This window comes from Providencia sp. PROV150 (assembly GCF_028481025.1).
Taxonomy (GTDB): domain Bacteria; phylum Pseudomonadota; class Gammaproteobacteria; order Enterobacterales; family Enterobacteriaceae; genus Providencia; species Providencia hangzhouensis.
On the sequence record NZ_JAMPPJ010000029.1, the window covers coordinates 1 to 114,592 of the forward strand.

Consider the following 114,592-nt stretch of genomic DNA (forward strand, 5'->3'; position numbering starts at 1 on the left):
TGGCCGCTAGTCAGCGGCCATTTGGTTTATTCAGTCATCAAACTACTAATAGCAGAAAATAAGTACTGACCAATTTCTGCAGTCATCCATGTCCCTTGAGAAATTTTGGGATCTTCACGATAAATAGCCCGAATTCTCTCTTGTAGCTCAGGATCTCCCCCCGTAAACTGGTTGAACATCGTTAACCATGTTTGTGCTAATTGTTGTACTTCAGGTGAATCTGGGGATTTTTGGGCTTTTAATGCATTATATAAACCCGCAATTAACTCAGGCCACACCTGCCCTGAAGCAAAATAATGTTGCTGAACAAAAGCAAATTGCTCCGCGGTTAAATGGGGTTTAAACAGTGATAATTGGTATTCACTAAAACCCTCTGCAACAAATTGGATCATTGCGACAGAAATGCCTGATGAATAAGCTAACGTGTTATCCGATAAATGAATTTGATTCAGTCGTGCAAAGAAATCAGGGTTTCCTCCGGTATCTCTTTCTAACGCTGTCATCCATTCATGTGCAATTTGTTGCACCTCTGTAGATTGAGGTGTTGCACCTTGTTCCATCAGCTTGCTTACCGTTGCTACGCGCTGTTGCCACTCTTGGTTTTTCAGCGTATGCGCCGTATATAATGGCAATTGTTCCAATTCTTGAGGGGTAAAATATTTATCAAACATCGACATCATCTCCAATACAGAAAACCAATCAGCCTGAGTTAAAGTATTCCCCGTTTGCATTTGCCTGTGTAATTGCTCTAATCGATTACGTAATGTCGCCATTTGCTCCATTTGTTCCGTTAATAGTGCAATTCGCTCTTGCAGCAAACTCGTCATATCTCCACTCTGGCCATCCAGTAATTCACCGATGTTTTTCAGTTTGACTCCAACTTGCCGTAACAATTGAATTTGCGTTAAACGCTCTATGCATTGCATGTTGTAAAGCCGATAACCTGCATCGGTTCTTGCAGTTGGTACCAATAAGCCAATTTCTTCATAATGATGAAGCGTACGGATGGTTAATCCTGTTTTTTCCGCGATCTCACCAACTTGAAATAGCATATGTTCCTCCTGTAATTGCGACTAAGGTTAGTGCCTCACGTTACGTGAGAGTCAATCACCACTTTGCACTTTTTATTAAAATTCCATCTTATCCATTATATCAGCAGACAATTTCCCTCTCGTCAGGAGATGGCTTTATAGAATAGCAATAAAAAAGCCCCAGTAGATTGAATACTGAGGCTTATATAGATAACGTTAAATTATTACTTAATTAATGCATGCATTTCTTGTACAGAGATTACCGTATCGGTTGGGTCTGCACTGAGCGACATCGTAGTGGCAAACCCACCATTCAACGTCGTGTCATAGTGGACTTTATAACGCAATGCACTGCGACGAATTAATTTTGAGTCTTCAATGGCTTGACGCCCTGCGGTGGTATTCACAATGTAATCATATTCACCATTCTTAATTCTATCTTGAATGTGTGGACGACCTTCATGAACTTTATTGACGAGGCGTGGGTTAATACCAGCCTCTCCTAACACAATCGCAGTGCCGTGAGTAGCATCCAGCTCAAAGCCGTGTTTTAACAGCTTAGCAGCTAAATCAACCACGCGAGTTTTATCTCCCTCACGAACAGATAACAGTGCACGGCCTGATTTTTTCATCGTCGAGCTACTGCCTAACATCGCTTTAGCAAAGGCTTCAGCAAATGTCCGGCCGACGCCCATTACTTCGCCTGTTGAACGCATTTCAGGCCCAAGAATTGGGTCAACACCAGGGAATTTATTGAATGGCAATACCACCTCTTTCACAGAGTAATATGGTGGAATAACCTCTTCCGTCACCCCTTGCTGTACCAAGGTTTGCCCTACCATCACACGCGCTGCAACTTTAGCTAATGGCACACCCGTTGCTTTAGAGACAAAAGGCACAGTCCTTGCCGCACGTGGATTGACTTCAATTAAGTAAACTTCATTATTTTTGACTGCAAACTGCACGTTCATCAAGCCACGCACACGTAACTCAAAGGCAAGGTTACGAACTTGTTCACGCATTACATCTTGGATTTCTTGGCTAAGCGTATAAGCAGGTAGAGAACATGCGGAATCACCAGAGTGCACACCTGCTTGCTCAATGTGTTCCATGATACCGCCGATCAGTACCATCTCACCGTCACAAATCGCATCTACGTCAACTTCAACCGCATCGTCTAGGAAACGGTCAAGTAGCACTGGTGCATCGTTAGAGACACTTACCGCGGTTTGGAAATAGCGACGTAAATCGATTTCATCATATACAATTTCCATTGCTCGGCCACCTAGTACATAGGATGGACGAACAACCAGCGGGTAGCCAATAACAGCTGCTTTTTCAACGGCTTGCTCAATCGCTGTGACAGTTGCGTTCTGTGGTTGCTTCAAGTTCAAGCGATTAACGGCCTGCTGGAAACGTTCACGATCTTCTGCGCGGTCGATGGCATCTGGGCTCGTACCAATAACAGGAACACCGGCAGCTTCCAACGCTCTCGCTAATTTCAATGGTGTTTGACCACCATATTGCACAATCACGCCTTTTGGCTGCTCGATACGTACAATTTCAAGTACGTCTTCAAGGGTGACAGGTTCGAAATAGAGACGATCTGACGTGTCATAGTCAGTTGAAACGGTTTCAGGATTACAGTTGACCATAATGGTTTCATAGCCGTCTTCGCGTAACGCTAAAGATGCATGCACGCAGCAATAGTCAAATTCAATCCCTTGCCCAATCCGGTTTGGCCCACCGCCTAATACCATCACCTTCGGTTTAGCATTATTTGGGTTTGACTCGCACTCATCTTCATAAGTGGAATACATATAAGCCGTATCTGTTGCAAATTCTGCCGCACAGGTATCAACACGTTTATATACAGGATGTAAATCATAGCCTTGACGTAATTTACGCAGTTCTGCTTCAGAAACCCCGACTAGACTAGCTAAACGGGCATCTGCAAAACCTTTTCGTTTGAGTACACGTAAGAAGTCTTTGGTCAGGCCATTGATACCTAATTCAGCCACTTCTTCTTCTAAACGTACCAGTTCTTCGATTTGCACTAAGAACCAGCGGTCAATATTGGTTAAATTGAAAACACCATCAACAGAAAGCCCCGCACGGAATGCATCCGCAATAAACCAAATACGCTCTCCACCAGCATCTTTTAATTCACGACGGATACGAGTCAGAGCTTCAGGGTCCTCTTGGGCTACTTTCGGGTCAAAGCCTGTTGCGCCCACTTCTAACCCACGTAACGCTTTTTGCATTGATTCTTGGAATGTGCGACCGATAGCCATCACTTCGCCAACCGATTTCATTTGCGTTGTGAGTCGGTCATTCGTGCCCGCAAATTTTTCAAAGTTAAAGCGCGGAATTTTTGTCACAACGTAGTCAATGGAAGGTTCAAATGATGCAGGGGTACGGCCACCAGTGATATCATTCATTAACTCATCAAGGGTATAGCCCACGGCTAATTTTGCCGCAATCTTTGCAATTGGGAAGCCTGTTGCTTTAGAGGCAAGCGCTGATGAACGCGAAACCCGCGGGTTCATTTCAATAACAATTAAGCGCCCATCTTTAGGGTTTACCGCAAATTGAACGTTAGAGCCACCTGTTTCAACGCCGATTTCACGCAATACTGCCATCGATGCGTCACGCATGATTTGGTATTCTTTATCAGTCAGTGTTTGAGCTGGTGCTACGGTGATAGAGTCACCTGTATGGATCCCCATGGCATCGAAGTTTTCAATGGAACAAACGATAATACAGTTGTCTTTTTTATCGCGGACAACTTCCATTTCGTATTCTTTCCAACCAATCAGCGATTCATCTATCAATAATTCGTTAGTCGGGGATAAATCTAAACCGCGAGTACAAATTTCTTCAAACTCTTCGCGATTATAGGCGATACCGCCACCGGTACCTCCCATCGTAAATGATGGGCGAATAATACAGGGAAAGCCTACCGCATCGGCAACAGCAAATGCTTCTTCCATATTATGTGCGATACCTGAGCGTGCAGTGCCCAAGCCGATTTTTTTCATTGCTTTATCAAAGCGTTGGCGATCTTCTGCTTTATCTATTGCATCAGCAGTCGCCCCAATCATGGTGACACCGAACTCGGCTAAAACGCCTTTACGCTCTAATTCAAGCGCACAGTTCAATGCGGTTTGGCCCCCCATGGTCGGTAATACTGCATCTGGGCGCTCTTTTTCAATAATTTTACGCACAACTTCCCAGTGAATCGGCTCGATGTAAGTTGCATCCGCCATTTCTGGGTCTGTCATAATAGTCGCTGGGTTCGAGTTAACTAAGATTACGCGGTAACCTTCTTCACGCAGTGCTTTACACGCTTGGGCACCTGAATAGTCAAATTCACATGCTTGGCCAATTACAATTGGGCCGGCACCTAAAATCAGAATGCTTTTTATATCAGTACGTTTTGCCATTTTTTTGCTCCCGATTATTGTGCGTTTTGACGAGGTGTGTTTTGACGGTATTCATTAATTAATTCAATGAAATGGTCGAACAAATTTGCCGCATCATGTGGCCCTGAGCTTGCTTCTGGATGGCCTTGAAAACTAAATGCTGGTTTATCCGTACGGTGAATACCTTGCAATGTTCCATCAAACAGTGACTTGTGAGTCACGCGCAGTGTGTCGGGAAGTGTCGATTCATCAACCGCAAAACCATGGTTTTGCGCCGTGATCATCACCACATCTTTGTCTAAATCTTTAACCGGATGGTTAGCGCCATGATGGCCAAACTTCATTTTCATGGTATTAGCACCGCTGGCCAAAGCGAGTAATTGGTGCCCTAAACAAATACCAAATACTGGGATTTCTGTGGTTAAGAATGTTTCAATTGCCTTGATTGCATAATCACAAGGAGCCGGGTCACCAGGGCCATTCGATAAGAAAATACCATCGGGGTTCATCGCCAATACGGTTTCTGCTGGTGTAGTTGCTGGCACCACCGTTAAACGGCAACCACGGTCAACTAACATACGTAAGATATTACGCTTTGCACCGAAGTCATAAGCAACAACATGTAGAGGGAGTTCTTCCGCAGTTTTCGCGCCTTGCTGGCCATTTTCCAGCGTCCATGAACCTTGGGACCAGTTATAAATCTCTTTAGTGCAGACTTCTTTTGCCAAGTCCAACCCATTCAAACCTGAAAAACTACGCGCTTTTTCCAATGCGAGTGCAACATCAGGGTTATCACCCGCAATGATACAACCGTTTTGAGCGCCTTTTTCTCTCAGTAAACGTGTTAATTTACGTGTATCGATATCCGCAATCGCCACGACATTATGGCGTTTTAGATATTCGGATAACCCTTCTTGCCCGCGGAAGTTACTGTAAACCAATGGTAAGTCACGAATGATTAAGCCTTGTGCATGAACATTTGGGGATTCTTCGTCATCAGCATTAGTGCCGACATTACCAATATGGGGATAAGTGAGAGTAACAATTTGGCGGGAATAGGAAGGGTCTGTAATTATTTCTTGATATCCGGTCATCGACGTGTTGAAAACGACTTCTCCAACTGCAGCGCCTTCTGCACCGATAGCACGCCCGTGGAATTGGGTTCCGTCTTCCAGAACCAATATAGCTGACTTAATCAAAACACCCTCCGGAGAATAATAAATCACGTTTTTTGCATATTAATTCAGATTTTACGATCTAAATCAATGCCAAAATGAGTTTTTAAGCAAATTTTTGGCAAATTGCGCGCATTCTAATGATGAGATAGGGTCTTGTCTAGAAAAAAATGCATTTTTTTCACTTTTATCTTACTTTTTTACTTAACTACCTCACTTTTAGTTGGATGAGTAGTATAAATAGCAGTAAATATGAATAAGTAAACGGTTGCAAAGCAAGATAACTAGTTTATTGATAATAACCCAGCTAAAAGAAGGAAGAAAGGATAATTAACGAGCAAAATTGAAGATAAAAACCATGAAAACACCAATTAATATCGATTTGAATAAAAATAATTCAAATCGATATTATAATAATAAATATAGATTACAAGGCCATAATTTAAAAGACAAAATAAAAAATAAAAAACTACAAATCATCCAAACTAAGCACATCTTTCATATCATATAACCCATTATTTTTAGCACAAACCCACCCTGAAGCTTTTATTGCGCCATTTGCAAAGGTCATACGGCTAGAGGCTTTATGGCTAATTTCAACTCGCTCCCCAATATCTGCAAACATTGCGGTATGTTCACCCACAATATCCCCAGCACGGATAGTTGCAAAGCCAATAGTTCCAGGTTCTCGTTCCCCGGTGTAACCTTCACGGGTATATACCGCACACTCTTTTAAGTCTTTCCCAAGTGCACTAGCAATAGACTCTCCCATAGCCAAAGCCGTACCTGATGGCGCATCCACTTTATGGCGGTGATGTGCTTCAACAATTTCAATATCAGTGTAATTTCCCATCACTTTTGCTGCTTTTTCCAGTAATTTCAGCACCACATTGACACCAACACTGAAATTTGCCGCAAAGACAATAGGAATAGATTTCGCAGCTTCGGCAATAGCTTGCTTACCTTGCTCATCAAACCCTGTCGTTCCAATTACCATGGCTTTTTGGTTTGCTTTACAAAATGCAAGATAGTGTAAAGTCCCTTCTGGGCGCGTGAAATCAATGACAACATCAAAATCATTAACAACCTGATTAAGTGAATCAACAATGGCAATACCTAGCTTACCGATACCTGCGAGCTCCCCTGCATCAGTCCCGATAAGTGATGAGCCCTCGCGCTCAATCGCGGCACCTAATTGAATTCCATCTTGTTGTTGCGCGGCTTGAATTAGCTGGCGCCCCATACGCCCACCGGCACCAACTATTGCGACTCGTACCATTGAATTTGCCATGGCTTATCCTTTTTTAATTAATGCAAATCGATAAATTTGAACTGTTGTTTAGGATAAAAAAACTATTTTTACCCATAGTTTAGAAATGATTGTGATACAGATTAACTATCCTGACCATATTCCGCTAGCAAAAATGTATCGTTATTAACAAAAGCGTAGAGAGAGAAAGGATTATCAGTAAAAGTTTTAATTCAGAGGATATTCGAAAGGAACTATTTGAATGGAAAGGTTAAAACAGCCGCGAGATCGGGATCATAAAGCGGCTGTTCCTGTAATTGAAATCAAATGATTAATTAATCTCTTTAACCTCAACTCTTAATTCTTTAGGAACCTCAAAGACGATATTTTCTTCACGCCCTTGCAATTCAACAACAGAATCAGCCCCTAATTCTTTAAGTCTATCAATAACTTGCCTAACTAGAATATCAGGAGCAGATGCCCCAGCAGTTAAGCCAATAATATTTTTATCCGCTAACCATTCCGTTTTAATATCTTCTGCACCATCAATTAAATAGGCTGGTTTTTGCATACGCGAAGCTAACTCTGCAAGACGATTTGAGTTTGATGAGTTTTTAGAACCGACGACTAAAACAACATCAGCGCGTTCTGCAAGCTCTCTCGCTGCTTCTTGGCGGTTAGTCGTTGCATAACAAATATCGTCTTTACGAGGCCCAACGATACTTGGAAAGCGAGATGTCAGCGCATCAATGACATCAGAAGTATCATCAACAGAAAGCGTTGTTTGTGTCATGAAAGAGAGATTATTTTCATCTTTCACTTTCAGTTTCCAAACATCTTCTGGGCTTTCAACAAGATACATCCCACCTTCAGGGTTGCTATATTGCCCCATCGTACCTTCGACCTCTGGATGCCCAGCGTGGCCAATTAAAATAGCCTCTTTGCCTTTACGGCTAGCGCGTGCAACTTCCATATGAACTTTCGTAACCAAAGGACAAGTCGCATCAAATAACATGGTGAGATCGCGAGAGCGAGCTTCTTGACGAATAGCTTGGGAAACGCCATGCGCAGAAAAAATCAAAATAGACCCATCTGGTACTTCTGAGATTTCCTCAATAAAGATAGCACCACGTTGACGTAAATCATCAACAACATAACGGTTATGAACCACTTCGTGACGAACGTAAATCGGAGCACCATATATTTCTAACGCCCTTTCTACGATGCTAATTGCGCGGTCTACGCCTGCACAAAACCCACGAGGGTTAGCCATTAATATTTGCATTGTGATTCTCCAATTGCGGGTCTACTTCAAGCACTTCGATATCAAAACTAATCTGCTGCTCTGCGAGAGGGTGATTAAAATCAATAGTAATCGACTCACCTTCAATTGATTTTACTACACCTGGCATTTCACTGCCATTCATCGCCGTAAATAGCATTATCGTACCAATTTCAGGAATGCCTGTTTCTATAAAATCACGCAATGAAAAATATTGAACTAAGTCAGGGTTATGTTTCCCAAAAACAGTATCTCCGGGCAGCGAAAAACTTTTCTTTTCACCTTCATTAAGGCCAATCAATTGGGCTTCAAGTTCTGGCGATAAGGAGTCATTCCCTAAAACAAATAACGCAGGCTTTCCTTGTGCGTGCGAGGAGTCAGCTGTAGAGCCATCTTCCAATTTCAATGTGAAATGCAGTAAAACAGAGCTCTGTGCCTGTATTTGAGTAGACATAAACCAAACCTATTTATCATAAAATTCAGCCCAGAAAATCTGGGCTGTGAGTTATTACATTCTAACCTAGTACGCTGCCATCTTATTTGGCTTTTTCTTGCTTTGATTTATCAGGTAAAAAACCTTCAAAAATGACAAGTGCCGCACCAATACATATCGCCATATCCGCTAGGTTAAATGTCGGCCAATGCCAATTACCAACGTAAAAATCAAGGTAATCGATAACGAAGCCATGGACTAAACGGTCGCTTAAATTACCGATAGCACCGCCAATAATCAATGCATAAGCAATATTTGATAGGCGTTTTTGTGCACTTTGGCGATACATCATAACCATCAAGATTACAGATATCCCAATTGCAATACCCGCAAAGAACCAACGTTGCCAACCACCTTCATCAGCCAAGAAACTGAATGCCGCTCCGAAATTTTGTGCGTACATTATGTTGAAAAATGGCATTATCGGGTGTGGCTCGTACAGATTTAGATCACTAAGCACTAATTGCTTAATGCCTAAATCCGCAACGATGATCACAATGGTCAACCATAACCAACGCAAACCGGTAGAACAAACTGGCGTCTTCATTAAGCAAACTTACGCGTTTCACCGTTACCGGCTACGTTAGTGACACAGCGACCACAAATTTCTGGTTGCTCGCTCGAAGAACCGATATCACTTGCATAATGCCAGCAACGAGGGCATTTTTCACCCGCCGCTTTACTGAAAGCAATTTTTAGGCCTTTCAATTCGCTTTCTTGCGCATCTGCTGGAGCCGTTGCAATATCAGCGACATGGGCTTGTGATGTCAGTAAAACAAAGCGTAATTCATCACCAAGGCTTTGTAGTTTTTCAGCCAGAGCTTTATCGGCATACAAAGTCACAGCGGCTTCTAATGAGCCCCCGATAAGCTTATCAGTACGCGCTTGTTCTAACACCTTATTCACTTCACCACGAACCGCTAACAACTCAGCCCAGAAGCTGTTGTTCATTTCATTTGATTCATCTAAACCAAATAAGCCGTCATACCACTCTTCGGTAAGAACAAATTGAGCGCGTTTTCCTGGTAACTCATTCCAAATTTCATCAGAAGTAAACGACAGAACCGGAGCCATCCAACGCACTAATGCTTCAACAATGTGGAATAACGCAGTTTGGCAGCTACGGCGCGCTAAGCTATCACTTTTCGCGGTGTATTGACGGTCTTTGATGATATCCAGATAAAATGACCCCATTTCAATGGAGCAGAAATGCATTAATCTTTGGATAACAGATAAGAAATCGTACTCATCATAAGCTTTGGCTATCTCTTGCTGAGCTTCTAAAGCACGGCTCACCGCCCAGCGGTCTAAAACCACCATATCTTCTGGTTTCACCATGTCGGTTTCAGGATTAAAACCATTTAAGTTAGCCAGTAAGAAACGTGCAGTATTACGAATACGGCGGTATGAGTCAGCCGCGCGTTTTAAAATTTCATCTGAAACCGCGATTTCGCCAGTGTAATCCGTTGATGCAACCCATAAACGTAAGATATCTGCACCCAGTTTATTCATGACATCTTGAGGGCTCACTGTGTTGCCTAAAGATTTAGACATTTTGCGGCCTTGGCCATCAACAGTGAAGCCATGTGTCAATACTTGGCGATAAGGTGCTTTACCTTTCATTGCGGTTGATAACATCAATGATGACATAAACCAGCCGCGGTGTTGATCTGACCCTTCAAGGTACATATCCGCTGAATTACCATGGAATTCAGGACGTGCGTCCACAACCGCAAAGTGCGTTGAACCTGAGTCAAACCATACGTCTAAGGTATCAGGTACTTTACGATATGTTTCGGCTTCATCACCCAACAGCTCTGCTGGGTCAAGATCCCACCATGCTTGGATGCCATCCACTTCAACACGCTTAGCCACTTCTTCCATTAATTCTAATGTACGAGGGTGTAACTCTTCAGTGTCTTTATGAACAAACAACGACATTGGGGTACCCCAAGTACGTTGACGAGAAATACACCAGTCTGGGCGGTTTTCAACCATTGATTCAATACGTGCGCGCCCCCAACCCGGGATCCATTGAACAATATCAATTTCTTTCAGCGATTGTTCACGTAAACCGTTTTTATCCATACCGATAAACCACTGTGGCGTAGCACGGAAGATAACTGGAGTCTTATGGCGCCAGCAGCATGGATAGCTGTGTTGAATCGCTTGTTTGTATAGTAATGCGCCTTTTTCGTTCAATAATTCAACGATAAGGTCATTAGCTTTAAAAATAAACACACCATCTAATGTTGGGTAAGTATTTGGTAAGAAGCAACCATCTGGCCCTACAGGGTTCGCTGTTTCTAAGCCATATTTCTGACCAACCACATAGTCTTCAGGACCGTGGCCTGGTGCAGTATGAACAGCACCAGTACCCGCATCTAATGTCACATGGTCACCCAAAATTGCAGGCACATCAAAGCCCATAAATGGATGATTGAAACGTAAAAGTTCAAGTGCAGAACCCTCACACTCCCCTAGAACTGCCCACGCTTCAACCCCTATCGTTTTCATTACCTCTTCGACAAGGTCAGCAGCTAAAATGAGTAACTCACCATTTGCTTCGATTAAATCATATTTAAACTCAGGGTTTAAAGAAATCGCGCGGTTAGCTGGCAAAGTCCAAGGCGTTGTTGTCCAGATGACTAACGAAGGTGTTTTTTCGCTAACAATGCCAAATTTTTCGCACACAGCTTTGCCATCTACGGCTGGGAAGCGAACATAGATAGATGGCGAGGTTTTATCATAATATTCAACTTCAGCTTCCGCTAATGAAGAACCGCAAGCAGTACACCAGTGAACAGGTTTTGCCCCCTTCACTAAATGGCCATTTGCAATGGTTTTAGCCAATGCTCGGATAATATGAGCTTCGGTTTTAAAATCCATTGTTAGATAAGGTTTATCCCACTCACCTAAAACACCAAGACGCATGAAATCAGCTTTTTGCCCTTCAATTTGCTCTTTAGCGTATTGACGGCATTGTGCACGAAATTCAGCAGCGGAAACTTTTTCCCCTGGCTTACCGACGATTTGTTCAACTTTATGTTCAATCGGTAATCCATGGCAGTCCCAACCTGGGATGTATGGAGAATCATAACCCGCCAACCCTTTGGACTTAATAATAATATCTTTGAGAATTTTGTTAACTGAGTGACCAATATGAATACTGCCGTTAGCATACGGAGGACCATCGTGCAGAATAAAGGTTTTCTTGCCCGATTTTGCTTTACGGATTGCCTGATACAAACCTTCTTTGTACCAGCGCTCTAACATCTGTGGTTCGCGTTTAGCGAGATCGCCACGCATTGGGAACCCTGTTTCCGGTAGATTCAGGGTATTTTTATAGTCACTCATCGATTCTCAGTTCCAATTTTCCGCTAAATTATCTGATTCCTATTGCAGTAAGATACTCTCTCGCTGCAATTACATCATTAGCAATTTGCTCCTTAAGCGCTTCCAACGAAGCAAACCGCTGCTCATCACGTAATTTCTTACGTAACACTACATCGATATGACGCCCATATAAATCCATATTTGCATCAATCAGATGAACTTCTAACTGTGTTCCTTTTCCAGATACAGTCGGACGTGTGCCAATATTTGCCACACCCGGTAAAGGCTTATCACCTAAACCGTAAACTTCTACAGCATATACACCAGTTACTGGTGTGACTAAACGTTTTAACGGTAGGTTTGCCGTTGGAAAACCTATTGTTCTACCAAGTTGGTTACCATGAACCACTCGCCCGCTAATACGATAAGAGTGCCCTAATAGGCTTTCTGCTAATTCAAGATTATTTTCTTGAATGGCTTTTCGTATCGCTGTACTGCTGATACGGAGCCCTGAATCACAAAAGCTTTCTGTATCTGCAACTTCAAAACCAAATTCACTACCCGCTTGTTGTAAAAAAGCAAAGTCCCCCATGCGATTTTTCCCAAAGCGGAAATCATCACCTATAGCGAGGTACTTTACACCAAGCTTACTGACAAGTAAGTCAGAAACAAACTCAGCAGGTGTTAATGACGCAAAGTGCTGGTTAAATTCAACACATAAGAGGTAATCAATACCACTATCTGCAAGGTATTTAACTTTGTCTCGCAAACGCGTCAAACGCGCTGGCGCTTTGTCACCAATAAAAAATTCAAGGGGCTGTGGCTCAAATATCATCACGACAGTTGGCAACCCTAACTGCGCACCCTTAAGTTTCAAATTTTGAAGTAAAACCTGATGCCCACGATGAACACCATCAAAATTACCGATAGTCAGCACGCAACCATGGTGGCACGCCCGGATATTCTGTATACCGCGAATTAGCTCCATAACAGGCTCAATACCGAGGAAATTGCAGGATTATACCTTGTACGACGCATAAGGTTAACCTTAGTTCGCAAAAGGTTTCATTAAACCCTATTTTTTTGATCTCTACACGATTTTTTCCGCACTATTTTTATGCAATTAGTGGGTTATTACGCTCCCAAGCAGAGCTATTGGATTCGAATATCAAAAACTTTGGGGTAACCAATGGATTATCAATACAACAAATTTGTTCCAAGGTCTCTAAAAATATTATATTTTTATGTTTTACACTTCAATGGTTATAACCAAACGATTAAAAAGAACAAAAAACAACCACAACATGTTTAATTTTCATACTACCCACTGATTGACAGACTAAAAAATATTTTTACCCTTAGTTCTTTTTAAATTTCTGCCATCAATTATGCATTTTTTCACGCTAAGATCTGTATTCTTCTTATATTTGCTGATAGAATCTTGCACCATTCACAACGCATGAGCATCGAAGTACACGATGTTTATTTGCACAAATCCATTGACAAATGAAGGGCGAAAGGGCATATTCCTCGACCTTTGAATTGTCCTCAATAGAATACATTTGGGAGTTGGACCTTGGCTAATATCAAATCAGCTAAGAAACGTGCCGTTCAGTCAGAGAAACGTCGCCAGCATAACGCTAGCCGTCGCTCTATGGTACGTACTTTTATCAAGAAAGTTTACCTTGCTATCGCTGCAGGCGATAAAGAAGCTGCTCAGAAAGCATTCAATGACATGCAACCTATTGTTGATCGCCATGCTACTAAAGGCCTGATCCACAAAAATAAAGCAGCACGTCATAAAGCTAACTTAGTTGCTCAAATCAAAGCAATGTAATTTTGCTTCTTGATTAGCTTAAAAAAACCGGCTTATGCCGGTTTTTTATTTGTTACTATTTTTTATCTAAGCTATCAAGCGGAACTGAAAATAAATCTGAGAAATCTTTATTACACACTCGCTGCACGGCTGGGTGCTGGATCATTCTTTCTGCAAAAATAACGTAGTACTCTTCTTTTACGCTCTCTAAACGGCCTAACTCTACAATATCTTCGCCACCTAAAAGGTCAGGTGTATACTGCGATGGAGCAACAAAAATCGCGTTATAATGCATGCCAAATGCTTTCATAAGCGCTGCGTCATCAAACTCACCTAACACTTCTACTTGCAGGTTTTTATTTCGTATCCAAGCTAAGATATGCCTACCTAACAAATATCGCCGCCCTGGAATCAATAAGCGACGTTCCTCTAAACATTCAGGAAATGGCTTTTTAGGGATCGGCTGACGACAAAAGAAACTCATATTGCACTCGCCCAACTTCACCGAGAACAAGCCTTCTTGTTGTGATGAGTCCACAGGGCAGTCAGACAAAATCATATCTAATTTATGTTGGCTAAGCTGTTCTAATAGTAATTCATGCGTTGATTCAAAACAACGTAAATGAATTTGTTCATGCTCAACAACCGTAGTCTCTAATATTTTACTAACTAGCTGTTTTGAGAGCGTGTCTGCGACCCCAACATCAAACAATAAATTAGATTCACGGCTGTAATTGACGATATCTAGCATTTCTTGGCTAAGCATGAACATTTTATCTGCATAGCGAAAAATTAATTGCCCAAGCTCAGATGGCACCAAACCTCGCCCCTGCCTTTTGAATAACTTTCCACCTAATCGCTCTTCCAATGCTTTTATTTGCCCTGTAATTGTCTGAGGAGTCAGGTAAAGCGCTTCTGCTGCTCCGACGACAGAGCCTTCTTTACATACATGCCAGAAGTAGTAAAGATGGTTAAAATTAAGATGTGAAACCCGCATATCGATTCCTTCGGTACCGTCACTAGCTATGTAACCGCTATTGACCATACACATTTACCCGCAGCTCATACTTTTCAGAGCCTTTAAAATGAATACCGTAGTGTATTAAAAAACACACTACGGTATATCATAGATTATTAGTTCGGAAATTCTTACTAATAATTTGCAAAATTACACAATAAACTTGTACTAGGTTAGTTCTTTTTGTTTCGGTAACACTACTCTTAACATAAAGTAACCTAAAAATGCAGCTAACGTAGAACCAATCAAGATTCCTAGACGTGAATAGGTACTATACACCTCATCCAACCCATCAAATGCGAGGCCGGTTATAAAAATAGACATAGTAAAACCGATCCCACACAGTACAGAAACGGCAAAAACTTGTTTTAAGTTAATCGACTCTGGCAATTTTGCAAACCCAAGTTTTACCGAAATCCAACTAAACAGAAAAATCCCAATTGGCTTACCCAAAATTAGCCCCGCAGCGACTCCTAATGGCAGTGGGCTCAACAAACCTTCAAAAGTCACACCTTGAAGTTGCACACCCGAATTAGCAAACGCAAAAATAGGTAGAATTAAGTAAACAACCCATGGATGTAAAACGTGTTCCAATTCTTCTGAAGGTTTGGTCTGGTTAGTACCATGTAAAGGGATCAAGAAGCCAACAATGACCCCTGCTAATGTGGCATGCACTCCAGATTTCAAAATACACACCCATAATATTAACCCAATAACTAAGTAAGCCGCTGTATTCTCTACTCTACGCCAATTCATCATACAGAGAATGGCAATGCACAGTGCTGACAACCCCAATGCAACCAAGGAAACAGAACTTGTATAGAAAAAGGCAATAATCACGATAACACCAAGGTCATCAATAATAGCTAATGCTAATAAGAACACCTTAAGTTCTGTTGGTACTCGCTTACCTAATAAGGCCATCACACCTAGCGCGAAAGCAATGTCTGTAGCGGCAGGTATTGCCCAACCTTGCTGGGTAACTGCATCTCCACCATTAAATAATAAGTAAATTAATGCTGGGGCAATCATCCCTCCTAAAGCTGCGATTGCTGGAAATATCGCTTTATCACGTCCTGCAAGGGATCCTTCTAATAATTCGCGCTTTACTTCAAGGCCGACCACCAAAAAGAAAATCGCCATTAGGAAGTCATTAATCCATAATATCAGCGGCTTATCTAAACCAAACTCTGATATTTTAATGGATACAGGAATATCTAAAAATTGCTGATAAGCCCCTTGTAATGGTGAGTTAGCCATTATTAAAGCGACTATGGCAGCAATAATCAGAAGTAAGCCCCCTGCTGCTTCTAACCTTAAAAATTTACGAATAATTGCTGTCATATAGTTAACCCCAATGTTTTTTTGAATGTTAATACTATGCTAATTATTAATTCGTAAAAAATCGTTTATTTATCGCTTAACACTCGGAATTACCGACTTATTTGGGTTAGAGATCACGGCAAATGAGAAAAAAACGTTAATTTTACTATAGACAACTTTTATAAAAACAAATAATAAATTTTGTGATAAACAGACTTTATAAATTCAACTTTTCTAGTACATCAAAATTTATCCCTTTTATTTGCACAAGAAAAACTTGCCTGTTTCTTTCTTCGATACCTTTTGTAAAAACGATAAATATGGAAGACTATTTACAAAATATTTGCCAAACGTTTCGCAAAACAATGTGTTTAGATTGCTAATAAAATACTAATGATTACAATTTAACGATGACAACTTACGTATTACTTTCTGTGCTGTTTGCAGCTTTTTGCCATGCAAGCTGGAACGCTATAGTTAAATTTGGTAATGACCGTTTTTTCGGCCTAGTCATGATTTCTGTTTTTTCTGGCGCCTTAGCGATACCAGCAATACTTTGGTTAGGCCTACCATCACCAGAAGCTATCCATTGGTTAGCGTTATCGGTACTGTTTCATATTGGCTATACCTATTTTTTAAGTCAGGCTTATACACATGGCGATTTAAGCCAAATTTACCCAATATCACGTGGTTCTGCGCCATTAATGACAGCAGTACTAGGTGCTTTGCTATTTAACGAGCTCATTCCTCTAATGGGTCTTATTGGTGTTTTGTGCATTATTAGTGGCGTAGTGCTCATTGCTTTTGCGGGTAAAAAATTCACATTGAATATTAAGGGAAAAGCACTAGTTTTTGCCTTATCAACCGCCTTCTTTACGGCTTGCTATACCCTATCCGATGGCTATGGTGCCAGAGCAAGTGAAGACCCTGTCGTGTACACACTTTGGTTGTTTCTTTTAAATGGGATTGTGTTAGCTGTACCTGGCCTTATCAAATATCGTGGTGCCTTACTTGTTGGAATTCAACAATACTGGCGTTCAGGGTTGCTAGGTGGGTTAATGCAACTCATTAGCTATGGCATTGCCATATGGGCGATGAGCCAAGCACCGATTGTCATGGTCGCCGCAGTTAGAGAAACTAGCGTACTATTTGCCATGTTTTTATCCATTGCTTTTCTTAAAGAAAAATTCAACGTCATGCGAGTCATTGCCTGTGTTGTTATTGTTTTTGGTGTTTTATTAGCAAAATTAAGTCATTAATAAAATTGTTATTATTTGAATGTTTGGTTATCAAGCAACTAATTTAGCTTTATTCAAAATCGTATTATTGCTTTTTATTTACCCATAATTGTTATATTTTCTCACCAGATATGAGGCCAAAATGTCGCTTTTAAAATCTTTACTGGCTATTTCCATTATTAGTGCTTCTTTTCCTAGTTTTTCAGCTATCCCCGCGGACACCATAATCGTAGATGGAACCATCTTAACAATGGATGCTAAAAAACAGGTTATTGACCATGGCACGGTTGTCATCAAAGGCAATAAAATTATTGCGGTTGGTGGCCCTGAACTTGCTCAAAATTATCAAGCACCTAATGTCCTGAATGTTAATGGCGATATTGTCATGCCAGGGCTAATTAACACTCACACACATGCATCTATGACCGTGTTTCGTTCCTTAGCCGATGATGTGCCAGACCGTTTACACCGTTATATTTTCCCATTAGAAAATAAAATGGTTTCCCGTGAAATGGTACGAGTTGGGGCCAACCTTGCGAATATTGAAATGATTAAAGGTGGCGTCACAACTTACGTTGATATGTATTACTTTGAAGATGAAGTGGCTAAAACCGTTGATAAAATTGGACTAAGAGCGGTTCTTGGGGAATCAGTGATTCAATTTCCCGTCGCTGATGCAAAAAATGCAGATGAAGGTATCGATTATGCAGTCAACTTTATCAATCAATACAAAGATCACCCACGTATCACCCCTGCTTTTGCGCCTCATGCGCCTTATACCAATACAACAGAGCATTTACAGAAAATAGCAAAATTATCTCAAGAACTTAATGTTCCAGTAATGATCCATCTGGCGGAAACTGACCGTGAACAAGAAGAAATAGCCAAACGTACAGGAGGGAAAAGCCCTGTACAATATATGGCTGACATTGGCGCACTGAATAATAAAGTTATTGCAGCGCACGCCATTATGGTTGATGAAAAGGATATGGATCTACTCAAGCAGTATGATGTCGGCGTTGCGCATAATATCAGTGCGAATACTAAGTCTGCTAAAGGTGTTGCCCCTGTGACAACCATGCTGGAAAAGGGGATCCGCGTTGGTTTGGGAACGGATGGACCAATGTCGAGTAATACGCTAACGACGTTAAATGAGCTAAATTTAGTCGGTAAAATTCACAAACTAGCCAATAAAGATAGAGCAGCGATGCCACCAATCACTGTTGTTGAGATGGCGACCATGGGCTCTGCGCGGGTATTACATATGGAAGACAAACTCGGCTCTCTCGAAGCAGGGAAATTAGCTGATATCATTGTTATTGATACCAAATCACCAAATATGGTTCCTATGTATAGCCCCTATGCCGCATTAGTCTATGGCGCAAATGGAGCCAATGTTCGCCATACTATTGTTGATGGCAAGGTATTGATGCAAGACCGTAAAATACTGACTGCTGATGAAAATACAATTATCAAAGAAGCTCAAGATTTTGCCAGTAAAGTCCGCGAAACTGTGGTTGCTAGTGGTGAAGTCGTAAAATAAGATAAAAAAATGGCTGACTTGGCAATATGCTCAGTCAGCCATTCTAGCTTTTCCAATTATTAACTAATTATTTATTAGTTAAATCATCAAAGAATTTCTTAACGCCATCTAAAAAGCTTTTAGAGCGCGGGCTGTTCTTCTCACCGCTCTTTCCACCTAATGATTCACCAAACTCTTTGAGCAACTCTTTTTGTTTCTCATTGAGTTTAACGGGGGTTTCAACAACAATGTGGCACATTAAATCACCTTGCAGACCACCACGTACCGATTTCACACCTTTTCCTTTCATACGGAAAATTTTACCGGTTTGGGTTTCTGCTGGGATTTTCAGTTTTACACGGCCATCAAGGGTTGGTACTTCAATTTCGCCACCCAGTGCTGCATCAGCAAAGTTAATTGGAACCTCACAGTGCAGGTTATTACCATCACGCTCAAAAATATTATGAGGCAACACATGAACCTGAACGAATAAATCTCCTGCTGGTGCCCCGTTTTCTCCGGCCTCACCTTCTCCTGACAAGCGAACACGGTCACCTGTATCTACACCTGCTGGAATTTTAACTGACAGTGTTTTATATCTTTCAACACGGCCATGGCCATGACATTTGTTGCATGGATCTTTGATAACTTTACCGCGACCATGACACGTTGGACAAGGCTGTTGTACAGAGAAAAAGCCTTGGCGCATATGGACTTGGCCCATACCGTGACAGGTTGAGCACGTATCCGCACTAGTTCCTGGTTTCGCACCATTACCATGACAAACGTCACAGGTTTCCAAGGTTGGAATACGGATTTCTTTGGTCACTCCACGGACAGCCTCTTCGAGAGTCAGTTCCATGTTGTACTGTAGGTCAGAACCACGGCTTGGGCGCTGCTGTCTGCGGCCGCCTCCAAAAATATCACCGAAGACGTCACCAAAGATATCACTAAAGTCCGCACCACCGAAGCCACCGCCTCCGCCCATTCCACCTTGCTCAAACGCAGCATGACCATACTGGTCATAAGCCGCACGTTTTTGCTCGTCAGAAAGAACTTCGTAAGCTTCTTTGATCTCTTTAAATTTATCTTCTGAACCTTTATCACCCTGATTACGGTCAGGGTGATGCTTCATCGCTAAGCGCTTATAAGCACGCTTAATATCTTTATCCGATGCATTTCTTTCGAGGCCTAATACCTCATAAAAATCTCTTTTTGCCATTTAATTTTACCCTTAACATGCGGAACGGGCGTAGAGTTGCCTCGACGCCCGTATCCGGTATCAGTAACCATTAACTATCATTGCTATAGTTACTGCGCCCGCTAAGGGCATTATTTTTTGTCTTTGTCGTTAACTTCTTCGAATTCAGCATCAACAACATCATCATCTTTTTTCGCTTCTGCGCCAGCGCCAGCTGCACCGCCCGCTTGAGCTTGTTGCTGTGCGATTTCCAGAAGTTTTGCAGATGCCGTGACTAAAGCTTGGATTTTCGCTTCAATATCCGCTTTGTCTTCACCTTTTGCTGCTGCTTCTAATTCAGAAGTTGCTTTTTCGATATTCGCTTTATCTTCAGCTGGTAATTTATCACCGGCTTCTTCGATTTGTTTACGAGTACCGTGAACTAATTGGTCAGCTTGGTTACGAACCTGAACTAGCTCTTCAAATTTACGGTCAGCTTCAGCGTTTGCTTCTGCATCACGTACCATTTTTTCGATTTCCTCATCATTCAGACCTGAAGAAGCCTTAATGGTGATGTTTTGCTCACGTCCACTATTTTTATCTTTAGCAGAAACATGCAAGATACCATCCGCATCGATATCAAAAGTCACTTCGATTTGTGGCATACCACGTGGTGCAGGTTGAATACCATCTAAGTTAAACTGCCCCAGTGATTTGTTGTCACTTGCGCGTTTACGCTCACCTTGCAGAACATGGATAGTTACCGCTGCTTGGTTATCTTCAGCTGTTGAGAACACTTGGCTATGTTTAGTTGGGATAGTGGTATTCTTCGCAATTAACGAAGTCATCACGCCACCCATGGTTTCGATACCTAAAGACAGAGGAGTTACGTCAAGTAACAGAACGTCTTTAACATCACCCGCTAAAACACCACCTTGAACTGCCGCACCCATTGCAACCGCTTCATCTGGGTTAACGTCTTTACGTGGTTCTTTACCAAAGAAATCAGCAACAACTTTTTGAACCATTGGCATACGTGTTTGACCACCAACTAAGATAACATCGTTGATTTCGCTCACGCTTAAGCCTGCGTCTTGCAGAGCAACTTTAACTGGCTCCATAGAACGCTTAACTAAATCTTCTACCAGTGACTCTAATTTCGCACGAGTCACTTTGATATTCATGTGTTTAGGACCTGTTGCATCTGCTGTAATATACGGCAGGTTAACATCTGTTTGTTGTGCAGAAGACAGCTCAATTTTCGCTTTTTCTGCAGCTTCTTTCAGACGTTGCATTGCTAACGGGTCGTTACGCAGGTCAACACCTTGTTCTTTCTTAAATTCTTCAACTAAGTAGTTGATTAAACGTGTATCAAAGTCTTCACCACCTAAGTGTGTGTCACCATTGGTAGCCAGAACTTCATACGTTTTTTCGCCATCAACTTCATCGATTTCGATGATTGATAAGTCGAATGTACCACCACCTAAGTCATAAACCGCGATAGTACGGTTACCAACTTCTCTGTCTAAGCCGTATGCTAATGCAGCTGCTGTTGGTTCGTTAATGATACGTTTTACTTCTAAACCAGCAATACGGCCAGCATCTTTAGTCGCTTGACGCTGAGCATCGTTAAAGTAAGCTGGTACAGTAATAACTGCTTCTGTTACTGGCTCACCTAAATAGTCTTCTGCTGTTTTCTTCATTTTTTTCAGAACTTCAGCTGAAACTTGTGGTGGAGCCATTTTTTGGCCTTTCACATCTAACCAAGCATCGCCGTTATCAGCCGCAATGATTTTATATGGCATGATAGAAACGTCGCGCTGAACTTCTTCGTCTTGGAAACGACGACCAATCAAACGTTTAATTGCAAATAAAGTATTTTCTGGGTTAGTCACTGCCTGACGTTTCGCTGGCTGACCAACTAAAATTTCACCATCTTGAGTGTACGCAATGATGGAAGGAGTAGTTCTATCACCTTCGCTGTTCTCCAGAACACGAGCTGTAGTACCATCCATAATTGCAACGCATGAGTTAGTTGTACCCAAGTCGATACCAATAATTTTACCCATCTAAAACGCCTCCAAAGGAATTCTTTTCACTATGATTTCGATATCAATCTATATGAGGCTCAATATTTCATTTTCAAGGGAGTTTTCACTCTGAGCCTAAATTATTTTTCAATACGCAATAATTTGGATTGATATCAGTTGATGCTTTTAAGATGGGGTCACAAATTCATTCATCAAGGGGGAGAATCAAAAAAATTTGCATTTATTGCAAAAAAACCTGTCTTGTGATCATGGTTTAAACAATTAAAACTGCGTATGATGCGCCGCCGCTGTCACTTTGGCAAAACCTTTTTGTTTTTATCTATTTGAATTTTTTATATTTTACCAGAGGTTATATGCAGTCTAGCTCTCTTGCAAATCCAGGCCCACTTGGTTTACTAGGCTTTGGTATGACAACCATCCTGCTGAATATTCATAATGCAGGTTTTTTCCCTCTTTCATCCGTTATTTTAAGTATGGGCATTTTTTATGGTGGTATTGCTCAATTTATTGCAGGTCTGATTGAATACAAAAAAGGCAATACATTCGGTGCAACTGCATTTACCTCTTACGGTATGTTTTGGATTGCATTAGTGGGGTTATTATTTTTGCCTTCAATGGGATTAGCCGAAGCAACTTCACCTGAGTTTTTAGGTGTTTTCCTCGCTATTTGGGGAATTTTTACCTTTTTCATGTTTTTAGGAACCTTCAAAGCTAATTTTGTTTTGCAATTTGTCTTTGGTAGCTTAACTGTATTATTCGCTTTATTAGCGATTGGCAATATTACGGGAAATGCAGCATTACTAAAATTTGCTGGTTTTGAAGGAATTATCTGTGGCGCTAGCGCATTTTATTTAGCGGTCGCAGAAATATTAAATGAGCAATATGGCAAAACGGTATTACCGATTGGCCAACGTGGTTAAATTTAACTAACGTATGTGATTTTATGCATTAAATATTATTAATCAGGTGAGCTAAGCCTCACCTGATTACATCGCAAACTATTCAGGACGAATTGCGGATTTAGGCCTAAATGCCTTCACAACCGTAGGGTCTGTTTCTACATATGGGCCGTCAAGCAATTGAATACAATAAGGAACACTGGCAAAAATACCAGAAACTACCACATTCCCTTCTTTGTCTTTTAAACCTTCCAGAGTTTCCGCGATCGCTTTAGGCTGCCCAGGTAAATTTAAAATCAAAGCCTGGTTGCGTATTACCCCTACTTGGCGTGACAGTATCGCAGTAGGGACGAACTTTAGGCTAATTTGGCGCATTTGTTCGCCAAAACCTGGCATTTCACGGTCTGCAATCGCAAGGGTTGCATCAGGCGTGACATCACGGCGAGCAGGTCCTGTGCCGCCTGTGGTTAGGACTAAATGGCAAGCAAACTCATCCACCAGCTCACATAATGTTTGCTCTATCATGATTTGCTCATCAGGGATCAGGCGAGTTTCGATACGAAAAGGGGTTGTCAACGTTTTCGCTAACCACTCTTCTAATGCGGGAATGCCTTTGTCTTCATAAATACCACTCGAAGCACGATCAGAAACGGAAACCAGACCTATGCGCAATTCATCCATACAAACCTCAAAGAAATTATTCAATCAAAAACTGTTCACTTAATAATAAACAGGGGCAATATCATACCATGATGAACGATTGCATAAAGCGCCCTTGATTTTATATCTTGAAATTGAGAACTAACTCAATGAAAAATAGGCATAAAAAAACCCAACCAACAGGCTGGGTTTTAAGGAAAAATGAAATAAATTACAGTAAGTCTGCAATCATTTTTTCTAGTTTTTCTTGGTCTACTGCAAACTTACGGATACCGTCAGACAGTTTATCAACCGCCATTGGGTCTTGGTTGTGCTGCCAATAGAACTCTGCTTCAGTCAACTTAGCGCCTGGCTCTTTAGTTTTACCTGTATCAGTCAGTTTACGTACTAATTCACCTTGTGATTCAGACAGCTCTTTTAATAAGCCTGGAGAGATAGTTAAACGGTCACAACCTGCTAGTTCAATGATTTCACCCACGTTACGGAAGCTTGCGCCCATAACCACAGTTTTATAACCGTGAGCTTTGTAGTAGTTGTAGATTTCAGTAACAGAAACCACACCTGGGTCTTCATGTGGTGCGAATTCTTTCTTATCTGTATTCGCTTTGTACCAGTCAAGAATACGGCCCACAAATGGAGAAATCAGGTATACGCCCGCTTCCGCACAAGCACGCGCTTGAGCAAAAGAGAATAATAAAGTCAGGTTACAGTTAATGCCTTCTTTTTCCAGTTTCTCTGCAGCACGGATACCCTGCCAAGTTGAAGCCAGTTTAATCAGAATACGGTCATTGCTGATGCCTGCATCGTTATACATTTTGATTAAGTGACGCGCTTTAGCAATACAAGCTTCTTCATCATAAGACAGGCGCGCATCAACTTCAGTAGAAATACGACCTGGAACTAATTTCAGAATTTCCAGACCGATATTAACAGCCAGCTTGTCACAAGCATCAACAATTTGTTGCTCGCGATTATTGCTTTGCTTACGAGCCCATTCTACCGCTTCATCAATTAATTTACGGTACTCAGGAATTTGTGCAGCATTTAAGATCAGCGAGGGATTTGTGGTCGCGTCTTGTGGTTTGTAAAGCTTCATCGCTTCGATGTCGCCAGTATCAGCAACAACAGTTGTCAGACTACGTAATGAGGTTAGTTTATCGGTCATTTCTTTAATCTCGTTGTTATACCCGTCATATTCCAAGTTGTAGCGGTGGTTAGCTACCTACAATTCTTGCGACTCTTGTGGTGTAGGCTAACAAACTGCAACTTGAATTACTTTGCGTATTATAAAGGAATTGTGGCTATCGCCGCACCGTCTACAGATAATATCATGCATCCATATTGCTGCAAGCAAGTAAATCTAGTCAAAAGCAACTATTTGATTGGCAATCGATTTCGCTAGCCAATTAGAAACTGAATCCTTTTAGCTAGTTATATTGTGCTATCATTGTAATTAAAGAATAATATTGGTTTGGCTTATCGTATCAATTAGCCAATTAGGAAGAATTTTTGCTAAAGTAAGCAGTATCATTCTTTATAAAGGGTCAAGTCATGCTTATTACAATTTCACCTGCAAAAACATTAGACTACGAAAGCCCACTTGCGACACAGCAGTTTACTCAGCCTGAATTACTTACTGAGTCACAAAAATTAATTAATGTCTGTCGTAAATTAACCCCTGCAGATATTGCCAGTTTAATGAAAATTAGTGACAAGCTTGCGGGGCTCAATGCTGCCCGTTTTGCAGAATGGCATGCGGACTTTACCCCAGAAAATGCACGCCAAGCGATCCTTGCCTTCAAAGGGGATGTGTATACTGGTATGCAAGCAGAAACCTTTTCTCAAGACGATTTTGCGTTTGCTCAATCTCATTTACGCATATTATCAGGTCTTTACGGTATCTTAAGACCGCTAGATTTAATGCAACCTTACCGCTTAGAAATGGGAATTCGATTAAAAAACACCCGTGGAAAAGATTTATATGAGTTTTGGGGAGACATCATCACCAAGCAATTAAATCACGCATTAGCGGAGCAAAAAGATCAAATATTAGTCAACCTTGCCTCAGATGAATATTTTAAATCGGTGAATACAAAGAAATTGGACGGGCAAATTATCAAGCCTATTTTCCTTGATGAAAAAAATGGTAAATATAAAGTTATCAGTTTTTATGCAAAAAAAGCGCGGGGTTTAATGAGCCGCTTTATCATCCAAAATAAATTAACGAAAACAGACCAACTGGCTGATTTTAATTTAGAAGGCTATCAATTTGATGAAAGCCAATCTAAAGGTAACGAGCTGGTATTTACCCGCTCAGAGCAAGCCTAATATACAAAACGTGGGGATTGGTACGCAGCCGATACCCACGAATGCCAAAATACTTCACTCTTTTTTCGGGCTCTATCACAATTTACTCATAAACCTTCTAGTCAAGAACAAATTAGCATTGATTCCTCAGCCTACTTTTTAGCTTTATGACAGTATAAATTGAGTTTTACCCACTATTTTGGAGGTGAAGTATGCCTTATGTTGCATCATCAAAGCGCTATACTGAAATGGAATATCGTTTATGTGGCCGTAGCGGATTACGCTTACCACTGATTTCATTAGGGTTATGGCACAACTTTGGCGATAACAAACCCTTTGATAATTGCCAAGCCATGCTTCGCCATGCTTTTGACCTTGGGATCACCCATTTTGATCTTGCTAATAATTATGGGCCACCACCAGGCTCTGCCGAAAGTACATTTGGCAAAATTATGCAGCGGGATTTTCTGCCTTATCGCGATGAAATGGTTATTTCATCAAAAGCGGGTTTCACTATGTGGGATGGCCCTTATGGCGACTGGGGAAGTAAAAAATACTTAGTTGCAAGCCTAAACCAAAGTTTAAAGCGAATGGGATTAGATTATGTAGATATATTTTATCATCATCGACCTGATCCCAATACTCCATTAGAAGAAACCATGGGAGCGCTGGATCTCATAGTTCGCCAAGGAAAAGCCCTGTATGTGGGGATTTCTAATTACCCAACCAATTTAGCCAAAGAAGCCATTAATATTCTCAATGAATTAGGAACCCCTTGCCTGATTCACCAACCTAGATATTCCATGCTAGAACGTACTCCCGAAGAAGATTTACTCGATTTACTGGAAGAAGAAGGCGTTGGCTCTATCGCATACTCTCCATTGGCTGGTGGGATATTAACCGATCGCTACCTTAATGGCATCCCTGCTGATTCACGTGCTGCAGGTAATCCTTCTTTGCCCCCAGAAAGACTCACGTCAAACATTTTATCAAAGGTTAAACAACTGAATGAACTGGCAACAAAAAGAGGACAAAAGCTAAACCAAATGGCATTAGCATGGTTACTGAGACACGACAGGATCACTTCCGTTCTCATTGGCGCAAGCCGTATCAGCCAAATTGATGATGCAATGGGGATACTAAAAAATCGTAATTTTACGCAAAAAGAGCTCAAAGCCATCGAATTAATATTAGAAGGCGAATAAAACACACAAGTTGCAGGATATCCTGCAACTTAATAAATTTTATCTCAATTAACGATATTCCCCATTTGCTTTAAACTGCACCACAGAATAAGGCTGAGTACGGCCATCTGGCTGCTCCATCCCTAGGCTACCAATTGGCATACCCGGAACAGAAATCCCTACCACATCCGCTGGTAAGGCATCAATCGCATCAAGACTGCTGACAGGAACATGGCCAACAATCACTTTACCTTTGTATTTAGCGATATGGCAGCTGCGTAAGTTATAAGGCACATTCAGCTCATCATTCAGTTTGTTCAACTCATCATAACTGATTTCATTGACCACAACGTCATACCCTGCTTTTTTAACTCCTTCTCCCCATAATTGGCAGCAACCACAGTTTGCATCTTTATACAATTGCACGCTCTGGTTTTGAGAAAATGCAGAAAATGACAGTAAAAACATTCCACCTAAAATTATCTTCTTCATTGCTATTTACCTTATCAATAATAATGACTAGTACTTAAAAAGTGTCTATTTTTTATGGCGTAACTGACAGATTAATTTATAAGCCGCAGGAATGATAAATAGGGATAATAACGGTGCAGTTATCATTCCACCAATCATCGGTGCAGCAATACGGCTCATCACTTCTGAACCGACTCCTGTTCCAAGTAATATTGGCAATAAACCGGCTAAAATTACGGCAACCGTCATGGCTTTAGGGCGAACACGTAAAACTGCGCCTTCATATAATGCACGGTCTAAATCTTGGTTTGATAGCTTGCTTATTCCTTGCTGTTTTTCTTTATCTTCGATTGCATGGCGTAAATAAATCAACATAACTACGCCAAATTCAGCCGCGACACCTGCCAATGCAATAAATCCAGTTCCTGTTGCAACTGATAAATTAAAGTTCATCCAATAAAGGAACCAAATCGCGCCCACTAAAGCAAAAGGTAAACTTAATAAAATCAGTAAAGCTTCACTAAATCGTCTAAAGGCTAAATAAAGCAGTACAAAAATAATCATGATGGTCGCGGGAACCATTAACATTAATTTTTGGTTAGCCCTTTCGAGTAATTCAAATTGCCCCGTAAAGGAATAGCTAAGACCCGGCCTCATTTGAATATTATCTTTTATTGCTGTATCAATATCTTTAATAACAGAAACCATATCACGATCACGTGCATCAATATAAATCCAACTAGTCGGTCTGGCGTTCTCTGTTTTCAACATGGGAGCGCCCATATTCACGGAGACATCTGCAACATCACTAAGTACTATTTGCTGTTTGTTTGGCGTTAAAATTGGTAATAACTTCATCGCAGATACACTATTTCGGTAATCTTGAGGATATCTTATGCTAATTGGGTAACGCTCAATCCCTTCAACTGTTTCCCCAATCATTTCCCCACCAGTGGCCATTGAAATATACACTTGTACGTCGCTGACACTCATACCAAAACGAGCCGCTTTTTCTCTATCAATTTTGACATCAATATAGCGTCCGCCTACCAACCTCTCAGCCAAAACTGAAACCACCCCCGGTACCGATTTTGTGACTTTTTCAATTTCTTGGGCTAATGCATCGATTTCTTCAAGATCCCTGCCTGATACTTTAATACCTATAGGGCTTTTGACTCCCGTAGATAACATATCAATACGGTTACGAATAGGTGGAACCCATAAGTTTGCAACCCCAGGTAAACGTACAGTTTCATCGAGCTCATCAATAATTTTTTCGAGTGTCATTCCTTCTCGCCACTGTGCTTGCGGCTTCAAACGTATCGTTGTTTCAATCATTTCCATCGGGGCTGAATCCGTTGCTGTTTCAGCTTTACCAACTTTTCCAAATACCGTATCCACCTCTGGAATAGTTTTGATTAACTTATCCGTATTTTGTAGTAAAAATGCCGCTTGTGCAGGCGAAACACCCGGTAATGTTGAAGGCATATAAAGTAAGTCACCTTCATTAATTGCAGGAAGAAATTCACCACCTAAATGTTTTAATGGCCATATCACCGTAAATAAAGATAAGAAACCAATTAATAAGGTGGTTTTCGGCCACGCTAATACCTTAATTAAAATAGGGCTATAGAGTGAGATCAACCAACGATTCAGTGGGTTTTTATTTTCATTTGGAATATTACCGCGGATCCAATATCCCATTAGAATTGGAATAACAATCAGCGCTAAAGCCGCAGCACCCGCCATGGCATAGGTTTTTGTGAATGCAAGTGGACCAAATAAACGGCCTTCTTGCCCTTCCAACGTAAAGATAGGAATAAAAGACAATGTGATAATTAATAAACTGATAAATAATGCAGGCCCAACTTCAACAGCGGAATCCGTAATAACTTTCCAACGCTGGGCATTATCAATGACTTTATCTTCATTTTCATGTTGCCATTTTTCTAATTTTTTATGTGCATTTTCGATCATAACAATGGCGGCATCCACCATGGCTCCGATCGCAATTGCAATGCCCCCTAACGACATAATATTTGCATTTATTCCTTGGTAGCGCATGACGATAAAGGCAATAAATAATCCAAGGGGCAAAGAAATAATTGCCACGAGAGCAGAACGGAAATGCCATAAAAAAACGGCACACACTAATGCGACAACAATAAATTCTTCTAGTAACTTATAACTTAAATTATCAATCGCGTTATCAATAAGAATGCTTCTATCATAAGTCGTGATAATTTCGATGCCTTCCGGCAAGCTAGCACTTAAATCTTCAAGTTTCTGTTTTACATCCTGAATCACATTACGTGCATTTTCACCAGAGCGAAGCAGAATAATTCCCCCAACGACCTCACCTTCTCCATTTAGCTCAGCAACCCCACGACGCATTTCGGGGCCTTCCTGTATTCGAGCAACATCTTGTAGGTAAATAGGTACACCATTTTCTGGCGTTTTTAGGTAGATTTTATTGAAGTCATCAATAGATTGAAGATAACCACTTGCTCTAACCATATATTCAGCTTCAGCAATTTCAATCGATGAACCACCGGCTTCTTGGTTAGCCATTTCAACGGCCTGTTTTATTTCAGGTAATGTCACTGAAAATTGGCTGAGCTTGAGTGGGTCAACTAAGATTTGGTAAGATTTAACCACACCGCCAACGGTTGCCACTTCTGAAACATTAGGCAAAGCCTTCAATTCATATTTCAAAAACCAATCTTGTAATGAACGTAGTTCTGCTAGATTATGTTTTCCAGTTTTATCCACTAAAGCATATTCAAAAATCCAACCAACACCTGTCGCATCAGGGCCAATGGAGGCTACTGCACCTTTGGGTAATTGGTTTTGGACTTGATTTAAATATTCTAAAACTCGTGAACGAGCCCAGTATAAATCTGTATTATCTTCAAAAATAACATAAACATATGAGTCACCAAATGCAGAAAACCCCCGCACCGTTTTTGCTCCCGGCACAGATAGCATCGTCGTCGTTATCGGGTAGGTAACTTGGTTTTCGACCAGTTGCGGCGCTTGCCCTGGATAAGTGGTTTTGATGATCACTTGTACATCAGATAAGTCAGGTAATGCATCAACTGGTGTACTGCGAATGCTCCAAATACCCGCAATGACTAAAAACACGACTCCCATTAACACTAGAAATCGGTTAGCAACCGAGCGTCTTATAATCCATTCCAACATACTCTACTCCTGAGATTTATGTGATGAATGATTAGATGACGCTGATACTTCAGGAAGCGCTTCCATCTTGGCTAATGCACCAGCAATATTCGCTTCAGAATCAATCAGGAAAATACCCTGAGTCACTATATGCTCACCCACTTGTAAGCCTTCAGATATTGCTGTCATTTGTTGAGATTCACTCAGCACTCGTACTCTTTTGGGAATAAATTCACCATTCTCACCAACAGCAATAACATGCTGTTCTTTCCCAGAGTCCACAATGGCTTGTGAAGGGATCAATAAACTTTCATTACCTTCTGCAACTAAATTTAAATATGCTGTCATACCTGGTTTTAATAAATGGTTAGGATCAGCAATTTCTGTACGAATATTAATTGTACGACTTGCTTGATCTGCACTGGGTAATATCAACCAGTTTTTTACAGTAAATAACTGCGAAGGATAGGCAGGAATAGAAACTGTAAATTGTGTTTGTTGATTAAGTAATTCAGCAACTGACTGAGGAACAGATGCATTAATCCATAATGGATCTGTTCCTTGTATTTGTGCGATAACGACTTCTTTGGATACATTCATCCCTAAACGTAGATTAAGTGCAGTAATTACCCCAGAAATAGGAGCTTGAATAGTAAAACGTGTTTGCACTTTTCCTGTTTTAATAAACTGAGAAAGCGCGCCTTCTGGCATGCCATTTAAACGTAAACGCTCAATGACACTATTAAGATCTTGTTGGCTCGCATTCATTTGCTTAAGCGCAAGATATTCACTTTGTGCTTCAACCCATGCAGGGATCGTTAGCTCAGCAATAGGAACGCCTTTTTGGATCCTCTCACCTACTGTGAATGGATAAACTTTTTCAACAAAACCATTTTCGCGTGCTTGTACAATAGCAAATTGATGGTCATTAAACGCAATTTCGGCTGGAAATGTTAAGTCATAGTTTAATTTCCCCCACTTCACATCCACCGTTTTAAGCCCTAAATTTTGTGTCTGTGTTGGGTTAATTGTTACCCCTTTGCTATTCGCTGAAGCCAAGTTTTCATCCGCATATTTAGGAACAAGATCCATGTCCATAAAAGGGGATTTCCCTGGTTGATCAAACTTGGTATTGGGATACATGGGATCATACCAATACAATACGGTGCGTTCTTGTTTTTCAACTGATTGGCTATTATTTTCTATAACGAAAAAATAACGGTAAAATAAAATTGAAATAACGCTCGATAAAATAATTACCAATAGCAATTTGGTCAGTTTAACTAATGACATAACATCTCTCTACCTATTTAGTTTATTTTTTCGACGGATTTCAACATTGAAAGATTACCTTGTTGTACAAATGAAAATTTCAATTCATCATTTTCTTGTAAACCGTTGATCATATTTTCATCTTCATATGTAAAACGCATCGTCATTGGTGGCCAACCAATGCTTTCTATTTCTTTATGATTTATCGTTAATTTTTTATTATCTTTGTCAATCGAGATTAGCTTTCCTTCAGTGTTAATTGTTGGTTCCGCCGCTTTTTCTGGATAAATAGAGTGATTATGTTCAGCTGCATTTGCATAGCTGGTTGCTGTTAATATCGCCATTGAAATTACAAAAAATACCGTATTTAGTTTTTTCATTTTTACCCTCATGATTTGATTAATCCGCCACCTAATGCAGAGAATAAATTTATTTCATTCTTCTGCTGTTCTATTTTCAACATCAATAAGTTTTGCTGTTCTGTAAATAAGCTACGCTGCGCTTCGAGAACATCGAGATAACTTAAACCACCATATCGATAACTTGCTTGTTTCTGTGTTAAGACGTTTTGCAGCGTGTTGACATATTGCTCTTGGGAGATAAGTTGTTTTTCTAAACTCAATTTTATCACTAAGGCATCTTTCACTTCTCGAAACGCTACTTGAATACTTTTTTCGTAATTAGCAATCGCTTTATTTTTTCTAATATTTGCCAACTCTAAATTTCGGCTATTTGTCCCCCCAGTAAAAATAGGTAGCGTAATTTTAGGAATAAAATTCCAAATACCATTTGAAGAGTCAAATAACCCCGTTAAAGAATCATTACTATTTGCAATTCCCGTATTAAAGGAAATAGAAGGAAAGAAAGCTGCTCTCACTACACCTATGTTGGCATTCTCAGAAATAATGTTTTGCTCCGCAGCCATAATATCCGGGCGCTTTAGCAATATTTCAGAAGGAATATCTGGAGGTGTCGTAATTAAAGGATAGTTTGGCTCGTAGCGTCCTAGATCTAAGTTTATTTTTGTTGCATAGTCATTTGTCAAAAAATTCAGTAAATTTTCATTTTTTGCAATTTCACTTTCAATTTTTTCGATATTAATAGAAATAGACTGTACTTGCCCTTTAGCTTGTTCTAGGTCTGATAGTGCGGCTTTTCCTGCCGCCACTTTTTGCATTACAATCGATTGACTATTGAGATAACTTTGTTTCGTCTCTTGTGCAATTAATAATAGCTTTTGGTTATACACCACATCTAAGTACGCTTCTGCTACCGTTTTAATCGTGATGATTTGTGTCGCACGGCTCATCTCTTGAGAAGCAATAAACTTTGCTTTGTCTGCATCAGATAAATTTTTGATACGCCCAAAAAAATCCAGCTCATAGCTGATATCAATGCCTACGCTGTATTTCTTATTAAAGGATGACCCGCTCTCTAACGACTGACTATAATCACCACTCATCGATGAATTAACTTGAGGATATTTTTCTGCCCCCGCTAGCCCAAAACGTACACGAGCTTCCTCTACATCTAACGCAGCAAGGTATAAATCGCTGTTTTTCTCTAGTGCAATTTCTATCACGTTTTTCATTTGAGGGTCTTGAATAAATTGTTCCCAACTAGGGATCAATAATTCAGTTTGAGCCTGCTTTGCTGCATCAGAAACATGACTATTGAATTGATGAGGTAAATTAAGGTTAGGGCGTTGATATTCAGGAGCGAGCGAAACACAGCCCGTCAAAGTTAAGGCATAAGCTATTATTAATATTTTTGGGGAATACATGGTATAGCCATGCCTCTAGTAATTAAAATTGGAGCTATAGTAAAAAAGACCTCCTGTTAGATTGATGACATGAAAATGACAAATTTGTCATTTTACATTTCGTTGCTGTAGTGCTTAGAATGGCTGCATTATTTACCCAGCTGATAGGTCTGAGATGAAATTACTTATTGTTGAAGATGAACATAAAACGAGAGAATACTTGTCTAAAGGCTTAAGTGAGTCCGGGTTTATTGTTGATGCAATCGAAAATGGTATTACAGGCCTGCATATGGCCACAACTGAAGACTATGATTTAATTATTCTTGATGTGATGTTACCTGATATTAACGGCTGGGAAATTGCAAAGAGCTTACGCAATTCAGGAAAAAATACACCAATACTGATGCTCACTGCATTAGGTAATGTTGAACATCGAGTCAAAGGGCTAGAGTTAGGTGCTGATGATTATCTCGTTAAACCATTTGATTTTTCGGAGTTACTCGCTCGAGTAAGAACTTTATTACGCAGAGGCAACAGCAGCATCCAAAAAACACAGTTTACCATTGCTAACTTGCATGTTGACCTGATTAAGCGACGCGTTACCCGTGAAAATGATAAAATTATACTCACCAGTAAAGAGTTTTCTTTATTGGAATTTTTTATTCTTCACCAAGGTGAAGTACTTTCTCGTTCTCTTATCGCTTCAAAAGTGTGGGATATGAATTTTGATAGTGATACCAATGTGATTGATGTAGCAGTGAAAAGATTAAGAGCTAAGATAGATCAAGGCTATGAGCCTAAATTGATCCATACCATCAGGGGAATGGGCTATTTACTTGAGATCCCTGAAAATGATTAAATTTTTTCGATCTCCTGTCTCAATTTCAATTCGTCTTATTGTTTTGATCAGTATTACTCTCTCCCTCGCCTTGTTACTATTTAGCTCGATCATGATCAATTCGGTTATGTTGCATTTTAAACAGCAAGATGAATACACACTTAACCAGTTGAACCTAACGATCCGTAGCTTGTTAAATAACAATACAGACTCACAAAGTGAACAATATGCACGTATTAAAACCATTATTAATGAGCACCAAGACATTACTATTTATCTCATTGATAAAAAAGGAAATGAATTAATATCTCCCAATGCAACAGATAAGCTCATTACGTACTTAAAAAATTATGATCCTCATAAAAATAACCAAGAAGAGCTTAAAAATTATCGCCTATCTGAAATTATTATTCAGGTAGATTCCCCTTCAGAGTCTAAACAATATCGGTTGGTTACTGCATTATCATTAAATTTTCATCATGATTATCTGAGTTCATTAATAAATAATTTAATTGTCAGCGCTATTATATTGTGCTTATTTACTATTCTTGTCGTTTATTTCCTTGTAATTAAAGGATTAAAACCCCTTAAAGATGTGAGCGATGAAATCAAAAATGTCACTTCCGAAAACTTAAGTGTGCGTTTAGACCCTGATTCTGTACCTAATGAATTAAAACAATTAACAAAATCATTTAATCAGATGTTAGTCAAAATTGAAGATGTTTTCGTAAGACAAACGAATTTCTCAGCAGATATAGCTCATGAAATGCGTACACCTATCACTAATTTAATGACTGAAACCCAAATATCTTTGAGTAAAAATCGCAGTAAAGAAGAACTCGTTGAAGTGTTATATTCTAATTTAGAAGAATATAACCGTCTATCACGAATGATCTCTGATATGCTTTTTCTTGCTCAAGCAGATGATAATAGGCTTATCCCTGAGAAAAAAGTTATTAATATTAAAACTGAAATAGAGCTCATATTTGATTATTTTGAATATCTCGCGGAAGAGAATGAAATAAAGCTTAAGCTAATTGGTGATACAGACCCTATTATGGCCGATAAAGATATGTTAAGAAGAGCAATTACTAACTTAATATCAAATGCTATCCGCTATACCCCAAAGGGGGATTCTGTCAGTATTAATATTTCGAATGTAAAAAATGGTATTGAATTAATTATCAGCAATCCCGGCATAAAAATACCAGAAGAACATTTAGCAAAACTCTTTGACAGATTTTATCGAGTAGATAAATCAAGACAAAGAAAAAATGAAGGGAGCGGAATTGGGTTGGCTATCGTCAAATCAATCATATTAGCGCATAAGGGAAGAATCACTGTAACATCAGATGATTTTTCAACACGTTTTACTGTATTTTTACCTAAGGAACCAAATTAAATATCTACCATAAATGGCAATTTTGTCATCTTGTTGTCAGTATTCAGACAGAAATAAAGCCTTATTATAGTTACAAGATAAATTATCTAACTTAATAAGGATTTGTTATGAAAAAAATTATTTTTGCTTTAACACTTGTGACTGTAACAACACATGTAGCAAACGCTCAAACAGAAAAAGAAATACATTATAATGCAGCGAATGCATTAAATTTCACTGAGAACAATACATCGTATTCTAATCAAAAATCGATTAATGACCACTTGAGTAAGGCGGGTACTTCAGTCAACGATAATATCAACTCAACCCAATCATTTCTTCAATTAGATAGACATACTCAAGCTGCTACCGCATTGAATTTTACTCAAAATAGTACCTCCCCAGTAATGCAGAATATGATCAGTAGCCACCAAAGCCAATCACCTAACTATAAAAAATCGATGGTAAAAGTTGCAAAACCATTTTCCGATATGAATGAAAATGAAAAAGCCGTCACCATGTTAAACTTTCATAAAAATAGTTCATCTGCTTCTATACAAAGTAAAATAATAGGATATTCAAAAAATAATTAATTAGAACTTTAAAACCATATTATTAAATAAATATTAATATGGTTTTAAATTAAAAAAATAAAATTTAGTTATAGACACAACAAATAGATTTTTGTTTGACCAATTTCATTTTTTATTACTAAATTGATTGAATATTTATTGAACATCAAGAAAAATAAGTTATTATTTCTAGGCAGTTCATTTCAATACTAACTTTAAAAGGTGATTATATGTTTAAAAAATCAATCATATTTGCATTTTTATTATTTCCAACTCTCTCTTTCGCTACTCCTATTCTTCCTTTCCCACCAGAGCCACCTATCCTAGATATAGACGTAAACGTAGCCTATAACGGGGATGATGATGATGTTTGGTTTAACGTAAAAGGAGATGATGATGATGTTTGGCTGAACATCAAATAAAATTCAGAAGACATCAAACAAAGCTTAAGGTAATTCCCTTCATAATATATAGCCTTATATCCTTTTAATATACTACATTAGGAAACATAGGCCTATATGCTGTTAAAATCAATGGTAAAGTGGAATTGTATTTTAATATATTCCACTTTACTATCCTACCCCATAAAACCCTAATCTTATGATAATTAATTTTAAAACAAAACATTACCTGGCAAATTATTAATTAATTATCTCAAATGATTCATTATTAATAAATCATTTAAAATACGCACAAAAAAAATAAATAATGTTATTTTATATTAACAGTGGACTAAATTTAATTTCACTCTTAGATGAAAATATTAATTACTTATTCAAAATCATGAATTACAATTTCCTTGCAGTTCACTTCAATTTAAACTTTTAATCGAGGATTTTATATGTATAAAGCATCTATTGTCATAGTATCTTTATTATTCCCAATTCTAGCATCTGCAACTTCTTTCCAAGAAAAACATTCTGACAATACTTCGACTTATTCTACTATTTATGAACAAAACCATGGAGGAAATGGAGGGAATGGCGGTCACGGTGGTAATGGAGGAAATGGTGGTAATGGAGGGAATGGCGGCCATGGTGGTAACGGCGGTAATGGCGGCAACGGTAGATAATATATCTCGTCACTAAATATTTCCCTCCTCACTCGATGAGGGGGGAACGGAGGAATTTACCATGTATAAAAATTACATTTCACTTGGCGTCTTATTAATTAGTTCTATTTCATTTTCAGCATACTCTCACTCCTTATTTAATACTCCATCTAACTGTTTATTAAAAAATGAACTCAATATTAATGAAATTAATAATAAAGTATGTTCGATACTCCATGGACAATATTACTATTCTAAAATTTTTAGCTTTGTAAGTTATGGACAAAACGGAAATTCGGGTCACGCTGGAAATGATAGTCAAGGTGGCCATGGTGGTAACGGTGGTCATGGTGGACACGGTGGTGATGGCCAAAATGGAGGGAATGGCGGAACAGGATCAAATAACGGTAATGGTAGCAATGGTGGAAACGCAGAAAAAGGCAGTAATGGCAATGGAGGAAATGGCGGTAATGGCAGTGTAACTGGAGGTGATGGCGGAAATGGCGGTGATGGAGATGGTGGTGGTAGTGGTGGGAACGGCGGGAATGGAACTGTAAATGGCAATGGGGGAAATGGGGGACATGGTGGAACTAATGGTGGTAACGGAGGTAATGGGGGCAACGGCTCTGGTAGTGGTAATGGTGGCAATGGGGGCAATGGTAGCCAAGGAGGAAAAGGAGGACGCGGTGGACCTGATGGCGGTAGAGATGGGCACGATGGTATTAGCATTAGCTCAATGTGACAAATAAATCCGTTAGAAGTGAATAAGTGATGTGGCAATATGAAACCATATAATTATCTTTATAAAAGATGGTATTACCAATAAAAACGGAAGCTTTCGCTTCCGTTTTTCGTACACTTGCAATTTTTATTGCTTAGGTGCTAATTTCATTAAAAATGCGCGTAATTGTGCAAAGTCAGATGGTAAAAAGTGTGAGAGGAGTGGTAGTTCCGCACGCTCTGCTAACTCTTTCGGTAAAGGTATTGCCTTATTAAGAATTTCTTCAACACTTTCTTTAAACTTAGCTGGGTGTGCCGTGCCTAAAAACAGCCCGTATTCACCTTCTTGCAACTGGTCACGAAGCACACGATAAGCAACCGCAGCATGTGGCTCAGATAAATACCCTTTTTTATCTAATTCACGTACTGTCTCTTTAGTCACGTCGTCACTCACCGCTCCATGGCCTAATTCATCAAGGGACCAACCTTTACGGCGGAATAACTCTTCAATACGAGGCCAGTTGTTTGGCTGGCTAACATCCATGGCGTTCGATAATGTTGCCACAGTTTGCTTTGGTTTCCATTGTCCATCAACAAGGTAACGCGGCACAGTGTCATTTACGTTAGTTGCTGCAATAAAGCGTTTAACCGGTAGGCCCATTGATTTAGCTAATAAACCTGCCGTAAGGTCACCAAAATTACCACTCGGAACCGAGATCACTAATTGATCACGTTTTTCTGCTGGGATCTGCGCGACGGCTTCGAAGTAATAACAAATTTGAGCTAACAAACGACTGATATTGATCGAGTTCGCCGAGTTTAAATACAACGCCTTTTTCAGCTCTTCATCATCAAATGATTGTTTTACTAATGCCTGGCATGCATCGAAGTCATCTTTAATCGCAACCGTATGAATATTTTCACCCAGCGTGCAGAAGAGTTTCTCTTGCAGCGGGCTAATTTTTCCTTCTGGATAGAGAATAACAACTTGCACGTTCTTAAGACGATAGAATGCGTGTGCAACCGCGGCTCCTGTATCCCCAGAAGTAGCAGTCAAAATGGTCACCGGCTGCTCACCAGCTACTTGGCCCAATGCCTGAGCCATAAATCTGCCACCGAAGTCTTTAAATGCGAGTGTTGGCCCATGATATAACTCCAACGTTGCTACATCATCTTCAACCTTAGAAACTGGCGCAGGAAAAGCAAACGCGGTTTTAACACGTGCAGCTAATTCTTCTTGTGGAATTTCATCACCAATAAAGGCACTTAAAATTCGGCTGCTACGTGTGACGAAATCTAATTTTAATAATTCGTCGATTTCAGCCGCTGTAAACTCAGGTAAGTCTTGAGGAAAAAATAAACCTTGTTGCTTACCTAACCCCTGCTTAACCGCTTGTGCAAAACTTACTTGTTCATTGTTATCTTTTAAATTATACAGTTTCATTATTTACCCTATTGTCCTTGCCCCGGCCAGATCCAAACGGCAGATATGCACAAAGCCTTCATCATTCTGAATATAATGTTGTTGCAAGTAGCTCGCCATTTTTTCAGCGATATGTTTCTCATCGCAAATAGCAAACAATGTTGGCCCTGAGCCAGAGATACCACAAGCCAATGCACCGATTTCTTTTGCATTTTGACGTGCTGCCGCAAAACCGGGTAATAATTGTGTACGATAAGGTTCTGCGACAACATCTTGGATCATCGTTGCGGCAAGTAACGGCTGGTTTGTATGGCATGCATGAATAAACCCTGATAAGTATCGGCCATGGTTTACTATATCGTGGCGTGGATAGCTATCAGGCAGGATCGCACGCGCTTCTGCTGTCGATACCTTAATTCCAGGGTAAGCCATAACCCAATACCAATTTTCAAATGCAGGTACAGGCTGAGAAATAATGCCATTTTGTTCGATAATCAGCTGCAAACCACCTAAAAAACACGGTGCGACGTTATCATAGTGCACACTTCCTGAAATACGCCCTTCGAGCTCCCCCATCATGCCAAGCAGTTGAGTATCATCGAATGGTTTCTCTGCAAATTCGTTAAGCGCCATCAGTGCAGCGACAACAGAACAGGCGCTAGAACCGAGCCCTGAACCAATTGGCATATTTTTTTCAAGCGTCATCGCGACATTTAATGGCCTACCAAGGCGCTCACAAAACAACTGCCAGCACTGGTAAACAATATTGTGTTCATTTTTTTTCGGCAGCTTAGCAACGAATTTTCCTTGATTCGTCAGGGAAAAAGTATCCGCAGCTTCAATTGTTACACAATCACCTAATAGTGAACCGTCAGCAGGCGAAACAGCTGCCCCAAGGACATCAAACCCGACGCTCACATTACCAATTGAAGCCGGTGCATAAACTTTAATCACTTATTAAACTCCCAATTTCCATGAAAGGGTACGCAGCATATCCGCAAATACACCAGCAGCAGTAACATCATTACCTGCGCCATAACCTCTTAATACTAAAGGAATTGGTTGGTAATAGCGTGTATAGAAAGCCAGTGCATTTTCACCATTTTTAACCTTGAAGAGTGGGTCATTGCCATCAACAGCGACGATTTTCACTTGGCAGCGCCCTTCTTCAATCAGCCCAACATAGCGTAACACTTTTTCTTCCGCTTCTGCGGCTTTTATACGCTGTGCAAATTGCTCGTCCAGTTGTGGCAAACGTGCCATAAACTCAGAAACAGGGCCACTGCTATCAAAGTCCGAAGGTAAAACAGGTTCAATTTCAATATCTTGCAATTCTAAATGATAACCCGCTTCACGCGCTAAAATTAATAATTTACGCGCAACATCCATACCTGATAAATCATCACGAGGATCTGGTTCTGTGAAACCTTTTTCTTTCGCAAGTGTTGTGGCTTCTGATAAAGACATACCTTCGTCTAATTTACCAAAAATGAATGATAAAGAGCCTGATAAAATTCCGCTAAAGTGAACCAGTTCATCCCCTGCATTCAGTAAGTTTTGTAGGTTTTCAATAACTGGCAACCCTGCACCTACGTTAGTGTCATAGAGGAATTTACGTTTTGAGGTTTCACTTGCCGCACGTAATTGATGGTAGTAATCCATCGATAATGTATTGGCTTTTTTATTCGGTGTAACCACATTAAAGCCGTCTTTCAAGAAATTGACATACTGCTCTGCGATTTCCTGATTTGATGTGCAATCAATAATGACAGGGTTCAAGAAATGGTATTCACGTTCTAAGCGAATTAAACGGCTTAAACTAAATGGCTCTTTCGCTTCCGCCAGCTCCGCTTTCCAGTTATCTAAATCAATCCCTTGCATATCCGTTAACATTGCGCGTGAATTTGCAATACCGCATACACGCAGATCAATATGCTTTTGTTTTAACCATTGTTGCTGGCGGTGAATTTGTTCAATTAATGCATTACCAACACCACCCACACCGATGATAAAGGCTTCGATAACTTGCTCTGCATTAAATAGCATTTGGTGACATAAGCGTACCGCTGTTGTGGCAGACTCATTGGCAATAACGGCAGAAATAGAACGTTCAGAAGACCCCTGTGCGATAGCGACAATGTTGATGTTACCGCGAGTCAAAGCCGAGAAGAAACGCGCCGAAATGCCCTTCAAAGTGCGCATTCCATCCCCCACAACTGAAATAATCGCTAACTGCTCCATCACATCCAGTGGATCAAGTACGCCATCTTTCAGCTCTAAGTAAAATTCTTCTTCCAGTGCAGCGCGAGCTCTCACTAACTCATTTTGCGGAACACAAAAACTAATACTGTATTCCGATGAAGACTGTGTGATCAGAACGACAGAGATCCCTTTGCGAGACATGACGGAGAAAATGCGAGCAGCCATCCCCACCATCCCCTTCATTCCGGGGCCGGATACGTTGATCATCGCCATGTTATTCAGGTTGGTGATCCCTTTCACTGGCGTGCTCTCATCGGTTTGCCCATCACCAATTAAAGTACCTGGAGCGCTTAAATTAGTGGTGTTTTTTATCAGGCAAGGGATTTGGAATTGAGCAATTGGGGCGATGGTACGAGGGTGAAGGACTTTGGCTCCGAAGTAGGATAACTCCATGGCCTCTTGGTATGACATACCTTTTAACAAACGCGCATCAGGCACCAAACGCGGGTCACAAGTATAGACCCCATCAACATCAGTCCAAATTTCACAACAATCAGCACGTAAGCAGGCCGCTAAAACCGCAGCAGAATAATCAGACCCATTACGGCCTAATACTACTAATTCACCTTTTTCATTACCCGCTGTGAAACCTGCCATTAAAACAAAATGATCTTTCGGTATATTTAAATCGGCAATACGTTTAGTTGACTCATTTATATCAACCGTAGATTCAAGATAATGACCTTTCGCGAGTAAGCTCTCAACTGGGTTAATAACCGTCACATTATGGCCGCGTGCTTTTAGCACTGATTCCATAATGGCGATAGAGAGCTTTTCACCACGGCAGATAATTGATGCGTTAATGCTGTCCGGACATTGCCCGAGAAGAGTAATACCATGCAGTACTTGTTTGATTTGTGCGAATTCTTGTTCTGTCAGTTTTTTTAACCGATCATATTCAAAACCAGGTTGTTTTTCTTTTAATCCTTTTAAAAGGTTAGCAAAAATCATTTCAGCATCATTAACATGCGTGATGACATCTTGTCCTGCAACCGTTTTTTCAATCATAGCAACCAGATGGTTTGTGATTTTTGCTGGTGCAGATAGCACCAAAGCCACTTGTCCATCTGCTAGTTTACTTTCAGCGATGTCAGCAACATTCAGTACTCGTTCGTCATTTGCAACCGAAGTACCGCCAAATTTAAGCACACGCATGGTATTTCTCTCCTGAATTAACACCAAAAAAAAGCCCGCATCGGTTAAGTATGCGGGCTTTTTCATTTTTATTTTTTGGATGCGTCAGCCCGCCCCGTTTCCTGTGGTTACGGTGGTGGTGGTAATAATAATAGTCAGGCTGATATTACGCATAGATTCTGTCTGTCTCTTAGATTCTTTAAGTTTCTCTCTATACGGTTAAAGCAATTGGTATATTTTGTCAAATTTATTTGCAAAACATCCCTTTTATCTCCCTTTTTTTATTCGATAAATTATCTGCCAGCACGAAAAACTCATTCACAAAAAGACACTCATTACATCAAATGCAGTGTTAAAAACCAAGATAACAAAGATTTAAAGATTAATAATTTTTTACTCAATGAAAAACCAAAATGACTATTAAATAGGCAATAGAGATAGCCTTCAGTAATTTCCTGTGAAGAGAATCAAGATGAGAAGATGAGCAACAACGACCAGCTTAATTGATGCATTTAGCAGCTATATTTCTTATCATTTACCCCCATGCTCATCAATACATGAGCGCCAATAGCAACAGATTACACAGGTACGTATTGATACTTAGCCTCATGATTTTTTCATTCGTTTAAATTACAAACAAATGTTATGGAGTTGTTAAAAATTAGTCACATCAAAACAAAATAAGCATTTTTCCTAATTAAATGAAACAAAAAATTACAGACTAAATATTTACATCCCGTTATCTCTAACAAGATAAATTTTTCACCTTTTTTTGTAGCAAAATAACATTTCAAAATTGGAGGTAAGTCACAAATTAAACATTATTTATGATGGTATATTTAACCCATTGAAGACTATATTCATTAATACCCAGCCGAAGCCCCCTTGGGTATCAACTATTCCCCTTTTTTAGACGCTATCTGATTCCTAAACACTGCATTAATTTATATAATTATCTACCTAACAATTTTTGTTAACGTGCTACAATTGATTTTGATATGTATCAACAAAAGTTAGTTTTTTAGGTGGTAAATGCAGTATTAGCTGTTATATTGCTGTTAACAGTACAATATTGGGAAAGTGCTTATATTTTGGCTTGTTGTTAAAGTCTTTTGCCCAAGATGGCAACATAATGGCACTATTGAATTTCAAAACAAATTTATACTCATAAACGTGTTTTTCCAGAGAAAAATATCAATAACCACCTAACTGGAAACGGCTTGTGAGTTCAGTATTTTTATTTTAATACTTTAGGTAGCAACTATGCAGACCCCACACATTTTGATTGTTGAAGATGAAATTGTCACACGCAATACGCTTAAAAGCATATTTGAAGCGGAAGGCTATGTGGTTCATGAGGCAACTGATGGCGAAGAGATGAATAATGTTCTCTCTGAGCATGACATCAATTTAGTCATCATGGATATTAATTTACCAGGTAAAAACGGTTTACTACTTGCTCGCGAACTTCGTGAACAAGAAAGCATTGCGTTAATGTTCTTAACAGGACGTGATAACGAAGTCGATAAAATCCTTGGCCTTGAAATTGGTGCTGATGACTATATCACTAAACCATTTAACCCACGTGAACTGACTATTCGTGCGCGCAACCTACTGTCTCGTACTATGAATTTAGCGGGTGGTACGGAAGAACGTCGTTTAGTGGAAAGCTATAAGTTTAATGGTTGGGAATTAGACATCAACAGCCGTTCATTAGTCAGCCCTGCTGGTGAACACTACAAATTACCACGTAGTGAATTCCGTGCGATGCTACATTTCTGTGAAAACCCAGGAAAAATTCAGACTCGCGCAGACCTGCTGAAGAAAATGACAGGCCGTGAATTGAAACCACATGATAGAACTGTTGACGTAACGATCCGTCGTATTCGTAAACATTTTGAATCAACACCTGATACGCCAGAAATCATTGCAACCATCCACGGTGAAGGCTATCGCTTTTGCGGTGATTTAGACGAATAATCAATTTTGAATTGATATTCAAAAAACCGGCTATTTAGCCGGTTTTTTATCATCTTAATTAATCACCAAGGCATAATCGGTACTGCACTTAACGCATTTTTTGGTGAGCCGTCGATCATCTTATCTGAATAAGTCAAATAAATTAATGCATTACGTTTTGGATCGTAAAAGCGTACAACCTGTAATTTTTTGAAGACTAAAGACGTTCGTTTTTGAAAGACAACTTGCCCTTTCGTCGGTTTGCGTTTGACACGGTCATTTAGCTCAATTGGCCCAACTTGCTGACATGAAATGGCGGCATCAGAGGTGTCTTCTGCTAAACCTAAACCCCCTTTGATCCCCCCTGTTTTTGAACGACTTAAATAACAAGTCACATTGTCAACATCAGGGTCATCAAATGCTTCAACAACAATTTTATGATCAGGGCCGAAAATTTTAAAAACAGTATCGACTGAACCGATTTCTTCAGCAAATGTGATGCTCGGCAACGCTGATAATAATGCTGCAAGTACGATATTTTTTAATCTGGAACGACGCATACTGAATTTCCTATTCAACTAAAAATCGATAAAACCTCGTAGTGGCACAAGATTTATTATTCACTTTCTTAACTAATTATCAAATACAACTCATTTACTATAAACGAAAAAGATAACTTGATATAGAATAGCAATTCATTGATAGATTATATCTGTTCTATAAGTCGCATTGGCTGGGGATATACATGGATCAAACTAATATTATTCGCGACTTGCTTCGCTGGATAGATGACAATCTGGATAAACCACTCTCGCTAGATAATGTTGCCGCAAAAGCGGGCTACTCTAAGTGGCATTTACAAAGAATGTTCAAAGAGGTGACAGACCAAGCGATTGGGGCTTATATTCGAGCTAGAAGGCTTTCTCGTGCAGCGGTTGCATTGCGGCTAACAAGCCGACCAATTCTTGATATTGCTCTGCAGTATCGATTTGATTCGCAACAAACTTTTACTCGAGCCTTTAAAAAGCAATTTAACCTAACTCCAGCGTTTTATCGTCGGAGTGAAGAATGGTGCGCTGCAGGTATTTGCCCACCGATTATTTTAGATAATCACACCAATATTGAACATGAATTCCTACAAATGCCAGCACAAGAGCTGGTTGGCTTGGAACAAAGTTGCTCTTATGCACTAGAAGAGTGGTCGACCGCTTGTTCCCAAATGCGCCAAACATTTTGGCACTACTATTTGGATAATACGACGACTATTGCGTCTGAAGTTTTTGGCTTGCACCATGCCATTCATAATCCAGAAAAAGAAGATGAACAAACGGTATTCTATACCACTGCGGTAAAACCTGAGGATGCGAGTTTTAACACTGACCAGTACACGAGTTTAACGTTACCAAGTGGCCATTATGTTAAATTTTCGTTCAATGGGACGCCAACTCGAGATGCATTACAAGAGTTTTTGTACCAAATTTATGGCGTATATTTGCCTAAGCTGAATTTAACGCGTCGACCAGGTTATGATATCGAACATTATCGATTAAAAAACATCGATTTACGTCATATCACCCCAGAAAATGATGACCCCAAGACACACATCGATACCTTTGATTATTATGTACCAATCAAAACAGGTTCGACCATAACCCCTTAAAGCAGAGGAGTTTCAGTTTGTTGAAACTCCTTTTCTAAATAGTTAACCTTGTTGCTCATCGAGAGCTGGCTGCGATAAGTGTGTAACCTCACCGGCTGTTTCAACTATCCAACCATTCGCAAGCCATGGGCTATTTTGGTAATCAACACGAGATAACGAACAGTTACGTAAACGTAGACGGCGTTCTGAATAGGCAGGAACCCCCATAATACGGCTAATTAACGTACTTAGCGCAATACCATGGCTAACAATCAGTGGGCGGCTACCTTCAGGCAAATCTAAACAGCTATTTAGTGCTGCAAACATACGTGTATAGAGCTCCTCCATTGATTCACCCTCTGGAATTCGTCCTCCACGAGTCCCATCAATTAAGCTTTTGCGCCACTGTTCTTCCTCTGGCGTTAACGACTCTATTGCTCTTTGTTCAAGAACGCCCATATTTAGTTCACGTAGACGCGGTTCTGTGGTAATTTCACACTCGCATACACTTGCAATTATTTGTGCAGTTTCCAGTGTGCGTCCCATATCACTAGTGATAATATGGGTGATACCTTCTGACTTTATCCTCTCAGCCACCTGCCTTGCTTGCAGTCGTCCAGTGGCGGTCAGAGGGCTATTGGATTGTCCCTGGATGCGACGAGCTAAATTCCATTCAGTTTCGCCATGGCGAACAAGATAAACCTGTAACATAGATGTGTTCCGTTATTACTTTTCGAAGTATGTGTTCAAAGGAAAATAATTAATGTACCAAGTTATAGCTGCAACGACTAATCCTGCCAAAATTAAAGCGATTCATCTTGCTTTCGATGCTGTTTTTGGGGCTGGCAGTTATCAAATTGAAGATATTAATGTCGATAGCAGTGTTCCACAGCAACCTATCGGTAATAATGAAACCCGTACTGGGGCTAGACAGCGCGTTATGGCCTCTAGGCAAGTTCGCCCCGAAGCGGATTTTTGGGTTGGTATTGAAGCAGGTATCGAAGACGATATGACATTTGCTTGGATAGTGATTGAGCATAAGCAAATACGCGGCGAATCTCGCTCTGCCAGTATTATGATCCCAGAAAAAATTCTGGCGGGTATTCGTGAAGGCCGCGAACTCGGTGATGAAATGGCCTTTTTAACAGGCATCGATAATATCAAACAACAAGGTGGTGCCATTGGTTTTTTCACTGATGGGGTATTAACTCGCACTAGTGTTTACCAACAAGCCTTGATATTGGCTTTAGTTCCCATTAAGCATGAAATTTATAAAGAGCTAAACCAAGTAGAAGATTAATTATACTTAAAATAATTAAAATTGCATGTGCGATTAAATACCACTCTTTTCACACTAAAGTATGGGAAACCATACTTTTTTTATGCCTATTTATCTAAAATATAAATACCCTTTATATTCTAAATAGCTCGGATTGTGGGAAAAAAGCGGCAAGAGAGCAGCAGCATACACAAGTATGTGACTAGGGCAAATGAGAGAAGCCAACACCCCTACAATTGAAATACAATAAATACCAATACGCTAAATAGTTTGGGTTGTGGCTAGGCGGCAAGTGAGGTTATCCCGATGAGCATACACAAGTATGCGATTCGGGTAACCGAATGCAGCCAACAACGCCACAGCGCAAAATATGACGCATATTTATATGCTAAATAGTTCGGATTGTAGGTAGGCGGCAAGCGAATAAGACCCTAGGAGCATACACAAGTATGTGACTAGGGCAAATGAGTGAAGCCAACACCCCTACAATTTGAAATATGACGCATATTTTAGAGAAGTTGCTGCTCTAACCACTCCTTCACAGAAATAGGAGCTGACTTTAAGCTATTCGAACCCCGAGTAATAGTTGCTATTCCCACTCCTAGCTCATTTTTCAGCTCTCTTTGGCTCATTTCACCGCGCATCAGCTCTTGCACAATTTTAACGCGAGTCGCTAACGCTGTACGCTCATCTGGCGTGAGTAATAACTGAAGAACTGGCAGATGAATATCTTGTTCAAATGCCAATTGTAATAAATTCACAAAGCGCAGCCAGTCAGCGTTCTCATCGGCAGTCAGCGCCGGGTCATGTTGTTGATTTGCTGTCATCGTTTATCCACCCATACTATTTAACTAGTACAAATAATAACACACTCTTATTAGAAATCATCAACCAAACGCTTTTCAAGCTTCAACAATACAAAAAATAACCAAATTTCATTTAGTTACTGCGTTAATACGCTAAATAGTTTGAGTTGTGACTAGGCGACCAGCGAGGATAGCTCGGGGAGCATACACCTGTATGCAACTAAAGCTAACATACGAAGCCCCTATAAATCGAAATATAAAAATATGAATACTCAAAATAGTTCGGATTGTAGGTAGGCGGCAAGTGATGCTAAGCCCTAGGAGCATACACAAGTATGTGACTAGGGTTAGCAAACGTAGCCAACACCCCTACAATTCGAAATATGAAGAGTATTTTTAGTATTTCATATTCCATTCATTCGAAAGCAACACCTTACTATTCTTCTGCCCCATAAAATGTCGATAAAATAAATCATACGATAGAACATTTTTCACATAACCGCGGGTTTCTGAGAACGGGATGCTTTCAACAAATGCGACTGCATCAATACGCCCACCACTGTTACCTAACCAACGAGTCACACGGGATGGGCCTGCATTATAAGCCGCACTGGCTAAAATACGGTTATTACCAAATTGCTGATAAACATCTTCCAGATACGCCGTCCCTAGTTCAATATTGGTCGTAGGATTGGTCAACTGGCTCGCATTCACATAATTAATACCTTGCTTTTGTGCGGTATGTTTTGCTGTCGCTGGCATCAACTGCATCAAACCTGTCGCACCAACGGGCGAGCGAGCTTGTGGGTTCCATGCACTTTCTTGGCGAGCAATGGCCATTGCATAGCTTTTTTGAATATCTTTCGACTTGGTATATAAATTGAATTCTTTATCCCATGCTAATGGGAAACGTTCTTCTAGGTGATCCCAAAGTTTAGCTGTGATAGTCGCTTGAACACTGAGGTCAGCCCATTTATTATCAAACGCATAACGAGCCAATTGCTCTTGCTGGTTTGCTGGCAGCGATGCCACTAAACTCACCCATTCAGAACGAGCGAGGTTGTCTAGTTCCCAATACATTAACTCTCTAACCCGCTGAACTTCTGGGAGTTTATTAATGCTTGAGTCTGGCTTAACGGCCGATTTAACATATACAGGGTAATCAATTTCTAAGACTTGTGCTGCGACCATTGGGTAGAAGCCACGCTTTTCCGTTAATTGGCGAAGTAATGCCTCTCCTTCCGCTTTTTTTCCTGCTTCAATTAGCGTGATAGCCTGCCAATATTGCCACTCTTCTTTATTTTTAACTTCCGCTGGCAAGCGTTTTAACCATGACGCGACACCGGTTTTATCACCAGCTCCCAACGCTAAACGAACACGACGCTCTTTCAATGACGATGAATTGCTTTCTTGAATGGTCTCATCACGCCATTGGGCCTGTTCAGGGGTCACATCACCCATATATTGCCAAGCAATACTGTCTTTAAGTAACTGCTTTTCTGCCATATTCATTTTTTGTGCAGAACTTATGCTATTAAGTACTGTACGAGCCGCATCAGGAGATTGACGCGCATAACGGCTAAAGGCCGCGATGGTGGCTTGGCGAGTAAAATCCGTTGGCGTCATCGTTTTAGCGAATGTCACGACTGAAGCAGGGTCATTTTGTAATTTCACTAGCGCATCACCAATCGTTTTATAACTGGTTGGTAAGCGTTTTGCTAAATAACTAGCAATCGATGTATTGCCCTCTTTTATGGCTAAATTAATACGTTCAAGGGTCATCTCAGGGGTTAAATAACCCGCTTTTTCCCATTCGTTAAATAATTTATCACAAGCACTCGGCATTGAACGGCCATTTAACCAAGCTTTTTCTGCCCCTTGCCAAGCAACTTGTTTATTTCCCACAGCCCAATTAGCAAAATAAAAATTACATTGGGCTTCGGCAGGTTTTGGCGCCTCAGGGCTAAATTCAAGCAACGATTTCCACTCTTGGCGGCGAGCTAGTTCGTTGACAAAGCGTGTTTTGAGATTTTTAGCGACAGGCAAGGTTGGGTAGGTATTAATAAACTCCTGAACTTGGCGCGGCGAGATGATATCTAAGTCTTGAGTTAACTCACGATAAGCGAGATAAGGGTAAAGTGGATAATCATGCAAGGTCGGCAGCAAGCGCTCGACTTCATCCATTTTATTGGCATCCCATGCAACCTTAATTGCCTGATAACGCTCCCGTTGTGCCTGTAAGGAATCCGCCCATACTGCGCTGGAAACCAGCAACATTGTCACAGGTACTGCCGCTAACCAACCTTTCATATTCACTCGCTCCATCGCTAAACTAAAGTCAAAATACAGGAAAGACCTTAACCTATATATACCCCAAATAATTCGAGTTGCAGGCAAGCGACAAGCGAAGATAGACAGGGAGCATAGATAAACTATGCGACTCGGCTAGCTGAGCGTAGTCACTTATACCTCAACGAAAAGCGCTGCGACTTGAAGGATTATGGGTATATTAAACATATATCAATAATGTTAATGCTACCGAAAGTTTTTATTTAGTAACAGCAGAGAGTTCTTGAATTTTTCGACTTTACAGTCTTTTACGTACCATTCAGTCCATGAATGACTTAAAACCTTCCCTCCGCGGAAACAAAGGTTTAATGGCGGGGCGTTTTTCCAAAGAAGCTTGCCAAAGTTCATACTGGGCTTGCATCTCAACCCACATTTCAGCACTGGTTCCGAGTGCCATTTCTAATCGTATCGCCATATCTGCCGAAATACCGCTATTACCGTTGAGAATACGCGAGAGAGTTGTACGTGTTACCTCCAATGCTTTTGCAGCTTCAGTGACTGAAATACCCTCTAAATATTCACGTAAAACGATACCCGGATGTACTGGATTATGCATTTTGCTCATTATGTTCACCTTACTTAATGATAATCTTGATAATCAACGAGAATGGCATCTTCACCCTCAAATTTAAATGTGAGTCGCCAGTTTCCATTCACTGATATTGCCCAATGATGCTGCAAATCTCCCCGTTTTAATTGATGGAGATTCCAACTTGGTGCAGACATATCTTGTGGTTTTTTAGCAACATTGAGCGCAGTCAGTTGTACCCGTAACTTTGTTATGTGCTTCGATTGAATACCAGACGTAATGCCCATTTTAAAAAAGTGTTCAATTCCTTTATGTTTAAAACTTTTTATCATGGCCAACTCCTTGTATAGCATATAGACACACTATACACCCACAAATTGATAATAGAAAGTCATCAAGCTTGTATCACTGAGAGGGATGGATGATCTTCTGATGTTCAGGTATAGTTCTAGAAAATTATATAGCTGTTTATTAAATGCTTTTCAGCCTAAGCTTGTTAAAGCAAAAATAGACTAAAAAACTAAAATTCCCTTTACAAATCAAAAGGTAAATAAATTGGCTCAATACGTCTACAGTATGTATCGGGTTGGAAAAATTGTTCCACCGAAACGTCATATTTTAAAAAATATCTCTCTGAGCTTCTTTCCGGGGGCTAAGATCGGTGTTTTAGGTCTTAACGGTGCCGGTAAATCAACGTTACTGCGTATTATGGCGGGTATTGATACCGATATCGAAGGTGAAGCACGTCCACAACCGGGTCTGAAAATCGGCTATCTTCCGCAAGAACCGAAGCTAAACCTTGAGCACACCGTACGCGAAGCTGTTGAAGAAGCGGTTAGCGAAGTGAAAAATGCATTAACACGCTTAGACGAAGTTTATGCAGCTTACGCGGAAGAAGGGGCAGATTTCGATAAACTCGCGAAAGAGCAAGGCGAGTTAGAAGCCATTATTTCCGCACAAGATGGTCATAATTTAGACAACCAATTAGAGCGAGCGGCGGATGCACTGCGCCTGCCAGCTTGGGATGCTAAAATTGAAAACCTTTCTGGGGGTGAACGTCGTCGTGTCGCCATTTGCCGCTTACTACTCGAAAAACCCGATATGTTGCTGCTCGATGAGCCAACCAACCACTTGGATGCCGAGTCTGTTGCCTGGTTAGAGCGTTTCTTACACGACTACGAAGGTACTGTTGTGGCTATCACGCATGACCGTTACTTCTTAGATAACGTCGCGGGTTGGATCCTTGAACTTGACCGTGGTGAAGGTATTCCTTGGGAAGGTAACTACTCTTCTTGGCTTGAGCAAAAAGATGAACGTTTGGCGCAAGAAGCCTCCACAGAAGCCGCTCGTCGTAAATCTATCGAGAAAGAGCTTGAGTGGATCCGCCAAAATCCAAAAGGCCGTCAGGCTAAAGGTAAGGCGCGTTTGGCTCGCTTTGAAGAGCTCAATAGCGTTGAATATCAAAAACGTAATGAAACCAGCGAGCTATTTATTCCACCTGGGCCGCGTTTAGGGGATAAAGTTATCGAGGTTGAAAACCTAAGTAAATCTTATGGTGATCGCGTTCTGATTGATAACCTGAATTTCTCAATCCCGAAAGGGGCAATTGTGGGAATTATCGGCCCTAACGGTGCAGGTAAATCAACGCTGTTCCGTATGATTTCAGGCCAAGAGCAACCGGACTCCGGCTCAATCACGTTAGGTGATACCGTGAAAATTGCCTCTGTTGACCAGTTCCGAGATGCGATGGACGACAGCAAAACTGTCTGGGAAGAAATTTCTAACGGCCAAGACATCATGCGTATTGGTAACTTTGAAATTCCAAGCCGCGCTTATGTGGGTCGCTTTAACTTTAAAGGCGTTGACCAAGGTAAACGTGTGGGTGAGTTATCTGGTGGTGAACGTGGCCGTTTACACTTAGCCAAACTACTGCAAGTGGGCGGTAACGTCCTGTTACTCGATGAACCAACCAACGACCTCGACGTTGAAACTTTACGTGCGCTGGAAAACGCCCTGTTAGAGTTCCCAGGCTGTGCCATGGTTATTTCCCATGACCGTTGGTTCCTTGACCGTATTGCAACCCATATTATTGATTACCAAGACGAAGGTAATATTACGTTCTTCGAAGGTAACTTCTCTGAATATGAAGATTACAAAAAACGGACGTTAGGCGCGGAAGCGTTGCAGCCACATCGGATGAAGTATAAGCGTATGACCAAATAAATATTCTTCATTCTTCGGATTGCAGGGGTGTTGGCTTCATTTACTAACCCTAGTCACATACTGGTGTATGCTCCTAGGGCTTAGTTTCATTCGCCGCCTACCTGCAATTCGAATTATTTTGAATATTATTATTTGTAGCTTGATCTCAGATCTTATAAGAAATCGTTCTGACTTGCAGAGCAATATCATAGAAACAGCGGCATCATTAGATGCCGTTTTTTATTGTGAGGCTTTATAAGTCATCCAACATCAGTAACTGCTGAACAAGGGTGACACACTCTAAGAAGCGTGCGTCATAATCAGAGGATTCTACACGCACAAATTCAATATTGTTTTTCTTGAGCATTTCAATGAGCAAACCTTGGAAAGCTTTCCGGTCTTTATCACTCCCCAAGCTTCTCAAACCATCAGCGACCCAAGGGGTGTTATTCTCTAAAACTATGACTAAATCGAATCGGTATTCGTCTATCAATGCCTGAACAAATGGGTGTTCTTTACCTTCATAGCGCAAACAAAAGGCTTGAGTCGTGACAAAGTCGGTATCAATAAATGCGACTTTATTAGCATATTTCACTGCAAAATCAATATATTGAGCGTGTCCCAAGGCGATTTTGTCGTAGTCAGAATATTGCAATGCCATCTCATCACCACCTAAGTGGCTAAACACATAGTCACGGCCATATTCCCATGCACTGGATGTATTGAAAATATTCGCTAACTTATTGACTAATGTGGATTTACCACTTGACTCGCCCCCAAGAATAGCGACTTTACGCACAAAAAAGGGTTTCACTTCAGTTGGAATATATTCCCAATAACGAAATGGCGCTTGGCGAATTTGGTTACCACTGATATTCATAAACGTGCGCTCAGGGTCAATCAAGATGGTTTCGATACCTAAGTATTTTTTATACCGCGGCACGTCATTCACTTCCCCTGAATAGATAAAACTTGGATTAATATTATGCTTTTTCAAAAAGCCTTTCATTCCATCACTCCACACTTCCCAACCGTGTGGATATGGCTCTATGCCATTTTCATCAAATGAGTGAATATGAATATTCTTTTGATATTTAAAAGTTTGTAATAACCAGCGTAAACGGTCGCTTACTGTGGGTTGTTGAGACATAGAACTGTTAACAAACAAGTCTTTATCACGGGGTTCATCATGGCAGAGAATGACGTGGAGCTCATCGACTTGGCTACATGCCCGTTGAATCAAATAAATATGCCCAGTATGTAATGGATAAAATTTGCCAAACACCACGCCAATCGTTTTTTGCTGAATAGGGTACTCAAGGCCTAGAAAACGATGCAATGCCGCGATTTTTTGTGCGCTGGGGCTTTTAATTTTGTCGTTAATCAACTGGCTGAGATAGCCTTTGGTCATATCTGTCGCATCCGCAACTTGCTGGAGCGTGTAACCCGCTCGTTTGATTGCGTTTTTAAGATAGTCAAATTCAGCCATGTATTTTCCTTTTACCCTAGATTAAAAGCTTATAGTTCATCCAAAATACTTAATGCGTCCGCTAACTTTTTCACGCCATACACTTTCATATCTGGCGGTGATTTCTTTGGCATATTCGCATGGGGCACAATAGCACGCTTAAAACCATGTTTTGCTGCTTCAGAGATACGTTCCTGACCACTTGGAACTGGGCGAATTTCCCCTGCAAGCCCCACTTCACCAAAGACCACCAGATCTCTAGGTAATGGGCGGTCGCGAAAACTCGAAACCAAAGAAAGTAACAGTGCTAAATCCGCACTGGTTTCAGTCACTTTTACCCCACCCACGACGTTGACAAAAACGTCTTGGTCTGACATTTGCAAGCCACCATGACGGTGTAATACTGCCAATAAAATGGCCAAACGGTTTTGTTCAAGCCCGACCGCAACACGCCGTGGGTTAGACATCATCGAATGGTCTACTAGCGCTTGGATCTCCACCAGCAGCGGTCTTGTCCCTTCCCATACTACCATCACGGAGCTACCCGAGGTAATTTCATCACCACGACTTAGAAAAATTGCAGAAGGATTACTGACTTCTTTAAGCCCTTGTTCTGTCATGGCAAACACGCCTAACTCATTGACTGCCCCAAAGCGGTTTTTATGGCTACGTAAGGTACGAAAGCGATTATCCGCATCACCATCTAGCATGATAGAACAGTCAATGCAGTGTTCGAGGACTTTAGGTCCAGCTAATGAGCCATCTTTAGTGACGTGACCAACCATAATAATGGCAACGCCACGGGTTTTCGCAAAACGGGTAAGATAAGCCGCGGTTTCCCTGACTTGTGCCACGCTGCCCGGAGAGGATTGAATATCTGCCATATGCATCACTTGGATGGAGTCAATCACCATCAGTTTGGGCTGTTCTTGCTCCGCTGTTAAACAAATTTGCTCAATACTGGTTTCTGACAGCATATTGAGTGAGTCAGTCGGTAGCCCTAAACGGTGCGCTCGCATCGCAACTTGTTGAAGTGACTCTTCCCCTGTCACATATAAGGTTTTCATTTCACGGGACAACAAACACATGGTTTGCAGCAATAAGGTACTCTTACCCGCTCCCGGGTTACCTCCAATTAGGATAGCACTGCCCGGTACGACTCCCCCGCCAAGTACGCGGTCAAACTCTTTAAACCCTGTAGTAAAACGGGGGAGTTCCTCAAGGCTAATTTCAGACAGTTTCTGAACTTTACTTACCCCAGCCGCATTCCCTGCATACCCCGTTAAGCGGTCATTACGCGATGAAGAGCTTGCAGAGGCCAGACGCACTTCTGTAATAGTATTCCATGCATGACAAGCACTACACTGCCCTTGCCAACGCGGATAATCCGCCCCGCAATCATTACAGACAAACGCCCTTTTAACCCCTTTTGCCACAGCAAACTCCTCTTAAAATTATTCTGTATTACAACCGACGAACCACAGCACTCAAAATGATCTTAAAATTTTGAATACTAATTTGGCTTAATATTCAAAATGGATGGTGTTGTAGCAAGGCGGCAAGTAAAGCTAAGCCCTAGGAGCATACACCAGTATGTGACTAGGGTTAGCGAGCGCGGCCAACACAGCTACAGCGCAATCCATGACGAATATTAGCGTTCTTCGTGTTTGAGGCCCCCACTCAACACACACATCACCCCCATCAGATCTGCATGACGAATCGCAACCTTCGCCCTTGCATACACCTTTGGTTTCGCATGATACGCAATACCCAGCCCTGCTTTACGGATCATTTTCAGGTCATTTGCCCCGTCACCGATGGCAACAGTTTGCTCAATGGGAATTTCCAGTTTTTCCGCCAGTTTGATCAAGGTTTGCGCTTTATATTTAGCATCTACAATTGGGCCTTTGACTTTGCCTGTTAACTTACCGTTTTTCACTTCTAGCTGGTTAGCAACTGCAGCCACCAATTTTAGCCGTTGACGTAAATTATCCGCAAAGAAAGTAAAACCGCCGGAGGCTATCGCAATGTGCCAATTCATCGCTTGTAACTTACGCACAAGGTTCGTTAAGCCCGGCATTAAAGGCAATGTTTCCATCACCTGGTCAAGAATAGCGACGTCGGCACCTTCAAGTAAGCTAACGCGTGCTCGTAAACTTTCCGTAAAATCGAGTTCCCCTAGCATGGCTCGCTCGGTCACTTCAGCAACCTGCTCTCCAACCCCTGCTAAGCGAGCAATTTCATCGATACATTCAATTTGAATCGCTGTCGAGTCCATATCCATCAGTAATAGGCCCGGTGAACGCAAACGTGGAATTTGCCCTAATGGCACGACATCTAATAAACATTCGTCAGCGAGTTTTTTAATTCGAGGTGTAATACTCCCAGCGATTCTGACCACTTGGTAGTCATCAATACGCCACGAAGAGACAATTACGATAGCGATCCCTAATCGCTGTTGGAAATTACTGATACGCGCTTTATCTAAGCCGCGGCCATATAATAACCACCCACTGTCCCCAGCACGATAATCCAATGGCATCACTTCTTCACCACTTAATGACAATGGCAACCCTGGCCATTTTTGGATTTCGTCGGGTAGATAACAATAGGTCAAGCTCGTTGACATGAAAATTAGCTCCTGTAATCGATATACTCGTCATACTTCAAGTTGTCTGGTTGTTGACTACGCTCAGCTAGCCGAATCACATACTTATGTATGCTCATCGGACTATCTTCGTTTGTCGCCTACATACAACTCGAATTATTTAGAGTGTAACTTTTTTATAATGATAAGTTGCGAGCAGCCGAACGAAGCCACTATACTAAATTTTAAGGCTTTGTGACCTTATGTATTTACTGTTAAAACTGAAGATAACCCCATATTCGCTAAAGTATAACGGCATCTTTATACTCAAAATAAGTCGAGAGCACCAATAAAGCAATGAAACTTACCTTTAGGCTCCACAAAACAGTCATTATCGTTATCTGCGTTGCGTTGGTAACTTTACTTATGCATGGTATTTCTTATTTAGGAAATAGCCAAAACCAAGGCAGAATTGAGCAATTTAAACAATTGACTTATGTTCTTGCTGAGCAAGTTGCTTTCAGCTTATCTGATTATATTGTTCCCGGCAGTAAAGATTTTAATTTAGAGCGAATTAATGCCAATTTAAATAACGTGGTGAAAGATAGGTATATTTTAGATGCCAGTATCTATACTGCCAGTGGCACACTGGTCACTCAAGTCGGTGAGCCGACAACGGTGAAAGAACGGCTGGCCATCGATGACAACTCCTCACTACAAAACTTTCAATACCAGCTTGTCGTTCCCATCCAAGGCACAAAAGAGCCGAAAGGCTATTTGCGTTTAACCATTGATACGGAGCTCCTTGCCGCTGAAATTCAACAAGCGGATAACAGCACCAATGTATTACGAATTTTTATTCTACTTGCCTTATGTATTGGCTTCGTTTTAGCAAATACATTACTGCGTTTAAAGAAAAAGAAAGGCCACAAGCAAGCCCCTCCGCTCGTCGTTAATACAGAGGAAAATCAAGATGATAATGGAGATGACGACAGTAATGAAGATGGCAAGCAAGAGAGCAAAGGAACGCCAGCCGCTAAGCCAGCGCGTTTAAAACGAAAAAAAGAACCTCGTCCTTATCGCCCTAAGCGACCGACCCCAAAAAACAGACCAAATTCACCTGATAAATAGCCCTAAAAAGGGCTATTGAGTTGAATTTAAATAGACGTTGTATCGAATACGATTGGCGCAATAAACTCGACCCGGCCATCGACTAGCAATGTCTCTGGCGGGGTAGGAAAAGGCGCAGCACGTGAAATTGTCGCCAACGCTTCTTTATCCAATATTTTCGTACCGGATGAATTCAATAAGCTGGCGGCAATCACTTCACCCCGACTATCCAAAACCACTTTTATATGAGAGACCCCAGTTGAGCGGTAACGCAACGCTGCACGTGGATAGCGTTTGGTCTTGGCTATCCGCTGATGAACCTCACTTTGCCAGCCTTGGTGCCCACTCACTGCCGCAGACGCATTACTGGAGAAATTCGCACTGCTACTGGATTCACTCCCTGATGCAGGAGCGGAAGTCACCATCGATTCCTGCGTAGTTACAGGGGCTTCGTCGATGACTTTTTTCTCTTGTGGAATTTTCTTTTTCGGTGGTCGTTTTTTCTCACTGACTTTCGTCAATGTGCCATTATCTACAATCGCAGTTTCAGGTAATTTATCCACCTTTTCAATGACTTCAGGTAATGATTCCTCACGTGTCGTCATTTGTTGTTTAGGGGCATGATTGATTTCAGGCTCAGCCTGCTGTTCAAGCTGATAAACACCCAGCTGCAACGAGATTGCTGGTGGTAATACCCCGGTCTTAGGAATTGAAGAGGTAAACCATCCAATAAAAATGATTGCCAGTGTTCCATGGAAAAGACAACTTAAAACCAAACCGCCTAGTGGACGGAAAATCGGGCGCTCTAACTGACCCGTCATACTGCTCATATTCTGCCTCACGACTTTATTTTTTGCAGATTATAGGCATAATACAAACAAAAATGATATTCATTATTATTAGTAAAAACACAATTATTAAAATAAATTATTGATTTAAATAATAAAGTAATCTGAGCAGATTATTAATCAGCACAACTGTGCTCTTTTATGACATTAACACCAGTAAAATGACTATTGATAAATCTCTTGCCCGTAAAATTAGCGGTGCGTATCAGTCAACATATAGCCAACTTGTGCGCTTTTTCCGCAGTCGGCTAGATAACAGCAACGATGCTGATGATTTATCACAGGATGTGTTTACACTATGGCTAAACCGTAAAGAACAAACGCCTGTAAAAGAGAGCCGCGCTTATCTGTTTAAAATTGCGAATCATGTTTTGATTGACCATTGGCGACGTAACCAACGCCAAACTAAATCAGAGACATCCATTGATGACATTACTCATGAGCCACATTTTGAACAGAGCCAAGCTGATCCCAGTGAAATCTTGGAACATCAGCAACGGATCCAACGGCTGAGCGAAGCACTTGAAACGTTACCCCCCCGTCGACGAGAAGCATTTTTGCTGTATCGTTTTGATGGCTTATCTCAAAGCGAGATTGCTGAGCGAATGGAAATTTCAATCAGTATGGTGGAAAAACATATTGCAGCAGCACTTGTTCACTGTAAAAAACACCTTGATAATCAGGGCAATAATTCGTAATGACACACGACTCTTTGCAAACATCAGATGATGAAAGCCGCATTGATGAAGAAGCCGCGCTGTGGTTTACCCGCATGCATAGCCAACGCATTAGTGCTCTTGAAACTGAGCAATTCAAACAATGGGTTGCAGCATCACCTGAACATGCAAAAGCGTATGATGCCATTGCTGAGCTATGGCGCGATTTTGATGATATGCCGCGCCCTGCTAGCACAATACTTCCGAAGGAAAAACGCCCTTTTTTTCGCTTATGGCGCCCTTTGGGCAACACTTTAGCGGCATTTTTTATTGCAGCTATTTTGTTTTTGCCTTACAGCCACTTGCCTGCGATGTTACTCAATAATATGACCTTAGTAGCAACGGATACGCCTAAAGAAGTCACATTACCCGATGGTTCTCAGCTGTTTCTTAACCGCAATACCCGTATTCATGTCGCCTATGAAACTCCAGTGCGTAATCTGTACCTAGAACAGGGAAATGTTTACTTTAAAGTCAAATCCAACCCTTATCGGCCTTTTATTGTTCAAGCTGATAACCGGCGTATTCAAGTGGTAGGAACCGAATTTGAAGTTAACAAAGTGGCTCAGCAAGTTGCTGTGAATGTCAGCCAAGGCATTGTCAGCTTTGAAGATGCCGCAAGCAAACAACCCGTTTTCCTACTTGCTGGTGACAGTGCAGTCAGTCAATCGCCGAACAGCCCAATCGCTCGCCAACACATCAACCCGCTAGATGTGGCTCGTTGGCGTTTTGGTGAATTTGTTTTTGTTGATAAACCACTTTCAGAAGTCCTCGACGAACTTAAAAACTATTCATCGATAAATATTGAGCTTTCTCCCGCTCAATTAGCGAAGAGTAAAATCTCAGGTCGCATCAATACCCATCAGCCAGAACAGTTTTTTCAAGCCCTTCCTTCATTACTTCCGGTACAAGTCGTCTATCGAGATAAAAATAACGTATTGATTATTCAAAATAAAAAAAATAAATAAAAAATATTTTCATTTGCAGGTGAGGATAATTCTCATTTCACCCTCTTCTTAACTAGTCATCATTTTGCTGACCTATTTTCGCACGCTTTTTGTGCAGCTTAAGAATAAGGGATAACCATGTCTATTCAGTTTACTCAAAGCCGATTAAGGCCGCTCGCCCTTGCTATTGCAGTGAGTAGCGCCATTGTTTGTCAAACTGCCTTCGCGCAAGAAATGAATTTTTCATTACCAGAACAATCACTGGCTGCCTCAGTGGCTGAAATTAGCCGCCAAGGTCAAATTCAATTGATTTATGATAAAGGTCAGTTAAATGGCTTACGCGCACCTGCCTTGTCTGGTAACTACTCCGCACAAACCGCATTACAAAAAATACTCATCGGTAGCGGCTTAGAGTTAGTCAATGAAAATGGTGTTTTCGTTATTCGTCAGCAAAATTTAAGCCAAGGCACATTGGTATTACCGGAAACTCAAGTCTCTGGCGTTGTTCAGAATCACCCCGCAACAGATGTTATGTCAGCACCGCAATATGTGACGTCTGAAGAGATTAGCCAGAAAAATACCGGTGATGGCAATATCACCGATTTAATGAAAACTAACCCTGCTGTCCAATTTGCTAACAATGACAGTAACTCGATGAACCAAGGGGAAATTAAGCCTTCCCGCATCTCAATCCACGGCTCAAGCAGCTATCAAAATGCTTATCGCCTTGATGGTGTTAGTTTTAATAATGATTTTGACCCCGCAGACAGTGGTCTCGGTGAAACAGCGACCCGTCTGAGCAGTAGCGACCAAGGGATCTACATCGATAGCCGTCTGATCGACAGCATGACAGTGTATGACAATAACATTCCTGTCGAATTTGGTGGGTTTACAGGGGGAACCGTTGAAGTCAATAGCCGTCGCTGGCAAGGGGAAAATAGCGCCCATGCCTATTACCGCTTAACTCGCTCCGGTTGGAACAACTTGTTCCATGACTCCACACAAGGTATTGATACCACAAAAAATGATACCGCCAACCCTGCTCGCTTTCAAAACCGCTACGATAAAAATGACTTTGGTGGCTGGTTTGAATTAGGGGTGAGTGAAAATTCAGGGCTCGTATTCTCGGCCTCACGTCGTAGCTCGACTATCCCGATGACAGTGACGGGTGGCGAAGCATTTGTACTGGAAAACAACCAAATCGAACCTATTTTTTCTGATTCAGGTAAAAAAAATCAGCGCCGTACCTCAGATAATTACTTTTTAAAATATTCACTGGATTTATCGGATAAAAGTTCATTAGATTTATCTGCTAACTACGCCTCTTACGATAGCCGCTTATTTTCTTCGTCCGTCAGCAACTCGGGTTATGATTCAACCCATGATGGATTAGGTTTTACCGCTGTATTTAAACATCAGCTGGATTTAGGCCAATTTGAAATCACTGCTAATACTCAAGACTTAAAAGATAACCGTAGCAACGACCAAAAATACTCACTAACCGTTAGAGCGATTGAGTTTGATGAGGATTGGAATTACCTCGGCATGACAGAACGTAATAGTGGTGGCCTTGGTGATTTAGAATCGAAACAGAAAAGTCATGGTCTAAAAACAGTGATGAGATTTAATTCTCTCGAAGATAGCTTAGGGATAACTCATCAACCAACGTTAGGGGCCGAAATAAACTATACCAAAGGGACGTATGTCCGTGATCATGATTATCTCCGCTACACCTATTCAGGTAATCTAATCAAAGATGATTATAATGGTAGTCTGACAAATATTAACCGATTTAAAAAAGGGTCATATTCCGCAGACTACACTAACTATGCAATTTTCTTGGATGATAACATCCAGTATGGCAATTTAACGCTACGACCAGGTATTCGTCTTGATCGTGATGATTTTGTAAACCGCACTAATATCGCACCACGTTTATCCGGTAACTATGATGTATTCGGTAATGGTAAAACGCAAATTATAGCAGGTGCGAACCGCTACTATGGCCGCTCCATGCTGACTTATGCACTGTACGGTGCGCAAAATGGCGGAATGCAAAATTGTAATGGTAGTGAATGGGATCCTTGCTCCCTAATATTAGAGAATAACAATTGGGATAATCAAAAAGATTACGAAGGGATCGATTCACTAAAAACGCCATATAATGATGAGCTTACTGTTGCTCTGCAACAAGAAATCCTTTCAACCACATGGCGTCTACAATACGTACACCGTGAAGGTTACGATGAAGTTCGAACTCGTACCAAATATGATACTCGTGATGCCGATAAACGCAGTATTCGTATGTATGACAATGGCGGCCGTAGCTCACACGACACCGTAACCCTATCCGTTAATAACAGCCAACCTTGGGAGTGGGCAGAAGCTTCCCATGTAATGACAGCATCACTCACATGGCAGCAAAGTGAAAGTAATACGCCAAAAGATTCTGGCTATAACTCATTCGATCCAGCCAATAAAGTTAACCTCAACAAAGTTTGGTATGACGGCAAAATTATTGACGCATCAAAGTTGCCTTCAACTAGCTTTAACTCCCCGTTCAAATTTAACTTAGAACTGACCAGTGTTTGGGACGATTATGATCTAACTTGGTATAACCGCCTGCAATGGTGGGGAGCCCGAGACCAAGCGGTTCGCTACGACAATGCCTACGCAGTCGACCCTGAGTATGGACAAGTTCGTAAGTACACCAAGCAACATTTCTCCAGTAAATATACGTGGGATACCCGTCTTGGCTGGAAGCCTGAATTTGCTCACGGTTTTGGCTTCTCCGTCGAAGTGAACAATATTCTTAACAATAAAAATGTTGCTGACCGCTTCGTATTTGAAGATCGCGTATTGAAATCTTACGATCCGGGCCGTCAGTTCTGGTTACAAGTCAATTACGACCTGTAATTCCCAGCAATGTGAGCAATAAAACTCGTTAAACAATTAAAACAACAAATGAACAAAACGTCATGAAGACACTGAAACAATTTTTCTATTTAGTAAAACCTTTTTGGGGGCAGCGTGCTGCCCTTTTGTGCTGGATACTGCTGTTTGCCTCACTGGGGCTCACACTGTCATCTGTGTGGTTCAACGTCAAAATGAACATGTGGAATGGGGATTTTTATAACGCCCTACAAAAACTCGACGGCCAAGCGCTGTATGGCTTATTGCAATACTTTGTGATTTTAGTCAGCGGGCTAATTTTTGTCGTTGTTATGGGTAATTACCTAAAACAAATGCTGATTATCCGCTGGCGCAAAGGCATGACGGAGCAAGTACTTAGCCGTTGGTTATCCCCAAATAGCAAACATTACCTATTAAGGCTGACATCACAAGAGCCAGATAACCCAGACCAACGTATTGCCGAAGATATTCGTTTACTGATTGAATCGACATTAAATTTAGTGGTGACATTCCTCCACTCAATGTTAACTCTGATTTCATTTGCGACCATCCTTTGGACACTTTCCGGTAGCCTGTCGTTTAACTTTGCCGATAGCGACTGGACCATTCCTGGGTATATGTTCTGGGCTTGTATTATTTATACCCTCATTGGTATTGCACTTACCCAATGGATTGGTTTCCCACTTCGCCGTTTGCATATGGATAAACAACGCCGCGAAGCGGATTACCGTAGCTCATTAATTAATTGCCGCCAACACGGTGATGCCATCGCAGGGCAGCGTGGTGAAACTCAAGATAGAAAAGAACTGATGGGGCGCTTTGGTGAAATTATTAGCAACTGGAACCGCTTGATCCGTTGTGAGCGGAACCTCTCTTTCTACACAGTGGGTTACCAACAAGTTACCGCCTTAGCGCCTGTATTACTCGCATTACCTAAATTCCTTGCGGGTGAAATCATGTTGGGTGGCTTAATGCAATTGCGCCAAGCCTTTACCAGTGTTGCCACTTCACTCGGCTGGTTTATTTTTGCCTATAAAGAAATCGCCGCATGGCAAGCCACAGTCTCCCGTTTATACAACTTTGTGGTTTTATTGGAAAACGATAACAAAGCGGTGGTTACTATCGACGAAAAATCGCCACCTCTGATCGCTAAATTATCCGTTTCTACCGCAGACAACCGCTGCTTAATTAATTCCGTGAATATAACCGCCAAACAAGGCGAATTAACCTTGATTCGTGGCCGTTCTGGTGTTGGTAAGTCCACCTTATTACGCACGCTAAGTGGGCATTGGCCTTTCTTCAACGGCACTATCAGCCGAACAGAAAAAGTTATGTGGATCCCACAACGCCTCTATTTACCAATTAGTCGGCTTGATAGCTTATTGGCTTATCCCAAAGCAACATCCCAATTTAGTCAGCAAGATTTTCAATATGCATTGATGTTAGTCGGGTTAGAAAAGCTGCATCACCAACTCGCACTCGAAACTGATTGGAACAACCGCCTATCTGGTGGAGAACAGCAGCGCATTATGTTTGCGCGTTTATTGCTCAACCGACCAAAACTGCTTTTATTGGATGAAACCACCTCCGCCCTTGATGAAAACAGCGCATTAGAACTCCTCGCTCTATTGAAAGCTGAGTTACATGACAGCGCCATTGTTTTGGTTAGCCATCAAAGCTTCGTTGCTCAATTTGCGGAACAACAAATATTGCTCGTTGAACCTGCGAGTGAAAAATCCTTAAATACAGGAACGCCTGAATATGCTTCATAAAATTACCTTCGCCACATTAATAAGCATTCTGCTCGGTGGCTGCGCAGGCAGTACATCGGTGAGCCAAAATTCAACCTCACTGTTACCTGTGCGCGGTGACCTTCAACACTATCAACTCGACAATGGGCTACAAGTTTACCTTCTGCAACGTAATCAACCCGGAGTTGAACTGCGTTTATTGGTCAGTAGCGGCTCATTACAAGAAAATGAACAGCAGCTTGGCCTCGCACACTTTACTGAACATATGGCGTTTAAAGGCACCAAACATTTTCCGGGAACCACGGGGTTCAAACAGCTGGAACACCAAGGGCTTAAACTCGGTAGCCATGTGAATGCCATTACGAGTTTAAATTCCACGCTATATAAATTATCACTCCCCGAAGCCACGACAGCACAAGTCGCCACAGGCTTACAAGTGATGGCCGATTGGGCGTCAAATATGACCTTTGACCAAGAAGCCTTTGAAAAAGAGCGCCCTGTAATTGTCGAAGAGTGGCGCTTACGCCAAGGGATGGGCTATCGCATCAATGACAGCTTAGAAAAATTACGCTACCACGGTAGCCGTTACGTCGATCGCAACCCAATTGGCTCATTAGATGTGGTACGCAATGCTCCGATTGAGCAAGCGAAAGACTATTATCAAACATGGTATCAGCCTCAGCGAATGTCACTATTAATTATTGGTGATTTCAATAGTTCATCAGTACGCAATCAGGTTAATAATTTATTTGCGCTCCCTAAACCCAAAAAAGTGGCAGAAGATAACCCGCAATGGAAACAATTTGCCCATTCAACCAATATGTTAGTGCAAGGTGTATTTGATAAAGAGCAAGGGGCGCGTTATGTGCAATTTGCCTTACAAAATGATGTTAGCGCACCGCTAAATACCCGTTTAGGGCAGTCGGAAGATTTACTGGATAACCTCTGGTTGGCCATTTTAAACCAACGTTTCTCCGTTATGGTGGATAACGGCATTTTGCCGTCGATTAGCATCAATGAACAAGGGGCAATGTTAGATAACCAGCGCTTACAACAGTTGATGATCATCCACCCGAAAGGTAATGATTACCAAGGTGCAACTGAGATTTTATTTACAGAATTACAACGCCTTGCTACTGAGCCGGTTACCCAAGAAGAACTTGATTCTGCAAAGCAAGCGATGTTGAAAAAATTCAGCCTGCAAGCCGCTTCAGAGCAACGTTATAGTAATGAATATTTAGCAGGGCAACTGACGACGGCGCTTGAATACGACATGCCAATGTGGAATAAACGCCAGCAGTTAGATAACAGCTACCAGTTAATGAAATCCGTTAAGCCGCAAGACTTACAACAGCATGTCGCTAAATTCCTACAAACCGCTTCCCCGCGTTTAGCATTAATTGGGCCTGATACTGATGCCTCTGCGATTGATAAATCAGTATTTAATCAGCAATGGCTTAAAATACGCCAAAGCACGCCGGGGCCATTTACGCTACGCTCCAAAGCCATTCAATTGCAATTACCCCAATCCATAAAAGGCAGTATTGTTGAGCAATCTAAGCTCCCCGTTGAAAAAGCGGAACATTGGACTTTGAGCAATGGCATTCAGGTAATTGTTAAAACAGACAAAAACCTGAAAGATGATATTCAATTTAACTTGCAATTACCGGGTGGCCGTTCGTTAGAAACACAACAAACGGCAGGTTTAACGGATTGGGCGGTGAAACTTCCTGAAAGCAGCGGTTATGGAAATTACAGTGCGCGTGATCTGGCTCTGCTGGCAAAACAAAACCAAATTAGCGTTCGCCCATACAGTGAATTGCTGACACATGGTTTTCGCGGAAAAGCCCCTGTCGATAACCTCGAAACAGCGCTACAGTTACTCAATTTAAAACTCACCGCTCCGCAATTTAGTGGTGAAAAATTAGAGCAACAAAAACAATCTTTTACTTTAAACTTATCCAAAACTCCCGTAGAACGCACTTTCCTTGATAATATTAATCGGGAAAGCTATACCCACGGTGAATTTTTGGTGATTAACCCACAGGGCAGCTGGCAGCAATTTACGGCTCAGCAGTTACAGCAAGCTAACCGCCAATTACTCACCTCAACAGCAGATATGACTCTGGTGATCACTGGAGCAATGAATAGCCGTGATCTAAAACCTCTGTTAGAGCAATGGGTTGCCTCACTGCCACACAGTAACCAAAAACTGGTATCTCGCGACCAAGGGATCATGCCAAAAATGGCGAGTTTTAATAAAACTTATCCTATCAGTAGCAGCGATAAGAGCATGGTGAGTATTCAGTTCGCGTCACCTGCTGTCTGGAACCAGCAAGACAGCTTAGCGATTCAACTGATTGATACCATTGTGAGCCAACGCTTACGTGGTGAACTACGTGAGAAAGCGAGTGGTATTTATGCGCTAGGCTTTTCACAGATGCTCGCGAAGAAACCGCAACCGTATTACCTCGCGCGCTTGAATTTCACCACCTCACCTGAACGTGCTGAAGAAATGACGCAAATCGCCCAAAAAACAATAGGTCAAATTCGTCAAACAGGTGTGAGTGAAAAAGAGTTAACCGAAGCAAAAAATATTTGGCTGACAGAAAATTCACAAGTCACTGATAGCTCGAGCTACTGGACTGAGGCTCTAGCGCAGATTGCCAGCGATGATGGGCAATACCAGCGTTTAAACCAAGAACAAGACATTATTCGCCAGCTCACCGTTGAGGATATTAACCGTTTGACTCGCCAGTATTTAGGGCGAAATTCAAAAGTATTTATGATGACGCCTTGATATCAGAAAAACCAACAGCTTTATTCATCAAGCTGTTGGTTTCCATAGCCACATCAACCGTACCATTATTTAAATGAATGCCTTACGTTATAGATAAAATTTAACATTCGATTATTTAAGTTATTAAATAATGAAAACATGCGTTCTTTGAATGATATTTCTTTAGATTTCGCTATTTCAACCTCTAGTTTTAGTTTATCCATTGAAATATCCAGATAGTGTTCAATATCACTAGCAATTTTATTTGCCTTAATTCTTTTATACTTAAGAATATTTACAATCAAATCAATTTTAGAAAGAAATGTTTCTATATTTGCGTTGATTCTTTTTCCATTAATAATTTCAACCACAGAGTCTACAATATTTTTAGATATTGATTTTATTATTAGCATTGATTTAATTCTAGCAATAGCAGCATCTATAATTTTATTTTTTTCTTCGAAACATTTACTATCATATTCAGATTTCAAAAATTCAACATCTAAATTCATTTTCTCTTTTATAAAGTCAATAATCTTTTCATCCTTTAAATTATCACTCAATTTTGTTAAAAATCGCCTACCCTCACTGGTAAACTTATTTTCAGAGAGAATACCCTTGAGAAAAATTATTTTATCAATACTTTCAACTCCTTTGAAAATATCAAAATCAGAAAATTTCTTTATATTTTTAATGTAGTCATTATACTTATATTCGTTTAGCTTAAGTTTAACTAAATACTCATTTGAATAATTAATAAGATATTTTTTAATTTTTGTGATTATTTCTTTCTGGAACCCTTTTTTTTCAAGTAAAGACTCTATCGCGTAGGTTGCAACTCGACAGGATGAGTTATATATAGATAGAAAGCGCTGTTCTTGATACAAGTGAAGAACTTTACTCTTATCATCGTTCATTATTGAATTAGTAATTTTCACAAAAACATTCTCAAGTTCCTTTCTTATATCATCTTCATTCCCAATCGGTTCTTTTGTTCTAATGTAACTCATCAAAAATTTTATATGACTCAATTCATTCTTAGATAAAGCCTCTCCTGTTTTAAAATCATTAATTAAATCATCAAAACTGTCACATTCAACCTTATTTATTTTTTTACTCTCTTCATCCCTCTTACTTTTTTTTAACTCCATTTTACTTTCAATATTACCCGCCATTTTATTTACAGCCTGTTTAAATTTATCTCCCATCTTCCCACTAAAATCGCGCCTTTCATATTCATTTTTAGCGCTAGATATTTCCTTATCTTTAACATCTATAGGTTGGAGAGTTGTCTCTTTATCACTAATATTTATCTTTACATTTTTATTTATTGAAGTATCTCTATCAACTTTCAATCCTTTCTTAAAATACTTATCAATTTTTTCTTTCGCTTTCCCGCTCGCAACAATACCCCATGATTTATTTATTTCTGCCCAGCCATTCTCGCCATTGTTTTTGGCTGTTTTTATTTTATCGATGATGATATCGCTTTTCCCTTCGAAAACCTTTGGATTTTTGGTTATTGCTATTACCATGTCATTCAATGACATAGTTAAATATTTTTTTTCATCAAAATTTTTATTTTTAACAGATAACATATCAACCTCTTCAATTTCTATTTTGTTTTCACTTAAAATAATAAAATAGCGTATAGAATCTCATTAGTTTTTTATATCAAATAGCGATTGCAATACACTCACTTTATTTCATGATTTTTATAGGATAACGCTTATATCTCATTGACATAGTATGTTTTTAATGTGATTAATATATTCTAGAAATAATAATAATGAGAAAAGTAATGAATAACATAACCATCCGCAGAGCAACTCTGGACGATGTGCCTGCAATAACTAAAATGCACGCTGATTATTCGGCGTATGCCAACACCTTACAATTGCCATACCCAACAGAAAAAACCTGGGAAGCTCGCCTCGGGGAAAATGATCCACTCGTCACTCAGTTTGTTGCCACCATTGGTGACGACGTTGTGGGTTTGCTAGTTATCAGCCAACCGAGCCAAGTACGCCGTCGCCATGTTGCGACTTTCGGCATTACCGTCAGTGAAGCTCACCAAGGCAAAGGTATTGGCTCACAACTGATGCAAGTGATGGTGGATTACTGTGACAATTGGCTGAATGTGCGCCGTATTGAATTGGAAGTGTTTGCAACAAATGGCAGTGGCGTTGGGCTGTATGAGAAGTTTGGCTTCGAACAAGAAGGCCGCATGAGAGATTATGCTTTCCGTGATGGGCAATATGTTGATGCCGTGATGATGAGCCGGATAAAAAGTTAGTCTTAAAACGCCATATTACCTATGGCGTTCACCTTAACTATTCCTTCAAAAGCACTACACCCCGACTAGGCTACGTAATGGAATACCAAACTGACAATGTAAACGACGGATCATTGGCAACGTCAAATTACGTTTCCCATTTAATATTTCATAAACCCGATTCGCTTTACCTATTGCTGGTTCTAAATCTTTAACTGTAAGACCTTGTTGTTCCATACGAAATTTAATCGCTTCAATTGGGTCTGGTGCTTCTATCGGATAATGCCTTTTCTCGTACTCTTCAATTAATAAACACATCACTTCAAAATAATCCCCTTCAGGGGTATTTAGCTCAGGCTCATTATCAAACATAGGAGAAACAGCCAATAAGGCCGCTTTGTAGTCTTGTTCTGTTCTGATGGGTTTAATTTTCATGTCCATGACTCCAAATCCACCGTTTCTGCATCAACTCGGTCATACTGTTCATGAGTTCCAATGAATTTAACAAATATCCACCCACGCTGATATGCAATAGCCACAATTAACCGATAATAATTTCCTTTTATATTAAACACCACCCGCTTGTTCTTTAAAATACTCGCGCTGCGGTACATTCCTTTGATATCTGAAGGGGTTTTCCATGTCGCTTTAATCGCTTCATCTAACCAAGCCTTCAGTGGTGGTTCTGACTCTGGATATTTTAGCCAAAAGTCTTTCAGCGTTTTTATGGAGATGATTTTCATAAGCTCAGCCTAGTCCCATTTTAGGACTAAGTCAATCATCAAGTCCCAATTTAGGACTCACTATTATTATAATTTTCTCATAAAAAATGCCACTCAATAGGTGGCATTTATAGCATAATGAAAACATCTAACGATTATTTATCGCCTAACAACACTGAATCCAGTGCAATCTCAATCATTTCGTTAAACGTGGTTTGACGTTCTTCTGAGGTAGTTTGTTCGCCCGTTTTGATATGGTCAGAAACGGTACAAATCGTCAGTGCGCGTGCGCCAAACTCAGCCGCCACACCATAGATACCCGCAGCTTCCATTTCAACGCCCAGAATGCCGTATTTTTCCATCACTTTGAACATATCAGGGTCTGGTGAGTAGAATAGGTCTGCTGAAAACAGGTTACCCACACGTACATTTACATTTCTTGCTTTTGCCGCTTCAACCGCATTATGAACTAAGTTATAGTCCGCAATCGCTGCAAAATCATTTTCTTTAAAGCGTTGACGGTTAACGCGTGAATCAGTACAAGCGCCCATACCGATCACAACATCACGCAATTTTACGTCATCCATTACTGCGCCACATGAGCCAACGCGAATAATCACTTTTACACCGAAATCAGTGATCAGTTCTTTCGCGTAAATGGAGCATGAAGGGATCCCCATACCGTGGCCCATTACCGAAATTTTACGGCCTTTATAAGTCCCTGTAAAACCTAACATGCCACGCACATTATTGACTTGGCGAACATCCTGAAGGAAGGTTTCAGCGATGTATTTTGCACGTAATGGGTCGCCTGGCATCAGAACGACATCAGCGAAATCACCCATTTCTGCATTAATATGTGGAGTTGCCATGATTATTTCCCTTTAAACGATTAAATATTTTCAAATGAATAAGGTGGCTTCCCACCTTATTATTAATAATCTGTATCTTACTGGCCTAAGCAATTTGAATCGCAGCCAACGAACTACAGCTAGCTTATTACCCTTCAATAGCTCGCTCACTACCTTTCATACTTACCTATTACCCTAAATAATTTGAGTTGTAGCTAGGCGGCAAAGAAAATCATCCCTATGAGCATACATCAGTATGTGATTAGGGTGGTTTTATGCAGCCAACACCACTCTACAACTTAAAGTATGACGACAAAGCTTTGCCCATTACCTTTAATTCCCCGCCATTACCCTAAATAATTTGAGTTGTAGCAAGGCGGCAAGCAAAACCATCCCTATGAGCATACACAAGTATGTGATTAGGGTGGTTTTGTGCAGCCAACACCGCTACAGCTCAAAGTATGACGGGTAATGGGTGTTAGAGCATTGGTTTACCGTAATCCATCGGCGACAAATCAAAATACTTAGCGACTGTCTGGCCAATATCTGCGAAAGTTTCACGGTGACCTAATGAACCTGGTTTCACTTTTGGACCATAAATCAACACTGGGATGTGCTCACGGGTATGGTCAGTACCTGGCCAGGTTGGGTCACAACCGTGGTCTGCCGTTAAAATTAGGATGTCGTCTTCTTTAACTAATTTCATTAGTTCAGGTAAACGGCGGTCAAATAATTCTAATGCCGCAGCATAACCTGCCACATCACGGCGGTGGCCGTATGCGGAGTCAAAGTCCACAAAGTTAGTGAAAACGATGGTGTTGTCACCCGCTAGTTTCATTTCTTCTACCGTTGCATCGAATAGCGCATCGATACCAGTGGCTTTAATTTTCTTGGTGATACCGACATGAGCGTAAATATCCGCAATTTTACCGATAGAAACAACTTCACCTTGTTTTTCATCAACTAATTTTTTCAATACAGTTGGTGCTGGTGGCTCTACCGCTAAGTCATGACGGTTACCTGTACGTGTGAAGTTACCCGCTTTGTCGCCAACAAATGGACGCGCGATAACACGGCCAATGTTATAACCACCTTTGGTTAACTCTTCACGCGCAATTTCACACAGCTCATACAGTTTATCTAAGCCGTAAGTTTCTTCGTGACAAGCGATTTGGAATACGGAGTCAGCTGAGGTATAGAAAATAGGTTTCCCGGTTTTCATATGCTCTTCACCCAGTTGATCCAAAATAACCGTACCTGATGAGTGGCAGTTACCTAAGTAACCCGGTAAATTCGCTTTCTCAACTAACGTATCCAGTAACTCTTGAGGGAAACTATTTTCTTCATCAGAAAAATATCCCCAATCGAATAACACAGGAACACCTGCGATTTCCCAGTGGCCTGATGGCGTATCTTTGCCTGAAGAAATTTCGCTCGCATAACCATACGCACCAATAATTTCTGCATTAGGGTCAAGACCTGCAGGGAATGAACCGCTTGATTCTTCTCCTGCTTTACCTAAACCTAATTTTGTTAAATTAGGTAAATGCAGAGGCCCTTTACGACCAATATCCGCTTCGCCACGGGCGCAAGCATCTGCGATGTGACCCAATGTATTGGAACCTTCATCCCCAAATTTATGTGCATCATGTGCTGCACCGATCCCAAAGGAATCCAAAACCATAATAAATGTGCGTTTCATATTTTTCTCCTGCGGTATTTTTAAAACGATATACCACTAAAATCTATTTGTATTACTCGCTGATTTGGCGATAAACCATTGGTGTTGTTTCAGGAGATTTGTCTCCAATCACCATCGCTTCACGCACTTCTTTCGCCGCTTCTTCCCACGCTTTTTCACTATTTGCATGGATAATTGCCAGTGGCGTTTGGGTATCCACTTTGGCGCCTAACGCAGCGATATCACTCAAACCAACGCTATAATCAATTGGGTCTGTCGCTTTACGGCGACCACCGCCTAACGTCACTACGGACATTCCCAGCGCACGTGTATCCATTTGCGTGATAATGCCATCTTTTGGTGCATAAACGGCTTTGCTCAGTACCGCAGTCGGCAGGTATTTGTTGTAATTTTCAACAAAATCAGCAGGCCCTTTTTGAGCTGCTACCATACGGCCAAACACTTCTGCCGCTTTACCATTGTCTAATACTGCCTGTAATTTTTGGCGTGCTTCTTCGCGGTTTGCTGCTAATGAACCAGATACCAGCATTTCTACACATAACGCCATAGTGACTTCATAAAGACGTGGGTTACGGTATTCACCCGTTAAGAATTGAACCGCTTCACGAACTTCAACTGCGTTACCTGCGCTGGAAGCTAGCACTTCATTCATGTCAGTCAATAATGCCGTAGTTTTACAACCCGCCCCATTAGCGACCTTCACAATTGACTCAGCCAACTCTTCTGACTTCTCATAAGTTGGCATAAATGCGCCTGAGCCGACTTTAACGTCCATCACCAGAGCATCAAGGCCTTCAGCCAATTTTTTACCTAAGATTGAAGCGGTAATTAGCGGAATTGAATCCACTGTCGCTGTAATATCACGGGTCGCATAGAAACGTTTATCGGCAGGTGCTAATGAATTAGTTTGCCCAATAATTGCCACCCCGACATCTTTGATAATGTCACGGAAACGAACGTCATCCGGGAAGATATCGAAATTAGGGATCGCTTCAAGCTTGTCTAGTGTTCCACCAGTGTGGCCTAAACCACGGCCTGAGATCATCGGTACATAACCGCCACAAGCTGCAACCATTGGACCAAGCATCAGTGAAGTCACATCCCCCACGCCGCCCGTTGAGTGTTTATCAACTAATGGACCATTGAGGTTGAGTGATTTCCAGTTCAGAACCGTACCTGAATCACGCATTGCTAATGTCAATGCAACACGCTCAGGCATGGTCATATCATTAAAATAGATAGTCATTGCCAATGCAGCAATTTGACCTTCTGAAACTGAGTTATCGCGAACACCATTGATAAAGAAACGAATTTCTTCTTCGCTTAATGGCTTACCATCACGTTTTTTACGGATAATTTCTTGTGCCAGAAACACAATATTCTCCTTTAAAGTCGAATTTATCGGCTAACAATATTGCGAAAATTAATAACTGCTGCTTGATTTTTTAACGTCAAAAACTAGCGTATTTAATAAATTTGCTAATAGGCTAGAAGCACCAAAACGGAAGTGGCGGCTATCTGCCCAATTGTCACCTAAAATTCGTCCCGCTAACGCTAAGTATTCTGCTGCTTCTTCTGCGGTACGTACACCACCAGCAGGTTTAAAGCCGACTGTTTTTTCAACGCCCATATCACGGATGACTTGCATCATGATTTCCGCACTTTCTAATGTTGCATTAACAGGTACTTTACCTGTCGAGGTTTTAATAAAATCAGCGCCCGCTTTAATTGAAATTTCAGAAGCCTTACGGATTAATTCTGCATCTTTTAACTCACCTGTCTCAATGATTACTTTCAGCAACACATTCGCAGCCGCACAAGCGTCTTTACAGGCTTTCACTAAATCAAAACCAATTTGTTCATTACCCGCAATCAGCGCACGATAAGGGAAAACAACATCAACTTCATCCGCACCGTAAGCAATCGCTGCTTTGGTTTCAGCTAATGCGATATCAATATCATCGTTACCGTGTGGGAAATTCGTGACCGTAGCAATGCGCACATCTGGAGTGCCTTGCTCACGTAATGTTTTACGTGCAATAGGAATGAAACGAGGGTAAATACAGATTGCAGCGGTATTGCCTGCTGGGCTTTTCGCCTGATGACACAGTGCGATGACTTTCGCATCTGTATCGTCATCATTTAAAGTGGTTAAATCCATAAGTGACAGCGCGCGTTGTGCGGCCGCTTTTAAATCAGTCATATAACTCTCCAACGTTGTTAATTCTTCAGAACGACACGTTCTTTGTTGGCGAGCGGGCTTGGTTCCTTAAAGATGCTAGTCGGATTCTTTCCGAACTGAGCAGCTGAGATCCTTCTCACCGCATCATGCCCTAGAGTCCTAGACTCTGAGAACTAGCAGTTCCATAGCAGCTTACTAATGCCTATTTGACCATGGAATGACGCCATTTTATGTGCTACAAATCACATTAATCGACTGAATGTTACATTATTAAAATAAAAAATGTGATATAGATCAAATTATACCATCTATCGCCACCAATTCTTCTCTCAAATGGCTTTTTCAATATTTTCTTTATCATTAATTGACTAAGTTAAGAATAGTTGAAAATTTACGATTAATATAAAAAGTCATAAAAAAATATAACGAATCAAAATGAAAACGGAAGGATTAATCCCCTTCCGTTTAATTGGATTAGCTGATAGCAAATATAAATTAAATTACGGCTGCTGCGCCTAACGTCAAGAAAAAGCCAGCAATGGTTGCACTCATTAAGTTAGACAGGGTACCAGCCATAACCGCTTTCATACCTAAACGAGCGACATCACCACGGCGATTTGGCGCCATTCCGCCTAAACCACCGAGTAAGATAGCGACGGATGAAAGGTTAGCAAAACCACATAATGCAAACGAAATAATCGCTTTAGTATGGTCGGAAAGCACTTGTTTACCTGCCGCCAGTACTTCAGCATCCGCTTTCATGTATTCACCGAAGTTCATGAATGCAACAAATTCGTTCACAACAATTTTTTGACCGATGAAAGAACCAGCAACTGTCGCTTCACTCCACGGCACACCAATTAAGAAGGCAATCGGAGCGAATAACCAACCTAATAATAATTCCAGTGATAATTGTGGATAATCAAACCAGCCACCGATACCACCTAAGATGCCATTGATCAATGCAATCAAAGCGATAAAGGCCAATAACATTGCCCCTACGTTCAGCGCCAGTTGCATCCCTGATGATGCCCCAGAAGCGGCCGCATCAATGATATTGGCAGGGCGTTCATCTTCAGCGACTAAATCTGTCGCATCAACCCTATCTTTTACATCTTCTGTTTCTGGAACCATCAGTTTGGCGAATAATAAACCACCTGGAGCGGCCATAAAGGAGGCAGCAATCAGGTATTCCATTGGTACACCCATTTGGGCGTAGCCGGCCAAAACTGAACCCGCTACAGAAGCTAAACCACCACACATAATGGCAAACAGCTCTGATGTCGTCATTGTTGCAATATAAGGGCGAACAACCAATGGTGCTTCCGTTTGCCCAACAAAAATATTTGCTGTTGCAGATAACGATTCTGTTCTTGAGGTTCCCAATATTTTTTGCAGACCACCACCAAGAACTTTAATCACTAACTGCATGATCCCTAAATAATAAAGGACAGCAATTAACGATGAGAAGAAAACAATAATTGGTAAAACGCGGAAAGCGAAAATAAAGCCACCGCCACCAAACAGTTCAAACATTTTATCGGAAACAAGGCCGCCAAAGATGAAGCTCATCCCATCTTGACCATATCCAATAACTTTAGAAACCGCGTCAGACATCCCTTGGAGCACACTACGCCCCGCTGGAACATAAAGAACAAATGCACCAATGGCTAATTGAATTAAAAATGCGCCGCCAACTGTGCGTAGTCTAATTGCTCGGCGATTGCTGGAAAATAGAATAGCTATCGCGATAAGTACCGCCATTCCGATAATACTCATAATGAGCTGCATGGAAGGATCCCTGTTCACTTTATTTTAGGTTGATATATAAGGAAACGTGTAAGTCACCTTGACTCTTAATTTGATGATTATACCTAGTCATCACCAATAACCCGCAATACTCATCACAAATACATACTGCAATAAACAACAAAAATTCACATAATGTGACAAAAGTCACAAAAACTATTCAGTTTAATCTGTAAAGGCACTAAAGTCCCAATTAAGCACAATAAAAACTAAATAGATTTTAATAGCCAATTAGTGAAATTATATAAATATTATTTATGATTCTGTATGCGATTTTACTTGGTGAGATTAAATAACGACAAACTATTGTTGTAAAGTTGTTGGGCTATTTCTGCAGGGGATTCGTGGCGAAGCTCACATAATGAACGAAAAACCCACTCAATACGTTCAGGACGATTTGGTTCGCCTTGAAAACCTGAAACTGGCATATCAGGGGCATCCGTTTCGAATAATAATGAAGTCAAAGGGAGTTGCGACATCACATGGCGAGTTTTATTCGCTCTGTCATAAGTAATTGTGCCACCAACACCAATATAATAGCCAAGTTTAACAAAGGCTTGGGCTTGAGATAGACTGCCGGCAAAACCATGCACAACGCCACGAGCTGGGACATCAAAACGACGTAGCATCGCAGCTAATGGGTCATGGCTTTTACGTGAATGTAAAATAACTGGTAAATCAAACTGTTTCGCTAGCTTTAATTGGGCGGACAACACCACTTGCTGGCGCTCAAATTGCGGGTTTTGCATATAGAGGTCAAGCCCAATCTCCCCTATCGCCACACACTTTTTATTCTTTTTAGCTAGATAATCAGTCAATATATCAATATGTTGCTCTTGAAACTGACTCAAGTATAACGGATGAAACCCCATAGCGGCATGCAACTGCGGGTACTGCTGTGCCAGTTGCCAAACTCGTGCAAAATTATCCATACTCACTGTAGGAATGATAATATCACTCACCCCACTTTGTTGAGCAAGCTGCAAACTTTCAGTGAAGGAATCACTAAAAGGTGGGAAATCAAAATGGCAATGAGTATCAATAAATTGACGTTTAGCCATCACGATTTTCATTTGCGGATATTGCGGCCAAAGGCATTGAGGTAACAGGCTCCGCCGCCAATTCAGGAATGAGCTCATTCGGTACTTGTGGCTCAAGCTGAATATCTAATGGGTTAGACTCAATTTTCTGTGCCAAAGTATGGCTAAAGCGATTTGTGTTGTGGTCAAAGGCATCACCCAGTGCTGCAATAAAATAGCGACCACACCGGCGCCCCGTATGGTAATCTTGATTAAGCGAAGATACCTTACTACCCAGCGCACTACTTTTCAGTGGAACAGGTGGATAAATCTCAAAGACCTGTACATCTTTTGGTGGGTTTTCAATAAATTCTTGTGTTCTACGGTAGCTTTTCAGATGAACTTTTAGCATCGCGGCCATACGTTGTAGGCCATTTTTATCCCCTTCCAGCCACCGAGTCATTCTTTTCACCCATTCAGGGGTAAAATACATTTGGGAAGGAACGGTACGGATCACCACAATAGTCTCTGCACCGCGGCGGTATGCCTCTTCAACTGGGATAGCAGCACTAATGCCACCATCTTGGTAAAGCGTGCCATCAAATTCGACACCTTCACGATAAAAGCCCGGAATAGCGCTGGATGCACGAATAATATCGAGCCAGTTGTCTGCGTCAGGCTTTAGAAAAGCAGCGGAAAAATCATCACTGCGGCTTGCTCCCATATAGAATTCACGGCCTGAATTTAATAAATCGAGCCCTGCTTGTATACGTAATGGGAATTCCTTTGCTGTGGTGTCGACGAGCCAATCTAAATCAATCAGATGACCGCCGCGGATAAAGCGCAGTGGATTGAAAAATGCCGAATTAGTCGTATAACGCGTGATCACACGGCGTGCATAACCTGCTTGCCCACAAATATACGCAGAAAGATTTTGAGCCCCAGCTGAAGTGCCTATCATCAGGTCAAAAGGGTTGAAATCAGAGATAAGAAACTCATCCAGTACACCCGCAGTAAAAATTCCTCGTTGACCGCCACCTTCACAAATCAGGGCAGTTTTTCCCGAGTTGATATTATCAAAGAATGCAAGCGGCTCAATCGTGCCGAGTGTAACTGAAACGTGTTTTCCCATAATGCCTCTGAATGACAGAAGTTCACTTTAAATAGCTCAAAAACAGAATGAGCTTCCCTTTGAAAGCCCATTCTATCCGCATTGTACAATAAATATTCAGCAATATGAGCTATTGAGACATTTATTTACTGATTAGTTAGCGATGACTAAACCATTTTGTACTGATTTTACCCCATTGACTTGCGATGCCACTTGGGTAATTTTATCAATTTGATCGGCTGATTTAACAAAGCCTGATAAGTAAACAACACCATTGACTGTTTTTACTGATACGCTGTTACTCGAAATACCTTTCGTACCCAGTAATTTTCCTTTTACATCCGCCGTAATCGCGGAGTCATCAATGTAGTCACCGGTGTTTTTAGCGCCACTCGAAATGGCATTCCCAGTATCTTTACCTGCCATTTCAACGGTCTTAGATGCACTGTCCCAGGTTTCTGAGGCTTGTTTTTTCAAAGCGCTATCTGATGATGAGCTACAAGCCGCGAGCGCCCAGCTCAACCCAATAACTCCTAACAAACTCAATAGTTTTGCTTTTTTCATAAAAACCTTCCTTTCACTGCAATGGACAACGAATAATATAGCCTAAGTAAAAAAACATAAAAAATAAAGAGAAAGGTGATAAAGACAGAATATTCTTGATGATAAGCATAAAAAAACAGGGAAAGTTGCTTTAAATGAAGTTCGAAATAAGATGACCCACTAACTATGTTAGTCGTGGGTCATAAACACAATTAGTGTTCGCGTGTTTTGCGGAATTTAACGTCAGGGTAACGTTCACTAGTCAGGTTCAAATTCACCATAGTCGGTGCGATATAAGACAAGTTGTCGCCACCATCAAGGGCTAAGTTTTGCTCATTTTTGCGTTTAAACTCTTCGAATTTCTTCGCATCATCACACTCAACCCAACGCGCAGTAGAAACGTTAACGGCTTCATAAATAGCTTCAACGTTATATTCGCTTTTCAAACGCGAAACCACCACGTCAAACTGCAGCACACCTACCGCACCAACAATTAAATCATTGTTAGTTAACGGGCGGAACACCTGTACTGCACCTTCTTCAGATAACTGAACGAGGCCTTTTAACAGTTGTTTTTGTTTTAGCGGATCACGTAAGCGAATACGGCGGAATAATTCAGGGGCAAAGTTAGGAATACCCGTAAATTTGAGCTCTTCACCTTGTGTGAAGGTATCACCGATTTGAATCGTACCATGGTTATGTAACCCAATGATGTCCCCTGCATAGGCGTTTTCGACCTGAGAGCGATCCCCCGCCATAAAGGTTAAAGCATCAGAAATGACCACATCTTTTTTGATGCGCACTTGGCGTAGTTTCATGCCTTTTTCATAAGTACCTGAAACTATACGCATAAACGCAACACGGTCACGGTGTTTCGGGTCCATATTTGCTTGGATTTTAAATACGAAACCGGTGAACTTTTCTTCTGTCGCATTAACTTGGCGTAAATCTGTTTGGCGCGGTTGTGGCTGAGGAGCCCATTCCACTAGGCCATCTAGCATATGGTCAACACCAAAGTTACCTAATGCTGTTCCGAAAAAGACAGGGGTTAATTCACCCTGCAAGAATGCGTCATGGTCAAATTCATGAGATGCCCCTTGAACCAATTCCAGCTCATCACGTAACTGTGCCGCTAATTCATCACCTACGGCAGTATCAAGATCTGGGTTATTCAGCCCTTTAATTATACGGACTTCTTGAATAGTGTGACCTTGGCCTGTTTGGTATAGGATTGTTTCATCGCGTAATAAATGATAAACACCCTTGAATAATTTACCACAACCAATAGGCCATGTGATTGGACAACAAGCAATTTTCAGCTCATTTTCCACTTCATCCATTAATTCCATTGGGTCACGAATATCACGGTCCAACTTATTCATGAAAGTTAAGATTGGAGTGTCACGTAGACGAGTGACTTCCATCAGTTTACGTGTCCGGTCTTCAACCCCTTTACCCGAGTCAATGACCATCAAGCAGCAGTCAACTGCCGTTAATGTACGATAAGTATCTTCAGAGAAGTCTTCGTGACCTGGGGTATCCAATAAGTTAACAAGACAATCATTATAAGGAAACTGCATAACAGAGGTGGTAATCGAAATACCACGCTGCTTTTCCATTTCCATCCAGTCAGATTTAGCGTGTTGGTTAGAGCCACGGCCTTTTACCGTACCAGCACGTTGAATAGCGTGCCCAAACAATAACACTTTTTCGGTTATTGTGGTTTTACCCGCATCGGGGTGGGATATGATAGCAAACGTTCTGCGTGTGCTAACTTCATGGAGAAAGTTCTGATCTGTCATTTAACCGTTCTTTTCGTTTATATACAGATTTGTATAAGCATTCGAAGAGGCTCAATGTGGCTCTTGGCGTCGCAAATCCGTCTTGTTAATCAAAATTGGCGGATATTTTCGCAGATCTTGGGGGTATTAACAATCAAAGCATCGAGGAACAGGCAAAACAGTCCCTCGATGGCTCACTAAATTGACTCAATAAACACCGTCTTTATGCATCAACTAAGCACTAACCAAACGGGCTATTTCATCCCCTAACGCCTGCGTACTGGCATCGCCGCCCATATCACGAGTCAAATGTTGGCGCTGTTTAATCGCTGTTTCTACTGCGGACATAATCGAATCATGCATTTCAGGACATCCCAAATGCTGCATCATCATGGCGGCTGCCCAAATTGTACCAATCGGGTTGGCAATATTTTGCCCTGCGATATCAGGTGCTGACCCATGAACCGGCTCAAACATCGATGGGAATTGTTTTTCTGGGTTAATATTGGCTGAGGGTGCAATCGCAATAGTTCCTGTACAAGCAGGCCCTAAATCTGACAAAATATCGCCAAATAGATTTGACCCTACAATCACATCGTAGAACTCTGGCATTCTCACTAAGTTTGCAGCAAAGATATCAATATGAAATTGGTCAACTTTGATATCTGGGTATTGCTTCGCCATTTCGGCTACACGACTATCCCAATAAGGCATTGAATGAAATAGCCCATTGGATTTCGTCGCTGAACTTAAATGTTTTTTCTCACGTGACTGCGCCAAATCAAAAGCATATTTTAAGATACGGTCGGTACCTTTACGGGTAAAAACGCTTTGTTGCAGTACCATTTCTTCATCCGTACCTTCGTACTGAATACCGCCAATCGCAGAGTATTCCCCCTCAACGTTTTCGCGCACGACATAAAAATCAATATCTCCCGGTTTTTTATCTGCTAATGGGCATCTAATGCCATCAAATAAACGAACAGGACGCAAATTAACATACTGGTTAAAAGCACGACGGATAGGTAATAACAGCCCCCATAACGAAATATGATCAGGAACACCAGGGAACCCTACCGCACCGAGAAAAATCGCATCAAATTTTTTTAATTGTTCTAAACCATCTTCAGGCATCATACGCCCTGTACGGTGATAGGTTTCACACGACCAATCAAAATGGGTAAAGTTAAGTTTTACATTGTGTTTATTGGCTGCCGCTGCTAATACTTTTAATCCTTCAGGGATCACTTCGGTACCAATACCATCACCAGGAATAACCGCTATGTTAAATTGTGACATTGTGAAAACCTCTGATAAATGAATTATGTCTGTTTGTTCTCCAGTTTAGGGGTTGCTGTGATAAAGTATAGATATGAAGTGTAATCCTTAGGTTTACAAACTATGAACAAGCTTCCTTCGTTAGAGGATATCCGCGTTTTTGTCACGGTTGCCCGTTTGATGAGTTTCTCTCAAGCCGCATCACAGCTGTTGGTATCCCCAGCTTATGTTTCTAAACGCATTAAGTTGCTAGAAGAAAATTTAGGACAAACTTTATTTTTTAGAACGGCTCGCTCAATTAAGCTGACTCACGAAGGGCAAATTATTTTACGTAGCAGTGAAGTGATGCTAGCTGAATTGGAACAGATGCAACAACAACTCAACGCCTGTCGCGAAGAGATCCGCGGCAATCTACGTATCAGTTGTAGCACAGGGTTTGGCAGTACTTATATTAACCCGTTTATACTCACATTACGGGGGAGTCATCCTTTATTAGGCATTGATCTCACTTTGACCGATAAGTCTGTCGATATTATTAGTGAAAACATTGACGTTGATATCTGTATTGGCGGTACGATAGCTGAGCAATTTATTGCTAGGCGAATTGCACGGAACCAGCGTATTCTGTGCGCTTCTCCAACCTACTTAGCAACACACGGCTACCCAAAATACCCACAAGAACTGGAACAAAAGCACTTTTGTATTGCGATTAAAGAACGTAATCAAGCCCCCGCGGTATGGAAGCTTGAACACCAGCAAGAAAGTATGACGGTCACTCCCAATAGCAAATTAACCGTCAATAATGGTGAAGTCGCCAAGCAATGGTGCTTAAGTGGTGAAGGGATCCTATTGCGCTCCCAATGGAGTGTGCAGCCTGAGTTACAGTCAGGCCAATTAGTACGAGTGTTACCGCAATGGCATCAAACTGCAGATGTTTATGCTGTATATTCGAGAAGTCTCCGAACGAGTGCTAATCTTAGAGTCTTTATCGAAAATCTAGAGCAATACCTTGCTACTCACTTATCACATGGTTTTTAGTTAACTCCATAAGTTATAAGGTAAACATGAATTGATGACAGAAACAGAGACATTCAAAGAACGTTTGTTGAAATTGCTAAAACAGAAAAAAATGAGTCAATTAAAAGCCGCTGAAGCCCTTGGTGTTTCCCGAACGGCGGTTAACAAATGGACGAAAGGCGGCATGATTGATGAAGATAATCTTGAAAAGCTCGCCACGTTATTGGATGTCGACAAGATATGGTTGAAATACGGTGAGTATACCAATAACCAAGTCACTGTTAGCAATTCAGGCGTCATGCGCAACATCAACGAAGTCCATCTTCAAGAATCCGCAGATATCGTGACCTGGGAGTGGGACTTATTAACTGGGGAATTGAACTACTCGGACAACGTTGAAGCCGTTTATGGTATCAAAATCACCAGTAATGAAGATTTCTGGGCTTTAATGAGCCATGACTCCAAAGAAAAATTAGTTAATGGATATTCTAAAATTATTCGTGAAGGCGGTGCCCATGAAATGGATTTTAAAATTAACTGGGAAGGCGATTACCGTTGGATCACATCCCGAGCAACAGGAGTCAGAGGCCCTAATGGCAAAGTGACAAAGCTGGTTGGGATCAGTTTAGACAACACCGAACGTAAAAACACCGAACTACGCCTACGTAAAATCAAATGCTATTTTGATGTATTATTATCTCATTTCAATCACTTAGTCGTATTTACAGATAAAGCAGGCGAAATATTAGCCAGCAACTTACACAATCAATCGACTGAAATAGATTACCTTGAGCTACAACGTTTATTATATCAATTAGTGATCAACCATAAGTCATGGTTAGATGAAGTATTTCGTACAGGGCGTGGTCAAATCGTATTTCAAGACAAACAAATTACGGCTTATCAACACTTTAATGATGAAAAACAGCCTTTTTTAATGTTTGAATTAAAAGATATTTAAAACAGGTATTTTGCCCCACTTATGGCCTAAGCGGGGCAACTTTGATTATAAATCAAGGACTAATCGTTTAGATTTAGCTCGAGAAACGCACAACATCATCGTTTTCTGCTCAGCTTTTTCATCATCATCGAGGTAGTGGTCACGATGATCAGCTTCTCCCTCAAGTATTGCCGTTTCGCAAGTTCCACAAACCCCATTACGGCATAAACATTCCACGTTAATGCGCTTATCTGCTTCGATTACCTGCAAAATAGACTCATCTTTACCGACTTCTAAACTAAAGCCTGAGCGTTGGAAATAGACTTCAAATGAGTCCCCTTCGCTGGCAACTTCGCCAAAATTTTCAAAATGAACCTGTGATTCACCCAAGTGCTGATGACCCTTTTCAATCACCTCATTAATTAATGATTGAGGGCCACATACATACAGATGGCTATTACTTCCTTGTGCTTTAACTAACTGTTCGACAGACATTCGCTGCCCTTGGCTACCGTCATAAAGAAATAAACGCGAGCCAATACGCTGTTGTAAATGTTCAAGAAATGCCGCCGTTGTACTATCACGAAAACAGTAATGAAGTTCAAAATCCATTCCATTTTCTTCTAATTCATAGAGATAAGAGAGAAAAGGCGTGATCCCAATCCCACCGGCGATCAAAATATGCTTACATTGGTTATCCGGTGCTAACGAGAAAAAATTCTGTGCTGGGGACAAATACAAGCTATCCCCTGGCGATAGCTGCTCATGCATAAATGCAGAACCGCCTTTCGAGTTTTCATCACGCAAGACAGAAATACAATAACTGCCACACTGCTGCGGGTCGCTGATTAACGAATATGCACGTTGCAAACCAGCCTGCTCGCCCATATGAACGGTAATGTGACTGCCTGCGCTAAAAGGCATTAGCGCGCCCTCTTGTGCAACAAACTCGAACATTTTAATATTTGGGCTAATTTGCTCAATTCGACTGACATTGACTGCAATTTTTTGTTGGTTCATCACAGTGCCCCTCTCATCATTCAATATCTAAACACAGATACTTAGTACTTAAATAATCCTCAATACCATATCGAGAGCCTTCTTTTCCTAAACCTGATTGTTTCACTCCACCAAAGGGAGCAACTTCATTAGAAATTAAGCCTGTATTGATACCGACCATGCCACTTTGTAGTTTTTCAGCTACACGATATACACGACTCACATCACGAGAAAAGAAATAAGCCGCTAAGCCATAAATCGTATTATTGGCGCGAGTAATCACTTCATTTTCATCGCTAAAACGAATCAATGTTGCAATGGGACCAAAGATTTCCTCATGAACAATCTTCATTGAGTCATCAACATCAACAAGGACTTTTGGATTAAAGAAATTGCCATACTCCGCTACTTCATTACCTAAGGTTAATTGGCGTGCACCTTTCGCTAGTGCATCCTGTAATAGCTCATTCATACCATCAATAGCACGTGTCGTTATCATAGGCCCAATATCAATTCCCGCTTTAAGGCCATTACCGACTTGCAATTTGGCGACTTCTGCAACGAACTTGACCTGAAATTCATCGAAAATCGTATCTTGAATATAAAAACGGTTCACACAAACACAGGTTTGCCCACCATTGCGAAATTTGGCTTGAACCGCACTTTTTACCGCTTTATCGATATCAGCATCATCAAAAACAATAAAAGGCGCATTTCCTCCCAGTTCGAGTGATGTTTTCTTAATCGTCGATGCGCACTGCTCAGATAGAACTCGGCCAACTTGCGTTGAACCGGTGAACGAAAATTTACTGATAAGCTCATGTTTAGTTAGACGTTCGCCTAGAACACGAGAGTCCCCAGTAATGACGTTAAATATTCCAGCAGGAATGCCCGCTTCATCTGCTAACTGTGCTAAGGCAAGCGCCGTAAAAGGCGTTTCTGTTGCAGGCTTAATGATGATACTACAACCTGCGGCCAGTGCTGGAGCTGCTTTACGGGTGATCATCGCTGCGGGGAAATTCCACGGAGTAATCGCACTACACACACCGATCGGTTGTTTAATCGTTGAAATGCGGTTACTTCCCACTGTTTGCGGGATGGTTTCCCCATAAACACGTTTCCCCTCTTCCGCAAACCATTCAATAAAGGAAGCGGCATAGCGAATTTCACCTTTTGCCTCATTCAGTGGCTTACCTTGCTCGAGCGTCATTAAGCGCCCAAGATCATCAACATGGGCTTCAATCAGCTCAAACCAGCGGCGTAGAATGATAGAACGCGCTTTAGCAGTCAGCTTACTCCAACCTTCCATTGCAGAATGGGCATATTCAATCGCCTCATCCACTTGTGTTGCAGACAGGCTGGGGATCGTTCCCAGCACAGATTGGTCAAAAGGATTAGTCACAGGGATTTTTTTATCTGAATCAACCCATTGCCCATTGATGTAACATAACTGACGAAATAGTGCAGGGTGAGTTAAATGATGCATTTGTGACTTCTCCTTTTATTTTTATAATAAATAACGTGATTACTCAGTGTGCGCACCAGCGACGATTTTATGGAAATGGGCAACGCCGTGCTCGCTGATCCCGCTACGTTGCCTATCTGCCATAATGCGGCCTTGGCCACGATAACCCCGTGAGCGTAATCCTTTTTGTACGCTTTCTACCAAGCGCAGATCTTCTGGGCGGAATACGGTGCGATACCATTCCACTAAGTTTTTCTGATATTCAGTCAGTTCTTCATTGAGGAAATAAATATCATAGTGCTGCAAGGTTTCCCCTGCGTTCACTGGAAACTCATAAATTACCGTCATGAAATCCCCGCCTGGAGGCATATTGAACATGGTGCTTGGCCAAATCCAAAAACCAAAGAAACGTGGGTCTAAAACAGATTCATCAAACTGATAGGAGGATTCAGAGGGTTTTGCCTTGCCAATTTGAACAGTCCAATTATCCAATAATTGGTGTTCGTATACGTTGACATCCACGGAACTGGCGAAACTCACATGATTGGTTGGGCAGTGATAACATTCAATATAGTTATCAACGATAGTTTTCCAATTAGCAGGAGTATGGCTAACAAAACGCGCTGCCAATTTTAAATCGCTAATGACTCCACAAGCTTCTTGCATTTTTTCGGCTAAGCCAGGAAGTTGCTCTTCAATAGGCTGAGGCTCACCTACAGTCATATTTACATAGATAAACCCTGCATGTTCAATAACATGGAAGCTACTTAATGACATTGCATCGGCTTCAAAATTATTCACATTTTCACAATTAGTCGCATGTGCTAATTGGCCATCTAGCTTGAATGCCCACGCGTGGTAAGGGCAAGTAATCACATTTTTGACTTTGCCACTTTCACCGCTGATCAACTGGTGTCCACGGTGTGGACATACATTATAAAAACCACGTAATACATCATCACGACCACGAACAATCACAAGGCTTTCGCCAATGAGCTCACGAGTGATATAGGAATTTTTTTCTTTTACTTCACTAACATGAGCGACACAAACCCATGAATTAGCAAATATTTTTTCTTTTTCATACTCAAAAATATCATTAGACGTGTAATAACGCGCAGGGATTGTCCATGCGTTATCAATATCAAGGTGATCATTAATCGAAATGACTTTAGTTGCATTGCTCATAATTGCCCTCACTTATGTAAACTTATAGTTAACATCTTTTTTGAGAATGTTAATGCAGATCGCATTAATGATCAAATGAAATATTGATAATTTTTTAACCAAAAATATTTAAATCAACAATAACAAATAGTTAATACAATCACCCACAACTTATCTGTTAATGATTGGTTAATTTCTTGTTGACTGCACAATCTTTGCATGGCTATTCTTTGTAAACCAAAAGTAGCATCTAACAAAAAGTACCCTTAAAACACAACGAGTATTCCCTGCAAGCCAACTCTCATAAAAGAAAAATAAGTGAGCAACTGGAGAAGAGGTATGATGAATCACAAAAAATCCGTATTTTACGTGTCGCTAGCTTTTAGCCTAGCGTTAATCAGTTTTGGTGCATTTATTCCTGATAAGCTGGAAGCTTTTTCAAATTCCGCCTTAAGTTTTATCTATAACAATCTAGGTTGGTTTATTCTAGGTTCCGTTTTTATCTTTTTCAGCTTCTGTATGTTTCTTGGTTTTTCCAAATTTGGTCACATACGCCTTGGCGATGACAATGACAAACCGGAATACCGTACAGTCACTTGGATTGCGATGTTATTCAGTGCCTCAATTGGTATAAGTTTGATGTTCTGGGGGGTAGCAGAGCCTGTTTCCTATTATATCAGCCCGCCGATTGGCCAAGGTTCAACAGAACAGTCTGCTAAAGCAGCCATGCAATATGTCTATCTGCATTGGGGTGTTTCTGCATGGGCCTGTTATGCGCTTGTCGGTGTAGCTTTAGGCTATTTCCAATTTAGAAAAAAACTACCATCTTCACTCAGCTCTGTTTTCTATCCATTGATTGGGGATCGGATCTACGGCTCTGTCGGGAAATGGATCAATATATTGGTGATGTTATCCGTCGTCATTGGTATCGCCACATCATTAGGCTTTGGTACACTACAAGTTAACAGTGGTATGAATTACTTATGGGGATTGCCCATTAGTATTTATGTACAAATTGGTTTGATTGCTATTATTACTGTTGTTTATATTGCTTCGACGATTTCCGGGTTACAAGGGGCAATAAAACACCTATCAAACTTAAATATCATACTTGCTCTCGGATTAATGGCATTTATCTTTCTATCTGGCCCAACCCAAACTATCTTAAAAGTTTTATTCCAAGGTATTGGTGATTACGTCCAAAATTTTGTCAGTATGTCATTTCGTACTGAACCCTATAATGACGGTACTTGGATTGCTAACTGGACACTGTTTTACTTTGGTTGGTGGATAGCATGGGCACCGTTAGTTGGCAGCTTTGTGGCTCGTATTTCAAAAGGAAGAACAATCAAAGAATTTATGATTGGCGCAGTATTTATTCCTGTATTAAGTGCTTTTGCATGGTTTGCAGTTATGGGCGGTTCTGCCATCCATTTAATTCAAAACTTAGGGCAAACCGCACTAGCAGATGCTGTAAAAAACGATGTCACATCTGCACTGTTTAAGTTCTTAGATTATTTCCCTGCATCGACATTTATTAGTGTCTTAGCTATTGCCTTGGTACTGATTTTCTTTATCACATCAGCTAACTCGGCGGTATTTGTACTGGGAATGGTCAGTGAAAATGGGAACCCAAATCCGTCTCATGTCACTAAAACCATTTGGGGTGTCATTATTGCAGCAATCGCGATCGTACTAATTATGACCGGCGGATTATCTGGTTTGCAATCTGCACTGGTCGCCATGGCTGTACCGTTATCCATCATGATGCTAATTATGTGTTATTCCACATATAAAGGCCTCAATGAAGAAGTTAACGCACAAGCTGCAGCAAAAAAAGAGTTAAAAGATAATATCCAACTAATTAATAAACCTATTCTTCCTGAAATTGAAAAATAGTCGTCCATAAAAGCACAAAACCCCAATATGTTATGACACATATTGGGGTTTTAATTATATTAATAATAAATTATTCGTTACTTAAATTTATTCATCAGAAAATAGAGTCAAAGCAAGTACTAAAGCATCTTCTCGGCCTTTTTTAGCAGGGTAGTAATCTTTACGTACCGTCACTTGGTGAAAACCTAGCTTATCGTATAGATGCAAAGCAGATGCATTTGATTCCCTCACTTCTAGCCATAACGTGAGAATGCCTTTCTTTACAAGTTCTTCGATAAGCTGTTCTATCAACAAGCGGCCATACCCTTTCCCTTGGTAATCAGGGTGTATGGCAATATTAAACAAGGTCGCTTCATCAAGAACACACTGTGTTATTGCATAACCAATAATCTGATTATTAACGGATATTTTTATGTTATGGTACTTTTCCCCTTGGTTCCCATAAAAAACTCGCTCAGTCCATGGAAAATCATGGCTTAACTTCTCAATTAAGTAGGCGGTTGCGAGATCAGATTGCTTTAGTGTTGAAATTTTCATCATATTGATAAATTTGTTTCCATAGTGCCCGTTTAGCGCTATAGCTTGTACTTAGCTCAGACAAAACAGGTGAAGTAAACATGACTTTTGAACCTTCAGGCTGGATTTCATCACCTAATACCCAACATGGTGTTATTATTGGTGTTGGGATTAAACCTAATTGCTCTGAATTGACACAAACCACATCGTCCTGTGCAATATTCATGGAAAGAAAAATATCTTTTAGCAATTGGCTATTTAAATCAAGGTTCTCATCAGTAATAATAATAAGCTTAGTCGACGCTGGGATCCTTACACCACGTTCACCACGTAACACGGCAGGATTTCTCACCATCCATTGAGTGATCCCCATTTGTTCTAAAAGCCTGTCACGTCGTGTCATTTGATTTTCCAGTCGCAATTTTACAACCACATCTTATCAAAGGGGATTAATAGCGCCAACAGAGCAATGCTATTTCTCTTATCTTTGGTAAGATGGTCATCGGTTTTTTTATTATTTTAGGAGATTGACAGAATATGTCATTACTGACACCTGCCAGCGAAGTTATTCAACGCCATCTCGAACATTTTACAGATCGTCATGTCATTTTGGCTGGTGACATTCAGGATGAGCTCGCTGCAACCTTAGAAGCAGCTAGTGTTCGTGTCATCACCAACCAGTATCATCACTGGCAACGCTTACAACCGTTAATGGGCGATATGGCGTTATTCTCTGCCACAACACCCGCGGAATTTATCCAGCCTTGCGATACTCTCATTTATTTTTGGCAAAAAAACAAGCAAGAAGCCTGTTTCCAACTCGATGACCTCTGTACTCACCTCGCTGCGGGTAGCCAAATTTTTATCGTTGGTGAAAACCGTAGTGGTGTTAAAAGCGCCGAATCCATTATGGAAGGGATCGCTAGCTTACAAAAAATTGACTCAGCACGCCGCTGTGGCTTGTACTATGGTGAATTAGAACAACCGACAACCTTTGATATTGCTCGCTGGTGGCGTCATTATCAGATTGATAATGTTAGAATTAACGCACTACCAGGGGTATTTAGCCATAATGAGCTTGATATCGGTAGTGATCTACTGTTATCAACGCTAACTGATCCAATGAGCGGCGATCTGCTTGATCTCGCTTGTGGTAATGGGGTGATCGCCGCAGTTCTCGGCTCGCAAAATCCAGAGCTAAAACTCACCTTAAGTGATGTGAGTGCGTCTGCGCTAGATTCCGCTGCATCCACTCTTGAGGCAAACAAACTGGCTGGCGAAATCATCGCAAGTGATGCTTACTCAGATATTAACGATAAATTCGATTGGATTATTTCTAACCCTCCATTCCATGATGGCCTAAACACCAGTTATCGTGCGGTTGAAAATATGATTTACCAAGCCCCTAAATACCTGAAAAAAGGTGGCCATTTGCGGATCGTCGCGAATGCTTTCTTACCGTACCCTGATTTACTCGATAAAGCATTTGGTAGCCATGAAGTACTTGCCAAAACGGGAAAATTCAAAGTTTACCAAGCTGTTAAGCGTTAATTTATTCGCGAATGAATTAAACTAAAGCACAATTTTTCATACGACTTAATGGCGGGTGAACCCTCACCGGCCATTTTTTCATCAATCAAAAATACTACATAAAAAAATTATTGACGTTCGTCGAAATTAGCCTAAAATCCGCACCACATTATTGCTGGTTAAAAGCATTGATGAATCAAAGTTTAGTTAGGTATTGCGAGGGTGGCGGAATTGGTAGACGCGCTAGCTTCAGGTGTTAGTGTCCTATGGACGTGGGGGTTCAAGTCCCCCCTTTCGCACCACTAACTTTGGATAAATCACAATAATGTAGTATTGATGTGACAGTATTGCGAGGGTGGCGGAATTGGTAGACGCGCTAGCTTCAGGTGTTAGTGTCCTTCGGACGTGGGGGTTCAAGTCCCCCCTTTCGCACCACTGGTCAGTCATTTTTTTATAACGTCTTGCCCTTTTGACCTTCTCTGTAATGCTAACGCTGCCTTATCTGACTATTTACTATAAGACAATAGTAAATCATTTGAATAAACCGTTATATTGAATACCATTCAATTATCAATATCTTTCGATACCACTTTCTTCTGTTCTATTTAATTATTAATTAGATTATAGAGCTACCTTTGTAGTACAAAGGCCATCATAAAACATGCAAGTGAAATCACAGCTGGGATAATCAATAAACGACGAGAACCGCGATTAAATAACATCCCTGCAGTTGCTACCATCATGATAATCATAATGATTTTTAGATTATCTAAGCCCATATTATTGAGTACATAAGCAATGCTCAACAATATCACAGCAAAGACTCCCCAAAGGCCAGCGCCTATACGCTTTAAACCTGTGGTTTTTGATATGCTAGTTGGCATAGTGACCTCAACACTCTTAAATGATAATGATTATCAATCATATCTAGTTTTTAGTAAATTTCAATGCTTTTTTATTCCACCCCTATAAATTAACATTTATTTTACAAAATAAAAACTTACGAAAATAGATAAATAAAATGAATATCTTCGGGCTCTAATGCAAATAATTCAGGATCAGGTTGTGCAATTAAGGTGCAGCCTAGGTGTTGATAAAAATGCACTGTATTTTCTGAAGGCGTCGCAGAAATATATAAGCCCTTTGCCCCTTTTTGCATCGCCATTTCAGCGCATTGTTGGAATAACATCCCTGCTAAACCTTGGCCACGGTACGAGTGGCTCACATGCAGGAAAGATAATTGCAGTAAATTTTTTTGCTCACCGCGCCACACATTATCTAAACTTGCGGCAGCAATTAACTTGCCCTGCTCAAAAACCCCAAGAAATATCGCCCCTAGGTCGTAACTTTCCAACAAATGAGGGGTATAGGCTTCAGGTTCGCCTTCTGGCCAACCTTTCATATCAAACCGTTGTTTGGATAGCACCAATTCGCCATTTTGATACAGATAAAGGTTTTCAATTAATTCAGTGCGGTCGATAGACCAAACAGATGGGATTTCATCTCGTTGTAGTTCGCGAACTTCTCTCATTATGCCATTCTCATTATTTGTGCCTATGAAGAAGCACATTTATAGTTATCAGATGATTCAATTTCTCAAGATAACGGATAAAAAAAGAAGTGCAAATATTTAGTAAGTTTATTGAGGAACGGTTGAAAAATAAGGAGAAAATATACTAGAAAATAAAAAAATCCCCCGCAACATCCTATTGCGGAGAATTTTCACTACAGGGTTGGTTTATTGCTTCAATCCCATTGCATCGCGCATGGTAAAGAACAAATCAGTTTGGTCAGTTAGACCCATTACATTTGCCGCATGTGGGCCATAAGCCGCCACACGTAACTGAGCACCGGTGTGCTCTTGAGAATCATCTTCTTCAGAGTTACCGTAATTTACCACCATCACAGAGCCGTCTTTAGTAATCAACGCTTGCGTTAAGCCCGTTGATTTTGTTCCTTCTGGAATAATTTGGCTTGAATGTGAATGGTCAGCAGTCACGATAACTAATGTATCACCATGTTTTTTAGCGAAATCTAAGCCGACTTGTACAGCTTGGTCGAGAGCAACAGTTTCACCAATTTGGCCACATGGGTTTGCTTTATGGTCTTGCTTATCGATAGAGGCACTTTCAACCTGCAAGAAGAAACCATTTGGGTTGACTTCTAACAGCTCAATCGCTTTTTTCGTCATTTGAGCCAATGTTGGTGCATTAGGGTCTAACTTCGCATTCGGTTTACATTCCAATGGCGCATTGTTGATATTACCGTAGTGAACCGCTTTCGGGCCTTCCCATGCAACGGTCATGTTACCATCATGGAATAATCCCAGAACGGGTTTATCTTGATTTGCGACTTTGATGCTATCTAATGTTTTAGCATCACGCACAATATTGTACCCACGCTCAATAGCCTGTTGTTCCAGAGTTTTGCCTTTGTAGTCACCCGCCTTTGCTTCTTGTTTGAAGCTCTTAGCGCCACCACCAAGCGTGACATCAGGACGAGTTACCAACAGTTGTTCTGAAATTGAACCACGACCGCCATTTTCTAGCGCGTTAGCCGCACATTTTTCTGTTGTTTCCTCAGGGCCATAACATTTACGCGCACTCACATGCGAAAATTGCGCGGCAGGCGTTGCATCTTGAATCTCGGAAGTTGTGACGTTACCCGTCGCTTTACCATTACGTTTAGCTATCTCAATTAATGTTTCATGATCATTACCAAATACATCAATCCCTAATGCACCATTGTAGGTTTTCACACCGGAAGACCACGCGGTGGCAGACGCCGCAGAGTCAGTTACATAGTCGGGTTTTTGTGTTTTTTTATCTAACGCATAATGGGTATATTGGCCTGTGATTGGCAAGGCATCGATACCTTTAAAGAACCCTGAAGCGCCTTCTGCATAGTTACGAGCAACAGTAATCTCAGAGTCACCCATACCATCACCAATAAATAAAATCACATTTTTGGCTTGGCCATTGTGAAGTGCGGCTTTCATGATATCAGTTTGCTCTGTCGCTAAACGACGCGCACCACCAAATTTGGTGATATCACCTTGCGCTGCACGATTTTCTGACACCGCATCATTTTTATCAGCCGCGTAGGCAGGGACTGTACTCCCCAAAATTAAAGTACTTACCGTGACAGCTAAAAGGGATTTCATAAAATTACCAGTCATAACTGTTTCCTTGCCAATCAATAATGAAAAGAGAAGATGTATATTTCAAATAATGAAAGGCATGCTAAAGGAGCTAGATGACAGTTGAATGACGCTTTTATGGCGAAATGAAGACGTTAGTCATAAATGTAAAAAAGCAGCTAAATGTAAGCTGCTTTTTGTGAATGAGCGTTAGGGCTATTTACCATTGTGACGCAAGTTGGTTTGTTCCCTCATAAAGCGTTTCACACCAAGAAACATAGTCGTGCCCGCTAGGGAGTTCAATGGCATCAACTTGATAACCTTTATGTTTTAGAACATCGAATAACCGGTAGTGGTTTTGAATAATTCCCCCCCAACTACCACGTTGTTCAAAAAGGCCAGCCTCAAGGAAAAAACGGATCGGTTGTGTTGGCATCATTTCGATTTCACGAATCAACCATTCAGGGTCTTTATCCTTCGGAGCCCACCAATAAGATCCTGACATGCTAATGACATTACCGAAAATTTCAGGATGCTGTAACGCATTCCATGTCGCCCCAAGCCCTCCATAACTGGAACCCGCAATAATCGTATGGCTTGCAGGTGCTTGAATTCCCATTTCCGCGAGTTGGGGCATAAGTTCATCCGCCAGCAACTTAGGAAAGGCATCATTAGGAGGAAGCTCATCACCACGACGCGCTGAATTGATGCTATCCACAAATACAATATTCATAGCAGGAAAATTCCCCTGATTTATCCACTTATCAAAAAATTTCTCCATCTGATAGTCTTTCAGGTAAATTTGTCCATCTAATAACACCAATAGCGCCGGAGCTTCCATTGGTATATTAGGCTGATAAACCGTTATTTTTCTTTCGTTTTTTAATACCTGGCTCGTCAACGTAAATGTCTCTAAACGGCCTTTAATCTGCCTGTTTTCTACATCAGGGAAGTGACATTGGCGTATGTTCGGTACCAATGATAACAACGAAAAACGGTTATATTTATCTACGCGTTGCGAAGGAATAACATGAGAATTATAAGGATCAGACTGCGCTGTGACTAAAATCGCTTTACGTTGAGCAAAGCCGCCCTCAGGCACAGAAGGTATATCCGGTGCAATTTTATATTGTGATAACGTATCATTAGGAATGATAAAAGAACGATACCAAATATCCGTTCCCGCCAAGTGGGCCATTCTTTCGTGATTACCTGACGGCGCCCCTAGAATATAGGCATTTGCTTTCGCGCCACGCCAAAGAAATGTCACGCGTTTTTGTCGATTTGAAAACGCCTCAACCAGGGGGGTTCCTTGCGCGGCGACAGCTTGCCAAAATGCGCTTGTATCACCATTTTGATAATGTTCATCAAGCAAACTTTGTAGCATCGGGCTAATAGGTTCATTATCTTTTTTAATGGCTAAAGGCTGATACTGGCTGATGTCAAACTTTAATTGCCAAGGTTTACCCGGCTCACCATTCAACGCTAGATAATAAACCCCATTTTCTGATACTACATAATCTGCGCTATGGGGCTCTTGTACTGAACCATACTCTTGCAATGCACGCACTGGCTGCTTATTGGAATCCAATAACAGGACCTTGGAAAGACCTTCACCACGTTGTTTTATAAAATCTTGCTGTGATACTTCAAAAGATAAGCAACTATGACCTTCGCTATCATGCACCCCTTCAGCAAAGGAAAGCTCAGATAAACGTATGCAGTCAGAATGCGTTGCCATTGCAGCAGATGACAACAACATACAACCTAAAAGAGGCAAAGATTTCACATCAAATTCCAGCAAGTCAATTGATAATAATTATTACTATCAAAAAACTCTTTTAAACTCAATGGCTCACAGCACGTTTTTCCATCAGTTGGTTAATTAACTGCAGCGCACTCAATAAATAATAACGTTGTTTTTGTATTAATCTCAAATAACGACGAGTCGCTGGGATGCGGCTCACCATTTCTGATGCCGTATAAGGCTCTATTTCACAACGCCAACGGCCACTGCTAAACTCTATCTTGCAATGATTAAATTCCAGCTCTTCTAATGTTTGCCGAATAACGGGATATTCATTCAACCACTCGATAACTTTATGACCATCCATTTGTTTCGATACGAAATGGATATGTTTTTTCTTTATACTCCCACGGGTTTTTACTTCAATTGTTGCATTGATATCATTAGTACACTGGCCAGATACGGCAAAGCGGCTATATACGATAAAAGCGAGAAACAATTTTCTTGGTCGCTCAGTTACCTCAATGGTTAGCTCAGGCTGAGGCTGTACAAGGAGCACTCCGGGTGCTCCCCACTCACATGGATAAGGCGCCATGTCCTTTTCAACACGGTTAAGTGTCAATCCTGTTTGATATCCGGCAGGCAAACGTTGCTGAGTGAGCTTACCGATTCTTTCCCACAAAGATGGTTTAGGCGAGGTTACGTAATGGCTCAAGTTGGCCTCCTTCCATTTCTTCATCAGTAAAGGAATTCGATAAAACGGATTCAACATCTACAGGTTTAAATGGGTTAACTTTCTGTACGAAAACAGTCCAAATTAATGCATATCCTGCTGTTAAACCTAACATAATGGCAAAGGGAATATAGACATCCGACTCATTCATGCCAGGAGGAGTGATATACACAATAGCTAAAATAATTCCGACACTCGAAATAATTTGCGGTATAGGGAAAAAAGGCGAACGATAGGCACGATGTAAGTCAGGTCGACGAATGCGCAATAACACCACTGAAATCGTTACCAACAAGTAAGCCGTCCCCCAAGAACACACTGCCGCCAGTACCAATGGAATGATACGGTCAAGGTCACCTTGAATAGCAAAAGCGTGCAAACATGGGATCATCACAGCGACTAAAATACCGAATACCGGGGTTTTGAAACGCGGATGCAAATAAGCAAAAATACGTGGCAATGCCCCATCAAGCGCCATTCCATAAAGAATACGAGGAACCGCTGCCATTAACGTATTAATGGTTGCTCCACCAGCCAATAATAATGCGACACCTATCCAATACTTCCCAAACTCACCCATGACAATTTCGGCGAATGCAGGGATTGCCATCGGTGTTTCAAGTAAGCGTGTGCCTGTTTGTGGGTCAACGACCACATTTTCCACTTGGTTCGCTAGAGCTGCACCGAATAACACCATACAGAGTGCGACGCAGAATAAACCCGTGGTCATCGCGCGAGGGATCACCTTGGCAGAATTTTTAATTTCAGGCGCCATTGGAGTAACAAGTTCACAACCAACAAACATAAACATTGCCATCCCCACAAAACTAAGGATGAGCGTTGGATCCGTATTGAGTGGCTGACCAAACCAGCCGTCCATATCGACATGAAACGGCAACATCAAACCGCTCACACTAAAAATCACTAACGTAGACCACATGGCGAATGTCAGTACAACCTCGACCTTACCAAAGGCCTCAATACCAAATGCATTTAAAATCCCAAACGTGACAACTAATCCCACGCCGACCATCCAAGATGAATTACTGGTCTCTAGGACAGTATTGAGATGCTCAAAGTTAACGAGCGCCATAATTCCTGAAAGGATCGTTTCGGCAGTTCCTGCAAACACATGCACAATCAAATAAGCCGAAAGTGCGCCAGTTATCGCCCAAAAACGCCCCATTCCACACGATATATAGTCATATACCGACCCTGAAGTTGGTAGAATAGCCGCAGCCTCCGAAAATGTGGTTAGCTGAGCTTGCATCATAATGAAGCTGAATAACACCGCTAGGGCGAATGTATCACCACCAATACCGAATCCACTCGTAACGGTTAAAATAACGGGGCTAGCCATAATCAAGCCGGCAGAACTCGCCAATGTAGTCGGAAAGCCAACTTTCCCTTTTTCTAAATGTGTCGACAATTTTGAGGATAAATTCATTTTACATCCCTCTCACTCTCTACTCAGCCATAAATGTGAATTTTTTGTAAAAACAAAGTAACTACATATCCACTATAGAAATAAGCCTAAACAAGCTGCTATCGTCCTAAAGAACGATACCTAGAGAGAGGGGAAATAAAATACAACTCGCGAAAAGTACCCATATTTTGAAGGGCAAAAAAAATAATCAAAGTAATATCAATATATAGCAAATAAATTACTCATTAATATATTAATAAACAACTCCCTAAAGATACCAAAAAGCACCAAATCAATATTTATGGGGTTTTCATCAGTTTTAAATACTGTTATCAACTTCACGTTATTAATATGTTTATTTTATGTTAACCGCATTAAGAGGCATGATAATAATTCGATTAATACGCAAGGGAATATGATGACTTCACCATTATTCGAGCCTCATCAACAAACATTAATTGATTGCTGCCTAAATACCATTGCTCATATTATTCCGGTTTCCGCATTGGTGTATTACCTCGTGAATGATCATTGCCAGCCAGATAACTACGTTCTTCATGGGATCTCAGCAAAAATGCACGAAGAATATCTCACTTATTTTCACCAATTAGACCCTTTGCACCCTGACCATTTTCGCAGTGATGACTTACGCTTAGTGAGAATGGATTCTGAAATACGCCAGCAAAATCAGGCTTTTTTCCATGATTTTATGCAGCCAAATAACATGGCTGATATGGCAGAAATATTTATTCGCCGTAAAAATAAAATTATTGCGGGGATTTCGGTGCTGCGAGACAGCCCATTTAGCCAACAAGAAATCATGCGATTAAATACTATTTTACCTGTCGCTGAGCTGATGACATTTGATGTACTACCTGATTCCTTAGTGGCTTATACCCCCAAAGAACAAGAAATTATCCATTTAGTACGAGAAGGCGCGAGCAATAAGCGAATTGCATTATTACTGGGGGTTTCGCTATCAACAGTGAAGACTCACTTACGCAATATCTTCACTAAAGCGAATGTGACAAACCGAACCGAGCTTGTATCATCAGGGTTTATCATTCGCCAAGAAAAGCTCTAATTTGTTTAACGACCACCTACGGCATCTATTTTCATCGCTTTCTCGACAAGAAATCATTATCCACCTTCTTCATAACTCACGCTTTTACTTTTCCTGTATTTAAATACAAAAAAACCGGCACGATGGCCGGGAAATGTTGATTAATTAAATATAAATCGAACACTAATAACGCACCATGACAGATTTTAACTCTGTGTAATACTCAATAAAGGCACTACCAAATTCACGGCCAATACCCGATGATTTAACACCACCAAATGGGACTGCTGGGTCAAGGAAGGTATGCATATTCACCCATACGGTTCCCGCTTCAATGCGCGAAATCATACGCATCGCTTTACTGAGATCATTTGTCCATAAACTCGCAGCTAAACCAAATGGAGTGCTATTCATCATCTCAATAAGTTCTTCTTCATCATCGTAGCTTAAGAAAGTCCCTATTGGCCCAAATGTTTCCTCTTTCATCAATACATCATTTGGGCTATTAGCACGAATAATGGTTGGAGGCACAAAATACCCAGCACCTGCAATGGGCTGACCACCATAAATAATTTCACTGCCATCTTGGCGAGCTTTTTCAAACAGACCTAAGATTTTTTCATAATGCGCTTTATTTGCCAACGGCCCCATTTCGGTTGTTTCATCTAATGGAGAACCCACTTTCATCGCAGACAAACGCGTTTTTAGTTCTGCTAGTACTTCATCCATCAATTTAGAGGGAATATAGAACCGCTCAGCAGCCGCACAAATTTGTCCTTGATTTAGATATCCCGCTTCAATAATCCCATTAACAATTTTTTCAACCGGTAGGTCAGCTAAGAATGCAGCGCCGTTTTTCCCACCAAGTTCAAGTGTGACTCGGGTTAATTTACCTTCCATCGCTGAGCGCCCTACCGCCAGACCTGTTGGTACTGAACCCGTAAATGTCACTTTAGAACAAAGTGGATGATGAATCAGTGCAGGTCCAACTTCACGACCACCACCATTCACGATATTAATTACACCGTCAGGTACCCCTGCCTCTTTTGCTAATTCCACCACCCTTAGCATAGTTAGCGGGGTAAATTCACTTGGTTTCAACACAATCGTGCAACCGCATGTTAAAGCGGCAGCTAATTTCCAAATGGAAATCATGATCGAAAAATTCCAAGGAATGATACCGGCGACAACGCCAACGGGTTCACGCTGAGTAAATGCAGAATATTTCTCACCATTAAAAGAAGGCAATGAGACATTCAATGTCTCTCCACTGATTTTTGTCGCCCAACCGGCAAAATAACGCAAGAACTGGGCAGATGAGCCCACTTCAAGAAAACGAGATAATTGAATGGTTTTACCTGAACATAACGTCTCTAGCTGGGCTAATTCTTCAAGGTGTTTTTCAAGTAGGTCAGCAAGGCGGTTTAAGCAATTCCCTCTTTCCATTGGTGTGGTATTTGCCCAAACCCCTTTAAATGCGGTATGAGCCGCATCCATTGCGGCATCAACTTCTGCTAAAGTCCCTTCTTTTACTTTAGCAATAACCTGTTCAGTGGCAGGGTTAACAACATCAAAAAAAGTATCGCCCTTGCCAGAAACCGGTAACCCGTTGATAAAATGGCCGTGTTGACGCTTCAAGAACTCGCTGACTTCTGGTAATAGGGTTAACTCACTCATTGTTATCACTCCACTCAATAGAAACTAATTAGGCATTTACACAAGCTAGGTAATGTTTTACGAAGCGTGGTACATCAATTTCCCATAAAACTTCGGTACCTTTCGCAGCAAACCATGTATCACCTTTATGGTATTCAACCGTCACACCGGTTTTCACATCCGTTAACTTCACCGAACCTTCATGGACTGTCGCCATTTCATCAAATGGATACACCATTTTGAACTTACCTTTAGTGCAAGCAAAAATACCACAGGTTAGATTATCCGTTGGTTCACCGTGGATCATCGCAACACTCGCTTGAGGATCGCCTTCAACAACCACAGAACCTAAATTTGTCACGCTACCAATATTTAATAGTTCTGGCAGTGGTTTGTTTAACAGTAATGGACTAATCATAATTTTTTACCTTTAATCGATTTAAATAAACTAGTTAGGCGGATAACGAATTAACGGCGACCTTGCCAATAACCGGATGTTTGATGCATTATTTTTGCCAGTGAAACAATCACATTACGCATGCTATCTTTACCAATAATATTGGCGTGCGGGATAGAACTCATTAAGTCATAACGATGAGAACCTTCTACCATCCCTTCAGCCAGGACTTTGCACACAATCTGGCTAGGCGTAACACCAAAACCTGAATAGCCCTGCGCATAAAACACATTTTTATGTTGTGGTAATGAGCCAATTTGTGGAAATAAATTTGCACTACATGCCATTGGTCCACCCCAAGCTAATTCAATTTTGACATCTTTGAGATAGGGAAAGACTTTTAGCATTAGGTTACGATTCCATGCTTTAAGGTCAGATGGAATGTATTCAAGAAAATGCGTTGAACTGCCGAATAATAGGCGATTTTCATTCGTCACTCGGTAGTAATCAATAACTGGACGAATATCACTATAAGCTCCACGGATTGGGCTAATTTGCTCGATCAATTCATCAGGCAGCTCTTCCGTCATTAATTGATATGCATAAGTATTAATGGTCTTAGGGTAGATCGTCGGCTCAAGGCCATTTAAAAATGAATCACAAGCCCACAGCATTTTTTGTGCTTTGACCGTTCCCATCGCAGTTCTAACCTTGATGGTATTACCATACTCAACATTTAATACTTGGCTATTCTCAAATATTTTAGCGCCATATATTTCACTAACCGCTTTCGCTTCACCTAACAATAAGTTCAATGAATGTACATGCCCACCGCCCATGTGTTTGATACCACAGGTATAAGCATCAGAACCAATAATCTGTTTTAGTTCTGAGCCACTGTAAAACTCAATTTCTTCCTCAGGATCGACAGACTTGAAATCTTTTAGCCAACTACGCAAAGTCTTTTCTTGGCGCTTATTGCTTCCTAAGTATGCATAACCACGGCAAAAGTCTGCATCAATATCATATTTAGCGATGCGATCACGCATGATCCCTGCGCCCATATTACTGAGTTTAAAAATTGTTTCTAAACCCTCTGGCCCGACATATTTTTTAATTGCATCGATATCATGACCAATACCCGCCATCACTTGGCCGCCATTACGCCCTGAGCCACCGTAGCCAAGATGCCGTCCTTCCAAAATAGCGATATTGGTAATCCCTTTCTCACACAACTCAAGTGCGGTATGGATCCCAGAAAAGCCGCCACCAATAATCACGACGTCAACATCAAGATCTTCCTTTAATGTAGGAAAACGTAAGTCATATTTCTTAGTCGCAGCATAGTAAGTCAATGATTCTACTTGGTTATTCATTATGGATACCCTGTTTAGTATCTTTCGATAACCTGATTATCTTAACCTTACATTAACAATTACATATCCCTTTAGGGATATTCGAAACATAAAGTTAACAATTGTGATGCAAGTAGAATATTTAAATAATAATAAAATTTATAAAATCAAAAAATATAAGATTATAAACAATTAGTTATATAACCATTACCATATTAATAATGATGATTATTAATTGAATTTTAGTTTATTAAGATCATCTAGACAAAAACAAAAAAATAACGCAGCAATAAAAAAGATAATAGCCATAAAACACTTTTAAATCATTAGGTTAAAATAAATATAAAAACACATTATACTTAGCTTAACCTATTCATTAATAAGTTAAATAATTCAACCTGTGAATTAATACTTAATTTTTGATAGATATTCTTACGGTGATTTTTCACTGTCCCTAAACTAATGAAAAGTGCCTGTGCAATTTGTGGTGAACCTTTGCCCGCTAAGATTAATTCGACAACTTCACACTCTCTCGGTGTTAACCCAAATCGTGTTTGCATGTCTGTATTTTGGTAGTGATTCGACACCGAAGAAGGAGAAACATCTTTATGAAGTTTGACCATGCTACGAATGATATCGAAGGCATCTTTAAGTGGCGCTTGCGTATATTTTTCCGAGAAAAAAGGCCTATCTTCATTACCAAAAAAAATACCTAACTGCCTATTAGTTGAAATATCTAACAGCAACCCTGCCTCATCGCACCACCCTGTTTTACGATAAAAATTGAGATAATAGTCCGTATGATAAAATCCTTTAGGTGCGAGTTCTTTTAGTGTTAATACTTTAGAAGCCCCGCCTTTTTGGATTTCTTGGTAGAATGGGTCCATTAAATAAGCACCTCGTTGATAGATTCTGTTAATACTATCGCTATTACGGCGCTCTACTTTGGAAAGAAATCGAGGTGGAGCTCCTTTTTCAAAGGAGTAAACAATCGCATTATCGAATGCAATAAGTGAAGACAACCATGATAATAAATTAGGATAAAACTGATTAGTTGCAACAGAATCAATAACATCAGGTAATCTTTCTAGATAGTTCTCCATTCTGCCTCCTCAATCATTAAGTCGTTAATAAAACCATCTGGGCGGTTTCATTTATATTGCTTAAAACTACATAAAGAACACATTATCTTTATAAACTCAACACGATTGTTATTAATATGTTAATCACATCACTCTCCATTAGTAACCCTAATGAATAATTTCATTACATTAGTATTCATAAAAATAGAACTTACATCACATAAAAATAAATATATCCATATATTATGTCAATTAAACGTAAATAACCTAATAAATGGAGAAATAATGTCTAACAATAAAATTATTATCGATTGTGACCCCGGCCACGATGATGCAATGGCAATTTTCTTAGCATTAGGCAATTCAAATATAGAGTTACTTGCGGTAACTACAGTCGTCGGAAACCAAACATTAGATAAAGTTACTCATAACGCACGCGCAATTATGGAATTCGTTAGTGCAAATGATATCCCTATCGCCGCAGGTTGCTCTAGGCCACTAGTGAGAACAATACAGACTGCGCCAGAAGTTCATGGTACAACAGGCCTTGACGGTACTCATCTCCCCGACCCCAAGCTCCCTATTGATCAGCGCCATGCTGTTGACCTAATTATTGATACACTCAAATCACATCCGCCTAAAACAATTACTCTCGTTCCTATTGGGGGGCTAACAAATATTGCTTTGGCAGTGAGAAAAGCACCTGAAATTGTAGAATTAGTAAAAGAAGTTGTTTTAATGGGAGGAGGCTACCATACAGGCAATCGAACTGCAGTCGCTGAATTCAATATCCTTATAGACCCTGAGGCTGCTCATATTGTGTTTAATGAAACTTGGCCTATCACTATGATTGGGTTAGATCTTACACATCAAGCAAGGCCAGACGACCAAATAATGGAAACAATTGCAGCGTTAAACACACCTGTAAGTGATTTTGTTGTTGAATCCCTAAATTACTACACTGCAGGTTACCGCAGACGTAATGGCTATACTAACCATGCCCCTGTCCACGACCTATGTGCTGTTGCTTATGTTATCGACCCATCCATAATGGAAACGATTAAAGCTCCGATTGATATCGAACTGCAAGGTGCTTTAACAACGGGTATGACGGTGACTGACTTTCGCCACCCCGCTAAAGCAGATTGCCACACACAAGTCGCTACAAAGTTAGATAACCCAAAGTTATGGGATATGTTTATTGCTTCTCTAAAGCAATTAGCAAAATAGAAACAAAAAAGGTAGCCTATAAAAATAGCTACCTTTTCAGTAAATTATGATTTGATAATTTCTTTTAGTTTTGTGTAACGTCTAATTAATCGCCATTTTAATTTTACTGTAGTTGCATGCGCCCACACAATTTGCCAATAACCCTTATCAAAAAATAGTTGTACCATTTCCTTCTGTACATCTGGTGATTTGATAGCTAATAGCGCTTGAATCACCCCTAAGCCTTCCTTTCCTACCTGCCATAAACAAGCAGGGGCTTGCTTAACTTGTTCAGGATAACGCTGGTAAATATTTAACAGCATATCAATAATCTTCAAATAGGTTTTTATCTTACGGACTGAGCGCTCATCACCACTCAATGAGTGTGAAACAGATTGGTTATGGATTAAATATCGATAGTATTGTTCATTAATAAATTGCACGCGCTTTGCTACGAGCAACACTTCTGTTGTCCAAGGAATGTCTTGGTGATGTAATTTGGGCTCAAAGAAAAATTTGTGTTGGCGCAACATGTCTAAACGATATAAATTCAGCCAAGTTACATGCAAAAACTTGCGTGAACTTAAGCCAATTTCAAGCCACTCAGGGCCTGAAATCACCCCAGTTGACGGGACTTTATTCGGTGGGAAAATTGCCTTTGGAGCATCGCCATTAGTATAAACATAAGTCCCATTACAAGTTGCAACATCGAGGTCATTTGATAATGCGATTTCTAATAAACGCCCATACATTTGTGGGCTAATTTCATCATCAATATCAGGAAATGTAATGTATTTTCCCGTAGCCTCAGCCATCCCCGTATTACGAGCAACTGAGACACCTTGGTTTTCTTGATAAAGCACTTTCAAATGTACAAATTTATCTGCATAAGACTTAATGATATCTTCACTTTTATCTTTAGAGCCGTCATTTACAACGATCAGCTCCCAATTTTCTAACTTTTGCGCAATTAAGCTATCAAAAAACTGAGGTAAAAATTTTTCACCATTATATACAGCAACGACAATACTCAAAACTGGCTGAGAAGACATGTATTAACCCTATACCTATCTATTAAAATTTATTTATAAACTAAATAATTAAACCGAATATAAAGTAAAATAGCAGATAGCAATATGTTACTTTACTAAAATTAATAAGTTAGAAAAGAAAAAACCATATTGGTTCCACTGTCATAAAAATTTAATAATTCAAAATTCAGACTTATCAGTTGCAGTGGAATTATCTTATTTGTACATATGGTTTATGTTGTAGTGAACTAATTATCCATTAACTGACCTAATAAACATTAATGACACCTTAAAAAATATTGAGGATACCCTTGTGGCTGGAAGTAGCTTACTCACATTACTTGATGATATTGCCGCTGTACTAGACGATGTTTCCGTCATGACGAAAATGGCTGCCAAAAAAACCTCTGGGGTTTTAGGTGATGACCTCGCGCTAAACGCCCAGCAAGTCACAGGTGTTCGTGCAGATAGAGAGATTCCTGTTGTTTGGTCCGTTGCTAAAGGGTCATTTATTAATAAATTAATACTTGTTCCTTTAGCGTTATTAATCAGTGCCTTTCTTCCTTGGGCTATCACACCACTACTTATGATTGGTGGAGCCTACCTTTGTTTTGAAGGCGCAGAAAAAATAACTCATAAGCTCTTGCATTCTAACGTAAAAGATACTGTTTCCCAAAATCAATTACAGTTATCAGAAGAACAACTTAAGGAATTTGAAAGTAAAAAAATTAAAGGGGCTATTCGTACTGATTTTGTTTTATCAGCCGAAATTATTGCCATCACACTAGGTATTGTTTCCTCTACCACTTTTATCAACCAAGTGGCCGTACTCTCTATCATTGCTATCGTAATGACTATCGGTGTATATGGCTTAGTTGCAGGGATTGTCAAATTAGATGACTTAGGCTTTTATTTACAGAAGAAAACCTCTTCTTTATTAAAAAAATGTGGTAATTCATTAATTTATGCCACTCCTTATCTGATGAAAACATTATCTGTTGTAGGGACTGCCGCGATGTTTATGGTCGGTGGTGGTATTCTAACCCACGGTATCAGCTATATTTCAGAATGGATCACCGAAATATCCTTTACAGCAACCTTAACGCCTATCATTGGCAGTACTATGCAGTTTATCTTACCAACTATAATTAATTTATTTTTTGGGCTAGTAACAGGTCTAATCCTTGTTGCGATAATCTCACTATTCAAAAAATTAAAAAAAGCTTAAAACAAAAAGGTAGCTCTATCAATTAGGGCTGCCTCTCTTTCTATCATTGATATGATTATCAAAGACACTTTCGATGTATATTATTTTACATATTGATTTACTTCAATATTTAAACTGATCTAAATCAAAAGAAACTCATCTTTAATTTACGCTATAATACGTAAACCTATTTCCAGTCAAACCAAATTTAATCTTATATATCAATAAATAAAAGCATAAAACTTAAAGAAAAATTTTATTTTTTATTATCTATATCGTTATAGATCCAGAAAATTACTACCAAAGTAGTATATTTAATATTCGACCCTTTATGAACAATACGAGAAATATGCATTTTAAGTTCGCTAGCGCTACTCTTTAAGGAAGTGACACATGCCCACACTGTATCGTCGATTTTCAATTATTAACCAAGTGATCGGCCTTATGCTACTTATTGCGATCTTAGGAATTATTGGGATGACGATTTCCAATCGAATGATTTTAAGTGTGCAGGGTAACGCTCATGCAATAAATAAATCTGGTTCACTACGAATGCAGAGCTACAGATTGCTTTCTCTAGTCCCTTTAAATACCCAGAATCAGCGTTATCTCGATGCATTAGAATCTGACCTCATCAGCCCAGAGCTGACTCAAGTTGTAAAGATCGAAAATTTAACGCCTCAATTTGATGAACTCTACAATTATTGGTTACATATCTTAAAGCCCTCATTAATGGAAGCAAATGCACCTAACGATGCAAGATACGAAGTTATATCATTTGTAAGTAAACTAGATGAATTAGTTCATAACATTGATGAGAAAACGGAAAGAAAGATTGCTTATGTTGCCATGACACAACTGATTTTTATCAGTTTAGTATTCTTATTACTGATGGGAACTATCTGGCACCTGAGAAGAAAAATTTATTACCCATGGGTTAAATTATTATCAATGGTCAATGCAATTGGACGAAAAGATTTTAGCCAACGCTACCCTAAAAATAATAGGCAAGATGAATTAAATGCGCTAGGAGAAACTCTGAACCAGATGTCAGATGAATTAGCGCTAAGTTATCATCAGCTTGAAGAAAGAGTCGCAGAAAAAACTGCAGACTTAATCACAAAAAATAAGGTGTTATCTTATTTATATCAATCAAACCAAATCCTTCATTCCTCGGATCCCCTCTACTTGCGATTACAAAAAGTTCTTATTGAACTAGAAAACATTACCATACTCAAAAATCTGAGTTTACGGTTGTATGAAGAAAGCAATGAAGCATATTTTCATGAAATATGCTGCCATTCAACCGGATTATCTGAAGCAAATACAAAGCAACTAAAACAACAAGTCACAACCGAGAAACCTCTTAGCTTGCAATGGGATTTATCAGACAATATGCATCGTTATGGCATTATTATTGGTGAGATTGAAGATAATCAAATACTTTCAGATGAACAAAACAATCTCGTTTCTGTTTTAGCAAAACAAATTTCTGGCATGTTAGCAATGGAACACCAAATAGAACAACAGCAACAGTTGCTTATCATGGATGAACGTTCTGCTATTGCCAGAGAACTTCATGACTCTATCGCCCAGTCTCTATCTTGCTTGAAGATGCAAATTAGTTACCTGCAATTACAACCTGATCCATTACCAGAAAAGCCACAACAGTTGTTAACGGAAATGCGTAGCGAGATTAATACCGCATATAGTCAATTGAGAGAGCTATTAACCACATTTAGGCTTAAACTAACGGAACCAGGTCTGCTTCCCTCATTAGAAAGTACCATTAATGAATTTAGCGAACGTATGGGGTATAAAATAGACTTAAATTACGACCTACCCGCAAAAAGTATTTCACCGCATCAATCTATTCATATTATACAAATAGTCCGAGAAGCATTAACCAATATTTTAAAACATGCTAATGCAAAATGGGCTGAGGTTTCATTAAACCAGTATGATGGTATTGTGACTATTACAATTACTGACGATGGTACAGGGATCACGTCAAATACTGATAAACTTAATCATTATGGGCTTATTATTATGAGAGAAAGAGCATTAAGCCTTAATGGCAACTGTTGTATTACACCTAGGCCTCAAGGTGGAACAGAGGTAAAAGTTACCTTCCCTTTATCTGACGCTTAACATACCGGAAAAATCATCTATGGAAAATACAAATATAGTGAACGAAAAATCAACCATTCTACTTATTGATGATCATCCGATGCTAAGAAATGGAGTCAAACAATTGATTAGTTTGGAACCTTCATTACAAGTTATCGGTGAGGCGGGAGATGGTAAAACAGGTATCCAAATCGCTGAAGAGCAAGATCCTGACCTTATCTTACTGGATCTCAACATGCCAGGTATGAATGGTTTTGAAACTCTCGATGAACTCAGGAAGCGAGAGTTGTCAGGTAGAATTATTCTTTTTACCGTTTCTAACTATAGTGATGATTTAGTCAATGCACTAAAAAGAGGTGCCGATGGTTATTTACTAAAAGATATGGAGCCTGAAGAGCTTATCGTAGCCCTTAAAGAAGCAGCAAGCGGTAAGTTAGTTGTCAGCCCAACATTAGCATCTGTACTTGCTGAATCACTAAGAGATAACACCACACAGGATGACAATAATATTGCTTCATTGACACCAAGAGAAGCCGATATTTTAGAACTGATCTCTCAGGGTTTATCAAATAAAATGATAGCTCGTAAACTAGATATTGCAGAAAGCACAGTAAAAGTACATGTTAAACATTTACTTAAAAAACTCAATTTAAAATCAAGGGTCGAAGCTGCAGTTTGGGTTTTACAACAAAAATAATTTTATACTCGCAGCTATATAACCTTATGATAGCTGCGAGTAAAAAATAATTATATTCATTAGTAAATAGCTCTAATATGCAAACTTATATTTTTAATTATACTAAACTACTGAAATCATTTTTATGAAGGAAAATAATATAAATGGAAGATGAATTAATTTTAGTAAATGAACATGATGAACCTATTGGTGTTATGCCTAAATTATTGGCGCATCAACTCGGTCATCTTCACCGAGCATTTTCAGTATTTATTTTTAATGAGCAAAACGAGCTACTGATTCAACAGAGAGCTCTTCATAAATATCATTCAGCTGGGCAATGGGCAAATTCTTGCTGTAGCCATCCTAAACCTAATGAAGATACTCAGAAAGCCGCTGAACGTAGACTTCAAGAGGAGCTAGGCTTTGCCACTCCATTAACGCATATAGGTTCCTTAATTTATAAAGCTGATGTTCAGGGAGGATTAATTGAACATGAGTATGACCATATCTTTATTGGACATTATAACAAGAATATCCAACCAAATAGAGAAGAAGTCTCATCTATAAGGTGGGTAAATCTTACTCAATTAAAACAAGAGATCCTTCTTAATCCTGAAATTTTCACACCGTGGTTTAAAAAAATATTAGAAGAATTTCCTTTATCAGATTTCAAATAAATGTATTTTATCACATTTTATTTATAACTTAATTTTCTCACCTTGCATTTTAATTATAAAAATATTTATCTAAACCTAGAAATATTATAAAAAACACATTACAGACGAAGAATAATTTAATTAATCATTCTTAAATCATTAATTAATAATAGTTCTAGTTTAATTTCAGGGTAGAAGCATAATGAATTTTTAATATTAAACATTAAATGTTTAATGTTCAATGTTTAATGTTTAATGTTTAATGTTTAATGTTTAATGTTTAATGTTTAATGTTTAATGTTTAATGTTTAATGTTTAATGTTTAATGTTTAATGTTTAATGTTTAATGTTCAATGTTCAATGTTCAATGTTCAATGTTTCACTATCCTCAATAAAAAATATTACCCCTCCATTTAATTCATAAAATACATTCTATTTATCAGTAAACTTTCATTATATCACCCTATTTCTATAATAAGTAATCATATAAAATTCACTACAACCTTGATCTCTATATTTTTGATTCTTTTACCAGATATATCTAAATTACCAAATATATTTTTAATTACCATAACAAGTGAGTTGTTACTCACTACTTTATATCTACTAAAAACATTCCCCATCTCTATACATTAGCAATAAATTACCTATTCTATGGTATACAATGCTATGTATTTAAACGTCCAACTCCCCGTCACTAGTGAGCTGTTACTCACTACTTTATATCTACTAAAAACATTCCCCATCTCTATACATTAGCAATAAATTACCTATTCTATGGTATACAATGCTATGTATTTAAACGTCCAGCTCCCATCACTAGTGAGCCGTTACTCACTACTTTATATCTTCTAAAAACATTCCCTATCTCTATACATTAGCAATAAATTACCTATTCTATGGTATACAATGAATGCTATGTATTTAAACGTCCAACTCCCCATCACTAGTGAGCTATTACTCACTACTTTGTATTCACAATATCCATTCAGCGCACCAATACAACCGCTCCCCCTCCATTACTTCTCCTAACCCCTGTTATCCCACCCTCACCAACAGCCATCGTCTCCTTCAACAAGTGAGTTGTTACTGACTTCTTTGATTCAAGGGATGTCATTCATCACCGTATCACCATG

The 114,592-nt window shown here is 40.4% G+C and carries 96 protein-coding genes, 2 tRNA genes and 1 other annotated feature; of the genes, 35 read left to right on the plus strand and 63 right to left on the minus strand.

What is annotated here, in order from left to right:
• Positions 1–26: 26 nt before the first annotated feature.
• From PSE83_RS17705 to ribF, 9 genes are all read right to left on the minus strand, one after another.
• Positions 27–1,052 (minus strand): MerR family transcriptional regulator, encoded by a 1,026-nt coding sequence (locus tag PSE83_RS17705; protein ID WP_004905612.1) that lies wholly within the window; start codon positions 1,050–1,052, stop codon positions 27–29.
• Positions 1,053–1,255: 203 nt separating this feature from the next.
• The gene (carB, locus tag PSE83_RS17710) at positions 1,256–4,477 is read right to left on the minus strand and encodes a carbamoyl-phosphate synthase large subunit (protein WP_272661008.1); all 3,222 of its coding nucleotides are present in this window, start codon (positions 4,475–4,477) and stop codon (positions 1,256–1,258) included.
• A 14-nt stretch (positions 4,478–4,491) separates the two neighbouring features.
• Positions 4,492–5,655, minus strand: coding sequence for a glutamine-hydrolyzing carbamoyl-phosphate synthase small subunit (gene carA, locus PSE83_RS17715; RefSeq protein ID WP_153673989.1), 1,164 nt, complete (start codon positions 5,653–5,655; stop codon positions 4,492–4,494).
• Positions 5,656–6,100: 445 nt separating this feature from the next.
• Complete coding sequence (dapB, locus tag PSE83_RS17720) at positions 6,101–6,922, minus strand: 4-hydroxy-tetrahydrodipicolinate reductase (protein ID WP_110592416.1); 822 nt, start codon at positions 6,920–6,922, stop codon at positions 6,101–6,103.
• A 289-nt stretch (positions 6,923–7,211) separates the two neighbouring features.
• A complete protein-coding gene (gene ispH / locus PSE83_RS17725) occupies positions 7,212–8,165 on the minus strand; it encodes a 4-hydroxy-3-methylbut-2-enyl diphosphate reductase (RefSeq protein WP_004905626.1) in 954 nt (317 codons plus the stop codon).
• Positions 8,146–8,616: an FKBP-type peptidyl-prolyl cis-trans isomerase gene (fkpB, locus tag PSE83_RS17730; protein WP_004905629.1), complete on the minus strand. Its 471-nt coding sequence runs from the start codon at positions 8,614–8,616 to the stop codon at positions 8,146–8,148. Before fkpB ends, ispH begins: the two co-directional genes overlap by 20 nt.
• A gap of 82 nt (positions 8,617–8,698) precedes the next feature.
• The gene (gene lspA, locus PSE83_RS17735) at positions 8,699–9,202 is read right to left on the minus strand and encodes a signal peptidase II (RefSeq protein ID WP_004905631.1); all 504 of its coding nucleotides are present in this window, start codon (positions 9,200–9,202) and stop codon (positions 8,699–8,701) included.
• Positions 9,202–12,012, minus strand: coding sequence for an isoleucine--tRNA ligase (gene ileS, locus PSE83_RS17740; RefSeq protein WP_110592418.1), 2,811 nt, complete (start codon positions 12,010–12,012; stop codon positions 9,202–9,204). Before ileS ends, lspA begins: the two co-directional genes overlap by 1 nt.
• Before the next feature lie 28 nt (positions 12,013–12,040).
• Positions 12,041–12,979, minus strand: coding sequence for a bifunctional riboflavin kinase/FAD synthetase (ribF, locus tag PSE83_RS17745; RefSeq protein ID WP_096864532.1), 939 nt, complete (start codon positions 12,977–12,979; stop codon positions 12,041–12,043).
• Positions 12,980–13,567: 588 nt separating this feature from the next.
• Here ribF and rpsT point away from each other — a divergent pair.
• Positions 13,568–13,828: a 30S ribosomal protein S20 gene (gene rpsT / locus PSE83_RS17750; protein WP_004914688.1), complete on the plus strand. Its 261-nt coding sequence runs from the start codon at positions 13,568–13,570 to the stop codon at positions 13,826–13,828.
• Positions 13,829–13,883: 55 nt separating this feature from the next.
• Here rpsT and nhaR read toward each other — a convergent pair whose 3' ends face one another.
• Both nhaR and nhaA read right to left on the minus strand, forming a co-directional pair.
• Positions 13,884–14,804, minus strand: coding sequence for a transcriptional activator NhaR (gene nhaR, locus PSE83_RS17755; protein ID WP_004914690.1), 921 nt, complete (start codon positions 14,802–14,804; stop codon positions 13,884–13,886).
• Positions 14,805–14,993: 189 nt separating this feature from the next.
• Positions 14,994–16,169, minus strand: coding sequence for a Na+/H+ antiporter NhaA (gene nhaA / locus PSE83_RS17760; protein WP_004905642.1), 1,176 nt, complete (start codon positions 16,167–16,169; stop codon positions 14,994–14,996).
• A gap of 389 nt (positions 16,170–16,558) precedes the next feature.
• Here nhaA and PSE83_RS17765 point away from each other — a divergent pair, with 389 nt between their 5' ends.
• Positions 16,559–17,407 (plus strand): EamA family transporter, encoded by an 849-nt coding sequence (locus PSE83_RS17765; protein ID WP_004905644.1) that lies wholly within the window; start codon positions 16,559–16,561, stop codon positions 17,405–17,407.
• A gap of 121 nt (positions 17,408–17,528) precedes the next feature.
• Positions 17,529–18,929 carry an amidohydrolase gene (locus PSE83_RS17770; RefSeq protein ID WP_094961931.1) on the plus strand — a complete coding sequence of 467 codons (1,401 nt, stop codon included), beginning with the start codon at positions 17,529–17,531 and terminating at the stop codon, positions 18,927–18,929.
• Between the two features lie 67 nt (positions 18,930–18,996).
• Here the strand turns inward: PSE83_RS17770 and dnaJ are convergent, their stop codons facing one another.
• Entirely contained in the window at positions 18,997–20,130 is a 1,134-nt protein-coding gene (dnaJ, locus tag PSE83_RS17775; protein ID WP_004905648.1) for a molecular chaperone DnaJ, read from the minus strand.
• A 110-nt stretch (positions 20,131–20,240) separates the two neighbouring features.
• Positions 20,241–22,157, minus strand: coding sequence for a molecular chaperone DnaK (gene dnaK / locus PSE83_RS17780; RefSeq protein WP_004905650.1), 1,917 nt, complete (start codon positions 22,155–22,157; stop codon positions 20,241–20,243).
• Positions 22,158–22,492: 335 nt separating this feature from the next.
• On the opposite strand from dnaK, the gene satP reads away from it, so the two are divergent.
• A complete protein-coding gene (satP, locus tag PSE83_RS17785) occupies positions 22,493–23,059 on the plus strand; it encodes an acetate uptake transporter (protein ID WP_004905651.1) in 567 nt (188 codons plus the stop codon).
• A 78-nt stretch (positions 23,060–23,137) separates the two neighbouring features.
• Here satP and mog read toward each other — a convergent pair whose 3' ends face one another.
• On the minus strand, positions 23,138–23,719 hold the full coding sequence (gene mog, locus PSE83_RS17790; protein WP_004905653.1) for a molybdopterin adenylyltransferase: 582 nt from the start codon (positions 23,717–23,719) through the stop codon (positions 23,138–23,140).
• A gap of 190 nt (positions 23,720–23,909) precedes the next feature.
• On the minus strand, positions 23,910–24,863 hold the full coding sequence (tal, locus tag PSE83_RS17795) for a transaldolase (protein ID WP_036958561.1): 954 nt from the start codon (positions 24,861–24,863) through the stop codon (positions 23,910–23,912).
• A gap of 386 nt (positions 24,864–25,249) precedes the next feature.
• On the opposite strand from tal, the gene yaaA reads away from it, so the two are divergent.
• Positions 25,250–26,026 carry a peroxide stress protein YaaA gene (yaaA, locus tag PSE83_RS17800; protein ID WP_004905658.1) on the plus strand — a complete coding sequence of 259 codons (777 nt, stop codon included), beginning with the start codon at positions 25,250–25,252 and terminating at the stop codon, positions 26,024–26,026.
• Between the two features lie 191 nt (positions 26,027–26,217).
• Positions 26,218–27,210: an aldo/keto reductase gene (locus PSE83_RS17805; protein WP_004905660.1), complete on the plus strand. Its 993-nt coding sequence runs from the start codon at positions 26,218–26,220 to the stop codon at positions 27,208–27,210.
• A 48-nt stretch (positions 27,211–27,258) separates the two neighbouring features.
• Here the strand turns inward: PSE83_RS17805 and PSE83_RS17810 are convergent, their stop codons facing one another.
• Genes PSE83_RS17810 through PSE83_RS17830 form a run of 5 tightly spaced genes read right to left on the minus strand, consistent with a single transcriptional unit; the run spans position 27,259 to position 33,898 of the window.
• Positions 27,259–27,681 carry a DUF411 domain-containing protein gene (locus PSE83_RS17810; RefSeq protein WP_004905661.1) on the minus strand — a complete coding sequence of 141 codons (423 nt, stop codon included), beginning with the start codon at positions 27,679–27,681 and terminating at the stop codon, positions 27,259–27,261.
• A 45-nt stretch (positions 27,682–27,726) separates the two neighbouring features.
• Positions 27,727–30,864: an efflux RND transporter permease subunit gene (locus PSE83_RS17815; RefSeq protein ID WP_210853494.1), complete on the minus strand. Its 3,138-nt coding sequence runs from the start codon at positions 30,862–30,864 to the stop codon at positions 27,727–27,729.
• 3 nt (positions 30,865–30,867) lie between these two features.
• Positions 30,868–32,136: an efflux RND transporter periplasmic adaptor subunit gene (locus PSE83_RS17820; RefSeq protein ID WP_004905663.1), complete on the minus strand. Its 1,269-nt coding sequence runs from the start codon at positions 32,134–32,136 to the stop codon at positions 30,868–30,870.
• A gap of 17 nt (positions 32,137–32,153) precedes the next feature.
• Positions 32,154–32,495: a copper-binding protein gene (locus tag PSE83_RS17825; protein WP_144140925.1), complete on the minus strand. Its 342-nt coding sequence runs from the start codon at positions 32,493–32,495 to the stop codon at positions 32,154–32,156.
• A gap of 8 nt (positions 32,496–32,503) precedes the next feature.
• Positions 32,504–33,898 (minus strand): efflux transporter outer membrane subunit, encoded by a 1,395-nt coding sequence (locus tag PSE83_RS17830; protein WP_272661009.1) that lies wholly within the window; start codon positions 33,896–33,898, stop codon positions 32,504–32,506.
• A gap of 154 nt (positions 33,899–34,052) precedes the next feature.
• Between PSE83_RS17830 and PSE83_RS17835 the strand changes: the two genes are divergently transcribed.
• The 6 genes from PSE83_RS17835 (at position 34,053) to PSE83_RS17860 (ending at position 38,461) form a co-directional block, all read left to right on the plus strand.
• A complete protein-coding gene (locus tag PSE83_RS17835) occupies positions 34,053–34,736 on the plus strand; it encodes a heavy metal response regulator transcription factor (RefSeq protein ID WP_004905666.1) in 684 nt (227 codons plus the stop codon).
• The gene (locus PSE83_RS17840; protein ID WP_004905667.1) at positions 34,729–36,117 is read left to right on the plus strand and encodes a Cu(+)/Ag(+) sensor histidine kinase; all 1,389 of its coding nucleotides are present in this window, start codon (positions 34,729–34,731) and stop codon (positions 36,115–36,117) included. The genes PSE83_RS17835 and PSE83_RS17840 overlap by 8 nt, the downstream gene beginning before the upstream one ends.
• 107 nt (positions 36,118–36,224) lie before the next feature.
• Positions 36,225–36,689: a hypothetical protein gene (locus tag PSE83_RS17845; RefSeq protein WP_004905669.1), complete on the plus strand. Its 465-nt coding sequence runs from the start codon at positions 36,225–36,227 to the stop codon at positions 36,687–36,689.
• 209 nt (positions 36,690–36,898) lie between these two features.
• Complete coding sequence (locus PSE83_RS17850) at positions 36,899–37,090, plus strand: hypothetical protein (RefSeq protein ID WP_004905671.1); 192 nt, start codon at positions 36,899–36,901, stop codon at positions 37,088–37,090.
• A gap of 540 nt (positions 37,091–37,630) precedes the next feature.
• A complete protein-coding gene (locus PSE83_RS17855) occupies positions 37,631–37,756 on the plus strand; it encodes a hypothetical protein (RefSeq protein ID WP_269815319.1) in 126 nt (41 codons plus the stop codon).
• A 45-nt stretch (positions 37,757–37,801) separates the two neighbouring features.
• A complete protein-coding gene (locus PSE83_RS17860; protein ID WP_004905676.1) occupies positions 37,802–38,461 on the plus strand; it encodes a hypothetical protein in 660 nt (219 codons plus the stop codon).
• Positions 38,462–38,587: 126 nt separating this feature from the next.
• On the opposite strand, the gene thrC is transcribed toward PSE83_RS17860, so the two are convergent.
• The 4 genes from thrC to thrL form a co-directional block, all read right to left on the minus strand.
• Positions 38,588–39,883: a threonine synthase gene (thrC, locus tag PSE83_RS17865; RefSeq protein ID WP_004905677.1), complete on the minus strand. Its 1,296-nt coding sequence runs from the start codon at positions 39,881–39,883 to the stop codon at positions 38,588–38,590.
• A gap of 3 nt (positions 39,884–39,886) precedes the next feature.
• Positions 39,887–40,816, minus strand: a complete 930-nt coding sequence (gene thrB, locus PSE83_RS17870; protein ID WP_004905678.1) for a homoserine kinase — start codon at positions 40,814–40,816, stop codon at positions 39,887–39,889.
• Positions 40,817–40,819: 3 nt separating this feature from the next.
• Entirely contained in the window at positions 40,820–43,279 is a 2,460-nt protein-coding gene (gene thrA, locus PSE83_RS17875; RefSeq protein WP_096864560.1) for a bifunctional aspartate kinase/homoserine dehydrogenase I, read from the minus strand.
• Positions 43,280–43,303: 24 nt separating this feature from the next.
• Positions 43,304–43,425, minus strand: a sequence feature (Thr leader region).
• Complete coding sequence (gene thrL, locus PSE83_RS20435; protein ID WP_071548816.1) at positions 43,364–43,432, minus strand: thr operon leader peptide; 69 nt, start codon at positions 43,430–43,432, stop codon at positions 43,364–43,366. (Overlaps the previous feature by 62 nt.)
• 1,089 nt (positions 43,433–44,521) lie before the next feature.
• On the opposite strand from thrL, the gene arcA reads away from it, so the two are divergent.
• Entirely contained in the window at positions 44,522–45,238 is a 717-nt protein-coding gene (arcA, locus tag PSE83_RS17880) for a two-component system response regulator ArcA (protein ID WP_004905684.1), read from the plus strand.
• 62 nt (positions 45,239–45,300) lie between these two features.
• Here arcA and creA read toward each other — a convergent pair whose 3' ends face one another.
• Positions 45,301–45,777 carry a protein CreA gene (gene creA, locus PSE83_RS17885; protein WP_004905686.1) on the minus strand — a complete coding sequence of 159 codons (477 nt, stop codon included), beginning with the start codon at positions 45,775–45,777 and terminating at the stop codon, positions 45,301–45,303.
• A 185-nt stretch (positions 45,778–45,962) separates the two neighbouring features.
• On the opposite strand from creA, the gene robA reads away from it, so the two are divergent.
• Positions 45,963–46,877: an MDR efflux pump AcrAB transcriptional activator RobA gene (gene robA, locus PSE83_RS17890; RefSeq protein ID WP_004905689.1), complete on the plus strand. Its 915-nt coding sequence runs from the start codon at positions 45,963–45,965 to the stop codon at positions 46,875–46,877.
• Between the two features lie 42 nt (positions 46,878–46,919).
• Here robA and gpmB read toward each other — a convergent pair whose 3' ends face one another.
• On the minus strand, positions 46,920–47,567 hold the full coding sequence (gene gpmB / locus PSE83_RS17895; protein WP_094961917.1) for a 2,3-diphosphoglycerate-dependent phosphoglycerate mutase GpmB: 648 nt from the start codon (positions 47,565–47,567) through the stop codon (positions 46,920–46,922).
• A 52-nt stretch (positions 47,568–47,619) separates the two neighbouring features.
• On the opposite strand from gpmB, the gene yjjX reads away from it, so the two are divergent.
• Positions 47,620–48,156, plus strand: coding sequence for an inosine/xanthosine triphosphatase (gene yjjX, locus PSE83_RS17900; RefSeq protein WP_004914743.1), 537 nt, complete (start codon positions 47,620–47,622; stop codon positions 48,154–48,156).
• A gap of 488 nt (positions 48,157–48,644) precedes the next feature.
• Here the strand turns inward: yjjX and trpR are convergent, their stop codons facing one another.
• The 4 genes from trpR to PSE83_RS17920 form a co-directional block, all read right to left on the minus strand.
• Positions 48,645–48,962: a trp operon repressor gene (gene trpR, locus PSE83_RS17905; protein WP_004905694.1), complete on the minus strand. Its 318-nt coding sequence runs from the start codon at positions 48,960–48,962 to the stop codon at positions 48,645–48,647.
• Between the two features lie 375 nt (positions 48,963–49,337).
• Positions 49,338–51,251: a murein transglycosylase gene (gene sltY, locus PSE83_RS17910; protein WP_036958563.1), complete on the minus strand. Its 1,914-nt coding sequence runs from the start codon at positions 51,249–51,251 to the stop codon at positions 49,338–49,340.
• A 298-nt stretch (positions 51,252–51,549) separates the two neighbouring features.
• On the minus strand, positions 51,550–51,855 hold the full coding sequence (locus tag PSE83_RS17915; protein WP_004905696.1) for a HigA family addiction module antitoxin: 306 nt from the start codon (positions 51,853–51,855) through the stop codon (positions 51,550–51,552).
• A gap of 14 nt (positions 51,856–51,869) precedes the next feature.
• Positions 51,870–52,151: a type II toxin-antitoxin system RelE/ParE family toxin gene (locus PSE83_RS17920; protein WP_004905698.1), complete on the minus strand. Its 282-nt coding sequence runs from the start codon at positions 52,149–52,151 to the stop codon at positions 51,870–51,872.
• Positions 52,152–52,374: 223 nt separating this feature from the next.
• Here PSE83_RS17920 and ettA point away from each other — a divergent pair, with 223 nt between their 5' ends.
• On the plus strand, positions 52,375–54,042 hold the full coding sequence (ettA, locus tag PSE83_RS17925; RefSeq protein WP_004914750.1) for an energy-dependent translational throttle protein EttA: 1,668 nt from the start codon (positions 52,375–52,377) through the stop codon (positions 54,040–54,042).
• A 232-nt stretch (positions 54,043–54,274) separates the two neighbouring features.
• On the opposite strand, the gene nadR is transcribed toward ettA, so the two are convergent.
• The 3 genes from nadR to serB form a co-directional block, all read right to left on the minus strand.
• Positions 54,275–55,510 (minus strand): multifunctional transcriptional regulator/nicotinamide-nucleotide adenylyltransferase/ribosylnicotinamide kinase NadR, encoded by a 1,236-nt coding sequence (nadR, locus tag PSE83_RS17930; RefSeq protein ID WP_004905702.1) that lies wholly within the window; start codon positions 55,508–55,510, stop codon positions 54,275–54,277.
• A 29-nt stretch (positions 55,511–55,539) separates the two neighbouring features.
• Positions 55,540–56,925, minus strand: a complete 1,386-nt coding sequence (radA, locus tag PSE83_RS17935) for a DNA repair protein RadA (protein ID WP_004905704.1) — start codon at positions 56,923–56,925, stop codon at positions 55,540–55,542.
• Positions 56,926–57,140: 215 nt separating this feature from the next.
• Entirely contained in the window at positions 57,141–58,118 is a 978-nt protein-coding gene (gene serB / locus PSE83_RS17940; protein ID WP_004905708.1) for a phosphoserine phosphatase, read from the minus strand.
• Between the two features lie 315 nt (positions 58,119–58,433).
• On the opposite strand from serB, the gene PSE83_RS17945 reads away from it, so the two are divergent.
• Positions 58,434–59,207 (plus strand): AhpA/YtjB family protein, encoded by a 774-nt coding sequence (locus PSE83_RS17945; RefSeq protein ID WP_110592437.1) that lies wholly within the window; start codon positions 58,434–58,436, stop codon positions 59,205–59,207.
• A 26-nt stretch (positions 59,208–59,233) separates the two neighbouring features.
• Here the strand turns inward: PSE83_RS17945 and PSE83_RS17950 are convergent, their stop codons facing one another.
• The gene (locus tag PSE83_RS17950; RefSeq protein WP_211889486.1) at positions 59,234–60,016 is read right to left on the minus strand and encodes an energy transducer TonB; all 783 of its coding nucleotides are present in this window, start codon (positions 60,014–60,016) and stop codon (positions 59,234–59,236) included.
• 179 nt (positions 60,017–60,195) lie between these two features.
• Between PSE83_RS17950 and PSE83_RS17955 the strand changes: the two genes are divergently transcribed.
• The 5 genes from PSE83_RS17955 (at position 60,196) to PSE83_RS17975 (ending at position 69,161) form a co-directional block, all read left to right on the plus strand.
• Positions 60,196–60,732, plus strand: a complete 537-nt coding sequence (locus PSE83_RS17955) for an RNA polymerase sigma factor (protein WP_042851667.1) — start codon at positions 60,196–60,198, stop codon at positions 60,730–60,732.
• A complete protein-coding gene (locus tag PSE83_RS17960) occupies positions 60,732–61,718 on the plus strand; it encodes a FecR family protein (protein ID WP_109911844.1) in 987 nt (328 codons plus the stop codon). The genes PSE83_RS17955 and PSE83_RS17960 overlap by 1 nt, the downstream gene beginning before the upstream one ends.
• 117 nt (positions 61,719–61,835) lie before the next feature.
• Positions 61,836–64,613 (plus strand): secretin and TonB N-terminal domain-containing protein, encoded by a 2,778-nt coding sequence (locus tag PSE83_RS17965; RefSeq protein ID WP_272661010.1) that lies wholly within the window; start codon positions 61,836–61,838, stop codon positions 64,611–64,613.
• Between the two features lie 62 nt (positions 64,614–64,675).
• Positions 64,676–66,382: an ABC transporter ATP-binding protein/permease gene (locus tag PSE83_RS17970; protein WP_164564558.1), complete on the plus strand. Its 1,707-nt coding sequence runs from the start codon at positions 64,676–64,678 to the stop codon at positions 66,380–66,382.
• Entirely contained in the window at positions 66,372–69,161 is a 2,790-nt protein-coding gene (locus tag PSE83_RS17975) for a M16 family metallopeptidase (protein ID WP_172766800.1), read from the plus strand. Before PSE83_RS17970 ends, PSE83_RS17975 begins: the two co-directional genes overlap by 11 nt.
• Before the next feature lie 65 nt (positions 69,162–69,226).
• Here the strand turns inward: PSE83_RS17975 and PSE83_RS17980 are convergent, their stop codons facing one another.
• Positions 69,227–70,738, minus strand: coding sequence for a hypothetical protein (locus PSE83_RS17980; protein ID WP_004905723.1), 1,512 nt, complete (start codon positions 70,736–70,738; stop codon positions 69,227–69,229).
• A gap of 203 nt (positions 70,739–70,941) precedes the next feature.
• On the opposite strand from PSE83_RS17980, the gene PSE83_RS17985 reads away from it, so the two are divergent.
• On the plus strand, positions 70,942–71,436 hold the full coding sequence (locus tag PSE83_RS17985; protein ID WP_036958565.1) for a GNAT family N-acetyltransferase: 495 nt from the start codon (positions 70,942–70,944) through the stop codon (positions 71,434–71,436).
• 54 nt (positions 71,437–71,490) lie between these two features.
• Here the strand turns inward: PSE83_RS17985 and PSE83_RS17990 are convergent, their stop codons facing one another.
• From PSE83_RS17990 to PSE83_RS18045, 12 genes are all read right to left on the minus strand, one after another.
• Positions 71,491–71,850 (minus strand): helix-turn-helix domain-containing protein, encoded by a 360-nt coding sequence (locus PSE83_RS17990; protein WP_036958566.1) that lies wholly within the window; start codon positions 71,848–71,850, stop codon positions 71,491–71,493.
• Positions 71,847–72,158 carry a type II toxin-antitoxin system HigB family toxin gene (locus PSE83_RS17995; RefSeq protein ID WP_004905726.1) on the minus strand — a complete coding sequence of 104 codons (312 nt, stop codon included), beginning with the start codon at positions 72,156–72,158 and terminating at the stop codon, positions 71,847–71,849. Before PSE83_RS17995 ends, PSE83_RS17990 begins: the two co-directional genes overlap by 4 nt.
• A 134-nt stretch (positions 72,159–72,292) precedes the next feature.
• Positions 72,293–73,009 (minus strand): purine-nucleoside phosphorylase, encoded by a 717-nt coding sequence (gene deoD, locus PSE83_RS18000; RefSeq protein WP_004905727.1) that lies wholly within the window; start codon positions 73,007–73,009, stop codon positions 72,293–72,295.
• A 457-nt stretch (positions 73,010–73,466) separates the two neighbouring features.
• Positions 73,467–74,690 carry a phosphopentomutase gene (deoB, locus tag PSE83_RS18005; RefSeq protein ID WP_004905728.1) on the minus strand — a complete coding sequence of 408 codons (1,224 nt, stop codon included), beginning with the start codon at positions 74,688–74,690 and terminating at the stop codon, positions 73,467–73,469.
• Between the two features lie 52 nt (positions 74,691–74,742).
• The gene (deoA, locus tag PSE83_RS18010) at positions 74,743–76,065 is read right to left on the minus strand and encodes a thymidine phosphorylase (RefSeq protein ID WP_004905729.1); all 1,323 of its coding nucleotides are present in this window, start codon (positions 76,063–76,065) and stop codon (positions 74,743–74,745) included.
• Between the two features lie 48 nt (positions 76,066–76,113).
• Positions 76,114–76,893, minus strand: a complete 780-nt coding sequence (deoC, locus tag PSE83_RS18015) for a deoxyribose-phosphate aldolase (protein WP_272661011.1) — start codon at positions 76,891–76,893, stop codon at positions 76,114–76,116.
• 474 nt (positions 76,894–77,367) lie between these two features.
• A complete protein-coding gene (locus PSE83_RS18020; RefSeq protein WP_180359527.1) occupies positions 77,368–78,651 on the minus strand; it encodes a NupC/NupG family nucleoside CNT transporter in 1,284 nt (427 codons plus the stop codon).
• A gap of 305 nt (positions 78,652–78,956) precedes the next feature.
• Positions 78,957–79,742 carry a TatD family hydrolase gene (locus PSE83_RS18025; protein WP_036958567.1) on the minus strand — a complete coding sequence of 262 codons (786 nt, stop codon included), beginning with the start codon at positions 79,740–79,742 and terminating at the stop codon, positions 78,957–78,959.
• Positions 79,735–80,832: a patatin-like phospholipase family protein gene (locus tag PSE83_RS18030; protein ID WP_004905737.1), complete on the minus strand. Its 1,098-nt coding sequence runs from the start codon at positions 80,830–80,832 to the stop codon at positions 79,735–79,737. Before PSE83_RS18030 ends, PSE83_RS18025 begins: the two co-directional genes overlap by 8 nt.
• A gap of 132 nt (positions 80,833–80,964) precedes the next feature.
• The gene (locus tag PSE83_RS18035) at positions 80,965–81,375 is read right to left on the minus strand and encodes a BON domain-containing protein (RefSeq protein WP_004905738.1); all 411 of its coding nucleotides are present in this window, start codon (positions 81,373–81,375) and stop codon (positions 80,965–80,967) included.
• Positions 81,376–81,566: 191 nt separating this feature from the next.
• Entirely contained in the window at positions 81,567–83,156 is a 1,590-nt protein-coding gene (prfC, locus tag PSE83_RS18040; protein WP_004905741.1) for a peptide chain release factor 3, read from the minus strand.
• Positions 83,157–83,369: 213 nt separating this feature from the next.
• On the minus strand, positions 83,370–84,434 hold the full coding sequence (locus PSE83_RS18045; protein WP_004905742.1) for a tartrate dehydrogenase: 1,065 nt from the start codon (positions 84,432–84,434) through the stop codon (positions 83,370–83,372).
• Between the two features lie 102 nt (positions 84,435–84,536).
• On the opposite strand from PSE83_RS18045, the gene PSE83_RS18050 reads away from it, so the two are divergent.
• A complete protein-coding gene (locus PSE83_RS18050) occupies positions 84,537–85,451 on the plus strand; it encodes a LysR family transcriptional regulator (protein ID WP_272661012.1) in 915 nt (304 codons plus the stop codon).
• Between the two features lie 34 nt (positions 85,452–85,485).
• Positions 85,486–86,391, plus strand: coding sequence for a helix-turn-helix domain-containing protein (locus tag PSE83_RS18055; protein WP_136134493.1), 906 nt, complete (start codon positions 85,486–85,488; stop codon positions 86,389–86,391).
• A 45-nt stretch (positions 86,392–86,436) separates the two neighbouring features.
• Here PSE83_RS18055 and PSE83_RS18060 read toward each other — a convergent pair whose 3' ends face one another.
• Genes PSE83_RS18060 through PSE83_RS18070 form a run of 3 tightly spaced genes read right to left on the minus strand, consistent with a single transcriptional unit; the run spans position 86,437 to position 90,022 of the window.
• Positions 86,437–87,390 carry a PDR/VanB family oxidoreductase gene (locus tag PSE83_RS18060; protein WP_036958568.1) on the minus strand — a complete coding sequence of 318 codons (954 nt, stop codon included), beginning with the start codon at positions 87,388–87,390 and terminating at the stop codon, positions 86,437–86,439.
• Between the two features lie 16 nt (positions 87,391–87,406).
• Positions 87,407–88,855: an NAD-dependent succinate-semialdehyde dehydrogenase gene (locus tag PSE83_RS18065; RefSeq protein WP_004905749.1), complete on the minus strand. Its 1,449-nt coding sequence runs from the start codon at positions 88,853–88,855 to the stop codon at positions 87,407–87,409.
• Positions 88,856–88,894: 39 nt separating this feature from the next.
• Positions 88,895–90,022, minus strand: coding sequence for an aromatic ring-hydroxylating oxygenase subunit alpha (locus PSE83_RS18070; RefSeq protein WP_004905752.1), 1,128 nt, complete (start codon positions 90,020–90,022; stop codon positions 88,895–88,897).
• A gap of 318 nt (positions 90,023–90,340) precedes the next feature.
• Between PSE83_RS18070 and PSE83_RS18075 the strand changes: the two genes are divergently transcribed.
• Entirely contained in the window at positions 90,341–91,900 is a 1,560-nt protein-coding gene (locus tag PSE83_RS18075; protein ID WP_004905756.1) for a BCCT family transporter, read from the plus strand.
• Positions 91,901–91,987: 87 nt separating this feature from the next.
• Here the strand turns inward: PSE83_RS18075 and rimI are convergent, their stop codons facing one another.
• Both rimI and PSE83_RS18085 read right to left on the minus strand, forming a co-directional pair.
• Positions 91,988–92,440, minus strand: coding sequence for a ribosomal protein S18-alanine N-acetyltransferase (rimI, locus tag PSE83_RS18080; protein WP_004905758.1), 453 nt, complete (start codon positions 92,438–92,440; stop codon positions 91,988–91,990).
• Complete coding sequence (locus PSE83_RS18085; RefSeq protein ID WP_036958569.1) at positions 92,409–92,819, minus strand: DNA polymerase III subunit psi; 411 nt, start codon at positions 92,817–92,819, stop codon at positions 92,409–92,411. The genes rimI and PSE83_RS18085 overlap by 32 nt, the downstream gene beginning before the upstream one ends.
• Before the next feature lie 134 nt (positions 92,820–92,953).
• On the opposite strand from PSE83_RS18085, the gene rsmC reads away from it, so the two are divergent.
• The 3 genes from rsmC (at position 92,954) to PSE83_RS18100 (ending at position 94,381) form a co-directional block, all read left to right on the plus strand.
• Positions 92,954–93,967 carry a 16S rRNA (guanine(1207)-N(2))-methyltransferase RsmC gene (rsmC, locus tag PSE83_RS18090; protein WP_004905761.1) on the plus strand — a complete coding sequence of 338 codons (1,014 nt, stop codon included), beginning with the start codon at positions 92,954–92,956 and terminating at the stop codon, positions 93,965–93,967.
• Between the two features lie 195 nt (positions 93,968–94,162).
• Positions 94,163–94,248: transfer RNA gene (locus PSE83_RS18095), tRNA-Leu, on the plus strand.
• A 47-nt stretch (positions 94,249–94,295) separates the two neighbouring features.
• A tRNA-Leu gene (locus PSE83_RS18100) sits at positions 94,296–94,381 on the plus strand.
• 194 nt (positions 94,382–94,575) lie between these two features.
• Here the strand turns inward: PSE83_RS18100 and PSE83_RS18105 are convergent.
• The 6 genes from PSE83_RS18105 to PSE83_RS18130 form a co-directional block, all read right to left on the minus strand.
• The gene (locus tag PSE83_RS18105; protein ID WP_004905763.1) at positions 94,576–94,830 is read right to left on the minus strand and encodes a DUF1435 family protein; all 255 of its coding nucleotides are present in this window, start codon (positions 94,828–94,830) and stop codon (positions 94,576–94,578) included.
• Between the two features lie 116 nt (positions 94,831–94,946).
• Positions 94,947–95,477, minus strand: a complete 531-nt coding sequence (locus PSE83_RS18110) for a GNAT family N-acetyltransferase (RefSeq protein ID WP_036958570.1) — start codon at positions 95,475–95,477, stop codon at positions 94,947–94,949.
• Between the two features lie 207 nt (positions 95,478–95,684).
• Positions 95,685–97,124 (minus strand): alkaline phosphatase, encoded by a 1,440-nt coding sequence (phoA, locus tag PSE83_RS18115; protein ID WP_004905768.1) that lies wholly within the window; start codon positions 97,122–97,124, stop codon positions 95,685–95,687.
• A gap of 181 nt (positions 97,125–97,305) precedes the next feature.
• Positions 97,306–98,874 (minus strand): alpha/beta hydrolase-fold protein, encoded by a 1,569-nt coding sequence (locus tag PSE83_RS18120; protein WP_232729374.1) that lies wholly within the window; start codon positions 98,872–98,874, stop codon positions 97,306–97,308.
• 58 nt (positions 98,875–98,932) lie between these two features.
• Complete coding sequence (locus PSE83_RS18125) at positions 98,933–99,547, minus strand: DUF3156 family protein (RefSeq protein WP_228677488.1); 615 nt, start codon at positions 99,545–99,547, stop codon at positions 98,933–98,935.
• Positions 99,522–101,012, minus strand: a complete 1,491-nt coding sequence (locus PSE83_RS18130; protein ID WP_004905776.1) for an APC family permease — start codon at positions 101,010–101,012, stop codon at positions 99,522–99,524. Before PSE83_RS18130 ends, PSE83_RS18125 begins: the two co-directional genes overlap by 26 nt.
• A 397-nt stretch (positions 101,013–101,409) precedes the next feature.
• On the opposite strand from PSE83_RS18130, the gene PSE83_RS18135 reads away from it, so the two are divergent.
• Positions 101,410–102,075 (plus strand): helix-turn-helix domain-containing protein, encoded by a 666-nt coding sequence (locus PSE83_RS18135; RefSeq protein ID WP_272661013.1) that lies wholly within the window; start codon positions 101,410–101,412, stop codon positions 102,073–102,075.
• A gap of 162 nt (positions 102,076–102,237) precedes the next feature.
• On the opposite strand, the gene PSE83_RS18140 is transcribed toward PSE83_RS18135, so the two are convergent.
• The 4 genes from PSE83_RS18140 to PSE83_RS18155 form a co-directional block, all read right to left on the minus strand.
• The gene (locus PSE83_RS18140; protein ID WP_094962714.1) at positions 102,238–103,731 is read right to left on the minus strand and encodes an aldehyde dehydrogenase family protein; all 1,494 of its coding nucleotides are present in this window, start codon (positions 103,729–103,731) and stop codon (positions 102,238–102,240) included.
• A 28-nt stretch (positions 103,732–103,759) separates the two neighbouring features.
• Positions 103,760–104,128 (minus strand): cupin domain-containing protein, encoded by a 369-nt coding sequence (locus PSE83_RS18145; RefSeq protein WP_004905783.1) that lies wholly within the window; start codon positions 104,126–104,128, stop codon positions 103,760–103,762.
• A gap of 50 nt (positions 104,129–104,178) precedes the next feature.
• Complete coding sequence (locus PSE83_RS18150; protein WP_004905784.1) at positions 104,179–105,483, minus strand: NAD(P)/FAD-dependent oxidoreductase; 1,305 nt, start codon at positions 105,481–105,483, stop codon at positions 104,179–104,181.
• A gap of 338 nt (positions 105,484–105,821) precedes the next feature.
• Positions 105,822–106,565, minus strand: coding sequence for a helix-turn-helix transcriptional regulator (locus PSE83_RS18155; protein WP_004905785.1), 744 nt, complete (start codon positions 106,563–106,565; stop codon positions 105,822–105,824).
• Positions 106,566–106,829: 264 nt separating this feature from the next.
• On the opposite strand from PSE83_RS18155, the gene uriH reads away from it, so the two are divergent.
• Positions 106,830–107,774 (plus strand): uridine-preferring nucleoside hydrolase UriH, encoded by a 945-nt coding sequence (gene uriH, locus PSE83_RS18160; RefSeq protein ID WP_094962712.1) that lies wholly within the window; start codon positions 106,830–106,832, stop codon positions 107,772–107,774.
• Positions 107,775–107,818: 44 nt separating this feature from the next.
• Here the strand turns inward: uriH and PSE83_RS18165 are convergent, their stop codons facing one another.
• Positions 107,819–108,805 carry a glycosyltransferase gene (locus PSE83_RS18165; RefSeq protein ID WP_096865187.1) on the minus strand — a complete coding sequence of 329 codons (987 nt, stop codon included), beginning with the start codon at positions 108,803–108,805 and terminating at the stop codon, positions 107,819–107,821.
• Between the two features lie 292 nt (positions 108,806–109,097).
• Between PSE83_RS18165 and PSE83_RS18170 the strand changes: the two genes are divergently transcribed.
• From PSE83_RS18170 to idi, 4 genes are all read left to right on the plus strand, one after another.
• The gene (locus PSE83_RS18170) at positions 109,098–110,012 is read left to right on the plus strand and encodes a DUF808 domain-containing protein (protein ID WP_004905788.1); all 915 of its coding nucleotides are present in this window, start codon (positions 109,098–109,100) and stop codon (positions 110,010–110,012) included.
• A gap of 372 nt (positions 110,013–110,384) precedes the next feature.
• Positions 110,385–112,142 carry a nitrate/nitrite two-component system sensor histidine kinase NarX gene (narX, locus tag PSE83_RS18175; protein ID WP_036958572.1) on the plus strand — a complete coding sequence of 586 codons (1,758 nt, stop codon included), beginning with the start codon at positions 110,385–110,387 and terminating at the stop codon, positions 112,140–112,142.
• A gap of 19 nt (positions 112,143–112,161) precedes the next feature.
• The gene (gene narL, locus PSE83_RS18180; RefSeq protein WP_004905790.1) at positions 112,162–112,818 is read left to right on the plus strand and encodes a two-component system response regulator NarL; all 657 of its coding nucleotides are present in this window, start codon (positions 112,162–112,164) and stop codon (positions 112,816–112,818) included.
• 143 nt (positions 112,819–112,961) lie between these two features.
• Positions 112,962–113,477 (plus strand): isopentenyl-diphosphate Delta-isomerase, encoded by a 516-nt coding sequence (gene idi, locus PSE83_RS18185; protein WP_004905791.1) that lies wholly within the window; start codon positions 112,962–112,964, stop codon positions 113,475–113,477.
• Positions 113,478–114,592: the final 1,115 nt, after the last annotated feature.

What these genes read in the sequence shown, in the direction of transcription:
- PSE83_RS17705 (WP_004905612.1), bottom strand. Translation starts at nt 1,052, where the DNA reads ATGCTATTTCAAGTTGGTGAGATCGCGGAAAAAACAGGATTAACCATC.
- carB (WP_272661008.1), bottom strand. Translation starts at nt 4,477, where the DNA reads ATGGCAAAACGTACTGATATAAAAAGCATTCTGATTTTAGGTGCCGGC.
- dapB (WP_110592416.1), bottom strand. Translation starts at nt 6,922, where the DNA reads ATGGCAAATTCAATGGTACGAGTCGCAATAGTTGGTGCCGGTGGGCGT.
- ispH (WP_004905626.1), bottom strand. Translation starts at nt 8,165, where the DNA reads ATGCAAATATTAATGGCTAACCCTCGTGGGTTTTGTGCAGGCGTAGAC.
- fkpB (WP_004905629.1), bottom strand. Translation starts at nt 8,616, where the DNA reads ATGTCTACTCAAATACAGGCACAGAGCTCTGTTTTACTGCATTTCACA.
- lspA (WP_004905631.1), bottom strand. Translation starts at nt 9,202, where the DNA reads ATGAAGACGCCAGTTTGTTCTACCGGTTTGCGTTGGTTATGGTTGACC.
- ileS (WP_110592418.1), bottom strand. Translation starts at nt 12,012, where the DNA reads ATGAGTGACTATAAAAATACCCTGAATCTACCGGAAACAGGGTTCCCA.
- ribF (WP_096864532.1), bottom strand. Translation starts at nt 12,979, where the DNA reads ATGGAGCTAATTCGCGGTATACAGAATATCCGGGCGTGCCACCATGGT.
- nhaR (WP_004914690.1), bottom strand. Translation starts at nt 14,804, where the DNA reads ATGCGGGTTTCACATCTTAATTTTAACCATCTTTACTACTTCTGGCAT.
- nhaA (WP_004905642.1), bottom strand. Translation starts at nt 16,169, where the DNA reads ATGACAGCAATTATTCGTAAATTTTTAAGGTTAGAAGCAGCAGGGGGC.
- PSE83_RS17765 (WP_004905644.1), top strand. Translation starts at nt 16,559, where the DNA reads ATGACAACTTACGTATTACTTTCTGTGCTGTTTGCAGCTTTTTGCCAT.
- PSE83_RS17770 (WP_094961931.1), top strand. Translation starts at nt 17,529, where the DNA reads ATGTCGCTTTTAAAATCTTTACTGGCTATTTCCATTATTAGTGCTTCT.
- dnaJ (WP_004905648.1), bottom strand. Translation starts at nt 20,130, where the DNA reads ATGGCAAAAAGAGATTTTTATGAGGTATTAGGCCTCGAAAGAAATGCA.
- dnaK (WP_004905650.1), bottom strand. Translation starts at nt 22,157, where the DNA reads ATGGGTAAAATTATTGGTATCGACTTGGGTACAACTAACTCATGCGTT.
- satP (WP_004905651.1), top strand. Translation starts at nt 22,493, where the DNA reads ATGCAGTCTAGCTCTCTTGCAAATCCAGGCCCACTTGGTTTACTAGGC.
- mog (WP_004905653.1), bottom strand. Translation starts at nt 23,719, where the DNA reads ATGGATGAATTGCGCATAGGTCTGGTTTCCGTTTCTGATCGTGCTTCG.
- tal (WP_036958561.1), bottom strand. Translation starts at nt 24,863, where the DNA reads ATGACCGATAAACTAACCTCATTACGTAGTCTGACAACTGTTGTTGCT.
- yaaA (WP_004905658.1), top strand. Translation starts at nt 25,250, where the DNA reads ATGCTTATTACAATTTCACCTGCAAAAACATTAGACTACGAAAGCCCA.
- PSE83_RS17805 (WP_004905660.1), top strand. Translation starts at nt 26,218, where the DNA reads ATGCCTTATGTTGCATCATCAAAGCGCTATACTGAAATGGAATATCGT.
- PSE83_RS17810 (WP_004905661.1), bottom strand. Translation starts at nt 27,681, where the DNA reads ATGAAGAAGATAATTTTAGGTGGAATGTTTTTACTGTCATTTTCTGCA.
- PSE83_RS17815 (WP_210853494.1), bottom strand. Translation starts at nt 30,864, where the DNA reads ATGTTGGAATGGATTATAAGACGCTCGGTTGCTAACCGATTTCTAGTG.
- PSE83_RS17820 (WP_004905663.1), bottom strand. Translation starts at nt 32,136, where the DNA reads ATGTCATTAGTTAAACTGACCAAATTGCTATTGGTAATTATTTTATCG.
- PSE83_RS17825 (WP_144140925.1), bottom strand. Translation starts at nt 32,495, where the DNA reads ATGAAAAAACTAAATACGGTATTTTTTGTAATTTCAATGGCGATATTA.
- PSE83_RS17830 (WP_272661009.1), bottom strand. Translation starts at nt 33,898, where the DNA reads ATGTATTCCCCAAAAATATTAATAATAGCTTATGCCTTAACTTTGACG.
- PSE83_RS17835 (WP_004905666.1), top strand. Translation starts at nt 34,053, where the DNA reads ATGAAATTACTTATTGTTGAAGATGAACATAAAACGAGAGAATACTTG.
- PSE83_RS17840 (WP_004905667.1), top strand. Translation starts at nt 34,729, where the DNA reads ATGATTAAATTTTTTCGATCTCCTGTCTCAATTTCAATTCGTCTTATT.
- PSE83_RS17845 (WP_004905669.1), top strand. Translation starts at nt 36,225, where the DNA reads ATGAAAAAAATTATTTTTGCTTTAACACTTGTGACTGTAACAACACAT.
- PSE83_RS17850 (WP_004905671.1), top strand. Translation starts at nt 36,899, where the DNA reads ATGTTTAAAAAATCAATCATATTTGCATTTTTATTATTTCCAACTCTC.
- PSE83_RS17855 (WP_269815319.1), top strand. Translation starts at nt 37,631, where the DNA reads ATGGAGGAAATGGAGGGAATGGCGGTCACGGTGGTAATGGAGGAAATG.
- PSE83_RS17860 (WP_004905676.1), top strand. Translation starts at nt 37,802, where the DNA reads ATGTATAAAAATTACATTTCACTTGGCGTCTTATTAATTAGTTCTATT.
- thrC (WP_004905677.1), bottom strand. Translation starts at nt 39,883, where the DNA reads ATGAAACTGTATAATTTAAAAGATAACAATGAACAAGTAAGTTTTGCA.
- thrA (WP_096864560.1), bottom strand. Translation starts at nt 43,279, where the DNA reads ATGCGTGTGCTTAAATTTGGCGGTACTTCGGTTGCAAATGACGAACGA.
- arcA (WP_004905684.1), top strand. Translation starts at nt 44,522, where the DNA reads ATGCAGACCCCACACATTTTGATTGTTGAAGATGAAATTGTCACACGC.
- creA (WP_004905686.1), bottom strand. Translation starts at nt 45,777, where the DNA reads ATGCGTCGTTCCAGATTAAAAAATATCGTACTTGCAGCATTATTATCA.
- robA (WP_004905689.1), top strand. Translation starts at nt 45,963, where the DNA reads ATGGATCAAACTAATATTATTCGCGACTTGCTTCGCTGGATAGATGAC.
- gpmB (WP_094961917.1), bottom strand. Translation starts at nt 47,567, where the DNA reads ATGTTACAGGTTTATCTTGTTCGCCATGGCGAAACTGAATGGAATTTA.
- yjjX (WP_004914743.1), top strand. Translation starts at nt 47,620, where the DNA reads ATGTACCAAGTTATAGCTGCAACGACTAATCCTGCCAAAATTAAAGCG.
- trpR (WP_004905694.1), bottom strand. Translation starts at nt 48,962, where the DNA reads ATGACAGCAAATCAACAACATGACCCGGCGCTGACTGCCGATGAGAAC.
- sltY (WP_036958563.1), bottom strand. Translation starts at nt 51,251, where the DNA reads ATGAAAGGTTGGTTAGCGGCAGTACCTGTGACAATGTTGCTGGTTTCC.
- PSE83_RS17915 (WP_004905696.1), bottom strand. Translation starts at nt 51,855, where the DNA reads ATGAGCAAAATGCATAATCCAGTACATCCGGGTATCGTTTTACGTGAA.
- PSE83_RS17920 (WP_004905698.1), bottom strand. Translation starts at nt 52,151, where the DNA reads ATGATAAAAAGTTTTAAACATAAAGGAATTGAACACTTTTTTAAAATG.
- nadR (WP_004905702.1), bottom strand. Translation starts at nt 55,510, where the DNA reads ATGGCTGAATTTGACTATCTTAAAAACGCAATCAAACGAGCGGGTTAC.
- serB (WP_004905708.1), bottom strand. Translation starts at nt 58,118, where the DNA reads ATGTCAACGAGCTTGACCTATTGTTATCTACCCGACGAAATCCAAAAA.
- PSE83_RS17945 (WP_110592437.1), top strand. Translation starts at nt 58,434, where the DNA reads ATGAAACTTACCTTTAGGCTCCACAAAACAGTCATTATCGTTATCTGC.
- PSE83_RS17950 (WP_211889486.1), bottom strand. Translation starts at nt 60,016, where the DNA reads ATGAGCAGTATGACGGGTCAGTTAGAGCGCCCGATTTTCCGTCCACTA.
- PSE83_RS17955 (WP_042851667.1), top strand. Translation starts at nt 60,196, where the DNA reads ATGACTATTGATAAATCTCTTGCCCGTAAAATTAGCGGTGCGTATCAG.
- PSE83_RS17960 (WP_109911844.1), top strand. Translation starts at nt 60,732, where the DNA reads ATGACACACGACTCTTTGCAAACATCAGATGATGAAAGCCGCATTGAT.
- PSE83_RS17965 (WP_272661010.1), top strand. Translation starts at nt 61,836, where the DNA reads ATGTCTATTCAGTTTACTCAAAGCCGATTAAGGCCGCTCGCCCTTGCT.
- PSE83_RS17970 (WP_164564558.1), top strand. Translation starts at nt 64,676, where the DNA reads ATGAAGACACTGAAACAATTTTTCTATTTAGTAAAACCTTTTTGGGGG.
- PSE83_RS17975 (WP_172766800.1), top strand. Translation starts at nt 66,372, where the DNA reads ATGCTTCATAAAATTACCTTCGCCACATTAATAAGCATTCTGCTCGGT.
- PSE83_RS17980 (WP_004905723.1), bottom strand. Translation starts at nt 70,738, where the DNA reads ATGTTATCTGTTAAAAATAAAAATTTTGATGAAAAAAAATATTTAACT.
- PSE83_RS17985 (WP_036958565.1), top strand. Translation starts at nt 70,942, where the DNA reads ATGAATAACATAACCATCCGCAGAGCAACTCTGGACGATGTGCCTGCA.
- PSE83_RS17990 (WP_036958566.1), bottom strand. Translation starts at nt 71,850, where the DNA reads ATGAAAATTAAACCCATCAGAACAGAACAAGACTACAAAGCGGCCTTA.
- PSE83_RS17995 (WP_004905726.1), bottom strand. Translation starts at nt 72,158, where the DNA reads ATGAAAATCATCTCCATAAAAACGCTGAAAGACTTTTGGCTAAAATAT.
- deoD (WP_004905727.1), bottom strand. Translation starts at nt 73,009, where the DNA reads ATGGCAACTCCACATATTAATGCAGAAATGGGTGATTTCGCTGATGTC.
- deoB (WP_004905728.1), bottom strand. Translation starts at nt 74,690, where the DNA reads ATGAAACGCACATTTATTATGGTTTTGGATTCCTTTGGGATCGGTGCA.
- deoC (WP_272661011.1), bottom strand. Translation starts at nt 76,893, where the DNA reads ATGACTGATTTAAAAGCGGCCGCACAACGCGCGCTGTCACTTATGGAT.
- PSE83_RS18020 (WP_180359527.1), bottom strand. Translation starts at nt 78,651, where the DNA reads ATGAGTATTATCGGAATGGCGGTACTTATCGCGATAGCTATTCTATTT.
- PSE83_RS18025 (WP_036958567.1), bottom strand. Translation starts at nt 79,742, where the DNA reads ATGGCTAAACGTCAATTTATTGATACTCATTGCCATTTTGATTTCCCA.
- PSE83_RS18030 (WP_004905737.1), bottom strand. Translation starts at nt 80,832, where the DNA reads ATGGGAAAACACGTTTCAGTTACACTCGGCACGATTGAGCCGCTTGCA.
- PSE83_RS18035 (WP_004905738.1), bottom strand. Translation starts at nt 81,375, where the DNA reads ATGAAAAAAGCAAAACTATTGAGTTTGTTAGGAGTTATTGGGTTGAGC.
- prfC (WP_004905741.1), bottom strand. Translation starts at nt 83,156, where the DNA reads ATGACAGATCAGAACTTTCTCCATGAAGTTAGCACACGCAGAACGTTT.
- PSE83_RS18045 (WP_004905742.1), bottom strand. Translation starts at nt 84,434, where the DNA reads ATGTCACAATTTAACATAGCGGTTATTCCTGGTGATGGTATTGGTACC.
- PSE83_RS18050 (WP_272661012.1), top strand. Translation starts at nt 84,537, where the DNA reads ATGAACAAGCTTCCTTCGTTAGAGGATATCCGCGTTTTTGTCACGGTT.
- PSE83_RS18055 (WP_136134493.1), top strand. Translation starts at nt 85,486, where the DNA reads ATGACAGAAACAGAGACATTCAAAGAACGTTTGTTGAAATTGCTAAAA.
- PSE83_RS18060 (WP_036958568.1), bottom strand. Translation starts at nt 87,390, where the DNA reads ATGAACCAACAAAAAATTGCAGTCAATGTCAGTCGAATTGAGCAAATT.
- PSE83_RS18065 (WP_004905749.1), bottom strand. Translation starts at nt 88,855, where the DNA reads ATGCATCATTTAACTCACCCTGCACTATTTCGTCAGTTATGTTACATC.
- PSE83_RS18070 (WP_004905752.1), bottom strand. Translation starts at nt 90,022, where the DNA reads ATGAGCAATGCAACTAAAGTCATTTCGATTAATGATCACCTTGATATT.
- PSE83_RS18075 (WP_004905756.1), top strand. Translation starts at nt 90,341, where the DNA reads ATGATGAATCACAAAAAATCCGTATTTTACGTGTCGCTAGCTTTTAGC.
- rimI (WP_004905758.1), bottom strand. Translation starts at nt 92,440, where the DNA reads ATGATGAAAATTTCAACACTAAAGCAATCTGATCTCGCAACCGCCTAC.
- PSE83_RS18085 (WP_036958569.1), bottom strand. Translation starts at nt 92,819, where the DNA reads ATGACACGACGTGACAGGCTTTTAGAACAAATGGGGATCACTCAATGG.
- rsmC (WP_004905761.1), top strand. Translation starts at nt 92,954, where the DNA reads ATGTCATTACTGACACCTGCCAGCGAAGTTATTCAACGCCATCTCGAA.
- PSE83_RS18105 (WP_004905763.1), bottom strand. Translation starts at nt 94,830, where the DNA reads ATGCCAACTAGCATATCAAAAACCACAGGTTTAAAGCGTATAGGCGCT.
- PSE83_RS18110 (WP_036958570.1), bottom strand. Translation starts at nt 95,477, where the DNA reads ATGAGAGAAGTTCGCGAACTACAACGAGATGAAATCCCATCTGTTTGG.
- phoA (WP_004905768.1), bottom strand. Translation starts at nt 97,124, where the DNA reads ATGACTGGTAATTTTATGAAATCCCTTTTAGCTGTCACGGTAAGTACT.
- PSE83_RS18130 (WP_004905776.1), bottom strand. Translation starts at nt 101,012, where the DNA reads ATGAATTTATCCTCAAAATTGTCGACACATTTAGAAAAAGGGAAAGTT.
- PSE83_RS18135 (WP_272661013.1), top strand. Translation starts at nt 101,410, where the DNA reads ATGACTTCACCATTATTCGAGCCTCATCAACAAACATTAATTGATTGC.
- PSE83_RS18140 (WP_094962714.1), bottom strand. Translation starts at nt 103,731, where the DNA reads ATGAGTGAGTTAACCCTATTACCAGAAGTCAGCGAGTTCTTGAAGCGT.
- PSE83_RS18145 (WP_004905783.1), bottom strand. Translation starts at nt 104,128, where the DNA reads ATGATTAGTCCATTACTGTTAAACAAACCACTGCCAGAACTATTAAAT.
- PSE83_RS18150 (WP_004905784.1), bottom strand. Translation starts at nt 105,483, where the DNA reads ATGAATAACCAAGTAGAATCATTGACTTACTATGCTGCGACTAAGAAA.
- PSE83_RS18155 (WP_004905785.1), bottom strand. Translation starts at nt 106,565, where the DNA reads ATGGAGAACTATCTAGAAAGATTACCTGATGTTATTGATTCTGTTGCA.
- uriH (WP_094962712.1), top strand. Translation starts at nt 106,830, where the DNA reads ATGTCTAACAATAAAATTATTATCGATTGTGACCCCGGCCACGATGAT.
- PSE83_RS18165 (WP_096865187.1), bottom strand. Translation starts at nt 108,805, where the DNA reads ATGTCTTCTCAGCCAGTTTTGAGTATTGTCGTTGCTGTATATAATGGT.
- narX (WP_036958572.1), top strand. Translation starts at nt 110,385, where the DNA reads ATGCCCACACTGTATCGTCGATTTTCAATTATTAACCAAGTGATCGGC.
- narL (WP_004905790.1), top strand. Translation starts at nt 112,162, where the DNA reads ATGGAAAATACAAATATAGTGAACGAAAAATCAACCATTCTACTTATT.
- idi (WP_004905791.1), top strand. Translation starts at nt 112,962, where the DNA reads ATGGAAGATGAATTAATTTTAGTAAATGAACATGATGAACCTATTGGT.